Consider the following 114933-nt stretch of genomic DNA (forward strand, 5'->3'; position numbering starts at 1 on the left):
GTAATGCGTTAAGCTAACTGATACTAATTGCTCGTGCGGCTTGACCCTATAACTTTGATCTACATGATCAAGGTGTTATGCCAAGTTGACGCATTCAAGATTCCGATGCCAAAAGCATCAAAGCTGATTCCAGACTCTATGAATTCGTTGTGCTGACCCCGTCAGCGCGACAACCCTTTATGCCTGATGACCATAGCGAGGTGGTCCCACTCCTTCCCATCCCGAACAGGACAGTGAAACGCCTCAGCGCCGATGATAGTGCGGGTTCCCGTGTGAAAGTAGGTCATCGTCAGGCTCTTACAGCCCAAACCGCCCAGCCCCTCAAAAGGCTGGGCGTTTTGCTTTGCGCGCGCCGTCTTTGCGTTTCAAAGCCAGCCGATGCTGCCGCAGGAATTCGAGTAGACGCGCTTCTGCTGCATACAGATGGCGCCTGCCTTGCACGCGCGCCCCAATCCGGGTCCAGATCTCCCCGATCGCATCGCTCTTGGCCGCAAGCGCGCTGCCGAGCGCCAGGACGGCGGGATGCACATATGACTTCTTGCACACCGCCGGCGTGTTGCCCAGCTGCTTCGCCACCGCCGACAGAATCTCCTTCGCGCTGAAGCGCGCCGCATCCGGTTCTCCCGTGGTGCAGGCGATGCGCGTCAGTTCGAGCGCCTGGACTGTGCCGTGCCAGGTACGAAAGTCCTTGGCTGTGAAGTCACCATGAGCGATTTCGCGTAAGTAGTCGTTCACATCGGTCGATGAGATGCCGCGCGGCTGACCGTCGTCCGATTGATACTGGAACAACTCCTGGCCGGGCAATTGCTGGCATCGGCGCACGATCGCCGCGATGCGTGCATCGTCCACCCGAGCCTCGTGCATCACGCCGCTCTTGCCGCGGAAACGCAGTTTGAGCGCACCGCCCTGGATGTCGGCGTGCTTGTTGCGCAAGGTCGTGAGGCCGTAGGAACCATTGCTGCTGGCGTATTCCTCATTGCCGACGCGCAGGAAGGTGGTGTCGAGCAATCGCACCAAAGTGGCCAGGACCGGTTGCCGCTCCACCGGGGCCGACTTGGCGACTGTGGACAGGTCGCGCGCCACGCGGCGGCGAATCGCGGGCAGCGCCCGGCCGAAGGCTTCCAGCCTCTCGAATTTGCTTTCGTCCTTCAACGCGCGCCATTCGACGTGATAACGGTACTGTTTGCGGCCACGGGCGTCGATCCCGGTCGCCTGCAGGTGTCCGTTCGCGACTGGGCAGATCCATACTTTGTCGTAGGCGGGCGGAATCGCGAGGCGGCGAATGCGCGATAGGTCGTCGTTGTCGCGCAGCCAGTTGCCGCGGGTGTCCCGATAGCGAAAATCGGCGCCGCGGCGGACCCGGCTCCAGCCCGGCATCTCGGGGTTCACGTAGACCAGTCCATTGGCAAGGGGAACGGGGCGTTGATTCGCGGTGGGCATGGTGTTTGCGACAATCTCTACCCGAACAAACGTACAGGCCCCAAAGCCTGCCGATGTGATCGCGCACCGCTGTAGGACGCCTCAAGCGTTGCCGGTGCGATGAGCACTCGCGGCGACGTCCTTTTTTCTTGTCCCTTCCCCTTCTCCCGGAGATTTCCATGTCGTCAGTCTGGTCTCGTCGCGCCCGCTGGGGTGCGCTTCCTGCCGTGGTCGTGCTTGCGGCTGCCTGCACCTCGGTGGCGCCGTCGCGCGTTGCCGAACCCGTGAAGGTCAAGGTCTTCGTTGCCGCCATGTTCGAGATCGGCCAGAACACCGGCGACCGTGCCGGCGAGTTCCAGCATTGGTATGAGCGTTACTGGAAGAATGCCGTGCCGGTCACGGTGCCTGGCGCGCTGCAGCCCGTGTATTGCAATCCGGACGGTGTCTGCGGGGCTGTGCTCGGCATGGGCAAGGTGAACTCGTCGTCCTCGATGCAGGCCATCCTGACGAGTCCGAAGTTCGATTTCTCGAAGACCTACTACGTGATCTCGGGCGTGGCGGGAACGCCGCCTTCGCGCGGCACCATCGGGGAGGTCAACTGGGCGACCTGGCTGGTCGACTACGACCTCGGGCATCGCTGGGCGCCGGAGGAGAACAAGGCCGGCGAGCCTACTTTCATGCCGCGCAAGGGCTACGAGGAGTACCGGCGCTTCAAGCTCAACCCCGAACTGGTGGGCTGGGCGATGAAGCTCTCGGCCGACACGCCGCTGAAGGACTCCGACTCCGCCAGGGCCTACCGGCTGCGCTACCCGCAGGCGGCGGCGCGCCGCGCGCCTTTCGTCGGCACCGGCACCCACATGACTGGCGACACCTTCTTCCATGGGCCGGGGATGTCGAACCAGGCGCAGTACATCGCCAAGCTGTATGGCGCCGACGACTATGTGATCACCGAGATGGAGGCGGCCGCGATCACGCTGGTGATCAAGCGCCAGTACGGGACCGACCGGGTGATGAGCCTGCGCGGGGCGGTCAATTTCGACCAGGGCAACCCGCGCGAGACCACCCTGCAGCACCTGGACCCGGCACCCGGCGAAACCGCCGGCGGCTTCGCCGAGACGGTCCAGAACATCGAGCTCGTCGGCAGCCGCGTGGTCGATCACATCGTCGCCGACTGGCCGCAGTGGCAGGCCGGCGTGCCGCCGCTTCCGGCCCGCTAGAACAAGGAGGCGGTCTGCGCGGCCGCCTCGTCGGCCGGTGACTTGCCGCGCCGTGCCGTGCCGCCTGACGCCACAAGCTCCGTGGCGGCTTCGCCGGCCCTGGCGAGCGTGCCCACGCGCACGCCGAGCAGGCGCAGCGGCCGCTCGAGCGGCACCCGCTTGAGGCATTGGCCGGCGATCCGGCGGATCGCCTTCGGGTCGGCCGTGAAGGATTCGATGGTCTGGTCGCGGGTCGCGATCTTGAAGTCGCCGTAGCGCAGCTTGATGCCGATGGTCTTGCCGACGTAGCCCTTGCGCTGCAGGTCCGCGGCCAGCTGCTCGCACAGGCGGGTGAAGATGGCGCCGAGCTCGGCGCGGTCGCGCACCGCATGCAGGTCGCGCTCGAAGGTGGTCTCGCGGCTCATCGACACCGGCTCGCTCTCGGTCACGACCGCCCGCTCGTCGCGGCCCCAGGCGACTTCGTGCATCCAGGCGCCGGTGGCCTTGCCGAAGTGGGCGATGAGCCAGTCGCGCTCTTTCGCGGCGAGCTCGCCGATGGTGCGGATGCCGTGGCCCTGCAGCTTCTCGTCGGCCTTGGGCCCGATGCCGTTGACCTTGCGGCAGGGCAACGGCCAGATGCGGGCCTGCAGGTCGCGCTCGAAGACGATCGAGATTCCGTTCGGCTTGTCGAACTCGCTGGCCATCTTGGCCAGCAGCTTGTTGGGCGCGACGCCGATCGAGCAGGTCAGGCCGGTGGCTTGGAGAATCGACTTCTGGATCAGCCGGGCCAGCACCCGCCCGCCTTCACGCTGGCCGCCCGGCACATCGGTGAAATCGATGTAGACCTCGTCGACGCCGCGGTCCTCCATGAGCGGGGCGATCTCGGTGATGACCTGTTTGAAGCGGCGCGAGTATTTGCGGTATTCATCGAAGTCCACCGGCAGGATCAGGGCTTGCGGGCACAGCTTGGCGGCCTTCATGAGACCCATCGCCGAGCCGATCCCGAACTGGCGCGCCGCGTAGGTGGCGGTGGTGATGACGCCGCGGCCCGCGTAGTCCTTGAGCAGCGGGAAGGCGGCCACCGGGATGTCGGCCAGGGTGCCACCCTCGGGCACGTTGCGCAGGGCCTCGTCGACCTTGCGCCGGCCGCCGCCGATCACCATCGGCAGGCCCTTGAGCTGCGGGTAGCGCAGCAGTTCGACAGAGGCGTAGAAAGCGTCCATGTCGAGGTGGGCGATGCGGCGGATCGGTGCGGTCGTCACGCCTTCGATTGTCGCGCACGGTAGCTTGGCGAGGCTTGCGCTGGATGGCATGCCGGTGCCATGATCCAGCCCATGCAGACGCTCGCAACGATCCTCTGGCGCCGGCTCGGGCAGCCGGGCCACGACGTCTGCCGGCTCGAACGCGCGGGCGACAACTGGCAGATCGACGGCGGGGCCGCCTTCCGCCACGAGGACGGCCGGGTCGCCCAGCTGCACTACCGCGTGCGCTGCGACCGCGCCTGGCATACCCAGTGGTGCACGGTGCGCGGCTGGCTCGGCGGCGAGGCGATCGACCTGTCGATCGTCCACGGCGCCCATGGCGTCTGGAAGCTCAATGACGTGCCGGTGGCCGAGCTCGGCCACTGCGTCGATCTGGACCTCGGCTTCACACCGGCCACCAACCTGCTGCAGCTTCGCCGGCTGCACCTGGCAGCCGGCGAGTCCGCCGATGCGCCGGTGGCCTGGCTCGACCTCGACGGCGGCGGCCTGACCGAGCTGCAGCAGCGCTACGAGCGGCGCAGCGACAGCGACTACTGGTACGCGGCACCGCGCTTCGACTACGAAGGGATGCTCGAAGTCACGCCCGACGGCTTCATCCGCCGCTACCCCACGATGTGGGAAGCCGAAGCCTGACTCAGTGGTCGTGGTGCAGGTAGGAGGCCTGCTTCGGCAGCCGCCAGGCGACCGCGAAAGCCAGCACCATCATGCCGGTCACGTACCAGAAGAAGGCGCTCTCGTGGCCGATCGATTTCAGCCCCAGAGCGACGTACTCGGCCGATCCGCCGAAGATCGCATTGGCCACTGCATAGGCCAGCCCTACGCCCAGCGCGCGCACCTCCGGTGGAAACATCTCGGCCTTCACGATGCCGCTGATCGAGGTGTAGAAGCTCACGATGGCCAGGGCAAGGATGATCAGCAGGAAGGCCGCGACGGGGCTGGTCACGCCCTGCAGCGCGGTCAGGATCGGCACCGTCGCGACGGCACCCAGGCCGCCGAACAGCAACATGTTGGTGCGCCGGCCGATGCGGTCTGACAGCGCGCCGAACAGCGGCTGCATGCACATGTAGACGAACAGCGCGACCGTCATCACATAGCTGGTGGTCTTGATCGGCAGGCCGACCGTGTTGACCAGGTACTTCTGCATGTAGGTCGTGAAGGTGTAGAAGATCAGCGAGCCGCCGGCGGTGTAGCCGAGCACGGTGAAGAAGGCGGCCTTGTGATGCTTGAAGAGTCCCGCGAGGCTGCCGGCCTCCTTGTTGGCCCTCGACTCGGCGCTCTGCGTCTCGTGCAAGGTGCGGCGCAGGAACAGCGCCACCACCGCCGCTATGGCGCCGATCACGAAGGGGATGCGCCAGCCCCAGGCCTTGAGCTCGGCCTCGCTCAGCAGCTGTTCGAGAATCACGATGACGAGCACCGCGAGCAGCTGGCCGCCGATCAGGGTGACGTACTGGAAGGACGAGAAGAAGCCGCGCTGGCCGCGAAGCGCGACCTCGCTCATGTAGGTGGCGGTGGTGCCGTACTCGCCGCCCACCGACAGGCCCTGGAACAGGCGGCAGACCAGCAGCAGGAAGGGCGCCCAGGCGCCGATCGCCGCATAGGTGGGCAGGCAGGCGATGGCCAGCGAGCCGGCGCACATCATCGTGACCGAGATCAGCATCGAGGTGCGGCGTCCGTAGCGGTCGGCGACGCGGCCGAACAGCCAGCCGCCGATGGGTCGCATCAGGAAGCCGGCGGCGAACACGCCTGCGGTGTTGAGCAGCTGCGCGGTCGGGTCGGACTTGGGGAAGAAGGAGGGCGCGAAATAAAGCGCGCTGAAGGCGTAGACGTAGAAGTCGAACCACTCGACCAGGTTGCCGGAAGAGGCAGCCATGATCGCGAAGATGCGGTGGCGCTTTTCTTCGGAGGTGTAGGGGCGGTGGGAGATGGCGGGATCGACGGCCGCAGCCGTCCCCGCAGCGGACGCGGCGGAGCTCATGGAGAAGTGCTTCTATCGAGTTGTTATGGCGCTCTTGATGATGCCCCATGGCGCCCGCCGACGCTGTCAGCCGGGGCCGTGACCCGACTGGCAGCGCGCCTTCACCTTCAGAAAGTGCCGGGCAAAAGGATGCTGGAGTCGACCTGGTCGATCTGCGTGCGGCCGCAGAAGGCCATCGTGATGTCGAGTTCCTTCTGGATGATCTGCAGCGCGCGGGTCACGCCGGCCTCGCCGTAGGCGCCCAGGCCGTAGAGGAAGCTGCGGCCGATCAGCGTGCCGTGCGCGCCCAGCGCGCGCGCCTTGAGCACGTCCTGGCCGCTGCGGATGCCGCCGTCCATCCAGACCTCGATCTCGGTGCCCACCGCCTCGGCGATCGCCGGCAGCGCCGCGATCGAGGAGGGCGCGCCGTCGAGCTGGCGGCCGCCGTGGTTGGAGACGATCAGCGCATCGGCGCCGCTGGCCGCTGCCAGGCGTGCATCCTCGACATCCATGATGCCCTTGAGGATCAGCTTGCCGCCCCAGAGCTTCTTGATCCACTCGACGTCGGCCCAGGAAAGCGTCGGGTCGAACTGCTCGGCGGTCCAGGACGACAGCGAGGACAGGTCCTTGACGCCCTTGGCGTGGCCCGCGATGTTGCCGAAGGTGCGGCGCTTGGTGCCCAGCATGCCCATGCACCAGCGCGGCTTGGTCGCGAGGTTGATGAGGTTCTTGATCGTCGGCTTGGGTGGCGCCGTGAGGCCGTTCTTGATGTCCTTGTGGCGCTGGCCGAGGATCTGCAGGTCGAGCGTGAGCTGCAGCGCGCTCACGTTGGCGGCGCGGGCGCGCTCGATCAGGCGCTCGATGAAGTCGCGGTCGCGCATCACGTAGAGCTGGAACCAGAACGGGTGGCGGTCGGTCTTCTCGGCGATGTCCTCGAGCGAGCAGATGCTCATGGTCGAGAGCGTGAACGGGATGCCGAAGGCCTTGGCGGCACGCGCGCCGTGGATCTCTCCGTCGGCATGCTGCATGCCGGTGAGGCCGGTCGGGGCGATGGCCACCGGCATCGCGACCTCCTGGCCGATCATCGTGGTGCGGGTCGAGCGCCCTTCCATGTTGACCGCCACGCGCTGGCGCAGCTTGATCTTCTGGAAGTCGCTTTCGTTGGCGCGGTAGGTGCCTTCGGTCCAGGCGCCGGAATCGGCGTAGTCGTAGAACATGCGGGGCACGCGGCGCTTGGCGATGACTCGCAGGTCTTCGATGGTCGTGATCTTGGACAGGTCTGGCACGAGAAAGGGCTCCTGGATTCTGTGGCTGAGCAATGCGTATTATCTTCGCGCCCGCTCGGCGCCCTGTAACCGGTGCACCAGGGCGGCACGGCAGTTGCTTGCATCTGGTGCATGGAAACGCCCGTCCTGCCCGCCCCGGCCAGCCATCCCCTGTGGCAGCACCAGCTCGGCCTGCTGCTCGAATCGACGGGCGAGGGCATCTTCGGCATCGACCTCGACGGCCACTGCATGTTCATCAACCGGGCCGGCGCGCAGATGCTGGGACACGAGCGCACCGAGGTCCTGGGCCGCAACATGCATGAGCTCACGCACCATTCGCATCCCGACGGCTCGCACTATGCCGACACCGACTGCCCGATCTTCAACGCCTTCCGGCGGGGCCTCGCCTGCCGCATCGACACCGAGGTCTTCTGGCGCCGCGACGGCAGCGCCTTCGCGGTCGAGTATTCGAGCCATCCGATCCTGGACGGCGGCCAGGTGCGCGGCGCGGTCATCACCTTCGTCGACATCACCGAACGCCGGCGCTCGGCGCAGGCGCTGCAGCAGGCCAAGGACGAGCTCGGGCTGCGCGTGGAGGAGCGCACGCGCGCGTTGAGCGACGCGCTGGCGCAGCTGCGCGAACTCTCGGCCTGGCTCGACAAGGTGCGCGAGGACGAGCGCACCCGCATCGCGCGCGAGGTGCACGACGAACTCGGCAGCCTGCTGGTGGCGCTCAAGATGGACGTCGACTGGATCGGCAAGCGACTCGGCGAGCAGCAGGAGCGGGCGCCCGACGACGCGCAGCAGATGCGCACGCTGATGCGCAGCAAGTGCCGCAACATGAGCGGGCTGATCGAGCGCGCGGTCGACAACGTCGGCCGCATCATCACCGACCTGCGGCCCAGCATCCTCGACCACCAGGGGCTGTGGGCGGCGCTCGAATGGCAGGCTCACGAGTTCGTGCAGTCGGCCGAACTCGCGCTCGACTGGCAGATGGATGTCGCGCCCGGCGTCGAGCTGCCCGAGCCGGCCGCGATCGCGGTGTTCAGGATCTTCCAGGAGATGCTCAGCAACGTCGGGCGGCATGCGCGTGCGAGCCGGCTCGACATCCGCATCGAGGCCGTGGCCGGGCAGTTGCACATCCGCGTGCGCGACGACGGCATCGGCGGGCCGGCCCACGTCTTCGAGGCCCCGACCGCCTACGGCGTGCAGGGCATGCGCGAACGGGCGCTGCACTTCGGCGGTCGCGTCCAGATCCGGAGCGAGCCCGGCGCGGGCAGCGTCTTCAGCCTGGAGCTGCCCTTGCCATGAGAGAAGACAAGGACATCCGCGTGCTGATCGGCGACGACCACCGCATCGTGCGCGAAGGGCTCAAGCAGGTGCTGGGCGACCTCGCGAACGGGCCTCCGGAGATGGTGGTGGCGGGCGAGGCGCAGACCGGCGCGGAGGTGCTCGATCGCGTGGCGGCGCTCGGCGGTCCGGAAGGCCTGGACGTGGTGCTGCTCGACATCGCGCTGCCGGGCCGCGACGGGCTGGACGTGCTGCAGGCCTTGCGCAAGCAGTGGCCCGCGCTCCCGGTGCTGATGCTCAGCACCTACCCCGAGAAGCAGTATGCGGTGCGCTGCATCAAGCTCGGCGCCGCCGGCTACCTGCACAAGAGCGCCGACCCGGACGACATGGTCGGCGCGGTGCGCAAGGTGGCGGCCGGCGGCAGGTACGTGTCGCCGGCGACGGCGGAGGCGCTGGCCGCGGCGGTCGGCAGCGCCGCCGGGCAGGGCGCCGATGCGCTCTCGCACCGCGAGCACCAGGTCTTCAGGCTGCTCACGGCCGGGCAGACCGTGAGCGAAATCGGTGCGCGGCTCGGCCTGGCGCCCAACACGGTCAGCACCTACCGGGCCCGCATCCTCGAGAAGACCGGGACCAAGAACGACGTCGAACTCGCGCTGTGCGCAGAGCGCCACGCGAAGGGCGCGCCGGCGGCCTGAAGAAGAGCGGCGCAGGCCTGCCGTGTAGTGCTGCCCCTACAGGGCATCGACCGGGGCCCCGCGATCTGGCATGGCGACGCCTGCAGGCGGGCCAACCGGCCCGGCAATTGCATCGTGCCTCTCATCTTTTCAACGAGGTGCACCATGTCCAGACTGCCTGAAGCCCCGGCCAGCGACCCCTTCGACGCCGACCGCCCGCTCGCGATGCGCTGTGCCTGCGGCCGCGACCATGCGCCCGGTGCGCATGTCGGTGCGATCGAGGACGCGAACGCCAAGCTCGAGGCCAGCCTGGTGAAGGCGCTGTTTCCGGTCGACAGCGTGCGCCGCGGCTTCCTTCGCGCGGTCGGCGCCAATACCGCGCGCGCCGCGATCCTGTCCGTATTGCCGCTCGGCGCGCTGCAGGCGATGGCGCAGGACAAGGGGCCGCTCGAGAAGAAGGACCTGAAGATCGGCTTCATCCCGATCACCTGCGCGACGCCGCTGATCATGGCGCACCCGCTGGGCTTCTATCAGAAGCAGGGGCTCAACGTAGAGGTCGTTAAGACCGCAGGCTGGGCGCTGATCCGCGACAAGATGCTCAACAAGGAATACGACGCCACGCATTTCCTGTCGCCGATGCCGCTCGCGATCTCGATGGGCGCCGGCGCCAATGCGACGCCGATGAACGTGGCCGCGATCCAGAACACCAACGGCCAGGCGATCACGCTGGCCAACAAGCACAAGGACAAGCGCGATCCGAAGCTGTGGAAGGGCTTCAAGTTCGCGGTGCCCTTCGAGTACAGCATGCACAACTTCCTCTTGCGCTACTACGTGGCGGAAGCGGGCCTCAACCCCGACACCGACATCCAGATCCGCGTCGTGCCACCGGCCGAGATGGTGGCCAACCTGCGGGCCGGCAACATCGACGGCTACCTCGGGCCCGATCCGTTCAACCAGCGCGCGGTGTTCGAGGAAGTCGGCTTCATCCACATCCTGACCAAGGAGATCTGGAACGGCCATCCGTGCTGCGCCTTCGGCACCTCGAGCGCCTTCATCCAGCAGAATCCGAACACGTTCGCGGCGCTCACGCGCGCCGTGCTGACCGCCTCGGCGATGGCGCGCGAGGCCAAGAACCGCGAGCTGATCGCCAAGGTGATCGCGCCGGCGCAGTACCTGAACCAGCCCGAGACCGTGCTGACCCAGGTGCTGACCGGCCGCTTCGCCGACGGCCTGGGCAACATCCGAACGGTGCCCGACCGGATCGACTTCGACCCGATCCCCTGGCAGTCGATGGCGGTCTGGATGCTGACGCAGATGAAGCGCTGGGGCTACGTCAAGGGCGAGGTCGACTACAAGCAGCTGGCCGAAAAGGTGTTCCTGATCACCGATGCCAGGAAGCGCATGAGGGAGCTCGGCCAGACGCCGCCCGAGGGGGCGTACCCGAAGTTCACGATCATGGGGCGCGTGTTCGATCCGGCGAAGCCGGACGAGTACGCGCGCAGCTTCGCGATCAGCAAGCTGGCCGGCTGAACGGCATGAAGAAGTCGCTGCGGCTCAGGTCCGCGCTGCTGTCGCTGGCGCTGTTCCTGGCCTTCCTCGCGGTCTGGCAGGTGGCGACCCAGACGCCGGGCGCGGCGGCCTCGCAGGCCGGCATGACGGCCGAGCAGATCGAGTACCAGAAGATGCTCGGCAAGGACCCGGGCCAGGTGAAGGCGGCCGGCTTTCCGACGCCGGCCGAGATCGGCGCGACCGCATGGAAGCACCTGTCGAACCCGTTCTACGACAACGGCCCGAACGACAAGGGCATCGCGATCCAGCTCGCCTGGTCGCTGGGCCGCGTGGCGCTCGGCTTCCTGCTGGCCTGCCTGGTCGCGGTGCCGCTGGGTTTCGTGATCGGCATGTCGCCGCTGCTGCAGAAGGCCTTCGACCCCTTCATCCAGGTGCTGAAGCCGATCTCGCCGCTGGCCTGGATGCCGCTCGCGCTCTACACGATCAAGGATTCGTCCACCAGCGGCATCTTCGTGATCTTCATCTGCTCGGTGTGGCCGATGCTGCTCAACACCGCCTTCGGCGTCGCCTCGGTCAAGCGCGAATGGCTCGCCGTGGCCAGCACGCTCGAGGTGAAGCCGCTGCGGCGCGCCTTCCGCGTGATCCTGCCGGCGGCGGCGCCGACGATCCTGACCGGCATGCGGATCAGCATGGGCATCGCCTGGCTGGTGATCGTGGCCGCCGAGATGCTGGTCGGCGGCACCGGCATCGGCTACTTCGTCTGGAACGAATGGAACAACCTGTCGCTCACCAACGTGATCTTCGCGATCCTCGTGATCGGTGTCGTCGGCATGCTGCTCGACATGGCCTTCGCCGGTCTGCAGAGGAAGGTGACCTATGTGGAGTGACCAGGGGATCGCCATGAATCCAGCCATCGCCGTGCCTGCCGCCGGCAGCGCCTTCCTGCGCATCGAGGGGCTCTCGAAGTCCTTCGTGCCGGGCCAGCCGGTGTTCGCGGATGTCGGCTTCACGATCGAGCGCGGCGAGTTCGTCTGCATCATCGGCCACTCGGGCTGCGGCAAGACGACCATCCTCAACGTGCTGGCCGGGCTGGATGCGGCGACCGGCGGCCATGTGTTCATGGACGGCCGCGAGCTCGCGGGGCCCAGCCTGGAACGCGGCGTGGTGTTCCAGAGCCACGCGCTGATGCCCTGGCTCACGGTGCGGCGCAACATCGCGTTCGCGGTGCAGTCGCGCTGGCCGGAATGGACGGCCGCCAAGGTCGACGAGCAGGTGCGCAGGTTCGTCTCGCTGGTCGGCCTCGACGGCGCGATCGACAAGAAGCCCTCGCAGCTCTCGGGCGGCATGAAGCAGCGCGTGGGCATCGCGCGGGCCTTCTCGATCCAGCCCAAGATGCTGCTGCTCGACGAGCCCTTCGGCGCGCTGGATGCGCTCACGCGCGGCACCATCCAGGACGAGCTGATGGCGATCGTGCGCCAGACCCGGCAGACGGTCTTCATGATCACGCACGATGTCGACGAGGCGATCCTGCTGGCCGACCGCATCCTGCTGATGCGCAACGGCAGCGAGACCGCGGCGGGCTACCGGCCCGGCAACATCGCCGAGACCGTGGTCAACCCGCTGCCGCGCGAGCGCACGCGTGCCGGGCTCCACCACCTCGATGGCTACTACGCGCTGCGCAACCACATCGTCGACTTTCTTGTCACGCGCGCCAGGGCGGCCTGACTTTTCCCATTCATCACAACCAACAGGAGCATTCGAAATGAACCGCAACGACGTCACCGAGAAGATCATCACCGTGAAAGTGGCCAAGGGCATCCAGTGGGCCGACGTGGCGAAGAAGGTCGGCTTGTCGAAGGAGTGGACCACCGCCGCCTGCCTCGGCCAGATGACGCTCGACGCCGCCCAGGCCAAGGTGATCGGCAAGATCTTCGGGCTCACGGACGAGGAGCAGAAGTGGCTGCAGGTGGTGCCGTACAAGGGCTCGCTGCCGACCCCGGTGCCGACCGACCCGCTGATCTACCGCTGGTACGAGGTGGTGAGCGTCTACGGCACGACGATCAAGGAACTGATCCACGAGGAGTTCGGCGACGGCATCATGAGCGCGATCGACTTCAGCATGGACATCCAGCGCCAGGCCGACCCCAAGGGCGACCGCGTGAACGTGGTGCTGTCGGGCAAGTTCCTGCCGTACAAGACCTACTGATCGGGCAGCCGCCAGCAGACTTGCAGGCATCGGCGCAGAATCCCTCGTCCAACATCGACGAGGAAAGATTCATGCGGATCCTGGTAGTGGGCGCGGGTGCGCTCGGCGGGTATTTCGGCGGCCGGCTGCTCGAGGCAGGCAAGGATGTCACCTTCCTGCTGCGCCCGCGAAGGGCGGCGCAACTCGCGAAGACCGGCCTGGTGATCAAGAGCCCGAAGGGCGACCTGGCGCTGCCGGCGCCGCCTTCGGTGCAGGCCGATGGCATCGAAGGCCCCTTCGATGTCGTCGTGGTCGGCTGCAAGGCCTACGACCTGGCAGAGACGATGACATCGTTCGCGCCCGCGGTCGGACCCGAGACGGCCATTCTTCCCTTGCTGAACGGCATGCGCCATCTGGACGAACTCGGCAATCGCTTCGGCGCCGAGCGCGTGCTCGGCGGACTGTGCATGATCTCGGCGTCCCTGGACGACGAGGGCACGGTGCTGCATCACAACGACATGCACGGCCTGACCTACGGCGAATTGAACGGCGAACGCTCGGTCCGCGTGCAGGCCCTCGAGCGCGCCTTTGCCGGCGCGAACTTCGATGCCCGCGCCTCCGGCAACATCCTGCAGGACATGTGGGAGAAGTGGATGTTCATCGCCTCGGCCGCCAGCATGACCTGCCTGATGCGCGGCACCGTCGGCGACATCGTGCAAAGCGGCGGCACCGATGTCGCGGACGCCATGGTGGACGAGTGCGCCGCGATCCTGGCCCACAACGGCTTTGCGCCGCGACCGGATTCGCTGGCACGCGCGCATGCGATGCTGAAGGTCAAGGGTTCCTCGATGACGGCGTCGATGTTCAAGGACATCGAACGCGGTGCCGCGATCGAAGCCGATCACATCGTGGGCGACTTGTTGCGCCGCAGGGCCGACGGCGGCGAACGGGTCACGCCGCTGCGGATCGCCTGCGCTCACTTGCTGGCCTACGAGGCCCGGCGAGCGCGGGAAGCGAACCGCGGCTGATCGGCTACTTCAGCCTGCAGAAGGGCCAGCCCTCGATACCGGCCCAGATGCAGGCCCGAATCCATGCGACCACGATCTGCGGGTCCTGGGCTTGCGGCACGGTTGTCATCTTGATCAGCATCACGGCCTCCGTAGCGGTGTGGAGCGAACTCCCATGTGTAGAGGTATAGCGCCGGCGAGGCGACGGCGGCAGCAGTCGCCAGCCTGAGAGGGCGTGGGCCGCGGCGCGGGCCGGCTGTACGCCGTTTGTCGGTTGCGTGCAGTCGGTTGCGTCCGACAGGCGTCGGACGCCTTCGCCTGCCTCATCGCCCAGCGTTCGCCACCACGCCGGCGCCCCGTACCTCGAGCCTGATTTCGTCGGCCATCTGGCCGCGCGCGTCGATCAGCTGCACCCGGTGCCGGCCGGGCCAGGGCAGCCACTGTGCGGTGGCGCCGCGTGCCAGGGGCTTGCCGTCGATGCGCCACTGCACGCCGCGGCCCTCGGCCTCGAAGCGCACGCGCTGGCGATCCGGCGGGATGTCGGGGTCGAGCGCGAGGATCGTGCCGTCCGCCGGCGCCGTGATGCGCGGCGCCGCCTGCGCCGCCGACGCTTCGGGCGCGATCGCGAACAGCGGCTGCTCGGTGCCGGCGAGGAACCACTCGCTGCGTGCCGCCTCGAGCGCTTCGCCGAAGCGCACCTGCGCCTGCAGCACGCCGGCCGGCGGTGTCGGCGCCCGGCTCGGTTCGTTGCGATGCAGGAACGCCATCGTCTGCGCCCAGACCGGCGCGGCCCCGCTGGTGCCGCTCACGTCCCACATCGGTGCGCCACTGGCGTTGCCGACCCAGACGCCGACCGTGTAGCGCTCGGACCAGCCGATCGCCCAGTTGTCGCGCATGTCCTTGCTGGTGCCGGTCTTCACGGCACTCCAGAAGCGGGTGCCGAGCACGCTGTCGAGCCCGAAGGTGCGGGCGCGGGCGTTCGGGTCGGCCAGGATGTCGCCGACGATGAAGGCGGCGCGCGGATCGATGGCGACGGCCTGGCCCCTGGCGGTGGAAGCCGGCCCGGGCAGGTCGCGGGTGTCGCCGAAGCGCCCGCCGTTGGCGAGCGTCCGGTAGGCGTTGGTGAGCGTCAGCAGCGAGACCTCGGCGCTGCCGAGCGCCAGGCTGTAGCCGTAGTAGTCGCCGCTCTGCGCCAGCGGCAGGCCAGCCGCACGCAGCTGGCGCGCGAAGGCCTCGGGCGAGACCATCACCAGCGTGCGCACGGCCGGCACGTTGAGCGAGGCCGCGAGCGCGGTGCGCACCGAGACGTAGCCCTTGAACTGGCGGTCGTAGTTCTGCGGGATGTACAGGCCGCCGGCGGTGTTGATCTGGGCCGACGAGTCGTCCAGCAGCGACGCGGCCGTGAGCCTGCGCTCGGCCAGCGCCTGCGCGTAGAGGAAGGGCTTGAGGGTCGAGCCCGGCTGCCGTTGCGCGAGCACGCCGTCGACCTCGGCCGCGCGGCTCAGCGTGCCGGACGAACCGACCCACGCCAGCACCTCGCCGCTGGCGTTGTCGAGCACCACCAGCGCGCCATCTTCGACGCTGCGTCCGCGAAGTTCGCGCAGCTGGCGCTGCAGCGCATCGAGCGCGAAACGCTGCAGTGGCGCCCGCAGGGTGGTTCGCAGCGGCCCGGCCGGATAACCGGCTTCCTTGAGCGCCCGGCGTGCCAGGTGCGGCGCGACGCCTTCGCTCGGATCGAAAGCGCGCCGTTGCAGCGCGGCGCTGGCGAACATGTCGAGCGCCGCGCAGTCGGGCTTGTCCGTGGGCTCCATCGCCCGCATCAGCTCGCAGGCCCGCTGCGCCACCAGCGCGGGCTTGGCGTTGGGCGCACGCACCAGCGCGGCCGCCACCGCCGCCTCGCGGGCGTCGAGTCCGTGCGGCGCCTTGCCGAACAGCGTGCGCGACAGGGCGTCGATGCCGACGATCTCGCCGCGGAAGGGCACGGTGTTGAGGTAGGCCTCGAGGATCTGGTCCTTGCGCCACTGGCGCTCCAGCTGCTGGGCGGCGACCGTCTGGCCCAGCTTCTGCGCCAGGCTGCGTCCGCCCCCGGCGCGGTGCAGGTCGTCGTCGAGCAAGCCGGCGAGCTGCATCGTGATCGTCGATGCGCCGCGGGTGCGGGTGTTCCAGAGGTTGCCCCAGGCGGCCGCCGACACCGCGCGCCAGTCGACGCCGCTGTGCGCGTAGAAGCGCTTGTCCTCGCTCAGCAGCATCGCGCTGCGCAGGGCCGGCGAGATGTCGGCCAGCGCGATCCAGTCGCCGCGCCGCACGCTGGTGTCGGTGCGCACGCGCTGCAGCAGCAGGCCGTCGCGGTCCAGCACCGCGCTGTCGGACGGGCGGAAATCGCGCCGGACCTCGTCGAAGGTGGCAAGACCGGCCCAGGCCGGTGCCGCCAGCAGCACGGCCAGCGCGAGGACGAGTGGTGCGGCCTTCAAGTCGGTTCCAGTTGCTCCATGTGCCGGCAGATATCGCCTGGCGTGGTGAACCATATCTCGCCGCGGTCGCGCAGGCCCGCCAGATGCGCGAGCGCGCGGCGCAGGTGGCGCAGCCGGTAGGGCTGGCCGACGATGTAGGGGTGCAGCGCGAGGCCCATCACCAGGGGCTGGCGGCGCGACTGCTCGAGCATCTCGTCGGCATTGTCGATGACCATGGCGGCGAAATCCTTGGCGTCCATCTGGCGCGCGATGATCATCGGGATGTCGTTGAGTTCCTGCGGATAGGGCACCGACCACAGCGTGCGGCCGCTGCGCGTGCGCATGCGGATCGGCTGGTCGTCATGGCACCAGTTGAGGGTGTAGCCGTAGCCGGCCTCGGCCAGCAGGTCGGGCGTCAGACGGCTTTCTGAAATCCAGGGCGACAGCCAGCCGGCCGGTGCCTGGCCGCTTTCGGCCTGCATCCGTTCGCGGCAGTCGGCGAGCAGCGCCGCTTCTTCGGCTTCGGCCATGTCGGCCTGGCGCTCGGAGTTGCTGTGGCCATGGCCGATGAGTTCGTCGCCCCGCGCGACCGAGGCCGCGACCAGTTCCGGGCAGTGGTCGTAGAGCGCGGTGTTGAGCAAGGTGCTCGAGGGCAGGCCGAGGCTGTCGAACAGTTCGAGACAGCGCCAGGCGCCGACCCGGTTGCCGTATTCGCGCCATGAGAAGTTCAGCACGTCCGGATGCGGATGCGCCGGACCGATGCATGCGCCCATGCCCTCGCCGAAGGCGAAATGCTCCAGGTTGAAGCCCAGGTAGACCGCCAGCCGGGCGCCGTTGGGCCAAGCATGGTCGGCCCGACGAGTGATCGGCAGGTAGTCGAAGCGGCCGTGCGCGGGCAGCGGGCCGAGGTAGCGGGCAGTCATGGGGAATTCCAGATAGTGGCGCCTCACACCGGGCGCCGGGCCAGCAGGGCCCAGACGCCGGCGGCCGACAGCAGCGAGCCGCCGGCGAGGTTGAAGCGCCGCTGCGCCCGCGGCGAGGCCAGCAGGCGCCGCGCCGAGCCCGCGAACACCGCATACAGCGTGGCGTTGAGCGCCGCCATGAAGACGAAGGTCAGGGCCAGCACCCACAGCTGGTGCGTCACGCTGGCGCGCGGATCGATGAACTGCGGCAGGAAGGCGACGAAGAAGACGATGCCCTTGGGATTGAGCGCGGTCACGAGGTAGGTGTTGACGAACAGCTTCCAGCGCGAGCCTGGCGCGGCGGGCGCCGCCAGCACGGCCGGCGAGATGCCGGCGCGCAGCAGCTTGATGCCGAGGTAGAGCAGGTACAGGCCGCCGACCCACTTGATCGCGGTGAACCAGAAGGCCGAGGTCGCGAGCAGGGCGCCGAGGCCCAGCAGCGAGACGACCAGCGCGGTCGAATCGCCGAGCGCGACGGCCGCCACCAGCGGCACGTTGGCGCGCTTGCCGTGGGCCACCGAATAGCTGATGACCGTGAGGATGGTGGGCCCGGGAATGATCAGCAGCACCGCCGATGCGGCGACGAAGGCGAGCCAGAGCTGGAGGGACATGACGAGGTTTTCCTTTGTGTCAGCGGTCGAATGGTGCCTTCAACCCGGAGGCGGCGCGAGTACGCCTATGGTTCTTGGCGTTCGAGAATGACTTCCCACAGGGCCTTCGGCTGCTGATAGCGCTCGACGACCTGCTCGTCGACGCTCAGCACGCGCCAGCTCGAGGCGAACAGCCGGTCGATCGCGGCGCGGTCGAAGAAGCGCTTGGGGAAGCCGTCCACCAGGTAGAAGTCGTCGGCGCCCGCCTCGAGGTCGCGGCGGGCGCCATGATGGAAGTCGCGGGTCGAGTTGAGCCGGCACAGCAACAGGCCGCCGGGCCGCAGCTGCCGACGGATGCGCTCGACCAGCGCCATCGTCTCGGGCCAGTCGAAGTAGTGCAGCGAGAGGCTGGCGACGACCACGCCGACCGTGCCGGCGGTCAATGGAAAGGGTTCGCGGATATCCCGGCAATGGAACTCCGCCGCGGGCACGCGGGCGCGAGCCTCTTCGATGGCTTCGGCGCTGAGGTCGATGCCCACCACGTGCAGGCCCGCGGCGGCCAGCGTCAGGGTGTCGCGGCCGCTGCCGCAGCCGAGTTCGAGAATCGCCGTGCCGTCGGCGTGCGCGACCACCATCGGCAGCCAGCGTTCGAGCCAGGGGTCGGTCGGGGAGGGCGCAGTCATCGGCGCCTTCGGGCTATGCATCCAGGACCAGCTGCGTCTGCGTGACCACCGCGCACAGCTTGCCTTCGGCCGAGCGGATCGTGGTCTGCCACACCATCGTGGTCCGTCCCCGGTGCAGCGCCACCGATTCGCCGACCACGGTGGTGTCGACGCGCGCCCCGCCGATGAACTTGGTGCTGGAGTCGGTGGTCGTGGTGCGCTTGCCCAGCGGCAGGTTGATGATCGTGCCGACGGCGCCCAGGGTGTCGGCGAACGCCATGTAGGCGCCGCCGTGCAGGATGCCGCCGGCGGTGCAGAGGTCGGCCCGCACGGTCAGCTCCGCAACGACGCGTTCGGGTTCGAGCGTGACGAGGCGAACCCCCATCAGCCCGGGGAACAGCGGTTCGAGGATCTGCTGTATTTGTTCGACGGTGGGCATCGGTGCGTCCGGTTCTCAGTCTTGGGCACCGAAGCGAACGGCGGTCCGTGCGCGGGCGCGCGCGGCCTCGATCTCGCGGTCGCGCGGATCGGCGGTGGTCACCAGCGATTCGATCAGCGCCCGGGCCGCGGCCGTGACGTCTTCGACCGCGCGATCGAAGGCCGCCTCGTTGGCCTTGGAAGGGCGGGCGAAGCCGCTGAGCTTGCGCACGAACTGCAGCGATGCCGCGCGCATTTCTTCTTCGGTGGCGGGCGGCTCGAAGTTGAACAAGGTCTTGATACTTCTACACATCGTGTCTCCATGCGAGAGGGTTCGATCGCGCAGTGTGCGCAAGTTCGAGCGCGAGCTCAACCCCGCGCGACCCTGCTACTTCGCCGCCTCCACATTGACCCGCGCATTCGGCATCTCGCCGAACATCTCGGGCGCATACAACGCCTCGACCCGGCTCGGCGGCAGCGCGAAGTCGCCGACGTTGTTGAGGCGCAGCGTGTATTCCATCTTCACGACGCCCTTGGGCAGGTATTCGTAGTAGTTGCGGAAGGCCTCGAAGCTGCGTTCCTCGAAGGCCGGCCAGCCGCCGCCCGAACGCTTCTCGCCCTGGGTGGCGATCTGCGAGTCGCGGCCCAGGCCGCCGCCGAGGATGGTGGCGCCGCCGGGGATCGGGTCAGTGATCGCGACCCAGGTCATGTCGGCGCTGGCGTTGACCTCGAGGCTCACGCGCAGCACGTCGCCCCGCGTGAAGACGCCCGCCACGGCCTGCTCGACCGGCGTCACGGTCTTCTTGATCGCGTAGCCGGCCGCGAAGGCTTCCTTCAGCGGCACCGCGGCCAGCGATTGCAGCGTGAGCCAGGGCTTGCCGCTGCCGCTCTGCGTGACCAGCAGCGTGTCGCGCGCGGCGGCGGCCGGCCATGGAACGAACATGGTGTTGTTGCGCAGCATGCCGGGCGCCGCCGGTGCGCCGAAGGCGCTCGCCTGGTTCGGCGCGCCGCCGGGGTCGCCGGCCTTGACCGGCTCGACCTTGCGCCAGTCGACCTGGGCCTTGGCCGTGCCCAGGGTGGCCGCGGTGATGCCGGTGACCGGCGCGCTCTCGAAACGCCTCGAGAACTTCTCCAGCGCCAGGCCGCCCCACAGGTTGGCGGTGGTGGTGCGCCAGGCGCCGTTCTGCTGGCGGCCGATGAAGCCGTTCGCCAGCTTGCCGATGTCGTCCTTCCACGCCGGATCGTCCTGCACCGCCAGCAGCAGCCGCGCGCTGTTGACGTCGCCGTTGGCCATCAGCCACCACCAGTTGTCGTCCTGCTCGGTGCTGAACAGGAGGCGCGTGCCCTGGAAGCTCAGGCGCGCCTTGAGCACGTTGTTCGCTTCGTCCAGGCGCTGCTGGCGCTGCGGCACGTCCGGCACCCGCCGCAGGATCTGCAGCCAGTCGATCAGCGCGCTGGTCGGCCACTGGTTGGGGGCGATGGTGATGCTGCCGGTCATGCGGCCCTGGGCCTTGCCGTAGCGCGACAAGGCCTCGAGGGCGGCCAGCTTGCGCACGTCGAGGTCCTTGCGCGGGCTCCAGAACTCGCGCTGGATGCGGCCTTCGACGAAGGCGATCAGGCCCTGGACCATCGGTGCACTCGCCGATTCGGGCAGGGCGAAGGCCGGGTCGAGCGCCGCTGCCTCGTGGGTCGATGCCAGCAGGTAGGCGGTCAGGATGTCGCTGCCGCGGTTCGCCTCGCCATCGCGCGGCGGGAAGTAGTTGGCCAGGCCGTCGCCGTCGAGGTAGGTCGGCAGCTGCGCCACCACCGCCTGCCAGGCCTTGCCGTCGCGCAGGCCGATCGACTTGCTGGCCTTCTGCTCCAGGCAGGCATAGGGGTAGGCCGCGAACCAGTCGCGCACGCCGGTCAGGCCTTCGGCCAGGCGCGGCTGCAGCGACATGCGCAGGCCGCCGCGACCGGGCAGGGCGTCGGCTGGCGGGCCGACGTCGAGCGTGAACGGACCGTCGAGCTGCACCAGGGTCGCCTGCTGCACCGTCAGCGGCACCGCCGGCAGGATGCGCTGGCGGACCTTGAGCGCATCGCGCGCCCCGCCGAGCGTGTCGCGGGCTTCGATTTCCCACAGGATCGATTCGGCCCGCGTCTGTGCCAGCTGGGCTGGCGCTGTCACGGTCCAGGCCAGCTCGCGCGCTTCGCCGGCCGGGATCTCGACCGTCTGCGGCGCCAGCGTGAGCAGGGTGGCCCGCGGCGTGGCCTCGACCTTCATCGCGTTGGCCGTGGTGTTGCGCAAGGTGACCTGGGCCCGGAACTGGTCGTCCTCGCGCACCAGCGGCGGCAGGCCGCTGATGATCTGCAGGTCCTGGGCGGCGCGGATCGAGGCCTGGCCGGTGCCGAAGAGACCGGTACCGGCGTCGGCCACCGCGACGATCCGGAAGGTCGTCAGCGCATCGTTGAGCGGCACCGTCAAGGTCGCCTGGCCGTTGGCATCGAGCACCACGGCCGGCTTCCACAGCAGCAGGGTGTCGAGCAGCTCGCGCGTCGGGCTCTTGCCGCCGCCGCCGCCCGCGGGCACGGCCTTGCGGCCGTAGTGCCGGCGGCCGACGATCTCCATCTGCGCGGTCGAGGTGCCGACGCCCCAGCTGCGCCGCTGCAGCATGGCCTCGAGCAGGTTCCAGCTTTCGTTGGGCAGCAGTTCGAGCAGCGCCTCGTCGACCGCCGCCACCGCCACCTCGGCGCCGGCCGCGGGCTTGCCGTCGGGCAGCCGGCCGCTGATCGTGACCTGCGCCTGGCCGCGCACCGGGTAGGCCGGCTTGTCGCTCGCGACCTTGACGTCGATGCGATGCGCCTGCGTGCCGACCCGGATCTCGCCCAGCCCGAGCCGGTAGGCCGGCTTGCTGAGATCGACCAGGGCGGTCGGCGCCACGTACTCCTTGCCCTCGTACCAGAAGGCGGTCCACCACTCGCGCGGTGCGCGGAAGCCCCAGGTGAAGAAGCTGTACCAAGGCACTTCGCGCAGCCGTCCGCGCAGCGCCAGCACGCTGACGTAGACGTTGGGCCCCCACTCGGGCTTGACCTGCAGGGTCACGGTCGGGTCCTGGCCATTGAGCTGCACCACGTGGGTCTCGATCACGCCTTCGCGCTCGACCGAGACCAGCGCGGTGGCGAAGCGGAACGGGCTGCGGACCTGGAACCTGGCGACCTCGCCGGGCTGGTAGCTCTTCTTCTCGGGCAGCACGTCGATGCGGTCGTGGTCTTCGCCGCCGAACCAGAGCTCGCCCTGCCGCGTGACGTAGACCGAGCTCGCGGCGCGGCTGTCGCGGCCGTCCTTGTCGGTGGCGCTCGCGATCAGTTCGACCTGTCCCGGCTCCTTGAGCTCGACCTCGCACAGCAGCAGGCCGCGGGCATCGCTCTTGCCGCTGCAGATGGTGCCGATCTCCTTGACCTCGGTCTTGTTGTCGTAGGTGTAGAAGCCGCCCACCATGCGCTTGCGGCTGGTGGTCGTGATGCGGGCGATGGCGCGCACGTTGAGCGTCACGCCTTCCTGCGGCTTGCCCGCCAGGTCGAGCGCCAGGGCCTGGAACCTGAGCTTCTGGCTGGCCGACACCCAGCCTTCGGTCTTGATGCCGGCGACGACCGCGGCCGGCCACAGCGTGTGGGTGCTGCGCAAGGTCTGAACCTCGCCGTTGGGGTCGGCGTAGCTGGCTTCGAGCAGAAGTTCGCGCGGGCTGGCCCTGGCGACCGGGATCTTGTCGATCGTGAGCTTGCCGGCGCCTTCGCGGTTCAGCGTCAGGGGGAGCTTGTCGGCGATCACGCGCGGATCGTCCCCAGGCGCGGTGGCTTCGTCGCCGTCCTTGCTGGGAGGGGCGAAGCTGAAGGCGTCGAAGTCGGGGAAGGAGGGCTGCTTGCCGCGCACCAGCGCCGACACGCGCACCGGCAGCGCCGCCGCGCCGCCGCCGGCCACGTAGTTGATCTGCAGGTCGACCGGCAGCGCGCCGATGGCCACCAGCGGCTTGCTGTCGCTCGGCCCGATCCGGCCCTCGAGCACCGGCAGGCGGAACTCCTCGACCCGGAACTGCCCGCTGGCGTAGCTGCCCGGACCGCCTTCCTCGGCGCTGGCGCTGCCTTCCTTGCCGCTTCGGAGCTCGACCTGGTAGATCCCGAGCTTGGCCGCCGGCGGGACCGCGAAGCTGCTTTCGCTGCTGAGCCCGCCGGTGGCGGTCTTGCGCCACTTGAGCGGCTGCGTGAACTGCTGTCCGCTGCCGGCATGCGTGACGACCAGCGTGTCGGGCAGCGTCTCGGGCAGGCCGAAGCCCTTCTGGGTCTGCGTGCGGATCAGGTGCTTCATCGAGACCGTCTCGCCGGCGCGCAGCAGCGTGCGGTCGAACACGGTGTGGGCGATCCGGTCGGGCTGCGCCTGGAGGCTGGTCGGCACGTTGAAGCGCCAGGGCTCGATGCCGCGCTGCCAGTCGCTCCAGGTGAAGGCCAGGTCCTCGACGCCTTGCGCATCCTTGGCGCGGGCGCTGACGAAGTAGGCGCCGGCCTCGTAGTCGTCGTCGCTGGCGCAGGAGGGCGCGTCGGGCGAAATGCCGGTCAGGGTCACCAGTCCCCGGGCGTCGGTGCTGCCCCGGGCCACTTCGCGGCCGTCGCAGGTCGACACCCGCACCGCGGCGTTGGTGACCACGCTGCCCTTGTCCAGGGTCGTGACCCAGGCCACCGCGTTCTCGCGGCCGAGCTTGAAATGCACCGCCAGGTTGGTGGCGAGCGCGGAGGTGCGCACGAACATCGTGCGGCCGCTGCCGTAGCGCTCGTCAAGCAGCGCGTCGCCGAGCTTCTGCGAGGCGATCTCGAGCACATGGAAGCCGGGCGTCAACGGGATGCCGACCACTTCGAAAGGCCGCGGGTCGCCGCTGTCGGCCTTCGGCATGTCCAAGGTGCGCACGCCGGCCTGGCCGCCGAGCAGCGACACCATGCGGGTCTGGATGCTGTCGCGCTCGTCCTTGTCGATCACCTTCGGCAACGCGCCCTTGACGTCGCGCGCGGCCAGCTTGCGCGACACGTTGTAGTTGTCGTAGCGGCGCACCTTGCGGAACCAGGCAATGATGTCGGCGTCGCTCTTCGGATTCAGGTCGCTGACCTGGCCCGGCGCTGCGCCCAGGGTCAGGGCCTGCACCTGCAGCGCCGGCTCGACCCGGCGCACCGTGACTGGCATCAGCGCCACGCCGCCGGGCTCGGCCAGCCGCTCGACCACGCCGAAGGGCGAGGCCGCGAACTTGGCCAGCGGCGGCATCAGCCCGGTCGCGACCTTGAGCGGGAAGCTGTCGGGCGAGGCCAGCGGACGGCCCGACGCATCCTCGAACTTCGGCGGCAGGGTGATCGTGAACGGCGTCTGCTCGGCGAAGGGGCCGGCGAAGCTCAGCGACTCGACCACGCCATCGTCGTCCCGGGCAGCGTTGTCGTCGAACTGCGGCTTGAAGGTCTTGCCGGCGCCGTCGAGCGTGATGGCCGCGGCCAGCTTGCGCGCCACGGGGGCATTGAAGCGCAGCACCATCGGCTTGAGCGGCAGGCAGGCCGACTGCGCGTTCTCGCGCTCGCAGCTGAACGAGACCGCGAAGGGTTCGCGCACATCGAAGCTGAGGCGGCGCTCGACGTTGTTGACCACGCCCGAGGGCGTGGCGACGCCCTTGCCGTAGAACAGCTGCACCCGGCTGGCCGGCGGCAGCGTGCGGTTGCACTGCAAGGTCAGGAAGCGCTGCGGCGCCTTGTCGGCGTCCTGGTCGCGCCCGAGCGCCTTGAGCAGGGCGGCGCGCTGCCCGCCATCGATCTGCCGGACCGGGATGCGCTCGCCGATGCCGCTGGCGGTGCACCAGACGTTCTCCTGCACGCTCTCGGGGGTGGCGGGGCCGTTGAGCTCGAGCATGAAGATCTGCTGCTCGTCGATCTTGCCGTAGCTGGGCTGCCAGTTGCGGATGAAGGGGCCGCCGCTGTTGAAGCGCCAGCTCTCGGGGCCGGTCAGCGCGGCACCGGTGGCCGACTGGAAACCGGCGACCCGCGTGACCGTGCAGCGCACGCCCGGCGGCAGGTCGTTCTCGAAGTCGAAGACCCACTGCCGGTCGCCGGTCCAGCGGCCGCTGCCCTTGCCGGCCTCGGCGTCGGCGCAGGCGACGACCAGCGGGGCCGGCGCCTTGGGGTCGCCGAAACGCACCGCGGGCTGGTCGAATTTGGCGACCACCTGGCGCACCCTGGAGACTTCCCCCTGCGGCGTCAGGCTGGTGATCTGCAGCGCGTGGGCCGCACCCGCGGCCACGAAGGCGCTGGCAGCCAGCAGGAAGGCGGGTGTCGTTCGGCTCAAGTTTTCTTTCTCCATCCGGTCCGTAGCGCGTCGAGCGTAGCCCATTTGCCTCGGGGCGGCGCCCGGCCAGGGGCCCGTTCCTTACAATTCGGGGCTCGTCGTGCGGGTCTCGCGCGTACCGCTCACAGATCACGCCGACCGATGAAACGCTACTGGGAAATCGATGCATTGCGCGGGCTCATGCTCGTGCTGATGACCGTCACCCACCTGCCGACCCGGCTGACCGACCCGCTCGGACAGCCCTTCGGCTTCGTGTCGGCGGCCGAGGGCTTCGTGCTGCTGTCGGCGTTCGTCTCCGGACTGGTCTACAGCCGCATCGCGCGGACTCAGGGCGTCGACTCGATGCGCCGGGCCTTCTGGCGGCGCGCGCTCAAGGTCTACCTGAGCCAGGCCGCGACGCTCCTGTTCCTGTTCACGGTCATTTCCGCCGTGGGGCTGCGCATCGATCAGCCGGCGGTCAAGAATCTCTTGTCGTTCTATCTGGCCAATCCGCGCGAGGGTTTCCTGTATTCGCTGCTGCTGATCTACGAGCCGGCGCTGCTCGACATTCTTCCGATGTACATCTTCTTCATGCTGCTGAGCCCCTGGGTGCTGGCCTTCGCGCTGCGCCATGGCTGGACCGGCGTGATGGTGGCCAGCGCCAGCCTGTGGGCGCTGGCGCAGTTCGGGCTCAGCGAATGGCTCTACGGCCTGACCGTGCGCCACACCGGCCTCGCCGTGCCTTTTCACGAGATGGGCGCCTTCAACGCCTTCGCCTGGCAGTTCCTCTGGTTCGCCGGCCTCTGGATCGGGGCCGGCCGCAATGCGCCCGGCGCGCAGCCGCTGCGCTTTCCGCACTGGCTGGTGTCGCTCGCCGGCGCGGCTGCGCTCTACGGATTCTGGTGGCGGCACCACGGCATCAACGGCCAGGCGCCCTTCGGCGGCGATGTCGAGCTGAACCTGCTGTTCGACAAGTGGCAGCTCGGTCCGCTGCGGCTGGTCAACCTGGCGGTGCTGGGCATCGTGGCGGTCCGCTTCGGGCCCGCCTTCATGCGGCGCATTCCCCGCCTGCAGTGGCTCGAAGACCTGGGCAGCGCGTCGCTGCCGGTCTTTTGCGCCCACCTGGTTGCTGTGCTGCTGGTGCTGGCGGTCTATGGCGACAGCCAGACGGCGCGGCCCTGGTGGGGCGACGTGCTCCTGCTGGCGGCGGTGTTCGGCTGGCTCTATGGCGTCGCCCGCGCCACGCTCTGGTGGGACGGGCGGCAGAAGCCGCCGGCCCTGCCGCTATCGCGCGCCCTGGGCGACTGAGGTCCCGGTCGGCGTCGTTTCCTGCAGGTGCGAGGCGATCACCGACTGCCAGAGCCGGTAGCCCTCGTCGTTGAGGTGCAGCCGGTCGCCGCGGAACAGTTCCGCCCGGGGCCGGCCGTCGGCGGCCAGCATCGGCGTGAAGACGTCGATGTAGTCGCTGTTGGGGAGCCGCTTCAGGTAGGCGCCGATCACGTTGTTGGTTTCGCGGATGCCGGGCAGCAGCTTTTCGCGCGAGGGGCTGGGCTTGACCGAGATGTAGGCGATGCGGGTGTCGGGCAGGGCGGCGCGCACGGTGCTCGCGAACTGGGCAAAGCTTTCGAGCACCTGCAGCGGCGTGCGGCCCTCGGCCAGGTCGTTGTCGCCGGCATAGACCAGGACCAGCCGCGGCCTGTAGCGCACCACGAGCTCGGATGCGAACAGGCTGCAGTCGGCCATGGTCGAGCCGCCGAAGCCCCGGTTGACGACCACCGGCTGCTGGTTGAAGTCCTGCGCCAGCCGCGACCACATGCGGATCGTGGAACTGCCGACGAAGACCACGCCGCCCGGCTCGGGCAGCTGTTCGCGGTCGGCCGCGGCAAAGGCGGCGAGGTCGCCCTGCCAGCGGGCGCGCGCGGCGCTGTAGGCGGGCGAGGGGGTGGCTGCAGGCCCCGGCGCCGCGCTGCCGGGCAGCGGCTCGGCCTGTGCCGCCACCATGCCCGCGAACGCGAGGGAGACAAGGGCAAGGCGGGCAGCAGCTTTCATCGACACCATCAGGGAGCAACGTTCTTCGACCGGAAACCGTTGGCAGCTTCCTGCCGACGCGGGCGCAAATGGTAACGACTCGTCAGGGCGTCCCGCTCACTGGCTGTTGCGGCCGATGCCCTGGTACACGATGCCGGCCTCTTTCATGGTGCCCGGCTCGTAGAGGTTGCGGCCGTCGAACACGACCGGCGTCTTCATGAGCGCCTTGAGCCGTTCGAGGTTGGGGCTGCGGTAGGCTTTCCATTCGGTGACGATGATCAGCGCATCGGCGCCGGCCAGGGCCTCCATCGGGTCCTTGGCGGAAACGAAGCGGACGTTGTCGAGCAGCGCCGGCGCATCGGCGAAGTCCAGCTTCAGCACGCGCCGGGTCTCCTCGATCGCGATCGGATCGTGCGCCACCACCCGGGCCCCGGCGCGCAGCAGCACGTCGAGCACGACCCGGCTCGGCGCCTCGCGCATGTCGTCGGTGTTCGGCTTGAAGGCCAGTCCCCAAAGTGCGAAGGTGCGCCCGGCGAGGTCGGTGCCGAAGCGCGCCAGCACCTTGTTGGTCAGCACGCTCTTCTGGTCGTCGTTGACCGCCTCGACCGCTTCGAGCACCCGCAGCGCCTTTCCGTTGTCGCGGGCGGTCCGGGTCAGCGCCTGGATGTCCTTCGGAAAGCAGCTGCCGCCGTAGCCGGTGCCGGCGTACAGGAAGCTGTAGCCGATGCGCGGGTCGGAGCCGATGCCCTGGCGCACCGCCTCGATGTCGGCGCCGACCTGGTCGGCCAGGTTCGCCAGCTCGTTCATGAAGCTGATGCGGGTGGCCAGCATCGCGTTGGCCGCGTACTTGGTGAACTCGGCCGAGCGCACGTCCATCACGCGGGTGCGCTCGTGGTTGCGGTTGAAGGGCGCATAGAGCCGGCGCATCCAGGCCAGCGCCTCGCGGCCGTTGTCGTCGTCGCTGTAGCCGATCACGATCCGGTCGGGCCGCATGAAGTCCTCGACCGCCGCGCCTTCCTTGAGGAACTCGGGATTGCTGACGACCGAGAACCGGAGGTCGGAACGGCCGCGCCGGTCGAGTTCCTCCTGGATCACGGCCGTGACCTTGTCGGCCGTGCCCACCGGCACCGTCGACTTGTCGACCACGACCTTGAAGCCGTTCATGTAGCGGCCGATGTTGCGCGCCGCGGCCAGCACGTACTGGAGGTCGGCGCTGCCGTCCTCGTCGGGCGGCGTGCCGACCCCGATGAACTGGATGTCGCCGAAGGCCACCGAGGCCTCGATGTCGGTCGAGAAGGACAGCCGTCTGGCCGCGACGTTCGATTCCACGACGGCCTCGAGGCCGGGTTCGTAGATCGGGATGCCGCCGGCGTTGAGGGTGGCGATTTTGCCGGCGTCGACGTCGAGGCAGAAGACGTTGTTGCCGATGTCCGCCAGGCAGGCGCCGGTGACCAGGCCGACATAGCCCGTGCCGATGATCGTGATGTTCATGCGTTCAAGCCGACTTGGGCTCCGAGAGAATCTGGTCGAAGTAGGCGATTGTCTTTTTCAGGCCTTCTTCGAGCTGCGTGCGCGGTTCCCAGCCGCCCAACGCCTGCTGCGCCAGCGAGATGTCGGGCCGGCGCTGCTTGGGATCGTCGGCGGGCAGGGGCTGCCTGATCAGCTTGCTCTTGGAGCCGGTGAGCTCGATCACCTTGTTTGCCAGCTCGAGCATCGAGAACTCGCCCGGGTTGCCGATGTTGACCGGGCCCGGCATCTCGTCGCCGGTGGCCATCATGCGCAGCATCGCTTCGAGCAGGTCGTCGACATAGCAGAAACTGCGCGTCTGCTGGCCGTCGCCGTAGATCGTGATGTCCTCGCCCTTCAGCGCCTGGACGATGAAGTTCGACACCACGCGGCCGTCGTTCAGGTGCATCCGCGGCCCGTAGGTGTTGAAGATGCGCACCACCTTGACGCGCAGCTGATGCTGGCGGTGGTAGTCGAAGAACAGCGTCTCGGCGCAGCGCTTGCCTTCGTCGTAGCAGCTGCGCAGGCCGATCGGATTCACGCGACCCCAGTAGGACTCGACCTGCGGATGGATTTCCGGGTCGCCATAGACCTCGCTGGTCGAGGCCTGCAGGATCTTGGCCCGCACGCGCTTCGCCAGACCCAGCATGTTGATGGCGCCGTGCACGCTGGTCTTGGTGGTCTGCACCGGATCGTGCTGGTAGTGGATCGGCGAGGCCGGGCAGGCGAGATTGAAGATCTCGTCGACTTCCACATACAGCGGAAAGGTGACGTCGTGCCGCATCAGCTCGAAGCGCGGATGGTCGAGCAGGTGCTCGACGTTGCGCTTGGTGCCGGTGAAGAAGTTGTCGACGCACAGCACGTCGTGGCCCTGCTCGATGAGGCGGTCGCACAGGTGGCTGCCGAGAAAGCCGGCGCCGCCGGTGACCAGCATTCGTTTGGAGGCGTTGTATTTGCGCATGCGAGAGTCACTCCCTGGGAGGTCAGTTCGTTGGGTGCTGATGGCGTTGCTCGTACATCTTCGCGTCGACCAGCATGCGAAACCACAACGCCTGGAAAAAGGCGAAGTAGAAGCCTGTGGTGCCGTCCAGGAAGCCGAGCCGGAAAACGTAGCGGTAGACGAAATAGCCGAGCGAGCGGATGCCGGTCGGCAGCTTGTAATACAGCTCCTTGATGAAGCGGGTGCGTTCGCGGGCGTCGCCCATCAGGCGCGGCTGGAGCACATTGTCGCCGGCGACGCGGGGGCCGAGCTTTTCCCTGGCCTCGGCATCGCTCCAGCGGTTGTGGCTGGCGATCCAGTCGGCCAGGCGGGCCGAGTTCTTGTCGTGCATGAAGCCGTCGAGGCGGCCCGGCTTCGCGCTGCTGATGAAGTGCTGGTCGTAGAGCCGCGATTCGCAGCGGCCCAGGCCCGAACGGAAGAGCCGAAGGTGCCACGGATTGACGCCGCTGAAGCGCAGCATCCTGCCCATGAAATAGTCGCGGCGACGCAGCATGTAGGCATCGAAGGCGGGCTGGCCCGCCAGCACGGCACTGATTTCAGCCACCGCGCGGTCGTCCAGCACCTCGTCGGCGTCGAGGTGAAGCTGCCAATCGCAGCTGCCCTCGACCTGGGCGATGGCCCAGTTGCGCTGGTCGCTGTAGTTGGAGAACGGGCGCTGCATGACCGTGCAGCCCAGCGCCTCGAGGATCGCGGGGGTTCCGTCCGACGAATGCGAGTCGACCACGACGATGTGCGGGCTGGCTTTCTGGGCCTGCGCCACGGTCTCGCGAATGATCGACGCGGAATTGAAGGTCAGGATGACGATGATGCAGCGGTGTTTTTCCATGGGGTTCGGCGCTTGGAAGCAGCTTCGAAGGCAGGGTTCACCCGAATTCGTAAGCGCGAAGCATGCCAAACTTTAGCACTACATTCTTACATTTAGGAACATAACTGACGGTCGACCCCCTCCGTCCATCGGTCTATTGCCGCAGGACTTCACGGTTTGCGCCCACGGTGCGTGTCAGGCCAGCCGGGCCTGGTGCCGGGCGATCTGCTGGCGCACCTGCGCCGGCGCCGTGCCGCCGAGGATGTTGCGGGCGTTCAGCGAGCCGCGCAGGCTCAGTACGTCGTAGACATCTTTCTCGATCGTCGGGTTGAAGCTCTGCAGCACGGCCAACGGCAGCTCCGACAGATCGACTTGGTGCGAGATCGCCGCCTTGACCGCGTGCGCCACGGTTTCGTGGGCGTCGCGGAAGGGCAGGCCCTTCTTGACCAGGTAGTCGGCCAGGTCGGTCGCGGTGGCGTAGCCGCGCAGCGCGGCCTTCTCCATCGCCTCGGGCTTGACCGTGATGCCGCCGACCATCTCGGCGAAGATCCGCAGCGTGTCCTTGAGCGTGTCGACGGTGTCGAACAGCGGCTCCTTGTCTTCCTGGTTGTCCTTGTTGTAGGCCAGCGGCTGGCCCTTCATGAGCGTGATCAGCGCCATCAGGTGGCCGACCACGCGGCCGGTCTTGCCGCGCGCCAGCTCGGGCACGTCCGGGTTTTTCTTCTGCGGCATGATCGAACTGCCGGTGCAGAAGCGGTCGGCGATGTCGATGAAGCCGAAAGACTGGCTCATCCACAGCACCAGTTCCTCGCTCAGCCGGCTGATGTGGACCATGGCGAGCGAAGCGGCGGCCGTGAATTCGATCGCGAAGTCGCGGTCGCTCACCGCGTCCAGGCTGTTCTGGCAGACCCCGTCCATGCCCAGCGCCCGGGCCACCGCCTCGCGGTCCAGCGGGTAGCTGGTGCCGGCCAGCGCGGCGGCGCCCAGCGGCAGCCGGTTCACGCGGCGACGCACGTCGACCATGCGCTCGGCGTCGCGCGCGAACATCTCGACATAGGCCAGCATGTGGTGGCCGAAGCTCACCGGCTGGGCTACCTGCAGATGGGTGAAGCCAGGCAGGATGACCTCGACGTTCTTCGCGGCCAGTGCCAGCAGCGATTTCTGCAGGTCGACCAGCAGGCCGCCGATCAGGTCGATCTCGCCGCGCAGCCAGAGCCGCACGTCGGTGGCGACCTGGTCGTTGCGGCTGCGGCCGGTGTGCAGCCGCTTGCCGGCATCGCCGACCAGCTGGGTCAGGCGGGCCTCGATGTTGAGGTGCACGTCTTCCAGGTCGAGCTTCCAGTCGAAGGCGCCGGATTCGATTTCGTCGCGAATCTGCTTCATCCCGCCTTGAATAGCGGCGAGGTCCTGCACGCCGATGATTCCCTGGGCTGCCAGCATGCCGGCATGCGCCAGAGAACCCTCGATGTCCGCCTGCCACAGCCGCTTGTCGAAGAACACGCTGGCGGTGTAGCGTTTGACCAGGTCGCTCATGGGTTCGGAGAACAGGGCGGACCAGGCTTCGGATTTCTTGTCGAGTTGGTTTTGAGTCATGGGAACCGTTCGGGAGGCAATAATGGGTTTGTCACCCATTGTTTCTGCGATGCGCAACCCGTCGATTTTATCGGCCACCCCTTCGGCGTCGTCGGCGACGCCCCCCGCCACGCCTTCGACCGCCAGGGCGAAGGGGCCCGTGCGTCCCGCGAGGGCCCTGTTCGACGCCTGCCAGACCGGGGTTGTACTGCGCATGGTGCTGTTCGTCGAGGTGGTGGTGGCGGTCACCACGCTGTTCGCGGTCTCGACCTTGTCCGAATGGCTGCTGCTGGCCGCGACGGTCACCGGCGGCGCCTTGCCGGCCACGCTGACCTGGCTGCTCGCCACCTGCGCCTTGAAGCGCCTGCTGGCCCGGCTGCCGGTTCCGGGGCAGTATGCGACCGGTGCCTTGCTCGGCGCGCTGGCCGCCCTGTATGGCTGCGGCCTGCTGCGGCTGACGGGCGTGGTCGGCAGCGCGCCATGGCTGGCCAGCGCGCTGGCCGGCGCCTTGCTGGCCGGGCTGATGATGGCGGCGCTGGCGCTTCGCGCCCGCGGCCAGACGCCGGCGGCCACCACGGCGCGGCTGGCGGAACTGCAGTCGCGGATCCGCCCGCACTTTCTTTTCAACACCTTGAACAGCGCGATCGCCCTGGTCCGGCAGGAACCGGCCAAGGCCGAGGCCATGCTCGAAGACCTGAGCGAGTTGTTCCGCCAGGCCTTGGCCGACCCGGGCGAGTCGGTCACCCTGGCCGACGAGATCGCGCTGGCCGAACGCTACCTGGCGATCGAGCAGGTGCGCTTCGGCGACCGCCTGCGCGTGCGCTGGGACATCGATCCGGACGCCCATGGGGCCCGCCTGCCGCCCCTGCTGCTGCAGCCCCTGGTCGAAAACGCGGTCAAGCACGGCGTCGAGCCGAGCCCCGAAGGCGCCCGGCTGCGCATCCGCACCCAGCGCCGCGGTGCGATGGTGCTGATCGAGGTCATCAACAGCCTGCCGCCGCTGCGCTGGGCCGATGCGCCGCTGCCCCGCGGCCACGGCATCGCGCTGGACAACGTGCGCGATCGGCTGCGCCTGCTGCACGACATGCAGGCGCAGTTCAGCGCCGGCATGGACGACAAGAGCTATCGCGTCCGCATCGCCATTCCTGCTGAACCATGAGCATGTCGCCCCCACTTCGCACCCTCATCGTCGACGACGAATCGCTGGCGCGCTCGCGCCTGCGCAACCTTCTGGCCGACTGCCAGTCGCCGCCGGCCGAAGTCGTGGCCGAGGCGGCGCATGGCGAAGGCGCCCTCGACCAGTTGGCCCGCGCCCGCTTCGACCTGGTGCTGCTGGACATCCACATGCCGGGCCTCGACGGGCTCGAGCTGGCGCGCCGGATCCGGGCCCGGCCGGCAGCGCCGGCAGTGGTGTTCGTGACCGCCTATGCGGCCCACGCGGTCACCGCCTTCGAGCTCGAGGCCGTCGACTACCTGACCAAGCCGGTGCGCGCCGAACGCCTGCAGCAGGCGCTGCAGAAGGCCGAGCGCTACCTGAAGGAGCGGCGGTCGCCGGTCGCCGAGCCGCAGGACGTGCTGCTGATCCAGGACCGCGGGCGCACCGAGCGGGTGCCGCTGTCGGAAATCCTCTATCTCAAGTCGGAGCTCAAGTACCTGACGGTGCGGACCGCCTCGCGCAGCCACATCTTCGACGGTTCGCTGGCCGAGCTCGAGGAGCGCTACCCGGCCCGCTTCGTCCGGGTCCATCGCAACGCGCTGGTGGCCCGCGCGGCCATCCGCACCCTCGAGAAATACGACGACGGGGAGGACGCCGAAGGGTGGGCGCTGCGGCTCGACGGCATTCCCGAGCCTGTGATGGTGTCGCGGCGCCAGTTGTCGAGCGTGCGCGAAGCACTGAGGGACGCCCGGTGACCGAGCCCGTTACCCCCGAACCCGTTACCCCCGAACCCGTTACCCCCGAACCCGTCGTGGCGGCCGAAGCCCAGGAGCCTGACCGCCTGATGCTGCACATGCCGGTCGACGTCCGAAGCGCCTCGCTGGTGGTGCTGGCGGTGCTGGCCAGCGTCTTCGCGCTGCGCTGGGCGGCGGCGGTCTTCATCCCGCTGCTGGTGAGCCTCATGCTGACCTACGCACTGGCACCGCTGGTCGACCGGCTCGAACGCTGGAAGGTCTCGCGCTGGATCGGCGCCGCCGTGATCCTGCTCGGCCTCGGCGGTGCCTTCGGCTGGACCGGCTACACGCTGGCCGGCAATGCCGGCGCGCTGGTCGATTCGCTGCCCCTCGCGGCGCAGAAGCTGCGCCTCGCGATGCGCACCGACGCCCGCGGCGCCGATCCCAGCACGCTCGACACCGTCCAGAAGGCCGCGGCGCAGCTCGAGCAGGCGGCCGAGGAGAACTCGGCCAAGGTGGCTTCGCGCAAGGGCGTGGCGCGGGTGATGATCGAGCGGCCGTCCTTCAACGTGCGCGACTACCTGTGGAGCGGCACAGTCGGGCTGATCGGCGCCGCCGGCCAGCTCACGCTGGTGGCCTTCCTGACTTTCTTCGCGCTCGGCAGCGGCGACACCTTCCGCCGCAAGCTGGTCAAGATCACGGGGCCCAGCCTGCAGAAGAAGAAGATCACGGTCCATGTGCTCGACGACATCACGGGCCATATCGAGCGCTACCTGCTGGTGCAGATCCTCACCAGCGCCATGGTGGGCGTCGCCACCGGCCTCGCGTTCTGGGCGATCGGCCTCGAGAACGCGGCGGTCTGGGGCATCGTGGCCGCGGTCACCAACCTGATTCCCTACATCGGCTCGGTGATCGTGATGGCCACCGCCGGACTGGTCGCCTTCCTGCAGTTCAACGGCATCGAGATGGCACTGCTGGTCGGCGGCACCTCGCTGGTCATTCACACGCTGATCGGCAACCTGCTGGTGCCTTTCCTCACCAGCAAGACCAGCCGGATGAACCCGGTGGCGGTGTTCGTCGGCGTGATCTTCTGGGGCTGGCTGTGGGGCATCTGGGGCCTGCTGCTGGGCATCCCGATCATGATGGTCGTCAAGGCGGTCTGCGACCACGTCGAAGACCTGGAGCCGATCGGGGAACTGCTGGGGGATTGAGCCGGGTGCGGCCTCAGCCGATCAGCCGATCTGCACGATCGCGTCCTGCGGCCACATCCGCCAGATCACCCATTCGCCGATCGCCGCCCGGTGCGTCGCCGGTGTGCTTCCCGCGTCTCCGAACCGCAGCGTGAATCGCTTGCCGGCCAACTGCAGCGCGATCTCGAAACCCGGCCAGTGGGCCGGCACGCGCGGCGTCAGTGCGAGCTGGTCGCCGCGCACCGAGAGGCCCAGCAGCGTCTCGACCGCCGCCCGGTGCAGCCATGCGGCCGAGCCCGTGTACCAGCTCCAGCCGCCCCGTCCTGCGTAAGGTGCGGCGCTGTAGATGTCGCCCGCCATCACGTAGGGCTCGATCTCGTAGAGCGGGCCGCGCTCCGGATGGCGCGCGCGGTGCGCGGGGCTCAGTCCCTCGAAGGTCTTCCATGCGCCTTCGGTGTCGCCGTCCAGGGCCTGCGCCATGAGCGCCCACACGGCGGCGTGCGCGTACTGGCCGCCGTTCTCGCGCACGCCGGGCGGGTAGGCCTGGATGTACCCCGGGTTGTTCGGCGAATGCGCGAGCGGCGGGTCCAGCAGCCGCATCAGGCCGAGGCGTTCGTCGTGCAGATGCGACTTCATCGACGCCAGGGCCGCCCCCGTGTGCGTCGGGTCCGAGGCGTTGGAGAGCACCGACCAGGCCTGCGCGATCAGGTCGATCGCGCATTCGTCGTTGATCGACGAGCCGAGCGGCGCGCCGTTGTCGAAGAAGGCGCGCCGGAACCAGGCGCCATCCCAGCCGGCGTCGTGCAGCGCGGCGATCCACCCCTGCCGGGCGGCCAGCCAGCGCTTCGCGCGCTCGCCCTCGCCGCGTGCCAGCGCGAAGGGGGCGAAGCGCTCGACCACGCTGCACAGGAACCAGGCCAGCCAGACCGACTCGCCGCGGCCTTCGTGGCCGACCCGGTTCATGCCGTCGTTCCAGTCGCCGGTGCCCATCAGCGGCAGCCCGTGCAGGCCGGTCGCGAGGCTCTTGTCGATCGCGCGGGCGCCGTGCTCGTATACGCTCGCGTTCTGCTCGCTGGTGCGCGGCGGGTAGTAGGCGTCCTCGGCACCCTCGGGGATCGCCGGGCCGTCGAGAAATGACACGCGCTCGTCGAGCAGGGATCGGTCCGCACTGACTTCCACGTAGTGGGCGGCGGCGAAGGGCAGCCACAGCAGGTCGTCCGAGAAATGCGTGCGCACGCCGGCGCCGCCGGGCATGTGCCACCAGTGCTGGACGTCGCCCTCGGGGAATTGCCGCGCCGCGTTGACGAGGATCTGCTCGCGCAGGCGCAGCGGGTCGGTCAGCGCGAAGGCCATCGCGTCCTGCAACTGGTCGCGGAAGCCGAAGGCGCCGCCGGCCTGGTAGAAGCCCGCCTTGGCCCAGAGGCGGCAGGACAGCGTCTGGTAGACCAGCCAGCGGTTGACCATGGCGTCGAACAACGGGTCGGGGGTGCTCACCTGCAGCCGGCCCAGCAGTTCGTCCCAGAAGCCGCGCGCCTGCGCCAGCGCTTCGCCGATGTCGCGCTGCTGCCAGCGCCGCGCCATGTCGACGGCCGCTTCGGCGCTGTCGGCATGTCCCAGCATGAAGCAGAAGCTGGCGCTGGCGCCGGCCGCCAGGCTGAACTCGCCGGCCACCGCCGCGCAGGCATCGAGGCCGCTGCCGGCTCGCCCGGCCAGGCTGTCGGGCAGCTCGATGCTGCCGCGCCCGGCGAAGAACTCGCTGCGGTCGCTGGTCCATTGGGTGGCCCCGCCGAGGCCGGCGATGGCGACAAAGCCGCTGCTGCCGCCGAAGCCGGCACTCGATTCGCGCTGCTGACCGAACACAGCGGGCAGGTCTTCGGGCTTCCAGGTGTGGACCGTGCGCCGTTCGCCGCGGGCCGCGCCGAGCTGCCACTCGACCATCGCGACGGCGCGCAGCCGGCGCGCGCCGACGCCTTCGTTGCGCACCTTCACGTGGACCCCCTTGATGCGCTCCTCGCGATCGGCGAAGAAGGTGGTCTCGAGCACCACGTTGCGGTGCAGGCATTCGAACACCGTGTAGCCCTGGCCGTGCCGCACGCGATGCCTGGCCGCGGCGCCGCCCCGGCCGGCCGGCGTCAGCGGCAGCAGTTCGCGGCTGTCGAGGTCCTGCAGCAGGTAGTGCTCGAAGGCCGGGTCCTGGACCGGATCGTTGGACCAGGGCGTGACCTGGTGCAGGCGGCTGTTGCCGGCCCAGGTGTAGCCGGTGCCTGCTTCGGAGACCTGGAAGCCGAAGTTCGGGTTGGCAATGACATTGACCCAGGGCCGCGCGGTGCGGCGATTGACGTCGACCTCGAAGCGGAATTCCCCGCTCTGCGCATCGAAGGCGCCCTGCGGCGCTGTCGCCGCGTCGGCCACGTGGGCCATCGCGGGAAGCCGGGCGATCGCCAGCGGCGGGCTCGCCACCGCGCCTTCGGAGGGCGGGCCCGCCGACTCGCGCAGCGCCGCCACCTGGGACTCCAGGGTGCGTCCGTCGGCCGTGAAGACGGCCCGCGCCAGGCTCGATAGCGCGGCCTTCTCGGCCGGCGTCAGTTCGGCGTCGCGCAGCAGGTAGAAGCCGGCCGCATCGTTGCGCGGGAAGCTGTTCTGAGTCTGCTGCGCGACCCGGCTGCGCAGTGCCTCGATGTCGCGCTGCAGCGGCATCAGGTAGGAATGGGGCTCGCCGTTGATCACCACCAGGTCGCAGGCGACGCCGCCGAAGCCCCACCAGGGCTGGGCCCGCAGCAGCGTGTCGACCAGGCCCTTGCCGGCCATCGAATGGATCGTCACGAGAACGATCGGCTTGTCGCCCGAGATGCCGAAGCGCCAGATCTGGCGCAGGTCGATCAGGCCGCGGTCGCGCATGGTGCGCGGCGTGGTGTAGGTCAGGATGGTCGTGAGGTCCTGCAGCGCGAGGTTCTTCGCCGGGTCGATGCTGAGGTCGCGCAGCCGCACCTGCGCCAGGGTGGCCGCCATCCGGGTCGCGCGCTCCACGTGCATCGGCTGCAGGTAGCGGTCGATGCAGGGCATCAGCGCCTCGATGCTGTCGCCGGCCGCGGTCGCGAAGGTCAGGCGCGCGCTGGCGCCCGGCGCGATCGACAGCGTGACCCGCAAGCAGGCGATCGGGTCGAGCCCGTTGACCGGCGTGCCGTCGGCGGCCAGTGGCTGGGCGTCGAGCGCGGGCTCGGCCAACGTGCGGTTGCGCCCGATGAAGGCGCGGCGGTCGGTCATGCAGTCCACCGCCAGCACCTGAGCATCGACCGCGGCGACGAAGTGCGCGGCGGCCACCACCGGGTCGCCGTGCAGGCGCGGCTTGCGTGCCATCAGCAGTGCGCGCCAGCCCGGCTCCCAGCGGCTCTCGATGAACAGGTTGGCGAAGGCCGGATGGGCCTCGTCCGCCTTCGGGTTCGACAGCACCGGCTCGAAGTACGAGATCAGTTCGAGGATGCGGGCCTCGCTGCCCGTGTTGTGCAGTTCGACAGTGCGCAGCTCGGTGTCGTCCTCGGGGCTGATCAGCACGGTGGTTCGCGCCTGCAGGCCCGGGCCGCTGGCTTCGAACTGCACCTGGTCGGCCAGGAAGCGCGCGCCGTAGCGCCAGCCGGGGCCAGGCGCCGGGAGCGCGGTCAGCGAGGCCAGCGCGTGGGTCTGCGTGTCACGCACATAGAAGAAGCTGCCGTAGCCGTCGCGCAGCGGATCGTCGCGCCAGCGGCTGACGTTGAACGAACGCCAGCGGCTGACGCCGGCGCCGTTGGCGCGCAGCGCCACCGTGTAGCGGCCGTTCGACAGCAGGTGGGTCGGCTGGAAGCCGGCACCCATGGGATCGACCGTGCGCGGCTGGAACACCGGCGCCGCCTCGCCGGTGGCCGGCTCGGGCGGCGTGCGCGGATCGGCGCTGCCGATGATCTGGCGCGGCGTGCGCTCGTGCAGCAGGGAGGCGTGCGCCTGCACCAGCGGCGCGCTCCCGAACCAGCGCCGCGCGGCGCCGCCGCGCACCGCGTTGCACAAGGCCACCAGCGACATGCCCTGGTGATGCGCCATCACGTTGCGCACCACGGTGAAGGCCTGGCCTTCGGTCTGGCGCGAGACCGTGAAGTCGACCGCGTCGTAGAAGCCGAACTCCCCGCGCGCCCCGAGCGATTCGAGCCGGCGCAGGTTGGCGACCGCGTCGACCGGCGCGATCGCCGCCGCCATCGCGCTGGCATAGGGCGCCACCACGCGGTCGGCCGGCGGCGTGCGGCGCAGCGCGAGCCGCGGCACGCCGAAGGGCGAGTACTGGTAGGCGAGCGAATGGTCCTGCGCGAAGTAGGCGGATTCGGAGACGCCCCAGGGCAGGCCCTGGGCGTTGCCGAAGACCTGCTGCTCGCCGATGGCGGCGCGCATCGCGACCTCGAGCAGCCCGCCCTCGGGCTCGGCCATCACCAGCGTGGGCATCAGGTACTCGAACATCGAACCCGACCAGGACTTGAGCCCCGGCAGCACGCCGACCGACAGGAACGGCCGCCCGAGCGCCATCCAGTGGCGCCGCGGCACGTCGCCCTTGGCGATCGCGAGGAAGCTCAGCAGGCGCGCCTCGGAGGCCAGCAGGTCGTAGTAGCTGGCATCGAGCAGGTTGTCGTCGACCCGCAGCCCGATGTGGAACAGGTGGCGCTTGGTGTCGTAGAGGCCGCTGAAGTCCATCCCGGCGCAGAGGGTCTCGCAGCGCCCGGCGAGCGCCTCGAGCGCCGCGGCTGCCGATGCGTCGCTGCTTTCGGCGGAAAAGCCGCGGCAGGCCTGTGCCACGGCGATCAGGTGGCCGGCGAGGTTGCCGCTGTCGACACTGGACACATAGGCCGGCGGCAGCTTCTGCAGGTTCCGGGTGTCATACCAGTTGTAGAGATGGCCCTGGTGCTTGTCGAGCCGGTCGATGGCGTCGAGCGTGGCGGCCAGCCGCCCGGCCAGCGCCGGGGTGCCGATCCAGCCGAACTCCCGGGCGCAGCAGCAGGCCAGCAGGTACATGCCGATGTTGGTCGGCGAGGTGCGGTGCGCGAGGGTCGGCTCGGGCTCGAGCTGCAGGTTGTCGGGCGGCAGGTGATTGTCGTCGGGGCCGACGACATGCTCGAAGAAACGCCAGCAGTCGCGCGCCAATGTCTCGAGATAGCGCTGGTGCTCGGGTTCGAGGTCGCTGGCGGAACCGGTCGGTGTGCGGCTGCTCCACCAGGCCGCCAGCGGGGCCAGCGCCCACAGCGAGAAGAGCGAGGCTCCGAGCCAGGGGTGCGGGCTCCGGAGCGATGCCAGTGCGAGCGCGATGCAGGCTGCGCTGGTGAGCGCCGAGCCGCGCACGAAATCGCTCAACGCGTAGCGTGCCTGCGCCTGGGCCTGGGCGGCAGTGGTCCATTCGAGCAGATGCCGCCGGCTGGCCAGCAGCCTCCATGCGGCCCGCGCGCTGGCGTCCAGAAGCAGGCGTGCCTGCGCCGCCAGCTGCACGAACTGCCAACACGCGCCGGCCATCGCGCGCAGCAGTTCGGTGCCGCCGATATCGAAGAAATGCGGCAGCTCGATCGAGCGCCGAGTCGGCACCAGTCCCGCCAGCGCCCCGAGCAGGGGGCCGAGGACCAGGGCCGATGCCACGGCGGCGAACGCCCACGACAGCGGCAGGGCGTCCGTGAAGAGGACCCAGGCGAGCAGCGCCGCCGAGGCAGGCACCACCAGGGCGCGTCGCAGGTTGTCGCTCATCTTCCAGAGCCCGAGTGCGTCGATGCCGAAGCGCCACGGGCGCAGCATCAGCGGCAGCAGCTGCCAGTCGCCGCGGGTCCAGCGATGCACGCGCGAGGCGGCCACGCCGGCGTGATGCGGATGGTCCTCGACCAGCACCAGGTCGCTCACCACGGCGCAGCGCGCCACCGTGCCTTCGAGCAGGTCGTGGCTCAGCACCGCGCCGTCGGGCAGCCGGCGGTCGAGCGTGGCGTGCACCGCCTGGACGTCGAGCAGCCCCTTGCCGGTGAAGGAACCGGTGCCGAAGACGTCCTGGTAGATGTCGGAGGCGCTGTTGCTGTAGGGGTCGAGGCCGCACTGGCCGGCGAACATCCAGTGAAACGGGGAGCGCTCTTCGCGCTCCGGGAACGGTGTGACGATGCGCGGCTGAAAGATGCCGAAGCCGGCCGTGACGCGCCGGCCGGCGGGGTCGGTCTGCGGCGCGTTCAGCGGGTGCGCCGCCACCGCCACCAACTCGCGCAGCGTACCGGGGGGCAGGCCGGTGTCGCTGTCGAGCGTCATCACGTAAGGAATGCGGTCGGCGAGCCCGGCGCCGCCGGCTTCCGCCACGAAGCCGCTGGCGTCGCCTGTGGCCAGCAGGCGCAGCAGCATCTCGAGCTTGCCGCGCTTGCGCTCCCAGCCCATCCACCGCTGCTCGGTCTCGGACCAGGTGCGCGGCCGGTGCAGCAGCAGGAAGCGCGCGCCGGCGCCGGGATAGGTGTCGTTGAGCGCGCCGATCCGGCGCAGGGCGTCGTCCAGCAGCAGCGAATCGCCGGGCATCGACGCTTGGTCGGCATCGGCCCAGTCGGTGAGCAGCGCGAACTGGGCCTGGTCTTCGCGGTTGGCGAGCCAGTGCAGCTCGAGCCGCCGGGCCAGTTGCGCGTTCGCCTCGATCGAGCTCAGCATCGAAGGCACCACGACCAGCACGCGGTGCGCCGGCGGAATGCCGTCGGCGAATTCGAGCCTTGGGAGGGCCCGGACCCGGGTCGATTCCGCGACGATGCGGTGCACCAGCGCGATCACCGCTTCGGACAGCGGCCAGGCGAGCAGCACCAGCGCCACCACCGAGGTCCAGCCGGCGTCGGGCCAGCCGTTGCGGTTCAGGCCGTGGACCGCGGCGGCCAGCAGCAGCGAGGTGCCGGTGGCGATGGCCGCCAGGTAGAGCGCCAGGCGCCAGTTGCTGCCGGGCTGGCGGCGGTGCCGCACCGCCGCGGCCTTGTCATCGCTGCGTGCCGGTGCGAGCGCGGCGACCAGTTCCGGGCGGCCTTGGCCGAACAGGTAGTAGCCGGCCGTCCGTTCGGCGCTCGACCCGCGGGCCGGCTGCGCGAGGTCTGCGACGTCGGCATCGGCGGCGGCCTGCAGCGCCAGTCCGACCACGGCCTGCGCCACCTCGCGCTCCGTTTGTCTGGTGCTGCGCGCCACCTGTTCCATCGCCTGCGTGATCTGCTGGCGCGTGAGTTCGCTCTCGCGGCCGAAGCTCGGCAGCTCGCGCAGCACCCGCAGCGAGCGGCTCACGGGCTCGATCAGATCGGCCCAGTCGACCTGGCCGATCATGCGCAGCGTCGTGATGATGTTGCCGACCGTGAGGTTGGCCGCCGCCTGCGCGGATTGGGCGTCGGCGATCAGCGCCGGCCCGTTCGGGCAGTGCTGCTCGCACCACTTGACGAGCGCGGGCGGATGCTCGCCCTGCTCGACCGGCAGCCGTTGCCAGAGCTGGGTCAGGTAGCTGTCCTGCATGCCGCGGCTCTGCAGTGCGCGATACAGCACGTCGAGTTCGTGCGACGACAGCGAATCGGCCGCGTCCCAGGCCGCGTGCGCCACTTCGCGCGCGACCTTGTTCTCGGCGATGCTTTCGGCGACCCGGCGCAGGTTCTCGAGCAGCACCACGCGCAGCGTGGTCGGCAGCGCCCAGAGTTCGCCGAGCGTGAGCTCGTCGATGTCCTGGTAGGCATCCAGGAAAGCCGTGAACAGCGTCTTGTTGAGGACGCTATCGGTGTGCGCCACGTAGGCCCAGGCGATCCCGTAGACACGCGGCAGCCCGGCCAGCGGCGGCGCCGCGAGCTTCGGCAAGCGCGCGTAGTAGCGCCGCGGCACGCCTTCGCGGATCTGCTGCAGCTGCGCCTCGACCAGGTGGAAGTTGTCGAGCAGCCATTCGGCCGCCGGCGACACATAGCGCCCGCTCTGCGAGATCAGCGCGATGTAGTCGTAGGCGCTGCGCAGCGACTCGAGGTTCTTGTCGACCCGCGGAAAGAAAGGATTGCCGTCGCCGCGCGCGTCCGCGGACTGCACCACCTGCGCCCGCGCCAGGCTGTGGCCGTGCTGCGCGAAGCGCTGGGCGCCGAACAGCTCGGCGCGGATCGGCGCTTCGACCGGCTCGTGCGGCCCGAGGAGGAGCGCGCGTGCGTACTGGCTGAGGGTGTCGAGCCGGTCGACGACCGCCGCGGCGCTCAAGCGAAGGCGAACAGTCCGATGGCGAGCACGCCGGCCACACAGGCCATCGTCACGATGCGGCCAGCGGCGACGGATCGCACCTGCTGCAGATGGCTGCGGACCGCGAACCATCGTCCCTGGGCCCGTGCGCAATGCCGCATGTGCGAAGCCAGCGCGTCGAAGTCGCCGCTGACGAAGTCGATCGGGGAACGGACAAGCGATTGCGGGGATGACATGGCGGAGTTTTCCTGTGAACGACCCTGAAGCCGCCGCGCGATTGCGAGAGCTGTGAACGTGGGGGTCAGGGTACTCCCTATGCCATGGCCTTTCTTTTCCGCTTGGCCGGGAACGGGTGTAGGAGATCGCGGACAGTGCCCGCTCGCGCCGGTTCAGCCGGTGTTGCGCAGGCCCGCCGCTACCCCGTTGATCGACATGTGGATGCCCTTCTGCAGCCGCTCGTCGACCTGGCCCGCGCGGTAGCGGCGCATCAGCTCGACCTGCAGGTGGTGCAGCGGATCGATGTAGGGGAAGCGGTGCCGGATCGAACGCTGCATGTCGGCGTTGCCTTCCAGGCGCTGCTTGGCGCCGGTGATCAGCGTCAGCGCGTCGGAGGTGCGGTGCCATTCGGCCTCGATCATCGAGAACACCTTCTGCCGCAGCTTCTTCTCGGCCACCAGCTCCGAGTAGCGCGAGGCCAGGGCCAGGTCGCTCTTGGCCAGCACCATGTCCATGTTCGACAGCAAGGTGCGAAAGAAGGGCCATTGGGCGTACATGCGCTGCAGCAGCGCCTGGCGTTCCTTGCGCGCGGCCGGGTTGGCCGCCTGCGCGAGGAAGCGCTCGATCGCCGAGCCGAAGCCATACCAGCCGGGCAGCGTCAGGCGGCACTGGCCCCAGCTGAAGCTCCAGGGTACGGCGCGCAGGTCCTCGATGCTGCGGCTCGGATTGCGCGAGGCCGGGCGTGAGCCGATGTTGAGTTCGGCGATCTCGCGGATCGGCGTGGCGCTGAAGAAGTAGTCGCCGAAGCCGGGTGTGTCGTAGACCAGTGCGCGGTAGGCGGCCATGCTGGCCGCCGACAGTTCGGCCGCTGCGGCGACGAAGGTGGCGGGCGCGGCCTTGGCGGTTGGCAGCAGCGTGGCCTCGAGCGTCGCGGCCACCAGCGTCTCGAGGTTGCGGCGGCCGATCTCGCTGTTCGCGTACTTCGAGCCGATCACCTCGCCCTGTTCGGTCAGCCGGATCTGGCCGCGCACCGTGCCCGGCGGCTGCGCGAGGATCGCCTGGTAGCTCGGACCGCCGCCGCGCCCCACGGTGCCGCCGCGGCCGTGGAACATGCGCAGGCGGATCGCCACGCCACTGTGCGCATTGAGGTCGTCGAACAGCGCCACCAGCGCCAGCCCCGCGCGGTACAGCTCCCAGTTGCTGGTGAAGATGCCGCCGTCCTTGTTGCTGTCGCTGTAGCCCAGCATCACGTCCTGCTCGGCGCCCGAGCGCTGGATCAGCGCGTGGATGCCCGGCAATGCGTAGAAGGCGCGCACGATCGGCGCCGCGTTGCGCAAGTCCTCGATGGTCTCGAACAGCGGCACCACGATCAGGTCGCTGGTGGCGTTGCCGGCGAGCGTGCCGCGCAGCAGGCCCACTTCCTTCTGGAGCAGCAGCGCCTCGAGCAGGTCGCTCACCGTCTCGGTGTGGCTGATGATGTAGTGGCGGATCGCCGCGGCACCGAAGCGCGCCCGCGCGGTGCGGGCGGCGGCGAAGATCGCGAGCTCGCTCCTGGCGAGCGCGGAGTAGTCGGCGTCGGGCACGCGCAGCGGCCGGGCGTCGTCGAGCAGGCGCAGCAGCAGCGCCTGCTTGTCCTCTTCGGACAGCGCGGCGTAGGCGGGCTCGATGCGTGCGGTGGCCAGCAGCTCGGCCACCACCGCCTCGTGCTTGTCGGAGCTCTGGCGCAGGTCGACGGTCGCCAGGTGGAAGCCGAACACCTCGACCGCCCGGATCAGCGGATGCAGGCGCGGCGCGGCGAGCACGCTGCCGTGCTTGTCGGCCAGCGACTCCTCGATGGTGTGCAGGTCGGCCAGCAGTTCCTCGGCCGTGGCGTAGGGGTTCTGCGGCCGCACCGCGTGGCGCGCGGCCTCGCCGCCCGTGAGCTCGCGCAAGGTGGCGGCGAGTCGCGCGTACATGCCGGTCAGCGCCCGGCGGTAGGGCTCGTCGACCCGGTGTTCGTTCTTGTCGGGCGAGCGCTCGGCCAGCGCCTGCATCTCGATCGAGACGTCGACCAGTCCGGCCGACAGCGACAGTTCGCCGCCGAGGTAGTGCAGTTCGGTCAGGTAGTGGCGCAGCGCCAGTTCGCTCTGGCGCTTGAGGGCGTATTCGAGGGTCTCGGCGGTCACGTTGGGATTGCCGTCGCGATCGCCGCCGATCCACTGGCCCATGCGCAGGAACGGCGCCACCGCAGGCACGCTGCTGCCATGGGCCAGGGCCTTCTCGAGCTCGGCATAGACGCGCGGAATCTCGCGCAGGAAGGTGGCCTCGTAGTAGCTCAGCGCGTTCTCGATCTCGTCGGCCACGGTGAGCTTCGAAAAGCGCAGCAGGCGCGTCTGCCACAGCTGGGTCACGCGGGTGCGCATCTGGCGTTCGTTGTCGGCGTACTCGATGGGCGTCAACGCGTCCTTGCTTCCGGCGAAGGCGCGCTGACGCAGCGCGATCTCGTCGCGCGCCGTGAGCAGCTGCGCGATGGCGCGCTCGGCGTCCAGGATGCTCTTGCGCTGCACTTCGGTCGGGTGCGCCGTGAGCACCGGCGAGACATAGCTGTGGGCCAGCGACTCGACCACCGCCTCGGGCTTGATGCCGGCCTTGCGGATGCGCGCCAGCGCCGTCTCCAGGCTGCCCTCGGCGCTCTCGCCCGCACGCTCGGCCTCGGTGCGGCGGCGGATCTGGTGCCGGTCCTCGGCCAGGTTGGCCAGGTGGCTGAAGTAGGTGAAGGCGCGGATCACGCTCACGGTCTCCGCCGCGCTGAGCCCTTTCAGCAGGTTCTTCAGGGCCCGGTCCGCGGCATGGTCGGCATCGCGCCGGAAGGCCACCGACAGGGTGCGGATCTTCTCGACCAGCGCGTAGCTCTCGTCGCCTTCCTGTTCGCGGATCACATCGCCCAGGATGCGCCCGAGGAGCCGGATGTCGGCAATCAGCGGCAGGTCTTCGTCTCGGGTCCGGCGCTTCGCGGCAACCGGTGCGGGGCTCGTCTTCATTCGAAACTTCTCCTCGGGGACTGGGGATGCGCCGACGTTGCTGCGGCGCAACATGCTAGCATCCTCCGGTCTCTTTCTCATTTGGAAAACGGTCTTGAGCAACATCGTGATCGCCACGCGCGAAAGCCGCCTGGCCATGTGGCAGGCCGAACACGTCAAGGCGCTCCTGCAAGAACAGGGCCACACGGTCGAACTGCTGGGCATGACCACCCGCGGCGACCAGATCCTCGACCGCTCGCTCAGCAAGGTCGGCGGCAAGGGCCTGTTCGTCAAGGAACTCGAAACCGCGCTCGAAGACGGGCGCGCCGACATCGCGGTGCATTCGCTCAAGGACGTGCCGATGGACCTGCCCGAGGGCTTTGCGCTGGCCTGCGTGCTCGAGCGCGAAGACCCGCGCGATGCACTGGTGTCGCCGCGCTACGCCTCGCTCGCCGAGTTGCCGCAGGGTGCGGTGGTCGGCACCTCCAGCCTGCGCCGCGTGGTGCTGCTGCGCGCGCTCAGGCCCGACCTGCGCATCGAGTCCCTGCGCGGCAATCTCGACACCCGGCTGCGCAAGCTCGACGAGGGCCAGTACGACGCCATCGTGCTGGCCGCCGCCGGGCTCAAGCGGTTGGCGCTGGAGAGCCGCATCCGCGAATGCTTCGAACCCGACACGATGCTGCCGGCGGCGGGGCAGGGTGCGCTCGGCATCGAGGTCCGGACCGAGCGGGCCGATCTGCTGGCGCTGCTGGCGCCCCTCGACAGCCGCCGCGACGGCCTCGCGACCGCCGCCGAGCGCGCCGTCAGCCGCACGATGGGCGGCAGCTGCTCGATGCCGCTGGCGGCCCACGCGCGCTGGCAGCCCGACGGCCGCCTGCGCATCGACGCCGCGCTGGGCGACCCCGAAGGCCTGACGCCGCTGGTGCGGGCCCAACTGGTGGCCGAGGCCGCCGATGCGGCCCAGGCCACGGCGCTGGGCGAGGCCGCGGCACGTCTGCTGCAGGGATGAGGCCTCTTTCGGTTTGTCCATGCTGCTGATCACACGACCGGCCTCGGAAGCCGCGCGCTGGGTGGACGACCTGCGCGCCGCCGGCGTGGACGCCGTGGCGCTGCCCCTGATCGCGATCGCGCCGCTCGAAGACCCCGCGCCGCTGCAGGCCGCCTGGCGGCGGCTGTCGGGCTACGACGCGCTGATGTTCGTCAGCGCCGCGGCGGCCGAGCACTTCTTTCGCGGCATCGACCTGCCGCTGCCTGCGCGCCTGCGCTTCTGGGCCACCGGTCCCGGCACCGTGCGCGGGCTGCATGCGGCCGGTGTGCCGCCGGCGGCGATCGACGCGCCGCCCGCCGATGCGGCGCAGTTCGATTCCGAGCAGCTCTGGGCCCGCGTGGCGGACCAGGTTCGTCCGGGCATCCGGATCCTGATCGTCCGCGGCGGCGATGCCACAGGGCAGGCCACGGGACGTGACTGGCTGGCCCGCGAGATCCTGGCCCAGGGCGGCGCCTGCGATGCGGTGGCCGCCTACCGGCGCTTGCCGCCGCCCTTCGGCGAGGCCGAGCGCCGGTTGGCGGCCGAGGGCGTCAGCGGGGCCGCCGCCTGGCTCTTCAGCAGCTCGGAGGCGATCGCCAATCTGTGCCGCCTGATGCCGGCCGCCGACTGGCAGCAGGCCCGTGCGCTGGTCACCCACGAGCGCATCGCCGAAGCCGCGCGCGCCGCCGGTTTCGGCCGCGTGGAGGTCTCGCGTCCATCGCTGTCGGCCTTGGTCGCGTCGATAGAATCCCTGGCATGAGCGACGCGCCTGTCTTCAACGAGCCCTTGCCGGAACCCGCATCGCGCGCGCCGGTGCCGGCTGCGTTGCCGCTCGGCCATTCGGCCGCGGCGGCGCTGCTGTCGCGGCTCGCGTTCGGCCTGCTGGCACTGGTGGCCGTGGTGGCCCTGCTGATGGCGCTCGCGCTGTGGCAGAAGGTCAGCGGCATGCAGGAGCAACTGGCCCGCCAGAGCGCGGATGCGCTGGCGCAATCGCTGGAGGCCCGCACCCTGGCGCGCCAGGCGCAGGAGGTCGTGCGCGACACGGCCGCCCGGCTGGCGCTGGCCGAGACCCGGGTCGGCGAGGTGGCGCTGCAGCGCTCCCAGCTCGAGGAGCTGATGCAGAGCCTGTCGCGCTCGCGCGACGAGAACCTCGTGGTCGACATCGAGGCGGCCGTGCGGCTGGCCCTGCAGCAGGCCCAGGTCACCGGCAACGTGCAGCCGCTGCTGGCCGCGCTCAAGGCCGGCGACACGCGCATCGCCCGGGCCGGGCAACCGCGCCTGGCGCCGCTGCAGCGCGCCATGCAGCATGACGCCGACCGGCTGCGCAGCAGCGCCAGCGCCGACAACGGCGAAGCGCTCCAGAAGCTCGACGAACTGATGCGCATGGTCGACGACCTGCCGGCGCTCAACGCCGTGGCGGCGCGCGGCGGCGGGCTCGACACCTTGCAGGTCGAGCCGCTGCCGGCCAATGCACCCTGGTGGCAGCGCTTCCTGATGATGGTGCGCACCGAGGCCCGCTCGCTGCTGCGGGTGGGGCGCATCGAGCGGCCCGAGGCGGTGCTGCTGACGCCCGAACAGACTTTCTTCCTGCGCGAGAACCTCAAGCTCAAGCTGCTCAACGCCCGGCTGGCGCTGCTGTCGCGGCAGGTCGACACGGCGCGCGGCGAGATGGCGACCGTCTCGGCGGCGATCAACCGCTACTTCGATCCGGCCTCGCGCCGGGTCCAGGCCGCGGCCACGCTGGTGCAGCAGGTGCAGGCGCAGATCCGCACCAGCGAGCCGCCACGGGTCGACGAGACCCTGGCCGCGCTCGCCACGGCGGCCGCAGGGCGCTAGGGCGGGCCCGAAGCCATGCGCGCCGCCCTCTGGTTCCTGGCCCTGTTCGGCATCGCCGCCGCGGTGGCGCTGTTCGCCGGCAACAACCAGGGCACGATCACGGTCTTCTGGCCGCCCTGGCGGGTCGACCTGTCGCTGAACCTGGTGCTGCTGCTGTTGTTCGCCGCCTTCGTGCTGCTGCACCTGGCGCTGCGCGGATTGGCCGCCCTGTTCTCGCTGCCCAAGCAGGCGCGCCAGTGGCGGCTGCAGCAAAAGGAGCGTGCGCTGCATGCGGCGCTGCTCGATGCCGCGGCGCAGTTGCTTGCCGGGCGCTTCTCCAGGGCCCGCAAGGCGGCCCAGGCGGCGCTTTCGCAGGAGCGTCGGCTGGCCGCGCTCGACGCCCGCCTGCCGCAGGCGCTGCAGGTCCGCGTGATCGCGCACCTGCTGGCGGCCGAGAGCGCGCAATCGCTGCAGGACCGTCCGGCACGCGATGCGCATCTGCAGCAGGCGCTCAACGAGAGCGCCGAGCGCGGCCCGCAGCTCTCGCCCGAAACGCGGGAAGGCGTGCAGCTGCGCGCGGCCCGCTGGGCGCTCGACGATCGCGATGCCCCGGCCGCCCTTGCGCGGCTCGGCGAGCTGCCGCAGGGCGCCCAGAGGCGTACGCTGGCACTGCGGCTGCGCCTGAAGGCGGCGCGCCAGGACCGGCGCACGCTGGAAGCACTCGAGACCGCCCGCCTGCTGGCCAAGCACCGGGCCTTCTCGGAGGCGGCGGCGCAGAGCATCGTGCGCGGCCTCGCCACCGAACTGCTGTCGGGTGCCCACGATCCGGCCCAGTTGCTGCGCGCCTGGAGCGAGTTCGAACCCTCGGAGCGAGAGATGCCCGAGATCGCCATCCATGCGGCCCAGCGCATGGTGGCGCTGCGCGGCGACCTGACCTTGGCGCGGGCCTGGCTGCTGCCGGTCTGGGAGCGCATGGTCCAGCATCCGCAGGGCCTGGGCGAATCCTTGCGCGTGAAACTGGTCCGTGCGCTCGAAGCCGGCCTCGACTCGGTCGATGCCGACTGGCTGGCCCGCATCGAAGCCGCGCAGCGGAACAACCCGCGCGATGCCAACCTGCAGTACCTGGCCGGCATGGCCTGCATGAAGCGCCAGCTGTGGGGCAAGGCGCAACAGCTGCTCACGCAGGCCGGATTGGCCCTGCAGGACACCAGCCTACATCGCAGGGCATGGCAGGCGCTGGCGCAGCTGGCCGAAGCGCGCGACGACGCTGACCAGGCATCGGCCGCCTGGAAACGTGCGGCCCAAACAGAGAGTCCCTGAGCGGGCGTGCTGCTGTTGGTTCTGCTGCTATTGAATCAATAGCACGCAAAACCGGGTCTTGCTGCGTTGCAAGATCGTACCGGCTTGGAAAACGCCCGCAATCGTGCTATTTGGGCATCGTGTAGGACAATTTCTCTGACTTAAGCTCTAAGCCGACGAAGGGTTTGAAACCAGCGCCCATACTGATGTACAGTCGTAACTGTTTGCAAAAGTATTCATTCCAGGGTCACGATGCGGAGCTGCACTTGAAGCATTTTTTACTACATGTCGCGCTGCTGGCTTCGGTGGGCTTGCTGGTTCAAGGCTGCGCGCCGCTGGCGCCGGGCTTCAGTTCAGCGAGCAACGATGCTGCGGCAGCTGTGTCGCCTTCGGGCTTCTCCACTGCCGATATCGACCCGCCGCCAGCGGGTGCCTTGACCGAAATCACGCCCGAACTGATCCGGGCTCAACGCGCGGCCACTCAAGCAACGACGCTCGGCCCCGAAGTGATGAAGCTGGTCGGCGAAACCGGCCCGTACCGGATCGGGCCCGGCGACGTGCTGGGCATCGCGGTCCTGGACCATCCGGAGATTTCCTACAGTTCGGGCGCCGCCCCTGCCCCTGCAAATGCCGGGGGTGATGGCGCCAGCGTCGCTGCTGCGCCCGGCTACATCGTGTCGACGACGGGCCAGTTGAGCTTTCCATATGCCGGCTCGTTAGTCGTTACGGGCATGACCATCGAGGAGGTGGAAGCAGCCCTCGTCAAGCGCCTGTCGCGCGTCTTCCGGGACCCGCAGCTGAGCGTTCGCGTCAACGCCTTCCGTAGCAAGCGAGCCTACATGGACGGTGAAATCCGGACACCGGGCCTGATGCTGTTCAGCGACATCCCGATGACGCTCGCGGAGGCGCTCAACCGCGCCGGCGGCGTGTCTCCCAACGGCGACCGCTCCGCCGTCATGCTCACGCGCGACGGCAAGATGACGCAGCTCAATCTGCTGGCGATGGCGGATGCCGGCATCGACCCCAGCCGCATTCCCCTGAAGCCGGGCGACATGCTGTACGTGCGCAGCCGCGAAGAAAGCAAGGTCGTGGTGATGGGTGAGGTGACGAATCAAATGGGCGTCCTGATGCGCAATGGCCGGCTCAGCCTGAGCGATGCCTTGATCGAGGTGGGCGGCGTCAATCTGACCACGGCCAATCCGCTGCAGATCTATGTGATTCGCAACGAAGCGAAGGGCGGCCAGTCGATCTTCCATCTCAACGCACGCACGCCGACGGCCATCGCCATGGCCGATGGCTTCGCCCTCCGGCCGAAGGACGTGGTCTATGTCGATCCGGTGCCGCTGGTGCAGTGGAACCGGGTGCTGAACCTGATCCTGCCGACGACCGCGTACGGGTATTCGTATCTCTATCGCGGCGGCACCACCTCCGGGACTCGATAGCGGACCGATCGTGACCATCAGGAACATCCTTGTCGTGTGTATCGGGAACATCTGCCGCAGTCCGATGGCCGAAGGCCTGCTCACCGCCGCGCTGCCCGACGCGCAGGTCGCGTCCGCGGGGCTGGCCGCCATGGTGGGGGAGCCGGCGGACGAAATCGCCCGCGACCTGATGAGCCAGCGCGGCATTTCCATCGAATCGCATCGCGCGAAACAGATCGGCCTCGATGCCTGCCAGCGCGCCGACCTGATCCTTGTCATGGACGGCATGCAGCGCCGGTCGGTCGAGGAGCGCTACCTGTTTGCCGCCGGCAAGGTATTTCGCCTGTGTGAGTTCAGCGATCAGGACGTGCCGGACCCGTATGGTGCCGGTCGCGCCTCTTTCGAGCGTGCGCTGACGCTCATCGAAGACGGCACCCAGCAATGGGTCCAACGCATTTCAAGAGTATCCAGTCGATGAATTCCACACTCACCCCCAAATCCAATCCCAGTTCGTTCGATACGGCGGAGGAGCAGGATTTCAATATCGGGCACTACCTCGAAGTGCTGGTGGCGAACAAGTGGCTCATCGCCTTCATCACGCTGATCGTCTTCCTGGGCGGCGTGGCGTATGCACTGCTCGAACGGCCGGTCTATGAGTCCAACCTGGTGATCCAGGTGGAAGATCCCGAAGGCAACAAGGGGATCTTGAGCGAAGCCGGCGGCGCCCTGTTCGACGTGAAGACGCCGGGCACCGCAGAAATGGAAATCATCCGGTCGCGCATGATCGCCGGCAAGGCGGTCGAGGCGATCAAGCTCTACATCGATGCCAGCCCGCGCTATGTCCCCTATGTCGGTGGCTGGCTGGCGCGGCGATCGACGGGGCTCTCCGACCCCGGATTCCTCGGCTTCGGCGGCTATGTGTCGGGGCGTGAACTGATCGAGGTGTCGCAGTTCGATGTTCCGAAAGCGCTGGAGGGCTCGCTCTTCACGGTGACCGCCCAGGAAGGCGGCCAGTTCACGCTGGCCTCGCCGATGCTGTCGAAGCCGTTGAGCGGCACGGTCGGCACGCCGCTGAAGGCGCAGACAGCGGCCGGGCCGATCGATCTCACGATCAGCCGGCTGGCCGGCAAGCCGGGCGCCGAGTTCAACCTGCAGCGTCTTGGCACGCTGCCGACCACGCTCGGTTTGCAGGCCGGGCTCGGATTGAGCGAACGCGGCAAGTCCTCGGGCATCATCAACGTGACGCTGCAGGACAACAATCCCGACCGGGCGGCGCAGATCCTGAATGCCGTCGGTGAGCAGTACGTGCTGCAGAACGTCGAGCGCAAGGCGGCCGAAGCGCGCAAGACGCTGGCCTTCCTGGACGTCCAGCTGCCCCAGTACAAGCGCCAGATGGAAGCGGCCGAAGAAACCTACAACCGCTTCCGGAACCAGAAGGGGGTGGTCTCCTTCACCGAGGAGGCGTCGTCGGTCCTGACCCAGGCGGTCGACCGCCAGAGCAAATTGCTGGACGCCGAGCAGCGTCGACGGGAACTCGAAGCGCGCTTCACCTCCAATCATCCGTTGGTGCAGACGCTGGATGGCCAGATCGCGGCGCTGCGCTCGGACATCGCCAACATCCAGACCCGAATCAAGGGGCTGCCTGCCCTCCAACAGGAAGCGGTGCGCATGGAGCGCGACGTCAGGGTGAACACCGAGCTCTATCAGTCCCTGCTCAACAACGCCATGCAGCTGCGGCTGGTCAAGGAGGGCAAGGTGGGCAATGTACGGGTGCTCGACGAGGCGATTCCGCCGGCATTGCCGATCAAGCCGAACCGCCAGGTCATCATCGCCTCGGCCTTGGCACTGGGCCTGTTCCTCGGCGTCTGCGCCGCCTTCCTGCGAAACGCCTTCGTCGAGCAGCGCCTGCGGGATCCGCACGAGGTCGAGGCCGACATCGGCCTGCCCGTGTTCTCGACCATTCCCTTGAGCCCGGCGCAGGAGGCGATCGCGGCGCGGCGCCTGAGCGGCGCGACCGGGGTGCGCCTGCTGACGATCGAGAAGGCCGACGATCCGGCCGTCGAAAGCCTGCGCAGCCTGCGAACCGCCATGCAGTTCGCGATGCTCGAATCCCCCAACAACCGGGTGCTCATCACCGGACCGACGCCGGGCGTGGGCAAGAGCTTCGTCGCCGCCAATTTCGCTGCACTGATGGCCGCGGCCGGTCGCCGCACGCTGTTGATCGACGCTGACCTGCGGCGCGGCCACACGCATCAGTACTTCGGCCTGCAGCGCCATGGAGGCCTTTCCGAGTTGATCGCCGGCAGCTTGACGATCCAGCAGACCGTGCACCGCCAGGTGGTGCCCAGCCTGGACTTCCTGGCGACCGGCCAGTTGCCGCCGAACCCCGCCGAACTGCTGGTGTCGGACTCGTTCAAGTCGACCCTCGAACGCCTCTCCGAGCAGTACGACCTGGTGGTCATCGACGCGCCGCCGGTGCTGGTCGCCGCCGACACCAGCACGGTGGCGACGCATGTGGGCACCGTGCTGCTGGTGGCGCGCGCCAACCTGTCGACGATGGGCGAGCTGAAGGAGAGCACCCGACGCCTCGCCATGGGCGGCAAGGCGGCGACCGGCGTGCTGCTCAACGGCATGAACGTCAATCGCAGGACCTACGCCGCCTACAAGTACGGCCGCTACCGCTACACCAGCTACAACTACGAGAGCATCCTGCCCGAAGAGCAGTAGCTCGCGCCCCCCAGGTTGCCCGGTACTTCGTGTCCGGGCGCCTCGAGTCGCTGCCAGAGGCAGCGGCCCTTCGGAGCCGTCCAAGCCTGCGCAGGCAGGCTTGCAGCCGCGGCTCCTCAGCCCCCTACCGGGGGCAGCACCAGCGGCCCGGCAGAGCCGGTTCCGCGGTGTTTCTGCAGCTAGAGCCGGACTTCGCCGGCTCTTCTTGTTGCGGGGATGCCGATGCAGGCTTCGAGGTCCTTCTCGAAGCGGGCGAGCACGGCGTCGCGGTCGAAGTTGGCTTCGGCGAAGGCGCGGGCGCGCAGGCTCAGTTCGCGGCGCAGATCGGGCTGGGAGGCCAGCGTCAGCACCGCATCCGCGAAAGCGCGGACGTCGTCCGGGGCCACGGCGATGCCGCATTGCGAAGCGACCTTGCCGAGTTCGGTTTCGGGCCTCGCGCCGGCGACCACCGGGCGGCCGCTGCTGAGCATGCCGGTGAGCTTGGACGGCATCACGAGGTCGGCGGCGTCCGCGCGCTGCGGCAGCAGATGGATGTCGGCAAGGCCCAGCAGGTCGCCCAGGCGCTCGACCGGCTGCAAGTCGAGGAAGCGCACGTTCGCGAGCTTCTCGCAGCGCTGCATCAGGTCGGCGCGGCCGGCGCCGTTGCCGCAAAACACGAACTCCAGACCAGGCCGCCCCTGCAGCAGCTGCGCCATCTCGGCCAGCAGCTCGAGGCCCTGCTTGGCGCCCATGTTGCCCGAATAGAGCGCCACCACGGCATCGTGCGCGATGCCCAGTTCGGCGCGATAGGGGCTGGCCACCCGCAGCGGCTGCACCGCCGACACGTCGGCCCAGTTCGGCAGCGAGACCAGCCGCGCGGCTTCGGTGCCCTTGCTGCTGGCGCGCTCCATCATGCGCGAGGAGATGGTCGAGATGCGATCGAAGCGCCGCATCAGGCCGCGCTCCGTCGCGGCCACGATCGAGCGCACGCGGTCGCCCTTGAGCAGGCCGAGCTCGAAGGCCGCGTCGACCTCGTAGTCCTGAATGTGCAGCCACGCCTTCGCCGAGCGCAGCCGGGCGAAGGCCAGCGCCGCCGGCGAGCAGAACAGCGGCGGCTCGGTCACCCACACGACGTCGGGTTTCCAGCGCCATTGGGCAAGCAGCGTGGGCAGGCTCGACAGCGCGAAGCTCGCCAGGTGGACCAGTCGCTTCAACCCGGTCACCTTGCGCGGCACCCACAGCGGCGTGCGAAAGACGGTGGCGCCGTGCCAGTCCTCGCGGGCGTAACGCGATCCGCTGTAGCCCGGCCGGACCGACCAATCCGGGTAGTAGGGCGGGGCCGTCACGACGCGGACCTCGTGCCCCCTGGCTGCGAGCCAGGCCACCATCTCGCCTGTGTACTTGCCGATCCCGGTCAGTTCCGGTGCGAAGTTGATTCCGTAGACGAGTAGTTTCATTGACTCTCGGGCAGCATGGCGGCCTTGGCTGGGCGAGCATCCGCCGGTGCAGCGCTGCCCGGCCCCGGCGCTCGTTCGCTGACGATCCGGACCAGGGTCTGCGCGACCTGCTCGACCTGGAAGCGATCGCGGAACGACCGCCGCGCCGCGAGCCGCATGGCGGCGACCTCGGTCGGCGACAGCGCCAGCCAGCGCTGCAGCGTGTCGACGGTGCCGGCCAATGTGTCCGGGGCCACCAGGCCGGCGCCGTCCTGCACGATCTCGCGCCAGATGTTGACCTTGTCGCTGATCAAGACGGGCTTTCCGCAGGCCAGCGCCTCGACCACGGCGATGCCGAAGTTTTCCTGGTGCGAGGGCAGGCAGAACGCGTCCGCCGAATGGAAAGCGCCCCATTTGAGGTCGCCCTGCAGCATGCCGGTCCAGGTGATCCGCCCTGCCACGCCGAGCTCGGTGGCGCGATTCTGCAGTTGCGCGACCAGGCGCTTGTCGCCTGGCCCGGCCATCACGAGTTGGAGTTCCGGCGATTCGGTGGCGACACGGGCGAATGCGTCGACCAGCAGGTCGCCGCCCTTTTTTTCGTGGATGCGGCCGAGATACAGCAGCGAGCGCTTGCCGCGAAGCTCGGGAAAGCGGGCCAGGAAGGCTTCGCTCAGCGCGGCGGCATCCGAAGGCGGCTCGGAGGTGCCGTACGAGCCGACCACTTCCCGGGCGCGGTAGAGCCAGAAGGACTGGCGAGCGAGCAGGCGTTCTTCCTCGCAGGTGAAGATCACTGCCGCGGCATCGCGCAGCACGCGGTACTCCGCCCAGGGCCAGTAGAGCCACTTCTTCAGGTGCTTGAGCGGATATCGCCGCTTGAACCACGGATCGAGCATGCCGTGGGTGTAGACGAAATAGGGGGTGGGCGCCGAACGCAGGGCCCGCCAGGCCGCGAAGCCGGCGTACTGCCAAAGGCCGTTGACGATCACCGCGTCGTAGCGGCCCGCGTGCGCGCGCAGCCACGCGACCGCGTCGGGGTTGTACTGGTAGGCGCCGCGCGAAGGGCCCAGCGCATGGAGCGGTGCCGGGCAATCGCGAACCCAGGGTGCAGCCGGATCGTCGAGCGAAACCAGCTCGCTCTCGTGGCCGAGCGCCACCAGTGCCTCATGGATGCGAAGCACGCCTTCGATCGGTCCGCCGGCGCGAGGATCGACCTTGGTGATCAGGTGCAGCAATCTCACGTGGATGAATGGCGAGGAGGAAAGAACTCGACCGTCGGATGCCGGAACACGAGCAGACCGAACGCCAGCATGAGTCCGAACAGGGCGTGGGCCGTCAGCTGCCCGATGGCCGACCAGGTCAGCAGCGCGAGAGAGACCAGCGCCCACAGCAGGATCGGGTAGGCCGAGTGCAGGCGCTTGGACAGTCGCCAGGCCTTGCGGACACCGACGACGATGACGCCCACCTTGATGGCGGTGAACACATAGCCGATCAGGCCGCCCTCGAGCAGGATCCGGCTGGACTCGACTTCGGCCAGCGCGAAGACGCCGGTGCTGCCGGTGCGTACATAGCTGGCCAGGTTGGAGCCCAGGCCGATGCCGTAGCCGATCCAGGTGAAGTCGTCGAATGCCGCGGATTGGCCGATGAAGATGGTGAAAATGCGGCCCCAGAACGTCTCGACCTCGGAAGCCTCCTGGAATCGTTGCTCGGTGATCGCGATGGCACCGCGGAAGACATAGAGCAGAACGGCGAGCAGCAGCATCCCGGCGATCACGCCTACGATCGCCCCGGCCCTGCCCTTGCCCGGTGCCAGCCAGAGCCGGGCGAGGAAGTAGCCGACGACCATCAGGCCTGACAGGATGACGGTGGCGCGCGAGCCGCTCACCATGCTCGAGACAACAAAGGCAGCGAACAGCGCCGCCGCGAACAGCGTCTGGCGGCCGGGCCGCTTGCGCGCTCCGGCGGCCGCGAGCACCAGGGGCGCCATCAGGGCCAGGTAGGTTGCGTAGCCGGCCGTGAAACTGAAGGTGCCGGTGGTGCGCACGACGTCGGCGATCACCAGGAAGACGTCGGACTCGTCGCCGTCGATCTGGCTGTTGATGCGTGCACCCGGAGGGGAGAAGTGCTGCAGCACGACCAGCGGGGTCATGAGAAGCAGGCTCCAGGCGGCCACCCGCATGGCGGCGCGGTAGTCGGCTTCGTTCATCGTGGCGGCGGCGGCCACCCCGAACCAGATGTACAGCAGCCAGAAGCGCAGCCCGATCAGCAGCACCGGGGGCGAACTCTCGCCGACGACGAGCTGCAGCAAGCCCCAGGCGATGACCAGGCAGGACCATGCGAGCAGTACCTGGGTGATGGCCTTTTGCCGGCGCAGGGCGCCGTTGCGCAGGGCATAGGCGATCACGTAGATTGCCAGCAGGTCGCGCGCCAGCAGCAGCGGCAAGGTGGCCGACGAGGCCACCCATTTGCGCACCGCGCCCTCCAGCACGACGATCAGGAACACCGCGATGAAGGCCTTGCCCGCACGGGTCATCGACGCCGGCCGCGCCGCTGCGTACGAGATGGAGGCGGTCGTACTCATTGAACAAATTCCTCGAACAACTCTCCGGCCCGCTGTCGATAGCTGGCCCACGAAAAGGCATCGCCGGACTGGCGCGCCATGGACCGGGCCGCATGCAACTGCTCGGGCCTTTGCGCCAGTTGCCGCAACTGTGCGTGCAACGACTCCACCCCCGGCTCGACGATCCAGCCACTGCCCGGAAAGGCCTCGATCATCGCCTTGGCGCCGGTGTTCGTCGAGACCACGGCGGGTGTGCCGCATGCCATGGCCTCGGCGACCACCATGCCGAACGAATCGAAGCGCGAGGGCAGCAGCAGGCAGTCGGCGCGCGCGAGGATCGAGAACAGCTCGCTCTGCGGCACGTTCGGCGTATGGCGGGCATGAGGCGTGGCCAGCACCGAGCGCAGCAATTCGGCGTCGGCGACGCCGCCGACGAACTCCAGGTCATAGGCGATGCCTTCGGCATGCAGCCGCCGGAAGGCGGCGACGATGCTGTCGATCGACTTGAGCCGGCTCAACGCGCCGGCAAAGACGAAGCGCGGCGGGCCGTCATGGGCCTGCCAGCCGGGCAGGCCGGGCGGCCGCTCGGCGCCGAGCATCATGGGTCGGAGCCTGTCGCCCGGCACGCCATTCGCGATGTAGCTCTCCGCGGCCAGTGGCGAGCAAGTCAGGATCAGGTCGGCCAACCGGATCTCCTCGTCCTTGCGGCGATTGATCTCGGGCGTGTAGGGGGTCGCCGGCGTGCCCAGCAGTCGGGCCGCGGTCTGGTGGTGGAAGGCGGCCGCATCCAGCACGCAGCGCGCGCCGATCGCCTTGGCCGCCTGGAAGGTGTGGAAGGCCGCGTTTTCGTAGGCGACGACGACCTTGGGTTTGAACTGCCGGATTTGCCGCGCGGCCCAGTGGTCGAACCAGTGGAACACGCGATGGACCATGTCGGAAGCCGGGATGCCGAGGTTCACCCGGTTCGACATCCGCAGGGCCAGCTGGAAACGCGCCGGATGGCGCCGCAGCGCGCGCGGGATGTCGACGGTGCGGACCTTGGAGCGGTAGCCGGCGGGCAGCCACCATGGCAGCGTTTCGCCTTCGGCCACCACCGGCACGCCGGACCAGAACGACTGCAGCAGCGAACGCTCGTACAGCGCCAGGGCGAGCTGGTGCGAATGCTGCAACCCGGGGTGCGTGACCAGGACCGGGGTCATGGCCGCGGCTCGACGCCGTGCACGGGCGAATTCGCTGGACCGGCCGGATCGGCACGGCGTCCGATCCAGGCCTCGAAAGCAGGGAGCAGGGCGACCGGGTCGTAGCAGAGGTCAGCCGGGCGTGCGTTCAGGCGGATGACGGCCGGATTGCCGGTCGCGACCGCCAGCGGCGGCACGTCCTTGGCGACCACCGCGCCCGCGCCCACCACCGCGCCGTAGCCGATCGTGACGCCCGGGAGGATGGTTGCGCCGACGGCGATCCAGGCGTAGTCGTCGATGCGCACCGGTTTCTTGAAAGATCGCCAGCCCGGATCCCCGACATGATGGCTGGCCGTGAGGATCGTGACCCGGTCGTTGATGACGACCCGCGATCCGATGCGGACCTGGTCGAGGGCGACGATCTCCGTCGAGCCCGAGATGAAGCAGTGCTCGCCGACGCTCAGGTGGGAGGCCGGGCCCTCGAGCGTGAAGCGGTCGAGGATCGACAGCGCGCCCACCTGGACCCCACGGGCGCGGAAGCTGCGCCGCGCCATGACGATCTTGAGCAGCGCGACGAAATGCAGGGCCCGCTTGGCCCAGACGATGCACCAGCGTCGCGATCCGAGCGCCGGGCGTTCGCGCAAGCTCCACAAGTAGCTGATATCGCTCATCGCCTGGCCTCGCTGCGCATCGCCCTGAGCGCGGCGACATGGGCGTCGACGCGATGCGGCTCGTACCATTGGCGCGCCTGGCGGCCGACGGTGCGTGCGTCGACGTTCTCGAGTGCGGCGAAGCCGGGCAGGTAGTTGAGGTTGGCGACCAGCCCGTCATGCGGCCGGTAGTCGTCCCAGAGCAGGATCGGGCACAGGCCGTGTGCGCTGTAGGCGGCCAGCACGCCGCTCTTCGAGGCGTAGTCCAGGGGATACGAAAGGGCGCCATAGCTGGCGCCGGAAAGGGCCTGGCTCACCGCCTGCGCCGACAGCTTGCCGTGCACGACGGCCTTCTCCTGGACCAGGCGCTGCGCCAGCTGGGCATCCTGCAGCGGCGGACCGATGTCGTGAATCACCAGCCCTTTTCGGCGGGCGCAGTCGAACACTTCGCCACCAGCCCATTGATAGACGTTGGCGCGCACGCCGGGACCGCCGAAGACGACCAGGTGCGGCGCCCTGTCGGCGTCGATCGATGCCGGCTCGCCCACGTTCGAAAACACGGGCAGCACCCGATGCGGTGCGGCTTCGCGCCGCGCCAGCAGCCAGCGGCCGGACTCCTCCCGGTTGGTCAGCCAGAAATCCGAGAGATCGAGCAGGTCCCGGGCAATCCGCTTCTGCCAGGCGCCGAGCCAGAAGGCGGAACCCCATGGCGGACTGGAGGCGTACAGTTCGTGGAACACCACGCCGAAGGCCTGGAAGCGGCTGCGCAGGCGGCGCACCTGCTCGACCAGCCAGACCGGCACGCCGCGCTTGTGGTAGCCGTAGCCGCTGAAATGCAGCAGCAGGCAGTCGCCCGAAAGCGACGAAATATCGGTCGTGCGGGTTATCTCGAACGGCGGGGCCTGCAGCGACTGGCCGATCACGCTCGCATAGTCCCGCACGCCGCCGGAGCCCGGCGGAATGAGGGACAGAAAGGAGGCGCCCATGGTGGAAATGCAGCGGCTACGGGCCGCCTCAGGCGACCAGGGCTTCGCTGCAGAAATCTTCGTAGGCGTGCTCGATGCCCGCGCGCAATGCCACCTCGGGCGTCCAGCCGAGCCCGCGAATGCGGGAGACGTCCAGCAGCTTGCGCGGCGCGCCGTCGGGCTTGCTGGTGTCGTAGTGGATGCTGCCCTGATAGCCCACCACCTCGCTCACCAGCTGCGCGAGCGCGGCGATCGACAGGTCTTCGCCGCTGCCGATGTTGAGGTGGCTGGCCATCACTTCAGTGTGGGCGGCATAGGTTTCGCGCGGCAGGTCCATCACATGCACGCAGGCGCGCGCCATGTCGTCGACGTGGAGGAACTCCCGCTTCGGCGAGCCGGTGCCCCAGATCACGACGCTCGGCGCGCCGTGGGTCTTCGCTTCGTGGAAGCGCCGGATCATCGCCGGCAGCACATGGCTGTTCTCCGGGTGGTAGTTGTCGCCCGGCCCGTAAAGATTGGTCGGCATCACGCTGCGGAAGTCGCAACCGTACTGGCGGTTGTAGCTCTCGCAGAGCTTGATGCCGGCGATCTTGGCGACCGCATAGGGCTCATTGGTCGGCTCCAGCTTGCCGGTCAGCAGCGCGTCTTCCGACATCGGCTGCTGCGCGAGCCGCGGGTAAATGCAGCTGGAGCCGAGGAACAGCAGCCTCGCGACGCCGCTGCGCCACGATTCGTGGACCAGGTTGGCTTCGACCATCAGATTCGAATAGATGAACTCGGCCGGATAGCTGTTGTTGGCGTGGATGCCGCCGACCTTCGCGGCCGCGACATAGACCTCCTCGGGGCGCTCTTCGGCGAAGAAGGCGCGCACCTGCGCCTGTTCGGTGAGGTCGAGCTCTTCGCGGCTGCGGGTGATGATCCGGGTGTAGCCCCGCGCCTCGAGGCAGCGCACGATGGCGCTGCCGACCATGCCGCGATGGCCCGCCACGAAAATCCGCTTGTGCAACTCGTTCATTGGAAAAATCTCGCCAGGGCGCTGTTGGAAAATTCAGGCGAGCTTCTTCGCGTCGCCAATGTCGAGCGACTCTACATCGGCGAACCGCACGATGTCGTCCTCGCCCAGGTAGCCGCCGGTCTGGACCTCGACCACTTCGAGGGCCATCTTGCCGGCGTTCTCCAGCCGATAGACCGCACCGACGGGGATGTAGATCGACTCGTTCTCCTTGACCAGCACCGTCTTGTCGTCGCACACCACGCGCGCCGTCCCCTTGACCACCACCCAGTGCTCGGCGCGATGGTGGTGCATCCGCAGCGCCAGCCGCGCACCCGGCTTGACCGTCAGCCGCTTGACCGCGAAGCGCTCGCCGTCGTCGATGCTGTCGTAGGCGCCCCAGGGCCTTGGAATGCGGCGGTGCCGGGTGGCCTGGCTGTGGCCGTGGGTCGTCAAGAGCGCGACCACGTCCTTGACCTGCTCGGCGCAATCGCGGTGCACGACCAGCAGCGCGTCCGGCGTGTCGACCACCAGCAGGTCCTTGGTGCCGAGCGCCACCACCGGGCGGCTCGGCGCGTGAATGAAGGTGTTGGTCGCGCCCATGGCGAAGCCCTGGCCGCTGATCCGGTTGCCGTTGGCATCGGTGTCGTGGAGGTCGGCCACTGCGTTCCAGCTGCCCACATCGCTCCACCGTCCCTGGAAAGGGATGACCGCGACCCGATCGCATTTCTCGAGCACGGCGTAGTCGATGCTCTGGCTGCGGCAGCGCCCGAAGGCCGGGCCGTCCATGCGCAAGAAGTCGCCGTCGGTTTCGATCGCGACGGTGGCCAGCCTGCAGCTTTCCAGGATGTCCGGGGCATGCGCCTGCAGCGCCGCGATCAGGACCTTGGCCTGGACCAGCAGGATGCCCGCATTCCACAGGTGGCCGCCTTCGAGCAGCAATTGCTCGGCGCGCTCCGCCCCCGGCTTCTCGATGAAGGCGGCGACCGCATGGCCGGCCTCGTCGCCCAGTGCGGCCTCGAGCGGCTGGCCCTGGCGGATGTAGCCGTAGGCCGTGCTGGGGAACGACGGATCGACGCCGAAGGTCACGAGGTAGCCGGCCTGCGCCGCCGGGATGCCCTTCTGGATCGTGGCGACGAAGCGATCGGCCTCCGGGATGTGGTGATCGGCCGGCGCGAACAGCAGCAGTTCCTCCGGGTCGGCCAGCAGCGCAACGGCTGCCATCGCCGCGGCGGTGTTGCGGGCCACCGGCTCGAGCAGCTGCTTGCCGCTCACCAGTGCGGCGTCGATCGCCTCCTGCACCAGGAATCGGTGCTCCTCCGCGGCCACGCAGGTCACTTCGGGATTGAGCCGGCGCAGACGCTCGAGCGTCAGCAGCAACAGGCTCTTGTTGCCGATCAGCGGCGCGAACTGCTTGGGCAGCGTCTTGCGCGACAGCGGCCAGAGCCGGGTGCCGCTGCCGCCGCACAGGATGACCGGCTGGATGCGGGTCACCGTGAACCCTCCCCGCTGACGACGGCGCGCACGGTCCTGAACAGGATCTTGATGTCGAGCCACAGCGACCAGTTGGTGACGTATTCCACGTCGAGTTCGACCCGGCGCGCATAGGAGAGCCGGTTGCGGCCGCTGACCTGCCAGAGGCCGGTGATCCCGGGGCGCATCGCGCAGTAGTGCGTCCAGCCGCGGCCATAGAGGCTGCGCTGGCGCTCCATGCAGGGCCGCGGGCCGACCAGACTCATGTCACCCTTGAGGACGTTCCAGAACTGTGGCAGTTCGTCCAGGCTCAGCTTGCGGATGACCGCGCCGATCGGCGTGATGCGGGGGTCCTTTTCCAGCTTCTGGAACGTGTCCCACTCGGTACGCGCCATGTCGCTGCGGCTCAGGAACTCGTCAAGGACATGGTCCGAATTGCGCACCATCGAGCGGAACTTGTAGAAGCGGAAGCGCTGGCCGCGTTCGCCGAGTCGTGTTTGCCAGAAGTGCACCGGCCGGCCCATGCTGATCAGCACGCCCAGGGCCACCATGAGGTAGAGCGGGCCGAAGAGGGTGAAGAAGACCAGCGCCCCGACAATGTCGATGGCGCGCTTGATGATGCGCTGACCGAGCGAAAGCCGGGGCAGGGTGGCCTCCAGCGGCGGCGCGGACGGGCCCCCGCCGTCTGGGGGAAAGCGTCGGACCACGTTGCCGGTGGTTGTCGAATCGGAACGAAACATCTGAAATTCCCCCGTAACGGGTACTGCCTCAACCTAGAGCGGGGCAGTGTAACGCTTTACTACTATCGGCAAGAATTTGAACATATGTTGTGGCCTTCGTGGTGTCATCAAAAGCCTTACATAGTCCTCCAAAAGGCGTAGGCTGGTCCCTCTTCTCCGGGTCTCAACAAAGGGCGGGGGCCGGCTCAGCGATTTCAAGTGTAGTCCTTTTGTATAACAAATTGTTAACGCGGACGAACATCCTGGTGTTGTTTCTGCACGCCATTCGCGCTTTCGCGGATTAATACCGATGGTTTCGTTTGTGAAACGCCCCCCGGCGCCCCGGATTGCCGACCCAACCAGCCGATGAACGGTCGAAAATCGGCGACGGGCGTACATCAGAAACGAAAAAGGGAGGCCGAAAGGCCTCCCTTGAATGGAATGCGTCGGAGAGGAGACCGGCTCTCGCCCGATCTCCGCCGCCGCCTCAGTGCGTCGCGCCGACGCCGCGGGCTGCGTCCTCGAAGGGCAGCGTCATCGATGCCAGGTCGCGGCGGGTCTCCACCAGCACCAGCGGACCCTCGTCGATCACGATCGCCGGCGGGCGCTCGCGAGGCACATGCTGGGGCTTGGGCTCGGCGGCAATCGCAGCCCGCACCTCGGCCACGCGTTCGGCGTCCGAGTTGACCCAGTGCAGACCCGAGCCTTCCGCCACCTGGGCCAGCTCGTCGAGCGGCAGCTCGAAGGGCTGGACCTTCGGCAGGGCCCGCGAGGAGGGCGCCTTGGCCTCGACCACGATCGGTGCCGCGGGCGGCGCGACCGGGCGCTCCGTGCGCACCGGCGCCGGCGGCAGGCTCGACCTGGCGACGACTTCTTCCGCTTCGACAGGGGCAGTGGCCGTGGGCGCGGTCTCTGCCTCGCCGGCTTCCTCGCGCGGGCCGCGCTCGCGCCGGTCACGACCGTAGCGGTCGCGCGAACGGCCGCGGCGTTCTTCGCCGTCACGGCGCGGTGGCGCGTCGCCCTGGTCTTCGCTGCCCGGGGCGTCGGAGGCGCCGACCGCGCCCGCTTCGGGCATCGCCGAACCGGCTGTGCCCGCTGCTTCCGGCAGGCGTGCCGGCGCGTCGCTGCGCCGCTCGCGTCGGCCGTCGCCTCGCTCGCCGCGCGGCGGGCGGTCTTCGCCACGCCCGCTGCGTGCGCCGCGCTCGTTCGGAGCGCCGTCCGGGCTGGCTTCGCCCTGGGCGTCGCGGGCCATGTCGCCATTGCGTTCGCGGCCGCCGTCGCCGTTGCGCTCGCTGCGTTCACGGCGCTCGCCGCGTCCGCTGCGCGGTGCGCGCTCGGCCGGGACGGCTGCTTCGCTGCCCTCGCCGGCATTCGGCGCGAGCGCCTGGACGTCGAATTGCACGTCGGCGGCTTCGGCCGGCAACGGGCGGGCTTCGCCGTCGCGGCGTTCGCCGCGGCCGCGGCGCTCGCCTTCGCGCGGGGCGCGGGCTTCGCGCGGTTCACGCGCCTCGCGGGGCTCCCTCGGTTCACGGACCTGGCTGTCGGTGCGCGCCTCGCCGCGGGTTTCGCGGCCTTCGCGGCGCTCGCCATCACGGCGCTCGCCGCCGCGGCCGCCGCGGCGTTCGCCGCCACGGCCTTCGCCACCGCGGGCCTCGCCATCCCGGCCGCCGCGGCCTTCACCACGGCCGCCACGGCGTTGCTCGCCGTCGCGCGCGGTGCGCGCGCCTTCGCCATCGCGTCCGCCGCGTCCATCGCGGCCTTCGCGGCGCGGCTTCGGCGCCTCGACCGGAATCACGGCCGGTGCCGGCGCCGGCGCGGCGGCCGGGGTGCCGCCGAACAGGCTCTTGATCCAGCCGAACAGGCCGGATTCGGCCGATTTCGCAGGCACCGCCACCGGTGCGGGGGCTGCGACGGGCGCCGGTGCCGCCACCGGCGGACGCACCGCTTCGGGCTTCGGCACCGCGACCGGCGCCGGCGCGTCGGGCAGCACGCCCTTGATCACCGGCGTCTGCTTGTTGGTCGGCTCTTGCGATCGGCGCGTGACCGAGGTCGGGTCCTCGATCTCGTCGGCCATCTTGTAGCTGGCCTCGATGTGGTCGAGGCGCGGATCGTCGTGCTTCAGGCGCTCGAGCTTGTAGTTGGGCGTCTCGAGCGTCTTGTTGGGCACCATCAGCACGGTCACGCGCTGCTTGAGTTCGATCTTGGCGATCTCGGGACGCTTCTCGTTCAGCAGGAACGACGCCACCTCGACCGGCACCTGGACATGCACGGCGGCCGTGTTGTCCTTCATCGACTCTTCCTGAATGATGCGCAGGATCTGCAGCGCGCTCGATTCGGTGTCGCGGATGTGGCCCGAGCCGCCGCAGCGCGGGCAGGGGATCGACGAGCCTTCGCTGAGCGCCGGCTTCAGGCGCTGGCGGCTCATTTCCATCAGGCCGAACTTGCTGATCGAGCCGAACTGGACGCGGGCGCGGTCTTGCCGCAGCGCGTCGCGCAGGCGGCTTTCGACCTCGCGACGGTTCTTCGACTCGTCCATGTCGATGAAGTCGATCACGATCAGGCCGCCGAGGTCGCGCAGGCGCATCTGGCGCGCCACTTCGTCGGCCGCTTCGAGGTTGGTGCGGGTCGCGGTCTCCTCGATGTCGCCGCCCTTGATGGCGCGGGCCGAGTTGACGTCGACCGAGACCAGCGCCTCGGTGTGGTCGATCACGATCGCGCCGCCGCTCGGCAGCTGCACCGTGCGGGCATAGGCCGATTCGATCTGGTGCTCGATCTGGAAGCGGCTGAACAGGGCGGCGTCGTCGCGGTAGCGCTTCACCCGGGCGGCATGCTCGGGCATCACGTGCGCCATGAACTGCTGCGCCTGGTCGTAGATGTCGTCGGTGTCGATGAGGATGTCGCCGATGTCGTGATTGAAATAGTCACGGATCGCGCGGATCACCAGCGAGGATTCCTGGTAGATCAGGAAGGCGCCCTTGGCGCCCTTGGCGGCGCCGTCGATGGCGCTCCAGAGCTTGAGCAGGTAGTTCAGGTCCCATTGCAGCTCGGGCGCCGAGCGGCCGATGCCGGCGGTGCGGGCGATGATGCTGGCGCCCTTCGGGTACTCCAGCTGGTCCATCGCCTCCTTGAGCTCGGCCCGGTCGTCGCCCTCGATGCGCCGGCTGACGCCGCCGCCGCGCGGGTTGTTCGGCATCAGCACGACATAGCGGCCGGCCAGCGAGATGAAGGTCGTCAGGGCCGCGCCCTTGTTGCCGCGCTCTTCCTTCTCGACCTGCACCACCAGTTCCTGGCCTTCGCGGATCGCGTCCTGGATCCGGGCCTGGCTGGCCGAGACGCCCTCGGCGAAGTACTGCTTGGAGATTTCCTTGAACGGCAGGAAGCCGTGGCGGTCTTCGCCGTAGTCGACGAAGCAGGCTTCCAGCGAAGGCTCGACGCGCGTGACGACGGCCTTGTAGATGTTGCCCTTGCGCTGTTCGCGCCCTTCGATCTCGATTTCGTAGTCGAGGAGCTTTTGCCCGTCGACGATGGCCAGGCGGCGCTCTTCAGGCTGCGTGGCGTTGATCAGCATCCGTTTCATGATGCGTTGTCCTTATGTCTGTTCGTATCGCTCTTACCGGTCCATGACGGACCTAACGATGCACGGACGACGCTCACGAAACGAAGGAATTGCCGCTAAACCCAGGCTGCTGGGGCCGACCGCGCGAACGCGGCCAACCACACCGAGAGTCAACTCGATGTCAGACGGGGTGGGGGCGCGTGGATGAGCGCAAGCCGCATGAGGTGTCGATCTGCTATTGGTTTAATAGCAGCTGGCGCAGGGGTGGCGCGCGCTGGCGGAGATTCAATGGCTGACGCTGCCGGCTTTTGCCAGCGCAGGATCAGTTGAATCAGCAGCATCAACACAAGGGACTCGCTTCGATCCGCCGGCAGATTGGGGCCTGCCGGCTGGGTATTCCGTATCGGTGTTTCGTGGGCGTCGGCTTGACTCGGGGACAGGGCCCGCCGCCTTGCGCTCTTGCGCGTGGCCTGCGGACGCTGCCCCAAAGCGGCATCGACCTCACAGCGCTCCCTGCAGTGCTCTAAACTTCTGATTAATCAAGCACTTACAAGACCGCGCTGGTGAAAAACATTATAGGTGCGAAGCCGGCCCCCGCGGCGGCAGAAGTTCGCTTTCTGACGGTCGACGAGGATTCCGCCGGCCAAAGGCTGGACAACTACCTGTTCCGCCATCTCAAGGGCGTGCCCAAGACCCACGTCTACCGGATCATCCGATCCGGCGAGGTGCGCATCAACAAGGGACGTGCCCAGGCCGAGTCGCGGCTGGCCGCGGGCGACGTACTGCGGCTGCCGCCGGTGCGGGTGTCGGCGCGCGCGGAGGAGGGCGCCACGCCGGCGGCGCCGGCGCGCGAATTCCCGCTGCTGCTCGAGGACGAATCGCTGCTGGCGATCGACAAGCCGGCCGGGGTCGCGGTGCACGGCGGCAGCGGCGTCAGTTTCGGTGTGATCGAGCAGCTGCGGCGGGCCCGGCCGGCGGCGCGCTTCCTCGAACTGGTGCACCGGCTGGACCGCGAGACTTCCGGCATCCTGCTGGTGGCCAAGAAGCGCAGTGCCCTGACCGCGCTGCAGGACCAGTTCCGCGAGCGCGAGACCGGCAAGACCTACCTGGCGCTGGTCGAAGGTGCCTGGCCGGCCAACAAGAAAGTGCTCGACGCGCCGCTGGCCAAGTACCTGCTGCCGACGGCCGCGGGCGCCGCCGAGGGGGAACGGCGGGTCCGGGTGGTCGCCAAGGACCACCCGGACGCGATGCGCGCGGTCACGCTGGTCAGGGTGCTCGCCCGCTTCCCGCTCGCCGGCGATGCCGCCGGCTTCTCCCTGCTGGCCGTGACCATCAAGACCGGCCGCACCCACCAGATCCGCGTCCATCTCGCCTCGGCCGGGCATCCGATCGCCGGCGATGACAAATACGGCGTCTTCGAGCGCAACCGGGCCTTGCAGAAGCTGGGCCTCAAGCGCATGTTCCTTCATGCGTGGCGGCTCCAGTTCACCCATCCCGCGAGCGCCGAGCGGGTCGCGCTGCAAGCCGACCTGCCGCCCGAACTGCATGCACTGATGCCGCCCGCCGCGCTCGATGCACTCGCCACCCATCCTTTCGTCCAAGCCCATGACTGACACCCGACCCCGCCGCTTCGACCTGATCGCCTTCGACTGGGACGGCACCCTGTACGACTCCACGCGGCTGATCGCCCGCTGCATCCAGGCCGCCGTGGTCGACGTCGGCGGCGCCAGGCCGAGCGAGAGCGACGCCGCCTGGGTGATCGGCCTCGGCCTGGCCGAGGCGCTGGCCCGCGCCGCGCCGGACGTGCCGAAGGAGAAATACGCCGAACTGGGCCACCGCTACCGCTTCCACTTCCTGCAGCACCAGGACGACCTGGTGCTGTTCGACGGCGTGCTGGAGATGCTCGATGCCCTTCGTGCGCGCGGCCACAAGCTGGCGGTGGCCACCGGCAAGTCGCGCCGCGGGCTGGACGAAGCCCTGTCCACCGTTGCGCTGCGCGATCGCTTCGACGCCTCCCGCACCGCCGACGAGACCTACGGCAAGCCGCACCCGCGCATGCTGCTCGAACTGATGGAAGAGCTGGAAACCCCGGCCGACCGCACGCTCATGATCGGCGACACCACGCACGATCTGCAACTGGCGATCAATGCCGGCTGCGCCGGTGTCGGCGTCAGCTACGGCGCCCATGCGCCGGACAGCTTCGACGCCCTGGCGCCGCTGCACGTGGCGCACTCGGTCGCCGGGCTCTCGCAGTGGCTGGCCGCGAACGCCTGAGGCTGCCATGATCGAGCCGATTCCCCTGTGCAACTCGGCCGACTTGGTCGAGGGCGGCCGGGCGGTGCCGTTCGACGTCGTCCATGGTGGCGAGACCTGCCGCGCCTTCGCGGTGCGCTTCGAAGGCGCGCCCCATGCCTACCTGAACCGCTGCAGCCACGTGGCGATGGAAATGGACTTCCAGCCCGACCGCTTCTTCGACGACTCGGGCCAGTGGCTGCTGTGCGCGACCCATGGCGCGGTGTACAAGCCGGACACCGGTGAATGCGCCGGCGGGCCCTGCCGCGGCGGCCTCGTGAAGATCGCACTGAGCGAGCGGGACGGCGTGGTGCACTGGCATACTGCCTGGAACCTTCAAGCAGCCTTCTGACATGACCGATTCCAACCGCACGGAGCCCGAGGGTTTCGAGCCCTTCGAGCGCACGGCGCCCCCACTTTCCGCAGACGGCACGAGAACCATGGCAAAGAACGATCCGACCTCATCGCCGGGCTGGGAGCGCGCGACGCTCGAGAAGCTGGCTTTTGCCGCGGTGCGCGAGCAGCGCGCCACCCGCCGCTGGAAGACCTTCGTCCGGCTGAGCTGGCTCGCGTTCTTCGTCTTCCTGCTCTGGTTCGCGATGTCGCGCGGCACGCCCGCATCCGCCAAGGCAACGCCGCACACCGCGGTGATCGAGATCAAGGGCGAGATCGCCGCCGGTGCCGATGCCAGCGCCGAATTCGTGGTCGCCGCGATGAAGACGGCCTTCGAGGACGACGGCGCCAAGGGCGTCGTGCTGCTGATCAATTCGCCAGGCGGCAGCCCGGTGCAGGCCGGCATCATCAACGACGAGATCAAGCGGATGCGCGCCAAGTACAACAAGCCGGTCTATGCGGTGGTCGAGGAAACCTGCGCCTCGGCGGCCTACTACATCGCCGCCGCGACCGACAAGATCTTCGTCGACAAGGCCAGCATCGTGGGCAGCATCGGCGTGCTGATGGACGGCTTCGGCTTCACCGGCCTGATGGACAAGGTGGGCGTCGAGCGCCGGCTGCTCACGGCGGGCGACAACAAAGGCTTCATGGACCCGTTCAGCCCCTTGAACGACGCCCAGAAGGCGCACGCGCAGCAGATGCTCGACCAGATCCACAACCAGTTCATCGAGGTGGTCAAGAGCGGTCGCGGCGATCGGCTCAAGACCGACACGCCGGGGCTCTTCAGCGGCCTGTTCTGGAGCGGCCAGCAGTCGATCGAACTGGGCCTCGCCGACCAGCTCGGCAATGTCGACTTCGTCGCCCGCGACGTCATCAAGGCCGAGGAAGTGATCGACTACACGCGCCGCGACAACGTCGCCGAAAAATTGGCCAAGAAGTTCGGCGCGGCGCTGGCGGATGCATCGGTCCGGGCCCTGCACGCAGCGCCGGCCCTGCGCTGAGCCGGCCGCCGGGCCGCTGCTGTCACGCCGGATCGACGTGACGCGCCGAGAGCGCCAGTGCCGCGGCGAAGGCCACCACCAGATAGAGCGCATGGGTCAGTGAACTGACCTGGGCCAGGAAGCCGATCACCGGCGGGCCCGCCATGAAGCCGAGATAGGCCAACGCCGACACGCCCGCGATGCCGCGGGTGGGCTCCACGCCCGGCACCCTCGCCGAAGCCGCGAACAGGATCGGCACCACATTGGCGAAGCCGACGCCGACCCCGGCGAAGCCGACCAGTGCGAGCCAGGGCCGGTCGGTCAGCAGCACCAGGGCCATCGACCCCGCGGCCAGCAATGCGCTGGCGCGCAGCAGCACGGGCGGCGCGAAGCGGGCGCGAAGCGCATCGCCGCCGAATCGGGCCAGCGCCATCGCCGCCGAGAAGCTGGCGTAGGCCAGCGCCGCCTGCTGCTGCGGGCTGCCGAGTTCCTGCTGCAGGTAGAGCACGCTCCAGTCGTAGATCGCACCCTCGGCGATCAGTCCCAGCGCCGCCAGCAGGCCCAGCAGCGCCAGCGCGCCGCGCGGCAGCCGGAAACCGTGATCGGCGCTGGCAGAGGCCGTGGCCTCGCGCGGGAGCATCGAGCGGGCCGCCACGACGACGGTCAAGGCCATTGCGCCGGACACGAGCAGCAGGTGGAACTGGGGGCGCAGCCCGGCCGCGAGCGCGGCGCCGCCGGTCACGGCACCGACCATGCCGCCCAGGCTGAACATGCCGTGCATCCCGCTCATCAGCGGCTGCCCGCAGCGAAGCTCCAGCTGTGCGGCTTCGGCGTTGATCGCGACGTCGAACACGCTGGTGACGATGCCGAACACCGCCAGCAGCCCGAGCAGGGCGGTGAAGGTCGGCATCGCCAGCAGGCCGGCGAGCAGCAGGGCGTAGGTCGCGCCGCAGACGGCGGCGGTTCGGCGGGCGCCCGCGCGGCCGATCCAGCGGCTGGCCTGGGTCAGGCCGACCAGGGCGCCGACGCCGGCGGCCAGCATCGCGAGGCCGAGTTCCGCCTCGTCGACGCCGTAGTGGGCCTTCACGGTCGGGATGTGCACGCCCCAGGTCGCGAAGACGAAGCCCGAACAGAAGAATTGCGCCCGCGCAGCCCAGCGCATGCGGTTGGAAATTTCCATCTGCGAGCGGGCCTCAGCGGCCGATCGCGAACACCGCCGGCGCGCGGGCGTCGGCCGCCATCGGCTTGGCGCGCCATCCCTTCACCGTGTCGCTGCGCACGCTGCTGGAGGCGAGCGTCAGTCCACGCGCCACGGCCAGCCGGGTGTTGTGCTGCAGCGTCTGGGTCAGCGCCTGCAGCAGGGCGGCGTTGCGGTAGGGTGTCTCGATGAAGAGCTGGGTCTGGCCGGTTCGCAGCGCGAGCGATTCGAGTTCGCGGATCCGCTGGGTGCGCGCGTCGGCTTCCTGCGGCAGGTAGCCGACAAAGGCGAAGTTCTGGCCGTTGAGGCCGCTGGCCGCCAGGGCGAGCAGCAGGGAGACCGGTCCTGTGAGCGGAATCACGACGATGCCGAGCTCGTGCGCAGCCCGGGCCACCGACGAGCCGGGATCGGCCACCGCCGGCATGCCGGCCTCGCTGAGCAGTCCGACATCGTGGCCGGCGAGGGCGGGCGCGAGCAGGGGCCGGGCATCGAACTGCCCCGCATGATCGCCCTTCTTGTGGACTTCGCGCGGCAACTCCTGGATCTGCTGCGACTGCAAGGACACCGCAAGCGGGCAGACGGCATCGATGCGCTTGAGGTAGGCGCGCGCCGACTTGGCGTTCTCGCAGATCCAGTGGGTGATGCCGGCGGCCGTCGCCAGCGTGCCGCGCGGCAGCGCGTCTTCGAGCGGTGCCTGTTCGTCGCAGCCGAAATCGAGCGGCGCCGGCACCAGGTAAAGCTTTCCCAGGGCCGGGGTGCTCACAGCAGGTCGACTCCGGCGGCGCGCAGCATGCGCGCGGTGCGGATGAGCGGCAGGCCGACCAGCGCGGTGGGGTCGTCGCTGTCGATCGCCTCCAGCAGCGCGATGCCAAGGCCCTCGCTCTTGGCGCTGCCGGCACAGTCGTAGGGCTCCTCGGCGCGCAGGTAGCGCTCGATCGCGGCGTCTTCCAGATCGCGAAAGACCACCCGGACCGGCGCCAGGTCGCGCTCGGCGAAGCCGCTGGCGTGACAGACCACTGCGACCGCGGTCTGGAAGACCAGGGTCTGGCCGCGCATGCGCCGCAGTTGTTCGGTGGCGCGCGCGTGGTCGCCGGGCTTGCCCAGGGGCTCGCCCGCGAGGTCGGCGACCTGGTCGGAGCCGATCACGACGGCCTGCGGAAAGTGGCGGGCGACCGCGTTCGCCTTCTCGAGCGCCAGCCGCTCGGCCAGCGCGCGCGGCGCTTCGCCCGGCAGCGGGGTTTCGTCCACCTCCGGCGCCTGGACGTCGAAGGGCAGCCGCAGGCGCGTCAGCAGTTCGCGCCGGTAGCGGGAGGTCGAGGCAAGGATCACTTGGCGTTGCATGGTCCCGATTGTGCGTGAGCGGTTTAGACTGGCGTCGATGAGCAAAGAATTTGTCCCCGGCCGGCTCGACGTCAACGGTTTTGCCGACGCAGCCGCGACCCTGTCCGGCAACGACCCCGTGTCGGGCTTCGAGCGCCTGAGCGCCGAACTCGCCGACCCTTCAGCCGACGCCACGGTCCGCTGGGTCGCGACCGGGCAGTCGCGCAGCGGCGCCGACGGCGCCCCGGTGCCGTGGCTGCACCTCGACGCCCAGGCGAGCGCGCCCCTGATCTGCCAGCGCTGCCTGGCGCCGGTCGAACTCGCGCTGAAGGTCGATCGCTGGTTCCGGTTCGCGCCCGACGAGGCCACCGCGGCGGCCGAGGACGAGGTGGCCGACGAGGATGTGCTGGCCGCCAGCCGCGATTTCGACCTCCATGCGCTGATCGAGGACGAACTGCTGATGGAAATTCCCGTCACGCCGCGGCACGAGGTGTGTCCGCAGCCGACCCGGCTGTCGGCCGCCGACCCGGACTTCGACGGCGCCGAAGCGGCCCGGCCCAACCCGTTCGCCGTGCTCGGCGCCCTGCGTTCGGACAAGTCCGACAAGGGCTGAGCACACGCCGGTGGCCCGGGTGCTGGCCTTGACGCTATCGATGGGCTATAATCATGGGCTTCGCGCGCGCCGAATGAGCTTGCGTGCACACCGCCAACCCACCCAACATTTCCAGGAGCCATCATGGCCGTCCAGCAAAACAAGAAGTCGCCGTCGAAGCGCGGCATGCACCGCTCGCACAACGCGCTGGGCGTGCCCGGCATCGCCGTCGAGCCGACCACTGGCGAGACGCATCTGCGCCACCACATCAGCCCGAACGGTTTCTACCGTGGCCGCAAGGTCCTCAAGACCAAGTCCGAAGCCTGATTCTTGCTCCCAGGCCATGGCCCGAGGCTACTTTTCCTGTAGCGTCGGGCCTTTGTTTTGATGGCTACGTCCTTAGCATCCGCTCCAGTGCCGCCCGTAATCACGATCGCCGTTGATTGCATGGGCGGAGACCATGGGCCGCGCGTTACGCTTGCGGCCTGCCGGGCGTTTCTCGAGCGCCACGCCGAGTCGTCGCTGCTGCTGGTCGGCGCGCCGGCTGCCCTGGCGGGCTTCTCGCATCCTCGTGCCACGGTCATCGGGGCCAGCGAAGTGGTCGGCATGGACGACCCGATCGAGGTCGCGCTGCGCAAGAAAAAAGACTCCTCGATGCGGGTCGCGATCCAGCAAGTCAAGGACGGCGCGGCGCAAGCTGCGGTTTCTGCCGGCAACACGGGCGCATTGATGGCGATCGCACGCTATCTGCTCAAGACGCTCGACGGCATCGACCGGCCGGCCATCGCCCCGCAGCTGCCCAACAGCAAGGGTGGCGCGACCACGGTGCTCGACCTCGGTGCCAATGTCGATTGCGACGCCGAGGATCTCCTGCAGTTCGCGGTGCTGGGCTCGGCGCTGGTGTCGGCGCTGACGGGCAACGAATCGCCCAGCGTCGGCCTGCTCAATGTCGGTGAAGAAGCCATCAAAGGCAGCGAAACCATCAAAAAAGCGAGTCAACTGCTTCGAAAAGCGGCCAATTCGCAAGATTTGAACTTCTACGGCAACGTCGAGGGCAACGACATCTTCAAGGGCACGACCGACATCGTGGTGTGCGACGGTTTCGTTGGCAATGTGACCTTGAAGGCCACCGAGGGCGTGGCTTCGATGATCGTGGACTTCCTGCGAATCGAATACTCCAGCGGCATCTTCAGCAAATTTGCTGCGATCGTTTCTTATCCGGTATTAAAAGCGCTCAAAAAGCGGCTTGACCATCGGCGTTACAACGGCGCCGCGTTGCTGGGCCTGCGCGGCCTCGTCTTCAAGAGCCATGGCTCCGCGGACGAAGTGGCCTTCGGCCACGCCCTCGATCGCGCTTATGATGCCGCTCGCAACAACCTGCTCGACCGTGTGCGGGCCCGCATCGCCCACGCCGCGCCACTGCTCGCACGGCAAGACTCGGCGGCGCCGGCCGACACGCCGGCGCTTCACGTCTGATGACCCCTTTTTCCCGCATCACTGGCACCGGCAGCTTCCTGCCGCCCCGCCGCGTGACCAATGACGACCTGGCCCAGGAACTCGCCGCCCGCGGCATCGAGACCTCCGACCAGTGGATCATCGAGCGCACCGGCATTCGCGCTCGCCATTTCGCAGCCCCCGACGTGTCCAGCAGCGACCTCGGTCTGGAAGCTGCGAAGCACGCGCTCGAAGCTGCCGGCCGCAGCGCCGCCGACATCGACCTGATCATCGTCGCCACCTCCACTCCCGACATGGTGTTTCCGTCGTCGGCGGCGATCCTCCAGCACAAGCTCGGCATCGCGGGCTGCGCCGCCTTCGACGTCCAGGCGGTGTGCAGCGGCTTCGTCTACGCGCTGACGGTGGCCGACGCGATGATCCGCACCGGCAGCGCCAAGTGCGCGCTGGTGGTCGGTGCCGAAGTGTTCTCGCGCATCCTCGATTTCAACGATCGCACGACCTGCGTGCTGTTCGGCGATGGCGCTGGTGCCGTGATTCTCGAAGCCAGCAACGAGCCGGGCATCCTGGCGAGCGACCTGCATGCCGATGGCAAGCACGTCGGCATCCTCTGCGTGCCCGGCCATGTGGCGGGCGGCGAGGTGCTGGGCAAGCCGCTGCTGCACATGGATGGGCAGGCCGTCTTCAAGCTGGCGGTGCGCGTGCTCGAGGAAGCGGCCCGCGCCACGCTGGCCAAGGCCGGCAAGACCGAGGCCGACATCGACTGGCTGATTCCGCACCAGGCGAACATCCGCATCATGGAAGGCACGGCCAAGAAGCTGAAGCTCGCGCGCGACAAGCTCATCGTGACGGTCGACGAGCACGGCAACACCTCGGCCGCCTCGATACCGCTCGCGCTCGACGCCGCGGTGCGCTCGGGCAAGGTCAAGAAGGGCGACACGCTGATGCTCGAAGGCGTCGGCGGCGGCTTCACCTGGGGCGCGGTGCTGCTGACCTATTAAGCAATGGAGCGCGCGGCCCCAGGCGGGCCGCGGCGTCCAGGAGACACAACATCATGAAGTCCTTTGCATTCGTCTTTCCGGGTCAGGGTTCGCAGGCGGTCGGCATGCTCGACGCCTGGGGCGACCACCCGGCCGTCGCTGAAACGCTGCGCGAAGCCTCCGATGCGCTCGATGAAGACATCGCTCGCCTGATCCACGAAGGCCCCAAGGAAGCCCTGGCCCTGACCACCAACACCCAGCCCGTGATGCTGGTCGCCGCGATCGCCGCCTGGCGCGCCTGGCGCGCCGAAGGCGGCGCCGAGCCGTCGGTGGTCGCCGGCCATTCGCTGGGCGAATATTCGGCCCTGGTGGCCTCGGGTGCCCTGACGCTGGCGCAGGCGGCGCCGCTGGTGCGCTTCCGGGCCCAGGCGATGCAGCAGGCGGTGCCGGTCGGCGTCGGCGCGATGGCCGCCGTGCTGGGCATGGACGCCGCCAAGGTGCTGGCCGGTTGCGCCGAGGTCACGGCCTCGTTCGGGCCCGGCAGCGCCGAGGTGGTCGAAGCGGTGAACTTCAACGACCCGATGCAGACCGTGATCGCGGGCAGCAAGGCGGCGGTCGACAAGGCCTGCGAAGTGCTGAAGGCCAACGGGGCCAAGCGGGCGCTGCCGCTGCCGGTCTCCGCGCCTTTCCATTCGAGCCTGATGAAGCCGGCCGCCGAGGCGCTGCGCGAGCGGCTGACCTCGGTCCAGCTGGCGGCACCCCGGATTCCGGTCGTCAACAACATCGATGTCGCGGTCGAGACCGATCCCGAGCGCATCCGCGCCGCCCTGGTGCGCCAGGCGGCGGGTCCGGTGCGCTGGGTCGAGACCGTGCAGGCCCTGGAGGCGCGCGGGGTCGAGGCCATCGTCGAATGCGGCCCGGGCAAGGTGCTGACCGGCATGGTTAAGCGGATCGCGCCGGCCGTGGCCGCGGCCTCGCTCTACGATCCGGCGACACTCGCCGAAACCAGGCAACTGCTCGGCGCCTGAGCGCCAACCCACAGGTTCAGTCATGAGTATTCCCAAATTCGAAGGCCAGGTCGCCCTGGTCACGGGTGCCACCCGCGGCATCGGCGCCGCCATCGCGCTCGAACTGGCCCAGCGCGGCCTCAAGGTCATCGGCACCGGCACCTCCGCAGAGGGCGCCGCCAAGATCACGGCCGCGCTCGCGGCCCATGACGGCCGGGGCTGCGTGCTGGATGTCAACGACGGCGCCGCGGTCGATGCCCTGGTCGACGAGATCGTCAAGGTGTACGGCGCAGTCCACGTGCTGGTCAACAACGCCGGCATCACGCGCGACACGCTCGCCATGCGCCTCAAGGACGCCGACTGGGACGCGGTGCTCGACACCAACCTGAAGGCCGTCTTCCGGCTGTCGCGCGCCGTCATCCGTCCGATGATGAAGCAGCGCTACGGCCGCATCATCAGCATCACCAGCGTGGTGGGTGCCTCCGGCAATGCGGGCCAGGCGAACTACGCGGCGGCCAAGGCCGGCGTGGCGGGCATGACGCGGGCGCTGGCGCGCGAGCTCGGCAGCCGCAGCATCACCGTCAACTGCGTGGCGCCGGGCTTCATCGAGACCGACATGACGGCCAGCCTGCCCGAGGCGCAGCAGCAGGCGCTGCTGGCCCAGATCCCCCTCGGGCATCTCGGCAAACCCGCCGATATCGCCCACGCGGTCGCCTACCTGGCGTCGCCGCAGGCTTCCTATATCACGGGGCAGGAACTGCACGTGAACGGCGGCATGCACATGTAGCCCTGCGAACGCAAGCGCTTTCACCCACGGCCGTGCGGCAAATGCCACAATGCGGCCGGCTAAAATCAACCGATTACCTACAACCCTCAGAGGGAACCAAATGAGCGATATCGAAGCACGTGTCAAGAAAATCATTGCCGAACAACTCGGCGTTGAAGAGTCCCAGGTCACCAACGAGAAGGCCTTCGTGGCCGACCTCGGCGCGGACTCGCTCGACACGGTCGAACTCGTGATGGCGCTCGAAGACGAATTCGGCATCGAGATCCCCGACGAAGACGCCGAAAAGATCACGACGGTCCAGAATGCCGTCGACTACGCCACCAAGAATCAAAAGGCCTGACACGGCCGCGCTGAGTCGCCGTCGCCCCGGTCCGCGGTTTCAACGCCTGCGTGCACCGGCCAGCGGCCTCAGCTTCCAGAAAGGTATGCCGGCATGACCAAACGCCGCGTCGTCGTGACCGGACTCGGTTGCCTCGCTCCTGTCGGAAATTCCGTCGCCGAGTCCTGGGCCAACCTGTTGGCCGGGAATTCGGGCATCGACACCATCACCAAGTTCGATGTGAGCGCCTTCTCCTGCAGGTTCGCAGGGGAGGTCAAGGGTTTTGACATCAAGGACTACATCCCCGAGAAAGAAGCGCGCCACATGGACCGCTTCATCCATCTCGGGCTCGCGGCCGCCATCCAGGCGGTGCAGGACAGCGGTTTGCCCACCGGCGACGCGCTGACCGAAGAAGATGCGGTGCGCATCGGCTGCAACATCGGCTCCGGGATCGGCGGCCTGCCGCTGATCGAGGACACGCACGCCGAACTGGTCAACCGCGGCCCGCGCCGCGTGTCGCCGTTCTTCGTGCCGGCGTCGATCATCAACATGATCTCGGGCCATGTTTCCATCAAGTATGGATTCAAGGGTCCGAACATCGCGGTGGTGACGGCCTGTACCACCGGCCTGCATGCGATCGGCACTTCGGCCCGCATGATCGAATACGGCGACGCCGACGTGATGATCGCCGGCGGCGCCGAATCGACCGTCTCGCCGCTGGGCCTTGGCGGCTTTTGCGCCGCGCGCGCCGTGTCGACGCGCAACGACGACCCCAAGACCGCCTCGCGGCCCTGGGACAAGGACCGCGACGGCTTCGTGCTCGGCGAGGGTGCCGGCGTGGTCGTGCTCGAGGAGTACGAACGGGCCAAGGCGCGCGGCGCCAAGATCTACGCCGAGGTCTCCGGCTTCGGCATGAGCGGCGATGCCTTCCACATGACGGCGCCCAACGTCGACGGCCCGCGCCGCTCGATGCAGATGGCGCTGGCCAATGCGGGCGTCAATGCCGACGAGGTGCAGTACGTGAATGCGCACGGCACGTCGACGCCGCTGGGCGACCTGAACGAGACCAACGCGATCAAGAACGCCTTCGGCGATCACGCCCGCAAGCTGGTCGTGAACTCGACCAAGTCGATGACCGGCCACCTGCTGGGCGGTGCCGGCGGCATCGAGTCGGTGTTCACGATCCTCGCGCTGCATCACCAGAAGAGCCCGCCGACGATCAACATCTTCCATCAGGATCCGGAGTGCGATCTCGACTACTGCGCCAACGAGGCGCGCGACATGAAGATCGACGTCGCGGTCAAGAACAACTTCGGTTTCGGCGGCACCAACGGCACGCTGGTGTTCAAGCGCGTTTGATACTTTTCAACCCATGCACAGCGCCCCGTCGGTGAACTATCCGGTGGGGCGTTCGCGCTATGCGCGACGCCTTCTGGTCTCGCTCTGGGCGCTCGGTGTCGCCAGCGCCACGCTCGCGTCCCTGCAGGCCGACGGCTTCGACTGGCGCCAGGCGATGCTGGCGCTGAGCGCCGTCGTGGCCGGCGCGGCCGCCTGGACCGGCCTGCTGCAGAGCTCGGCGCCTGGCGAACTGGCTTTCGATGGCCGGCACTGGTCGATGTCGGGCGGCGTCCCGCTGCGCTCGGCCCGCGCCAGCGTGACCCTCGACCTGCAATCCTTGCTGCTGGTGCGCCTGGAAGCGCCTGCCCGGTCGCGGCGCTGGGTCTGGGTCGACCGCCAGGCCTTGCCCGAGCGCTGGCTGGATCTGCGGCGCGCCCTCCATGCACGCGTGGCACCGGCCGATGCGAGCCCGGCGCCGGCGCCGGTGCATCATCCCCGCGTATGACGGTGTCCCCGCCTCCCGTGCCGCCCGGCACCGGTCCGACCGATGCGCCCGCCGGGGCGCAAAGCCCGGGCGAGGTCGATTTCCAGCTGGTTCAGCGCACCGTCGCGGGCGACCAGAAGGCCTTCGAGCTGCTGGTCATCAAGTACCAGCGGCGGATCGAGCGGCTGATCGGCCGCATGGTGCGCGACGTCAACCTGGTCGAGGACATCGCCCAGGAGACCTTCATCCGTGCCTACCGCGCGCTGCACCAGTTTCGCGGCGACGCCCAGTTCTATACCTGGCTCTACCGGATCGCGGTCAACACGGCGAAGAAGGCGCTGGTCGACATGAAGCGCGATCCGACCATCTCCGAAAGCGCCCTGCGATCGTCTTCTGACGACGACGATGAAACTTACCGGCCCGGAAACGAACCAATCAGCGACGAGACCCCCGAAACCGTGCTGGCGGCCAATGAAATCGCGGCAGCCGTCGAGGCGGCGATGGAAGCGCTGCCGGCCGAACTGCGGCAGGCGGTGACGCTGCGCGAGATCGAGGGCATGAGTTACGAAGAGATCGCCGAGGTCATGAATTGTCCGATCGGCACGGTGCGGTCGCGGATTTTCCGCGCCCGCGAGGCTATTTCGACCCGGGTCAAGCCCTTGCTGGACAACCAGTCGGGCAAGCGCTGGTAAGCAGGTGAACAAGATGAACCAAACAAAGACAGTCCAAGAGCAGGTTTCCGCGCTCGTCGACGGCCATTTGCGCGACGGCGAATTTGCCGACGTGGTCGGCAGGCTGGGTGTCGACCCCGAACTGCGGGCGACCTGGCAAACCTATCACCTGGTGGGCGACGTCCTGCGCTCGGGTGGGCATGCCGCCTGCAGCGACACCTCGGCCTTCCTGTCCCGATTCCAGAGCCGCCTGGCGACCGAGCCCCCGGTGCCGTTGGGGGTGTCTGTGGCGGCCGAGCCCCCGCCGGCGCGTCTCAGGGTCGAAGCGGCCAACGAACCGGTGTTCCGCTGGAAGCTGGTGGCCGGCGCCGCCTCGCTGGCCGCGGCGGCAGCGATCGGCTGGAACTGGGTCGGCGTTGCGGATTCCCGTGCGGCCGGCGCCCAATTGGCGCTGCAGCAGGCCGCACCGGCCGTGGTCGCCACGGCCGAGGCGCCGAAGGCGGCTGCGCCGAGCCTCGCGGCGAGTCGGGTCATGATCGGCAACGGCAATCCGCAGGTCATGCTGCGCGATCCGCGTCTCGATCAACTGCTCGAAGCCCACCAGCAAGCCGGAGGCGCCTCGCAAATGCCTTCGGGCTTCCTGCGCAACGCCACCTTCGACCGGCCGTCGCGCTGACGTCAGTGCCGGCAGCTTCAGCAATGACTCATTCGATGCCGATCTCCGCACGCGGATTCCTGGTTCTGGTGGCGGCGTTGTGCATGGCGCAGGTGTCGCTCGCCCAGAGCCGTCCTGCCCCGGCCGCCGCGAAAAGCTCGCCCGCCGCCGGCGGCGACCTGCCTGCCATGGGCGTTGTCGAGTGGCTCGAGCGCATGCATGCGGCTGCCCGGCAGCGCAGCTACGTCGGCACCTTCGTGGTGTCGGCGCCGGCCGGCAACCTGTCGAGCGCGCGCATCTGGCATGTCTGCGAGGGCGACCTCCAGATGGAGCGCATCGAGGCCCTGTCGGGGCCGCCGCGCTCGACCTTCCGGCGCAACGACCAGGTCGTCACCTTCCTGCCCGACTCGAAGGTCGTCAAGCGCGAGAAGCGCGAGAACCTGGAGATCTTCCCGAACCTGTCGGGCGCGCCCGACTCGTCGATCGCCGACTCGTACGGCGTGCGCGCGATCGGCAAGGACCGGGTCGCCGGATTCGACACCGACGTGGTCCAGATCGAGCCGCGCGACGGCTTGCGCTTCGGCTACCGGGTCTGGAGCGAGCGGCGCTCGGGCCTGGTGGTCAAGCTGCAGACCCTCGATCGCGACAATAAGGTGATCGAGCAGTCGGCCTTCTCCGAACTCCAGCTCGATGCGCCGGTCAAGGTCCACGCGCTGGCGCAGATGATGGGCAGCACTGCCGGCTACCGGGTCGAGAAGTCGGAACTCGAGCGCACTACGGCCGAGCGCGAGGGCTGGGCGCTCGGCAAACCGGTCTCGGGCTTCCGGCCGGTCAGCTCGTTCCGGCGTCCGATGGGCGGCGACGGACTGGGCCATACGATGCAGTGGACCTTCACGGATGGCCTGGCCACCGTGTCGCTGTTCATCGAGCCCTACGATGCGCAGCGCAAGCCCGAGGAAGTGCTGCTCGCGCTCGGCGCCACCTACACGCTCACGCGCCGGCTGACCGGCAAGGACGGCGACTGGTGGCTGACCGCGGTCGGCGAAGTGCCCCCGCAGACGCTGGATGCATTCGCTCAAAACCTGGTCCGCGCCCGCTAAGCGCGTCCCTCGCAGTTTTCGACTCTCTTCAACGAAAGAAACCGATGATGCTCAAGATCAAGGGGAACACCTTCCGTTCGTCCCTGATGGCCTGCGCGCTCGCGCTCGCTTCGACCACCGCGCTGCTGCCAGCGACCCCTGTCCATGCGCAGGCGCGCGCGCTGCCTGATTTCACCGACCTGGTGGACCAGGTGGGCCCGTCCGTGGTCAACATCCGCACCATCGAGAAAATCGCACAGGGCGGCGCCAGCGGGGAGCCCGACGAGGAAATGCAGGAGTTCTTCCGCCGTTTCTTCGGCCAGCCGATGCCCGGCGTCCCGCGCCAGGGTCCGCGCCCGAACCGGCCGCAGGCGCCCGACGAGGAGCGCCCGCGCGGCGTCGGCTCGGGCTTCATCCTGTCGTCCGACGGCTTTGTGATGACCAACGCCCACGTGGTCGACGGCGCCTCCGAGGTGCTGGTCACGTTGCCGGACAAGCGCGAGTTCAAGGCCCGGCTCGTCGGGGCCGACAAGCGCACCGACGTCGCGGTTGTCAAGATCGACGCCACCGGGTTGCCGGCGGTCAAGGTCGGCGACGTGTCGAAGCTGCGGGTGGGCGAGTGGGTCATGGCGATCGGCTCGCCCTTCGGCCTCGAGAACACAGTCACCGCCGGCATCGTGAGCGCCAAGCAGCGCGACACCGGCGACTACCTGCCGTTCATCCAGACCGACGTGGCCATCAACCCCGGCAACTCGGGCGGTCCGCTGATCAACATGCGCGGCGAAGTGGTGGGCATCAACAGCCAGATCTATTCGCGTTCGGGCGGCTTCATGGGCATCTCGTTCTCGATCCCGATCGACGAGGCGAGCCGGGTCGCTGACCAGCTCCGTGCCTCGGGCCGCGTGTCGCGCGGGCGCATCGGCGTGCAGATCGACCAGGTCACCAAGGACGTGGCCGAATCGATCGGCCTGGGCAAGGCGCAGGGCGCGCTGGTGCGCGGCGTCGAGGCCGGTTCGCCGGGCGAGAAGGCCGGCATCGAGCCGGGCGACATCATCACCAAGTTCGACGGCAAGTCGATCGAGAAGCCGAGCGACCTGCCGCGCCTGGTGGGCAACACCAAGCCCGGCACCAAGAGCTCGATCACAGTGTTCCGCCGCGGCAGCTCGCGCGACATCAACGTGACCATCGCCGAGATCGAGCCCGACAAGCCGACCAAGGTGGCGGCCGATCGCGACGAGCCTGCGGCCAAGCCCTCGGCCTCCGCGGCCGCCAAGTCGATGGGGCTGGCGCTGAGCGACCTCACCGATGCGCAGAAGAAGGAGCTCAAGCTCAAGGGTGGCGTGCGGATCGATTCCGCCACCGATGCGGCCGCGCGCGCCGGCCTGCGCGAAGGCGACGTGGTACTGGCGGTGAGCAACACCGAGGTGGCGAACCTGAAGGAATTCGACGCCGCCCTGGCCAGGGCGGACAAGAGCAAGCCGGTCAGCCTGCTGTTCCGCCGGGGCGACTGGGCTCAGTACGCGCTGCTCCGGCCAGCCCGCTGATCGCACGATGGACGTCAAGTGGCCCCACCCGGCAGTCGGGTTTGGGGTCATTTTTCGGCCAGTGTCGCGCGCCCACCGCAGCCTCCAAGAAATTTTTTTGACAGGTCGAACGACGTATTTTGGTTGGTGATTACTAACTTAAAAGGTCTCTAACGATGAATTTCGGTAGAATAGGGCCTCTCTGATCGCCGCTCGTCGCATAAGCAGTCCGAGGTGCTTCACGATGCGAGATTCCCGCAGCCCGTCCACCGGCGCTCCACAGTTCGCCCACAAGTTGTTAAGCGATTGCTCCACCGACCCTGTTGATAAGTTGTTAATAAGTGGCATGTTGCTGACCTGCAACGACCCCTCCCGGGCTTCGGCCCGGCTGTACGCGCCCCCCTTTTTGCCTACAATGAAGTTCCAACTACTGCAGTTGCCATTGCTTGTTGGTTCAGGGCGCGTCTCTAGGGGACGCGCCCTTTTTTCTTGCCTGACGCCTTCTGCGCCCGAGCCAATTCAAGTACTTAAGCGTTCCCGTTGATGAATCACATCAGAAATTTTTCGATCATTGCGCACATCGATCACGGCAAGTCGACGCTTGCCGATCGCTTGATCCAACGTTGTGGTGGTCTCGCCGAACGCGAGATGGAAGCGCAGGTTCTCGACTCGATGGACATCGAGAAAGAGCGTGGGATAACCATCAAGGCTCAGACCGCCGCACTGCACTACAAGGCCAAGGACGGACAGGTCTACAACCTCAATCTGATCGACACGCCGGGCCATGTCGACTTCTCGTATGAAGTGAGTCGCTCGCTGTCGGCATGCGAAGGCGCGTTGCTCGTCGTCGATGCGAGCCAGGGTGTCGAAGCGCAGACGGTCGCCAACTGCTACACCGCGCTCGACCTCGGCGTCGAAGTGGTGCCGGTGCTCAACAAGATGGATCTGCCCAACGCGGACCCCGACAACGCGCGCACCGAAATCGAGGACGTGATCGGCATCGATGCGACCGATGCAATCCCGTGTTCCGCGAAGACCGGCATGGGCATCGAGGAAATCCTCGAGGCCGTGGTTGCGCGGATGCCGGCGCCGCGCGGCAATCCCGACGGTCCGCTGCGCGCGATGATCATCGACAGCTGGTTCGATCCCTATGTCGGCGTGGTGATGCTGGTGCGCGTGGTCGACGGCCGGCTGGTCAAGGGAGAGCGCATCAAGATGATGGCCTCGGGCGCGATGTACAACGCCGACAACATCGGCGTCTTCACGCCCGCCAACGAGCCGCGCGCCACGCTCGAGGCCGGCGAGGTCGGCTACATCATCGCCGGCATCAAGGAACTGCAGGCGGCCAAGGTCGGCGACACCGTGACCTTGATCAAGCCCGGCACCGGCGGCGCGGCGGCCACCGCGACCGAGGCGCTGCCCGGCTTCAAGGAGATCCAGCCGCAGGTGTTCGCCGGCCTCTATCCGACCGAGGCCAGCGAGTACGACTCGCTGCGCGACGCGCTCGAGAAGCTCAAGCTCAACGATTCGTCGCTGCGCTACGAGCCCGAGGTGAGCCAGGCGCTGGGCTTCGGCTTCCGCTGCGGCTTCCTGGGTCTGCTGCACATGGAGATCGTGCAGGAGCGGCTGGAGCGCGAGTTCGACCAAGACCTCATCACGACCGCGCCGAGCGTGGTCTACCAGGTCATGAAGAACGACGGCGAGGTGATCCTGGTCGAGAACCCGTCGAAGATGCCCGATGTCGGCAAGATGGCCGAGATCCGCGAACCGATCGTCACGGTTCACCTCTACATGCCGCAGGAGTACGTCGGCGCCGTGATGACGCTGGCCAACCAGAAGCGCGGCGTGCAAATGAACATGGCCTACCACGGCCGCCAGGTCATGCTGACCTACGAGATGCCGCTCGGCGAGATCGTGCTCGACTTCTTCGACAAGCTGAAGTCGGTCAGCCGCGGCTACGCCTCGATGGACTACGAGTTCAAGGAGTACCGGGCCTCGGACGTGGTCAAGGTCGACATCCTGCTGAACGGCGAGAAGGTCGATGCGCTGTCGATCATCGTCCACCGCAGCCAGAGCCAGTACCGTGGCCGGGCGGTGGTCTCGAAGATGCGCGAGATTATCTCGCGCCAGATGTTCGACGTCGCGATCCAGGCCGCCATCGGGGTCAACATCATCGCCCGTGAGACAATCAAGGCCCTGCGCAAGAACGTGCTCGCCAAGTGCTACGGCGGCGACATCACCCGCAAGAAGAAGCTGCTCGAGAAGCAGAAGGCGGGCAAAAAAAGAATGAAGCAGATCGGCTCGGTCGAGGTCCCGCAAGAGGCCTTCCTCGCCATCCTGCAAGTCGAAGACTGATGAATCCCCCCCGATGCAACGCCGGTTCTGCGGCATCTCCGGCATGGGGCTGCACACAAGAAAACTAAGATGGCATTTCTTACATCCCTGATCCTTGCGGCCTTCGCGGGCTACATCGGCGCCTGGTATTTCGGCGTGGTCGAAGGCAACTTCGCGCTGCTGCTGTTCCTGGCGACCGTGGTCACCGGCCTCTACTGGCTGGCCGAACGCTTCTATTTCCTGCCCAAGCGCCGGCGCGCAGCCGATGCGCTCGACGCCTCGCTGGCCCAGCGGCGCGAGGAGCTTGCGCGCCAGGGCATCACGCAGGTCGACACGGTCGACACCAAGGCGCGCGAACGCCTGGTCATGCAGCCTTGGTGGCTGGACTGGACCGCCGGCCTGTTCCCGGTGATCCTGGCCGTGTTCCTGCTGCGCTCCTTCCTGTTCGAGCCCTTCAAGATTCCGTCGGGCTCGATGATGCCGACGCTGCTCACGGGCGACCTGATCCTGGTGAACAAGTTCGTCTACGGCCTGCGGCTGCCGGTCATCAACACCAAGATCACCGAAGGCCGGGCGCCGGAGCGTGGCGAGGTCATGGTGTTCCGCTACCCGCCCAAGCCGAGCATGGACTACATCAAGCGCGTGATCGGCGTGCCGGGCGACGAGGTGTCCTACCTCAACAAGAAGCTCACGATCAACGGCCAGCCGGTGCCCAAGGTGGCGATCCCCGAGTACTTCGACGAGGAGACGATGCGCTACCTCAAGCAGTACAACGAGGATCTGGGCGGGAAGGAGCACCGCCTGCTCAACGACGACAGCCGCCGCGCCGGGCTCTCCGAGGCCGAGATCATGCCGTTCCCGAACCAGGAAAATTGTCGTTACAGTGTCGAGGGCGTGGTGTGCAAGGTGCCGCCCGGACACTATTTCATGATGGGTGACAACCGCGACAACTCGCTCGATTCGCGTTACTGGGGTTTCGTTCCGGACCAGAACATCGTAGGCAAGGCCTTCCTGGTGTGGATGAACTTCGGCAACCTCAAGCGCATCGGCACATTCCAATAAGCATCCGGTTCAGATCGAGGGGAAGAGGGCATGAGAGCTAGGAAGACAGGACACAAACAGCGCGGCATCTCGTTCATCGGGTTGCTTTTCGTCGCGATCGTGCTGGCGTGCGTCGGCGTGGTGGTGGCGCAGGTGATTCCGACGCTGATCGAATACCAGGCGATCACCAAGGCCGCCGGCAAGGCCACGGCGGGCTCGACCGTGCCCGAAGTGCGGGCCATCTTCGATCGGGCCCAGGCCATCGACGACTTCCAGTCGGTCAGCGGCAAGGACCTCGACATCAAGAAGGACGGCGACAAGGTGGTGGTGTCGTTCGCCTACGACCGCGAGATCCATCTGTTCGGCCCGGCCTACCTGCTCCTGAAGTACCGGGGCCAATCGCGTTGACGTCTTTTTCCCCGTGACCGACGGCGGCCTCGTCGCGCTGCAGGCGCGCCTCCAGCATTCCTTCGCCGATGCACGGCTGCTGCAGCAGGCGCTGACGCACCGCAGTTTTTCGGCCGACCACAACGAGCGGCTGGAGTTTCTCGGCGACTCGGTGCTGAACCTGGCGGTGTCGCACCTGCTCTACGCGCGGCTGGCGACCCTGCCGGAGGGCGACCTGTCGCGGGTCCGCGCCAACCTGGTCAAGCAGGACACGCTGCACCAGCTGGCGCTCAAGCTGGCGCTGTCGCCCTTGCTGCGGCTGGGCGAGGGCGAATCGCGCTCGGGCGGCCAGAACCGGCCGTCGATCCTGGCCGATGCGCTGGAGGCGGTGATCGGTGCCGTCTACCTCGATGCCGGCTACGCGGCGGCGCAGGCGCTGGTGCACCGGCTCTACGAGTCGGTGGCGATCAGCCCGCGCATGGAGGCGGCCTCCAAGGACCCCAAGACCGAATTGCAGGAATGGCTGCAGGGTCACAAAATGAAGCTGCCCGCCTACCGCGTCGTCGGAACGCTGGGGGCGGCACACAAGCAGACTTTCGATGTCGAATGCGAGGTGCCCGACCTGGGCCTGCGCGAACGCGGCATCGGCGGCTCGCGCCGCGCCGGCGAGCAGGCCGCCGCGGCGGCCATGTTGATCCGGCTCAAGGCGCGAGGCGCGAAGGCAACCCCATGAACGAAGTGAACGAATCCATCCTCCCCCCGGCCGGCGACGGCGCGGAAGGCGCCCGCCGCTGTGGCCTGGTGGCGATCGTCGGCAAGCCCAACGTCGGCAAGTCGACCTTGCTCAACGCCCTGGTCGGGCAGAAGATCAGCATCACCTCGCGCAAGGCCCAGACCACCCGGCACCGCATCACCGGCATGCGCACGCTGGGCGCGACCCAGTTCGTCTTCGTCGACACGCCGGGCTTCCAGACCCTGCACGCCAATGCGCTCAACAAGTCGCTCAACAAGACCGTGCAGGGCGCGGTGGGCGATGTCGACCTGATCCTGTTCGTGGTCGAGGCCGGCAGTTTCACGCCGGCCGACGAGCGCGTGCTCAAGCTGCTCGGCAAGGGCATCCCGACCGTGCTGCTGGCCAACAAGCTCGACAACGTGCACCGCCGCGGCGACATCGCCCCCTGGCTGCAGACCATGCAGCAGAAGCACGAGTTCGCCGAATTCGTGCCGATGTCGGCCAAGAACGCGAAGGATGTCGAGCGCCTGTTCGGCATCTGCGAAAAGTACTTGCCCGAGCAGGACTGGTTCTATGCCGAGGACGAACTCACCGACCGGAGCGAGAAATTCCTGGCCGGGGAACTGGTGCGCGAGAAGCTGTTCCGCCTGACCGGCGACGAACTGCCCTACACCTCGACCGTCGTGATCGACAAGTTCGAGGAAGAACCGCCCCAGAAGAAGGGCCAGAAGCGGCTGCTGCGCATCGCCGCCACGATCGTGGTCGAGCGCGACGGCCACAAGGCGATGGTCATCGGCGACAAGGGCGAGCGCATCAAGCGCATCGGCATGGAAACGCGCGTCGAGCTCGAGAAGCTGGCCGACGCCAAGGTGTTCCTCGAGCTCTGGGTCAAGGTGCGCTCGGGCTGGGCCGACGACGAAGCACGGGTCCGCTCCTTCGGATACGAGTGAGTGGCCGTCAAGCGCGTTTCGCATGAACCGGCCTATGTGCTCCACCGCTACGACTGGAGCGAGACCAGCCTGATCCTCGAGGTTTTCACGCGTCACCTGGGGCGGATCGCGCTGGTGGCCAAGGGGGCCAAGCGGCCGAGCTCCAACTTCCGGCCGGTGCTGCTGCCGCTGCAGCCGCTGCAGCTCAATTTCACCGGCGAAGCCGAGATCCGGACGCTCAAGGCGGCCGAATGGATGGGCGGCCACGTGATGCCGACCGGCGAGTCGCTGCTGTCGGGCTACTACGTCAACGAACTGCTGATGCGGCTGCTGGCCCGCGACGATCCGCACGAGCTGCTGTTCGACGCCTACGCGGCGGTGGTCCAGGTGCTGGCGAGCGACCATGGGTCGGCGCAGGCGGCGACCCAGGCGGCCGGGCTGCGGGCCTTCGAGCTGCTGCTGCTGCGCGCGGTCGGGCTGCTGCCGTCGCTGGACGCCCAGACCGCCACCCTGACGCCGCTGGCGCCGTCGGCGCGCTATGCGCTGGTGCCCGAGGCCGGGCTGCGCCAGGCAGACGATGCCGAGCCGGCGCTGCGGGCCGCCGAATGGGAGGCCCTGCAGGCGGCGCTGGACGATCGGGCGCCTTTCGCCTCGACCTTGCGCGTCTGCGCCGGCATCAACGGTGCGCTGCGTACCCAATTGCGGGTGCTGCTCAACTACCATTGCGGCGTCGCAACGCTGCACACGCGGCAGATGATGCGGGATCTGCAAGCCCTATGAGCACTCCTATGTCCACAGCCCTGTCCGTCAACCTCAACAAGGTCGCGCTGGTGCGCAACACGCGCCCGCTCGGCATCCCCAGCGTGCTGTTCGCGGCCGCACTGTGCCTGGACGCTGGCGCGCACGGGATCACCGTCCACCCGCGCCCCGACGAGCGCCACATCCGGCCACAGGACGTGCGCGACCTGGCGGGGCTGCTCAAGAAGGACTGGCCGGCGGCGGAGTTCAACATCGAGGGCAATCCGTTCCACAACCTGATGGAGTTCGTGCGCGAGCTGCGTCCGCACCAGGCGACCTTCGTCCCGGACAGCCAGACCCAGGCCACCAGCGACCATGGCTGGAGCTTCCCCGAGGACGCCGAGCGGCTGCGCCCGCTGATCGCCGAGACCCGGGCGCTGGGCGTGCGCGTGAGCCTGTTCATGGACCCGGCGCCCGAGATGATGGCGGCCGCCAAGGCGGTCGGCGCCGATCGCGTCGAGCTCTACACCGAGGGCTACGCCGCCTCGCGCGACACCTCCAAGGCGAGCCAGGTGCTGCAGCTCTACGTGGAGGCGGCGCGCGCCGCGCAGGCGGCCGGGCTCGAAGTCAATGCCGGCCACGACCTGAGCCGCGACAACCTGAGCGAATTCCTGCGCGCGGTGCCGGGCGTGCGCGAAGTCTCGATCGGCCATGCCTTCGTTTCCGATGCGCTCGAACTGGGCTACGCCGCGGCGACCCGCGAGTACCTGCGCCGGATCGAAGAAGCGCGATAGACAGAAAGACGACGCTGGCGTGATCTACGGCATCGGCACCGACATCTGCGACATCCGGCGCATTGCCGCCACCTTCGAGCGCCAGGGCGAGCGCTTCGCCCACAAGGTGCTCGGCGAGGCCGAGTTCGCGATCTGGCAGGCCCGCAGCGCGCGCTGGCCGAAGCGCGGTCTGCGCTACCTGGCGACCCGCTTTTCGGCCAAGGAGGCCTTCAGCAAGGCGGTCGGCATGGGCATGCGGATGCCGATGAGCTGGCGGCTGTGCGAAATCCTCAACGAGAAGAGCGGCAAGCCCGTGATCGTGCTGCACGGGGGCCTCAAGGACTGGTTCGAGGCCCAGGGCCTGACCGCCCATGTGACCGTGACCGACGAAACCGACTATGCGGCGAGCTTCGTCGTGGTCGAACGCAAAGAATGACCGACAAGACCTTGCATGCGCCCCTGATCATCGATGTGGCGGGGACCGAACTGAACGCGGCCGACCGCCGCCGGCTGGCCGATCCCCTGGTGGGGGGCGTGATCCATTTCGCCCGCAATTGGAACGACCGGGCACAGATGACGGCGCTCAATGCCGAGATCAAGGCGATCCGACCCGACATGCTGGTCTGTGTCGACCATGAAGGCGGGCGGGTCCAACGCTTCCGAACCGACGGCTTCACGCGCCTGCCGCCGATGCGCACGCTGGGCGAGCTCTGGATGCGCGACCCGCTGCGCGCGACGCAGGCGGCCGTCGCCTGCGGCCGGGTGCTGGGGGGCGAGCTGCGGGCCTGCGGGGTCGATTTCAGTTTTGCGCCGGTGCTCGACCTGGACTACGGCGAGAGCAGCGTGATCGGCGACCGCAGCTTCCATCGCGATCCGCGCGTGGTGGCGCTGCTGGCGCGCAGCCTGATGCACGGGCTGCTGCAGGCCGGCATGGCGAATTGCGGCAAGCACTTTCCGGGACACGGCTTCGTCAAGGCCGATTCGCATGTCGCGATTCCGGTCGACCGGCGCAGCCTCAAGGCGATCCTCGCGGACGACGCGCGGCCCTACGAATGGCTCCAGGGCACGCTCGCGGCCGTGATGCCGGCGCATGTGATCTATCCGAAGGTCGATGCCCGTCCGGCTGGTTTCTCGGCGAAATGGCTGCAGCAGGTGCTGCGCGGCAAGCTCGGCTTCGACGGCGCCGTGTTCAGCGACGACCTCAGCATGGAGGCGGCGCGTCGGATCGACGGCCAGGTCTTGAGCTACACCGACGCGGCGCTGGCCGCGCTCGACGCCGGCTGCGACCTGGCGCTGCTGTGCAACCAGAGCGTGGGGGAGGGGGCGGCGCTCGACGCGCTGCTCGACGGCATGGCCGCGGCCCGGCACGGCGGGCGCTGGCGGCCGGACCCGGCCAGCGAGCGGCGTCGCCGCGGCCTGCTGCCGCGCGGCCCGGCGTTCGACTGGGCAGGGCTCCAGGCCTCTTCCGACTACCTCCAGGCCGTGGGCTTGCTGCCCTGAGCCTTCAGACGGACGGCGTCCACAGCCGCTCGCCGCCGCCGTCGAGGTGCGTCAGGTACAGCCGGAGATCGAACTCGTGCTGGTGGTAGTCGGGCTCCATGTGCATGCAGAGCTTGTAGAAGGCCTTGTCATGCTCGCGCTCCTTCATGTGCGCCAGCTCGTGCACGACGATCATCCGCAGCCACTCGATCGGCACCTCCTTGAACAGGCTGGCCACCCGGATCTCGCGCTTGGCCTTGAGCTTGCCGCCCTGCACGCGCGAGACCGTGGTGTGGGTGCCCAGGGCGTTGCGGATCACGTGCAGCTTGTTGTCGAACACCACTTTCGAGAGCGGCTCGGCGTTGCGCAGGAATTCGCTTTTCAGGTCGCTCACGTAGTCGTAGAGCGCGCGGTCGGTGCGGATATCGTGCGGGGCGCCGTAGCGCTTCTGCAGCCAGTCGCCGAGCCTGCCTTCGGCGACGAGTTTCTCGACCTGGGCGCGCAGCGCCGCGGGGTACGCGGCGAGGTACTTCATGCGGGTTGCGGCGTCCGCTTGCCGGGGGTGGCCGAAGGGGCCGCGGCCGCATAGGCCAGGCCGGCCGCCACGCCGCCGAACAGGTCGCCTTCGACCAGGTCGACGCCGGGGAAGGCGGCGCGCAGCGCGCTCTGGAAAGGGCGCAGCGCCGAGGAGCCCCCGGTCAGGTAGATGGCGTCGAGGTCGCTGGCCTGGAGGCCGGCGCGCTGCACGCAGTCGCGGGCGCAGGCGACCACGCTGTCGAGCAAGGCCGACAGGTGTTGCGCCATGTCGGCCGCGCTCAAGGCGGCCTGCAGGCCGCGCTCCGCGCACGACAGGTCGATCGATACCTCGCCGTTGGTCATCGAGCTGCGGATCTTGGCCTCCTCGACCTCGCTGGCGACGCGGTGGCCCTCGCGGTTGACGAGCACATTCATGAGGCGGTCGTGCAGCCGGGTGTCGAGGTAGCTGCTGCGCAGTTCCTGCACCTGGCGAACCGACTTCGGCGCTTGCAGCCAGTTGATCAGGTGCCAGGTCGAGAGGTCGAAGAAGGTGCGGCTCGGCACTTCGCGGCCCTGTGGCCCGTGGTGGCGGAAGCCCAGCAGCGGCATGGCGCAGGCGAGGCTGAGCCGCTGGTCGTAGTCGGTGCCGCCGATATGCACGCCGGTGGTGGCCAGGATGTCGCTGGCGCGATCGGGGTGGCCCATGCGCTCGGGGCCGAGCCGAACCACCGTGAAGTCGGAGGTGCCGCCGCCGATGTCGACGATCAGCACCAGCGATTCGCGCGTCACGCGGCGCTCGAAGTCGAAGGCGGCCGCGATCGGTTCGTACTGGAACGACACCTCGCCGAGTCCGGCGTTTTCGGCCGCCTGGCGCAGCGAGGCCTCGGCCTGCGCGTCGCGCTTGTCGTCGTCGTCGACGAAGCGGATCGGGCGGCCGATGACGACCCGGCCCGGATGCGCGCCGAGCTGCTCGCGCGCCCGGCTGCCCAGCTCGGACAGGAACAGCGTGATGATGTCCTCGAAGCTGACCAGCTGGTTGTCGATCTCGGTCGGTTCCTGCATCAGCGCGCTGCCCAGGATGCTCTTGAGCGAACGCATCAGCCGGCCTTCGGTGCCGGCCAGGTAGAGCGCCATCGCCTCGCGGCCGAAATGCGTGCTCCGGTCTTCGGAATTGAAGAAGATCGCGGTCGGGATCGCGATGGCCGAGCCTTCGAGCAGCAGCGGACGGGCGCGGCCGTCCTCGCCGACGAAGGCAGCGGCGGAATTCGACGTCCCGAAGTCGATCCCGATCGCGGGGGCGGGCCGGCTCAAGACTCGCGGCGCAGGGCCGGGAACAGGATCACGTCGCGGATGCTCGGCGAGTCGGTCAGGAGCATCATCAGGCGGTCGATGCCGATGCCGCAGCCGCCGGTGGGCGGCATGCCGTATTCGAGCGCGCGCACGAAATCGTGGTCGAAGAACATGGCCTCGTCGTCGCCGCTGTCCTTGGCCGCCACCTGGGCATTGAAGCGCGCGGCCTGGTCCTCGGCGTCGTTGAGCTCGCTGAAGCCGTTGCCGAACTCGCGGCCCGTGATGTAGAGCTCGAAGCGCTCGGTGACCTCGGGGCGCTCGTCGTTGGCGCGCGCCAGCGGCGAGATCTCGGTCGGGTGCTCCATGATGAAGGTCGGCTGCCAGAGCTTTTCTTCGACGGTTTCCTCGAAGTACATGACCTGCAGGCTCGCCAGGCTGCGCTGCGAGAGCTTGTCCTTTTCTTCGCTGAGGCCGATCTTGCGCAGGGCATTGACCAGCCAGGCGGCGTCGTCGACGTTGGTGCCGGCGTCGGTGTGCTTCAGGATCGCCTCGCGGATCGTCAGCCGCTCGAAGGGCTGGGCGAGGTCGACCGGCTTGCCCTGGTACTCGAGCTGCTGGCTGCCCACCGCCTTGTCGGCGATGGTCCGGATGAGCGTCTCGGTGAAGTCCATCAGGTCGCGGTAGTTCCAGTAGGCCGCATAGAACTCCATCATCGTGAATTCCGGGTTGTGCCGGACCGAGATGCCTTCGTTGCGGTAGCTGCGGTTGATCTCGAACACGCGCTCGAAGCCGCCGACGATCAGCCGCTTGAGGTACAGCTCGGGCGCGATGCGCAGGAACATCTCCTGGTCGAGCGCGTTGTGGTGCGTCTTGAAGGGCTTGGCGTTGGCGCCGCCCGGGATCGGATGCAGCATCGGCGTCTCGACCTCGAGGAAGTCGTTGGCCACCATGAACTCGCGCAGCGCGCTGACGGCCTTGCTGCGAGCCGCGAAGCGCTCGCGCGCGGCGCCGTCGGTGATCAGGTCGACATAGCGCTGGCGGTACTTCTGCTCCTGGTCGGCCATGCCGTGGAACTTGTCGGGCAGCGGCCGCAGGCTCTTGGTCAGCAGGCGCAGCTGCGTGACCTTGACCGACAGCTCGCCGGTCTTGGTCTTCATGAGCGTGCCGACGGCGCCGATGATGTCGCCGAGGTCCCAGCGCTTGAAATCGGCGTAGGCCTCTTCGCCGATCGCGTCGCGCTGGACATAGAGCTGGATGCGGCCGGTGGCGTCCTGCAGGGTGGCGAAGCTGGCCTTGCCCATCACCCGCTTGAGCATCATGCGGCCGGCCACGCTGACCTCGATCGGCGTGGCTTCCAGCACCTCGGCCTCGGTCTCGCCGTGGACGGCGACGAGTGCCGCCGCGCGGTGGCCGGGCTTGAAGTCGTTCGGGAACGCGACGCCCTTGCCTTCCGCCTGCGCGCCGCGCAGCGCCTTGAGCTTCTCGCGCCGTTCGGCGATGAGCTGGTTGTCGTCGACGGCGGGCGCCGATGCGGGGGCCGCGGCGGGCGCGGGAACGGAGGGGGTCAGGTGGTCGGACATGGGCGCTGGAGTGGGGGCGCGGCAAAAAGCGCGCAACCCGCCATTTTAACGGGCGCCGGGCGGTGCGCCCCTGGAGCCAGCTACTTTGAGATGCCGGCCCGGGCCAGCAGGTCGCTGACGAGTTCGAGGCGCATCAGCGGGCTGTCGAGCGCCATCAGCCTCTGCTTGAGCTCGGTCTTCATCGGCAGCAATTCGCACCAGCGGTTCGCGACCCAGCCGCAATCCTCGAAACGGTAGGGCTCGCCGATCGGCAGCCGCACGCCATCGCCGCCTTCCATGCGGCGCCGCTCGTCGAGGGTGTCGACCAGGCGCCGGAGGGCGTCGGCCGTGTGCTGGAGGTCGTCGGGCAGGGCCAGTGGAACGTCGTCGGGGACGGCGTCGACCTCGGCGGTCCAGAGGCCGTGCTTCTGCAGTTCGCTCGAGCGCAGCCGGAAGCGTTGCGTGCCGACGCATTCGATCTGCATCAGGCCGGCCTGCGGGGCGTCGAATTCGCGGATCACGGCCAGCGTGCCGACCTCGGCGAAGGACTCGGCTTCGGCGCCGGGCCGTCGAACTTCCTGACCCTGCGTCAGCGAGACGACGCCGAAAGGGGCGCCATTGCGGTGGCAGCGGCCGATCATGTCGAGGTAGCGGACCTCGAAGATGCGCAGCGGCAGCAGCCCGTCGGGAAACAGCACCGTGCCGAGCGGGAACAAAGGAAGGGCGCGCAGAAGGGGTTGTGTCGTCATCGATGAACCTTGGCGTGGCTATCATCGCATTCCTTCACGACCAAGCGCCATGTTCTATCAGATCCCCTCGTTCCTGCTCGACGTGATAGTCGGCCTCCTGGGCGGCGCCTGCCTGCTGCGTCTCTACATGCAATACCACCGGGTGCCCTTCGGCAATCCGCTCGGGCGCTTCGTGTTCGCGGTCAGCGACTGGATCGTGCTGCCGCTGCGCCGCGTGATTCCGTCGGTGAAGCGCTGGGACCTTGCCAGCGGGGTGGCCGCCTGGCTCCTGGTGCTGGCCAAGTTCCTGCTGCTGTGGCTGCTGCTGGGCGGCATCGGACGCTGGGCCGTGCTGCCGCTGGTGTCGCTGATCGGGCTGCTTCAGCTCGCAGTGTCCGGACTGACCGCGCTGCTGATTGTCCACGCGGTGCTGTCCTGGGTGCCCAACGCATCGTCGATGCTGCACGACCTGATCGCGCGCCTGGCTGAACCGCTGGTGCGGCCACTGCGCCGCTTCATTCCGCTGGTCGGCGGCGTCGACCTGTCGGTGCTGGCCGCGATCGTGCTGCTGCAGGTGGTCGCGATCGTTCTGGGCAACCTGATGCAGGGCGCCTTCACCCTGGGCTGATCGGCCGGCGCAGCTAGGCCCGTTCGTGAAACACCGCGGAACTGGCTCTGCCAGGCCGCTGGTGTTGCCCCCGGTAGGGGGGTGGGCGCCCGGACACGAAGTGCCGGGCAACCTGGGGGGCGAGCCTAGTCCACTGCGTCGGCGGGCTGGCGCAGCAGCATGGCCAGGGTGCTGGCGATGGTCTTGCGCAGTTCGCGGCGGTCGCAGATGAAGTCGACCGCGCCCTTGGTCTGCAGGAACTCGGCGCGCTGGAAGCCCTCGGGCAGGGTCACGCGCACGGTAGATTCGATCACGCGCGGGCCGGCGAAGCCGATCAGCGCCTTGGGCTCGGCGATGACGACGTCGCCGACGAAGGCGAAGCCGGCGCTCACGCCCCCCATCGTCGGGTCGGTCAGCACGCTGATGTAGGGCAGGCCCTTCTTGGCCAGGCGGGTGAGCGCCGCATTGGTCTTGGCCATCTGCATCAGCGACAGCAGCCCTTCCTGCATGCGCGCGCCGCCGGTGGCGGTGAAGCACACGAAAGGCACCTTCTGCTCGATGGCTGTCTCGACGCCGCGCACGAAGCGCTCGCCGACCACGCTGCCCATGCTGCCGCCCATGAAGTCGAACTCGAAGCAGGCAACCACCAGGTTGATGCTGTGCACCGAGCCGCCGATCACGACCAGGGCATCGGTCTCGCCGGTGTTTTCGAGCGCTTCCTTGAGCCGCTCGGGGTACTTGCGGCTGTCCTTGAACTTCAGGGCGTCGACCGGCAGCACTTCCTGGCCGATCTCGTAGCGGCCCTCGGGGTCGAGGAAGGCGTCGAGACGCGCCCGCGCACCGATGCGGTGGTGGTGGCCGCAGCTTGGGCAGACGTTCTGGTTGTGCTCCAGGTCGGTCTTGTAGAGCACGGTTTCGCAGCTCGGGCACTTGATCCAGAGGCCCTCGGGCATCTGGCGCCGCTCGCTCGGGTCGGTCGGCGTGATCTTGGGGGGAAGCAGTTTTTCAAGCCAGCTCATGGTGCTCCTTCGTTGGCATGGATTATCCGCCAGTCGCGGACCGGGGCAGGGCGTCGAGCGCCTGGCGGATCCCGGCCAGGAAGTCGCGCACCGCCGGCACCACCGCGTCGCGCGGCTGGCCGTCGATCAGCTGGATGATGCGGGTGCCGATCACGACCGCGTCGGCGGCCGCGCCGACCGCCTGGGCGGTGCCGGCGTCGCGGATGCCGAAGCCCACGCCGACCGGCACGCCCACGTGCCGGCGGATGCGCGGCAGCATGCGGCCCACGGCGTCAGTGTCGAGGTGGCCGGCGCCGGTCACGCCCTTCAGCGAGACGTAGTAGACGTAGCCGGTGGCGATGCGTCCGACCTGGGCCATGCGCTCGTCGGTGCTGGTCGGCGCCAGCAGGAAGATCAGGTCGATGCCATGGGCCTTCAGGGCGGCGGCGAAGTCCTCGCATTCCTCGGGCGGATAGTCGACCACCAGCAGGCCGTCGACGCCCGCGGCCGCGGCGTCGCGGATGAAGGCGCCCTTGCCGTGCACGCCGTCGTAGCGCTCGACCGGGTTGGCGTAGCCCATCAGCACCACGGGCGTGGCTTGGTCCTGCTCGCGGAAGGCGGTGACCATGGCCAGCACCTGCTTCATGCCGACGCCGAGCGCCAGCGCGGCCTCGCCGGCCTGCTGGATCACCGGGCCGTCGGCCATCGGGTCGGAAAACGGCACGCCGAGCTCGATCACGTCGGCACCGGCGGCGACCATGCCGTGCATCAGGGCGGGCGTGATGTCGGCATAGGGGAACCCGGCCGTCACGTAGGGAATCAATGCCTTGCGGCCCTGTTTCTGCAGGGCGTCGAAGGTGGCGGCGATCCGGCTCATCACTTGCCTCCCTTCACTTGCAGGCCGCGCATCGACGGCCGGTCGTAGAAGTCGACCCCCGACAGGTCGGCCACGGTGCCGATGTCCTTGTCGCCGCGGCCCGAAAGGTTGACCAGGATCGACTGGTCCGGCCGCATGGTCTTCGCCAGCTTCATGGCGTAGGCGAAGGCGTGGCTCGATTCGAGCGCCGGGATGATGCCCTCGGTGCGGCACAGGTAGTGGAAGGCCTCCAGCGCCTCTGTGTCGGTGATGCCGACGTACTCGGCGCGGCCGATGTCGGCCAGGTAGGCATGCTCGGGGCCGACGCCGGGATAGTCGAGGCCGGCGCTGATGCTGTGGGTCTCGGTGACCTGGCCGTCGTCGTTCTGCAGCAGGTAGGTGCGGTTGCCGTGCAGCACGCCCGGGCTGCCGCGCAGGATCGAGGCCGAATGCTTGCCGCTGTCCAGGCCTTCGCCGGCGGCCTCGACCCCGATCAGCCGTGTGCGCTCGAACGGGATGTACGGGTGGAAGATGCCCATCGCATTGCTGCCGCCGCCGACGCAGGCCACGACCACGTCGGGCTGGCGGCCTTCGGCCTCGCCCGTGATGCCCTGCGCCGCCAGCATGGCCGGCATCTGCGCGATGCACTCGGTGCCGATCACGCTCTGGAAGTCGCGCACCATCATCGGGTAGGGGTGCGGGCCGGCCACCGTGCCGATGATGTAGAAGGTGTTCTCGACATTGGTGACCCAGTCGCGCATGGCTTCGTTGAGCGCGTCCTTCAGGGTCTTGCTGCCCGACTCGACCGGCACCACGGTGGCGCCGAGCAGGTTCATGCGGTAGACGTTCGGGCTCTGGCGCCTGACGTCCTGGCTGCCCATGTAGACCACGCATTCGAGGCCGTAGCGGGCGCAGATGGTGGCCGTGGCCACGCCATGCTGGCCGGCGCCGGTCTCGGCGATCACGCGCGGCTTGCCCATGCGCTTGGCGAGCATGGCCTGGCCGATCGTGTTGTTGACCTTGTGGGCGCCGGTGTGGTTCAGGTCTTCGCGCTTCAGGTAGATCTGGGCGCCGCCGATCTCGCGGCTGGTGCGCGCCGCATGGTAGATCGGCGAGGGGCGGCCGACGAAATGCGCCAGCTCGTAGTGGAATTCGGCGAGGAATTCGGGGTCGTCCTTGTAGCGGGCGTAGGCGTCGCGCAGCTCGCTGATCGCGTGGGTCAGCGTCTCGCTGGCGAAAGTGCCGCCGTAGATGCCGAAATGGCCGCTGGCGTCGGGTTGCTGGTAGGTGTCCATGGTCTCGATTCGTTGGGCCGGCGCCCGCGGATCGAGGCGGGGCAGCCAGCTAGGGAAGGGCATCGGCCGCACGCACGGCGGCCACGAATGCGTGAATCTTCTCGGCGTCCTTCAGGCCCTTGGCGGCCTCGACGCCCGAACTCACGTCAACGGACAGCGACTTGCAGCGCGTCCGCAGCTGACGAATGCCATCGCCCACGTTTGCAGGTGCGAGCCCACCACTCAAGACGAGGTGAGCGTCGACGGCGGGTGGAAGAAGTGACCAATCGAATGCCTTGCCGCCACCGCCATAGGCTTCGACATGGGCGTCGAGCAGGATGGCGTGGGCGCGGGAGTAATCGGACGCGTATTTTACGAGGTCGAAGGAAGCCCCGGCGGCGCCCAGCGGAATCCGGGCCGCGCGCATGAAACGGTGGCGGCCGCGGCCGCTGGCTTCCCAGCAAAGTTCGGGCGATTCGTCACCGTGGAACTGGGCCATGGCACCGGCCACGCGCGCCAGTGCATCGAGGGTCGCCGGCACTGATTCGTTGACGAACAGCAGCACCGGCGTCACGAAGGGCGGCAGCCGCGCGGCCAGCTCGGCGGCGCGCTCGACGCTCACCGCGCGCGGGCTGGCGGGATAGAGCACGAAGCCGATCGCATCGGCGCCGGCCCCGATGGCGGCGTCGACGTCGGCCTCACGCGTCAGGCCGCAGATCTTGATCCGGGTGCGGGCGAGCGGGGCGTTCATGGCGGACCATCATACGCAGCACCTCCGGCCTGCAGCGTCGCCTCCGGCGGCAGGCCCCAGCCGGCGGCGTACAACGGGCCGAGGAAATACAGGCCGGCCGGCGAAAAGGTCGGCGCCGCCACCACCCGGCTGCGCGCTGCCAGCACGTCGGCCATCCAGTCGGGCGGCGCGTCGCCGCGGCCGATGCGCACCAGGCAGCCCATGATGTTGCGGATCATGTGGTGCAGGAACGCGTCGGCCTCGAATTCGAAATGCCAGCGGCAGCGTTCGCCCTCGCCATGGCGCGTGATCGCGATGCGGCGCAGGTCCTTGACCGGCGACCGAGCCTGGCAGGCCGAGGCGCGGAAGGAGCTGAAATCGTGCTGTCCCACCAGCAGGGCGGCGGCCCTGCGCATCGCATCGCCGTCGAGCGCATGCATCGACCAGCCGACCCGCCCCGCATCGAGGCTGGGGCGCACCGGCGACTGCGACAGCACGTAGAGGTAGCGGCGGGTGAGGGCGCTGGCGCGGCAATGGAACTGGTCGGGCACGGGCTGCGCCCACTGCACCGCGATGTCGGGGGGCAGGAAGCGATTGGTGCCGCGGACCCAGGAGATCGGCAGGCGCTCGACCGAGGTATCGAAGTGCACCACCTGCATCAGGCCGTGGACGCCGGTGTCGGTGCGGCCGGCGCACAGCGTCGAGATCGGCTGGGCGGCAAACTGGGCCAGCGCCGCCTCGAGCTTGTCCTGCACCGTGAGGCCCGAGAGCTGGCTTTGCCAGCCCTGATAGGCCTGTCCGTTGTAGCGGATACCGAGGGCCAGCCTCACAGCGGAATCGGCGGCCGCATGGCCGCTCAGCGCAATTGGCCGAGCAGTTGCTTGGCTTCGGCCTTGATGTCGCCGGCGCTCTCGGCGGCGACTTCCTCGACCAGCGAGCGGGCGCCTTCGACGTCGCCCAGCGCCTTCAGTTCGCGGGCCAGCGACAGCTTGATCGCGTGCGGGTTCTCGCCGCTGTCGTCGATCGTCTCGAGGCGGCCGCGCTCGGTGTCGGGCGGGTTGCGGTTCGACAGGCCGGCCAGCGAACTCATGTCGAATTCGATGAAGCCGGAGTCGGCAGGCAGGCCGGAACGCAGCGGTGCGGGCTGGGTGCGTTCCTCGTCGGCGTGCGCCGAGGAACGCGCCATCGGCTCGAGCGCGCCCGGGGCGGTATCGAAGTCGTTCTCGAGGTCGAGGCGGCTGATGGCCGGGGCGGCCGGCTGGTGGCCGTTGAGCGGCGCCGTGACGGTGCTCGGCAGCTCGGCGGCGGTCGGGACCGGCTTGTGCACCGGGGCCGGCGTGATCGGCAGGCTGGCCGTGATGGGTGCCGGGGCGGTCGCGGCCGGTGGCGTGCTCAGTTCGAGATCGAAGTCCAGCGGTGCCACCGAGGGCACGAAGGCCGGCGGCGGCGCTTCGACTTCCGCCGCGGGCGCGAGCGGGGCGGGGGCGCTGGCAGCGGCCAGCGTGCCGGCGAAGGCGGCGGCCTCGGCGGCGGACACGCCACCGCGGCTGCCGGTTTCGTAGAGCGGATTGCCCGGATCGAGTTCCTTGCCGAGCTCGACCACGCGATTCCAGTCGCTGCCGGTGCCGCCGGTGAGCTTGTGGACGTCGGCGGCGAGCGCTTCGTAGGCACGCAGGTCGCGGCGCTTGGCGTGGATCTCGAGCAGCTTGAGGTGGATGGCGGTGCGTTCCGGATTGATCCGCAGGGCCTCACGCAGGATTTCCTCGGCCTGCAGGTCGCGGCCATAGGCGAGGTAGACGTCGGCTTCGGCCACCGGATCGACGTCGCCGGCGTCCAGTTGGCTCGGCGAGTACGACAGCGACGACACCACCGAGTTCCCGCGGTTCTTGGTGTCGACCGACTCGCCGCCGCTGGCGCCGAAGAAGGAGTCTTTGGGGATGCGGCTTTCGATGAAGACGCTGTCGCCGGCATCGCGGCGCTTGCGGCCGAGCACGCGGTAGAGCAGGAAGCCGATCAGCAGGGCGATCAGGGCTGCCGCTCCGGCCATCAGCGGGTTGTCGAGGAGTTCGGAGAAGAAGCTCTGCTGCGCGGGCGGCGGCGGAGGCGGCGCCTTGACGACCGGCTTGGCGGCAGCGGCGGGCGGCGCTGCCGCGGGTGCGACGGCGGCCGGCGCGGCGGCCGCCGCCACCGTCGGCGCGACCACGGCCGGCGTTGTCGCCGCGGCCGGGGTTGCGGGCGCAGCGGCGCTGGGCGCAGGGCTGGCGGCCGGCGCAGGTGCGGCAGCGGCCGGCACAGGCACGGCAGCGGCCGGCGCCGTCGAGGCCGTGGGCGCCACCGGCGCGGGAGCCGCCGCTGGGGCTGGAGCCGCTGCCGCGGGCGCGGCACCGGTGGCGGCCTGGATCTTGTTCAGCTCGGAGATGTTCTTGGACAGTTCGGCCACGCGCGCATTGCTGGCCTGTGCCTGCTTCGCCTGGGCGATCTGCTCTTCGGTCGGGCGGCCCGGGGCGAGGCCCTGGGAGATTTTGAGCTTGTCACTCGATGCGTTGGCCGCATTGCGGTCCTCGACGTTGGCTTGCAGCTTGCCGGAGGTCTGGCGATCGGCGTCGGCGACCTTCGAGGTCGGCGCATTGTCGGCCAGGCGGCGGCGATATTCGCCGAAGTCCTGGCTCTGGGCTGTCACCGTGCGGCGAGCCTCGGCCGCCGGGACGGCCTCCGCCTGCGGTGCACCGGGCAGTTCGAGCACCGCACCGGCCTTGATCCGGTTGACGTTGCCGCCGATGAAGGCGTTCGGATTGGCGCGCAGCAGTGCCACCAGCATCTGGTCGAGCGAGACCTCGGCCGGCTTGTGGGCGGCCGCGATCTTGCTGGCGGTGTCGCCCGGCTGGACCTTGACCTGTTCGCCGTTCGAAGTGCGGACGGTGCCGCTGTCCGCAGCGGCGGGCGCGGGTGCGGCCGCAGCGACCGGGCGCTCGCGCCGCACGGGAGGTGCCTGCACTTCGGCCGGCTGGATGCGCTGCGGGGGGGCGGCGGAGATCTGCGGTGCCACCGGGGCCACCGGCGCGGCTGCCTGGCGGCTGGTCGGCGGGTCGAGCAGCACCGTGTAGTCGCGCACGATGCGCCCCGAGCCCCAGTTGGCTTCGAGCAGCAGGTCGACGAAGGGCTCGCTGAGCAGGCGGTTGCTGGTGAGGCGGACCACGTAGCGGCCGTCGGCGCGCTTCTGGACGCCGACGCGGACATCCGATAGCGCTGCGTTGTACGGAACGCCGGCCGCCCGGAAGGCCTCCGCCGAGGCGATGTTCACCTTCAGGCTGTCGGCTTCGGCGGCCGTGATCTCGGTGACCTCGATTTCGGCCCGCAGCGGTTCGCCCAGCGCCGACTGCACGTTGAGACGTCCGAGCGCGAGCGCGTTGGCGTCGGCGGCGAATCCGCCCAGAGCCAGGACCACCGCCGCACTGACCAGCGTTAGCTGACTGCGGCCAGGGATCGTCGAACTCGAGGGGGTGGCCGAAAGGCGGGCCGCAGGCAACGGTTGTCGTGTCATGCTGGTAGGGGCAGCTCGGCCCAAAAGTGTAAGGGGACGTTAACATCAACACCCTGCACTGACAAGGCGACAGGGCTTATCTACCCAGTGCGTGCAAACTTCGTCATGCATTTGCCGTTGCGATGCCGCAACGGCGGGGGCCGGACGGGCCCCCAAGCCTGCCCTCAAGCTTCCAAGAGGATGCGCAGCATGCGGCGCAGCGGCTCGGCCGCGCCCCACAGCAGCTGGTCGCCGATCGTGAAGGCGCCGACGTATTCGGGGCCCATGGCGAGCTTGCGCACGCGGCCGACCGGGATCGCCATGGTGCCGGTGACGGCCACCGGCGTCAGGTCCTTGACGGTCGCCTCGCGGGTGTTCGGCACGACCTTGACCCATTCGTTGTCGGCGGCGATCAGGGCCTCGATGTCGGCCACGGGCACGTTCTTCTTGAGCTTGAAGGTCAGCGCCTGGCTGTGGCAGCGCATCGCGCCGATGCGCACGCAGAAGCCGTCGACCGGCGTCGCCGCGGTGCCGAACTGCGCGCCCTGGCCGAGGATCTTGTTGGTCTCGGCGCCGCCCTTCCATTCTTCCTTGCTCATGCCGTCGCCCAGGTCCTTGTCGATCCAGGGGATCAGGCTGCCGCCCAGCGGGGCGCCGAAATTGGCCGTTTCGGCGGCGCTCAGCGACTGCTGCTTGGCCAGCACCTTGCGGTCGATCTCGAGGATGGCCGACTTCGGGTCGTCGAGCAGCGAGCGCACCTCGGCGTTGATCGTGCCGAACTGCGTCAGCAGTTCGCGCATGTGCTGGGCGCCGCCGCCCGAGGCCGCCTGGTAGGTCATGCTGGTCATCCATTCGACCAGGCCGGCCTTGTAGAGCGCGCCGACGCCCATCAGCATGCAGCTGACGGTGCAGTTGCCGCCGATCCAGTTCTTGCCGCCCTTGGAGAGCGCGTTCTGGATCACGGGCAGGTTGACCGGATCGAGCACGATGATCGCGTCGTCGTTCATGCGCAGCGTCGAGGCGGCGTCGATCCAGTGGCCCTTCCAGCCGGCGGCGCGCAGCTTGGGGAACACCTCGGTCGTGTAGTCGCCGCCCTGGGCGGTGATGACGATGTCGCACTTCTGGAGCGCGGCGATGTCGTGGGCGTCCTTGAGCGTGGTCTCGTTCTTGGCCATCGCCGGGGCCTTGCCGCCGGCGTTGGAAGTCGAGAAGAAGACCGGCTCGATGAGCCCGAAGTCGCCTTCGGCCTGCATCCGGTCCATCAGGACCGAGCCGACCATGCCGCGCCAGCCCACCAGGCCGACCAGAGGTTGATTTGCGTTCGCCATTTCAATTTGCCCTTGTGAAAAAAGAAAAAACTTCTCTTTGCGCCCGGCTCGTCAGAGCCGGGGAGGGCGTGACGAAGCGGGCTGGTTTAGCCGGTAATCGTCTTTTTGGTGATGGCAGCCACCACGGCATCGCCCATCTCGCGGGTGCCGACCTTGGTCGTGCCCGCGGACCAGATGTCTGCCGTGCGCAGCCCCTGGGCCAGCACGGACTGGACCGCCGACTCGATCCGGTCGGCAGCCTCGGGCTGGTTGAGGGAGAAGCGAAGCATCATGGCAGCAGACAGGATTGTAGCCAAAGGATTGGCAACCCCTTTGCCCGCAATGTCGGGCGCGCTGCCGTGGCTGGGCTCGTAGAGGCCCTGGTTGCTGGCGTTCAGCGAGGCCGAGGGCAGCATGCCGATCGAGCCGGTGAGCATCGCGGCCTCGTCCGAGAGGATGTCGCCGAACATGTTGCCGGTGACCACGACGTCGAATTTCTTCGGCGCCTTGACCAGCTGCATGGCGGCGTTGTCGACGTACATGTGGTCGAGCTCGACGTCCGGGTACTCCTTGCCGACCTCGGTCACGATGTCCTTCCAGAACTGGAAGGTCTCCAGCACGTTGGCCTTGTCGACGCTGGTCACGCGCTTGCTGCGCTTGCGCGCCGCCTGGAAGGCGACGTGGGCGATGCGCTCGACCTCGGGGCGCGAGTAGCGCATGGTGTCGAAGGCTTCCTCGGCGCCCGGGAAGTGGCCGTCGACCGCGGTGCGGCGGCCGCGCGGCTGGCCGAAGTAGATGTCGCCGGTCAGCTCGCGGATGATGAGGATGTCCAGGCCCGAGATCAGCTCGGGCTTGAGGCTGGAGGCGCCGACCAGCTGCTCGTAGCAGATCGCCGGGCGGAAATTGGCGAACAGGCCGAGGTTCTTGCGCAGGCCCAGGATGGCCTGCTCGGGACGCAGCGAGCGCTCGAGCTTGTCGTACTTCCAGTCGCCGACGGCGCCGAACAGCACGGCGTCGGCTTCCTTCGCCAGCTTGAGGGTGGCCTCGGGCAGCGGATGGCCGTGGGCCTCGTAGGCGGCGCCGCCGACCAGGGCCGACTCCATCTCGAACTTCAGGTCGAGCGTTTCGAGCACGCGGATGGCTTCGGCGACGATTTCGGTGCCGATGCCGTCACCGGGGAGGACTGCGATTTTCATGGTGAACGGAGAGTTGAGGTTGATGAGTGGTGGCTCAGGCCGGCGCCGGGCCGCCCCAAGGCGGCCTGCGGCCCCCTCGGGGGGCAGCGACCCACACGAAGTGGGGGAACGTGGGGGCCATATCCTTAGGCGTCGAGCATGGTGTGCGCCAGCCAGGGCTTCTGGGCCAGGCGGGCGGCCTCGAAAGCCTTGATCTTGTCCTTGTGGCGCAGCGTGAGGCCGATGTCGTCGAGTCCGTTGACCAGGCAGTACTTGCGGAAGGCCTGGACGTCAAAGGCGAATTCGCCGCCGTCCGGCTTGATGACCACCTGGCGCTCGAGGTCGATCGTCAGGCTGTAGCCCGGGAAGGCGAAGGTCTGGTCGAACAGCTGGGCGACCTGCGCTTCGGGCAGCACGATCGGCAGCAGGCCGTTCTTGAAGCTGTTGTTGAAGAAGATGTCGGCATAGCTCGGCGCGATGATCGCGCGGAAGCCGTACTGGTCGAGCGCCCAGGGCGCATGTTCGCGCGACGAGCCGCAGCCGAAGTTCTGGCGCGCCAGCAAGATCGACGCGCCGGCGTAGCGCGGCTGGTTCAGCACGAAGTCGGGGTTCGGCTTGCGCGATGCCGGATCCTGGCCCGGCTCGCCCGGATCGAGGTAGCGCCAGGCGTCGAACAGGTTCTGGCCGAATCCGGTCTTGCGGATCGACTTCAGGAACTGCTTGGGGATGATCGCGTCGGTGTCGACGTTCTCGCGGTCCATCGGTGCCACGAGGCCCTTGTGTACGGTGAATTTTTGCATGCTGGTCTCACGAGAATTGGCGGACGTCGACGAAATGGCCGTGCACTGCGGCAGCGGCAGCCATGGCCGGGCTCACGAGGTGGGTACGCCCGCCCGCGCCCTGGCGGCCTTCGAAGTTGCGGTTGCTGGTCGAGGCGCAGCGCTCGCCCGGCTCGAGGCGGTCGGCGTTCATCGCCAGGCACATCGAGCAGCCGGGCTCGCGCCACTCGAAGCCCGCGGCCTTGAAGATCTGGTCGAGCCCTTCGCGCTCGGCCTGCGCCTTCACCACACCGGAGCCCGGCACGACCATCGCGAGCTTGACGTTCTTGGCGACCTTCTGGCCGAGCTTCTTGACCACGGCCGCGGCCTCGCGCATGTCCTCGATGCGGCTGTTGGTGCAGGAGCCGATGAACACCTTGTCGATGAAGATGTCGTTCATGGGCTTGTTGGGCTCCAGTCCCATGTAGACCAGGGCGCGTTCGATCGCGCCGCGCTTGTTGGGATCCTTCTCCTTGTCGGGATCGGGCACGCGGCCATCGACCGGCACCACCATCTCGGGCGAGGTGCCCCAGGTGACCTGCGGCTTGATCTGCGCGGCGTCGAGCTCGACCACGAGGTCGAAGTGCGCGCCGGGGTCGGAATGCAGGGTCTTCCAGTAGGCGACCGCCTGCTCCCATTCGACGCCGGTCGGCGCCAGCGGACGGCCCTTGACGTAGGCGATGGTCTTTTCGTCGACCGCCACCAGGCCGGCGCGCGCACCGGCCTCGATCGCCATGTTGCAGACCGTCATGCGGCCTTCCATGCTGAGGTCGCGGATCGCCGAGCCGGCGAACTCGATCGTGTAGCCGGTGCCGCCGGCGGTGCCGATCCGGCCGATGATCGCGAGCACGATGTCCTTGGCGGTGCAGCCGAGCGGCAGCTTGCCCTCGACCTTCACGAGCAGGTTCTTCGCCTTCTTGCCGAGCAGCGTCTGGGTCGCCATGACGTGCTCGACCTCGCTGGTGCCGATGCCGTGCGCCAGCGCGCCGAAGGCGCCATGCGTGGAGGTGTGCGAGTCGCCGCAGACCACGGTCATGCCGGGCAGGGTGGCGCCCGACTCGGGGCCGATCACGTGCACGATGCCCTGGCGCTTGCTCAGGAACGGAAAGAAAGCGGCCGCGCCGAATTCCTTGATGTTGCTGTCCAGGGTCGTGACCTGTTCCTTGCTGGTCGGGTCGGCGATGCCGTCGTAGCCGCGCTCCCAGCCGGTGGTCGGCGTGTTGTGGTCGGCCGTGGCCACCACCGAGCTGATGCGCCACAGCTTGCGGCCGGCCTCGCGCAGCCCTTCGAAGGCTTGCGGGCTGGTCACTTCGTGCACCAGGTGGCGATCGATGTAGAGGATCGCGGTGCCGTCTTCCTCGGTGTGGACGACGTGTTCGTCCCAGAGTTTGTCGTAGAGCGTGCGTGCCATGGGTCTCTTTCGTGGGGAGGTGATTGTCTTATGCGGCCAGCTGCGCGGGCGTCGCGGCAGCAGGCGTGTGCAGGTGCTTGACCAGCATGCGGGCGGCGACCGGCAAGGTCGAGAAGTCGCGGGCGATGAGCCGGATCTGGCGCGCCGCCCAGGCGTCCTGCAGCGCCACGCTGGTCAGGCCGCGGCCGATGCCGCCCTGCATCAATTCGAAGGCGCGTCGCGGCATGACGCCGACGCCGAGCCCGTTCTCGATCATGCGGCACATCGCGTCGAGGCCGGTCACGTGGATGCGCAGCCGGATGCTGCGGTTGGCGGCCAGCGCGGCCTGGTGCATCGCGACGTAGATCGAGCTGTTGGTGTGCAGGCCGACGTGGTCGAAGGCTAGCGTGTCGACGAAGTCGATGGCGCGCACGCCGGCCAGGGCATGGCCTGCCGGGACGATCAGCGCCAGCGTGTCGTCGCGGTAGGGAAGGCTCTGCAGCTCGGTGCTGCCTTCGGCCAGATGACAGACGCCGAGGTCGGCCGCCCCTTCATGGACCGCCCGCACCACCTCGCTGCTCAGGTGTTCCTCGAGGTCGATCTTGATCGCGTCGTGCTCGCGCGTGAAGGCACCGAGATCCTCGGGCAGGAACTGGACGATGGCGGAAATGTTGGCGTGCACCCGCACATGGCCGCGCACGCCATCGGCGTATTCGCTGAGTTCGCCCTGCATCTTCTCGAGGCTGTAGAGCACGGAGCGGGCGTGGTGCAACAGGCTCTCGCCGGCCGGCGTCAGGTCGACGCCGCGCGCATGGCGGTAGAGCAGGGGCGTTCCGAGCGTGCCTTCGAGGTCGGACAGGCGCTTGCTGATGGCCGACGCCGCGATGAACTCGCGCTCCGCCGCGCGGCCGATGCTGCCGAGTTCGCAGACAGCCACGAACAACTGCAGCGACGTCAGGTCGATGCGGCGGGCGAAACTGCGTTCAGAGGAGGTCATCGGGGCTTGGCATCTCGTTCAGAGATGGAAGCCCGCATTTTCCCTCAGTTTTGGCCCGGAAGCCATCGCGATAGGAGATGGCTTAGGTGCCGCGGCGCGATGAGCGCCGCGACCCTCGATCACTGCTTCTTCTGCGCGGCGTCTTCCATCTTCTGGCCGCCCTTCTGGATGTCCTGACCGGCGCCCTTCATGGTGTTGCAGCCGGCCAGCGGCACGGACACGGCGAAGATCACGGTGAGCAATGCGGCAAGCTTCTTCATGGTGGAACTCCTTCGTTTGGATGAGGACTCCAAGCTATTCGGTCCACCGGCGTGTCCGTGTCAGCCAAGACGCAAAAAAGCTGCCCGTGGGCAGCTTTCCTGGTTGAGGGCCTGACGGCTGTCAGCGTTGGGCGATCGGCTTGACGTCGCGCTTGGCCGAGCCTTCGAAGAGTTGGCGCGGGCGGCCGATCTTGTAGTCGGGGTCGCCGATCATCTCGTTCAGCTGGGCGATCCAGCCGACCGTGCGCGCCAGCGCGAAGATGGCGGTGAACAGCGGCACCGGGATGCCGATCGCGCGCTGCACGATGCCCGAGTAGAAGTCGACGTTCGGGTAGAGCTTGCGGGAGACGAAGTATTCGTCTTCCAGGGCGATCTTCTCGAGCGCCATCGCGAGCTTGAACAGCGGATCGTTCTCGAGGCCGAGCTCGCCCAGCACTTCCTTGCAGGTCTCCTGCATCAGCTTGGCGCGCGGGTCGTAGTTCTTGTAGACGCGGTGCCCGAAGCCCATCAGCTTGACGTTGGAGTTCTTGTCCTTGACCTGCTTGATGAACTCGCCGATCTTCTCGACGCCGCCAGCCTTCTGGATGTCGTAGAGCATGTTGAGCGCCGCCTCGTTGGCGCCGCCGTGGGCCGGGCCCCAGAGGCAGGCCACGCCGGCCGCGATCGCCGCGAAGGGGTTGGTGCCCGACGAGCCGCACAGGCGCACGGTCGAGGTCGATGCGTTCTGCTCGTGGTCGGCGTGCAGGATGAAGATGCGGTCGAGCGCGCGCTCGAGCACCGGGCTCACCTTGTACTCCTCGCATGGCGTCGCGAACATCATGTGCAGGAAGTTGCCCGCGTAGCTGAGTTCGTTCTTCGGGTACATGTAGGGCTGGCCCACCGTGTACTTGTAGGCCATGGCGACCAGCGTCGGCATCTTGGCGATCAGGCGGATTGCGGCGATCTCGCGGTGCTTCGGATTGTTGATGTCCGTGCTGTCGTGATAGAAGGCCGACAGCGCGCCGACCAGACCGGTCATGATGGCCATCGGGTGCGCGTCGCGGCGGAAGCCGCGCAGGAAGAACTGCATCTGCTCGTTGACCATCGTGTGGTTGGTCACGAGCTTGGTGAAGTTGGTCTTCTTGGCTTCGTCGGGCAGTTCACCGTACAGCAGCAGGTGGCAGGTCTCGAGGAAGTCGCAGTTGGTCGCGAGCTGCTCGATCGGGTAGCCGCGGTACAGCAGCTCGCCCTTGTCGCCATCGATGTAGGTGATGGCCGATTCGCACGAGGCCGTCGACATGAAGCCCGGGTCGTAGGTGAACATGCCCGTCTGGGCGTAGAGCTTGCGGATGTCGATCACGTCAGGGCCCAGGGTGCCCTTGTAGATCGGCAGCTCGACGTTCTGTCCGCCGTTGCTGAACGACAGAGTGGCCTTGTTCTCGGATGCTTTCATTTCGAGTGTCTTTCAAAGAATGGATCAGGAAGATAGGGATTTCGCACCGTCGCTGCGCATCAGCCGCAGCAGTTCGACCACCTCGGCCCCGGCCCATCCGGGCTCGGGCTCCTTTCGCGCAAGCAGGAGGTCGAGCAGGTCGTTGTCCGACAGGTCCATCAATGTCTCCAGTGCCTGTGCCTGCCCGCAGGTCAGGCTTGCCTCGTGCCGTTCGAAAAAGCGGGCAATGAACAGGTCGTTTTCAAGCAAGCCGCGCCGGCAGCGCCACTTGAGCTTGCTCAGCGCGCGCTCGCTGATCGGCTCGGAAGGGTTGTCGGTGGCTGGCATCGGGGCTCTCTTCAGGGCTAGATGGCGCGGCGCACCATCAGTTCCTTGATCTTGCCGATCGCCCGGGTCGGATTCAGGTTCTTCGGGCAGACGTCGACGCAATTCATGATCGAGTGGCAGCGGAACAGGCGGTACGGGTCCTCGAGGTTGTCCAGGCGCTCGGCGGTCGCTTCGTCGCGGCTGTCGGCGATGAAGCGGTAGGCCTGCAGCAGGCCGGCCGGACCGACGAACTTGTCGGGGTTCCACCAGAAGCTGGGGCAGCTGGTCGAGCAGCTCGCGCACAGGATGCACTCGTACAGGCCGTTCAGCTCGTCGCGTTCCTCGGGCGACTGCAGGCGCTCCTTCTCGGGCGGCACGGTGTCGTTCTGCAGGTACGGCTTGATCGAGTTGTACTGCTTGAAGAACTGCGTCATGTCGACGATCAGGTCGCGGATCACCGGCAGGCCGGGCAGCGGCTTGAGCACGATCGTGCCCTTGAGCGTCAGCATGTTGGTCAGGCAGGCCAGGCCGTTCTTGCCGTTGATGTTCATCGCGTCGGAGCCGCAGACGCCTTCGCGGCAGGAGCGGCGAAACGACAGCGTCGGGTCTTGCGCCTTGAGCTTCATCAGGGCGTCGAGCAGCATGCGCTCGTGGCCGTCGAGTTCGATCTCGACGGTCTGCATGTAGGGCTTGGCGTCCTTGTCCGGGTCGTAGCGGTAGATTTGAAAAGTGCGCTTCATCGTGGGATACCTTTAGTCGGTTGGAGACAGAGCTTGCGGCGCTTCGCGCCACTGCGGTCTGTCCCGCAAAGTTTTCAGAATGTGCGCACCTTCGGCGGCACCGACGCGACAGTCAGCGGCTGCAGCTTGACCGGCTTGTACGAGAGGCGGTTGTCCTGGCTGTACCAGAGCGTGTGCTTCATCCAGTTGGCGTCGTCGCGACCCAGCGGCGCGACCGGGTCGTCGGCCGGACGCTCGTAGTCTTCCACCGTGTGGGCGCCGCGGCATTCCTTGCGGGCGGCGGCAGACACCATCGTGGCCTGTGCGACTTCGATCAGGTTGTCGACTTCGAGGGCTTCGATGCGGGCCGTGTTGAAGACGCGCGACTTGTCCTTGAGCGTGACGGCGGCGACGCGCTTGCGCACCTCGGCGATCTTCTTGACGCCTTCGTCCATCGACGCCTGCTTGCGGAACACGGCGGCGTGCTGCTGCATCACCGAGCGGATCTCGTTGGCCACGTCCTGCGCGTATTCGCCCGAGGTCGAGGCCTCGAGCTGGTTCAGGCGCTCCAGCGTGCGGTCGGCGGCATCGGCCGGAAGGTCCTTGTG

General features: G+C 68.5%; 99 protein-coding genes and 1 rRNA gene (1 of these 100 only partly in view). 48 read left to right on the top strand and 52 right to left on the bottom strand.

Going from position 1 to position 114933, the window contains the following annotated elements; translation table 11 throughout:
- Positions 1-182: 182 nt before the first annotated feature.
- Positions 183-295: ribosomal RNA gene (gene rrf, locus QZH52_RS04695) — 5S ribosomal RNA — on the top strand.
- A 26-nt stretch (positions 296-321) separates the two neighbouring features.
- Here the strand turns inward: rrf and QZH52_RS04700 are convergent.
- On the bottom strand, positions 322-1440 hold the full coding sequence (locus QZH52_RS04700) for a DNA topoisomerase IB (protein ID WP_301804656.1): 1119 nt from the start codon (positions 1438-1440) through the stop codon (positions 322-324).
- 158 nt (positions 1441-1598) lie between these two features.
- Here QZH52_RS04700 and QZH52_RS04705 point away from each other — a divergent pair, with 158 nt between their 5' ends.
- Complete coding sequence (locus QZH52_RS04705) at positions 1599-2636, top strand: purine-nucleoside phosphorylase (protein ID WP_301804659.1); 1038 nt, start codon at positions 1599-1601, stop codon at positions 2634-2636.
- Here QZH52_RS04705 and QZH52_RS04710 read toward each other — a convergent pair.
- Positions 2633-3838 (bottom strand): Y-family DNA polymerase, encoded by a 1206-nt coding sequence (locus QZH52_RS04710; protein ID WP_301805743.1) that lies wholly within the window; start codon positions 3836-3838, stop codon positions 2633-2635. The genes QZH52_RS04705 and QZH52_RS04710 overlap by 4 nt on opposite strands.
- Before the next feature lie 111 nt (positions 3839-3949).
- Between QZH52_RS04710 and QZH52_RS04715 the strand changes: the two genes are divergently transcribed.
- Positions 3950-4510: a putative glycolipid-binding domain-containing protein gene (locus QZH52_RS04715; protein ID WP_301804660.1), complete on the top strand. Its 561-nt coding sequence runs from the start codon at positions 3950-3952 to the stop codon at positions 4508-4510.
- Between the two features lies 1 nt (position 4511).
- Here QZH52_RS04715 and QZH52_RS04720 read toward each other — a convergent pair whose 3' ends face one another.
- Together QZH52_RS04720 and QZH52_RS04725 are read right to left on the bottom strand one after the other, a co-directional pair.
- Positions 4512-5852, bottom strand: a complete 1341-nt coding sequence (locus QZH52_RS04720; RefSeq protein WP_301804661.1) for an MFS family transporter — start codon at positions 5850-5852, stop codon at positions 4512-4514.
- Between the two features lie 107 nt (positions 5853-5959).
- Positions 5960-7117, bottom strand: coding sequence for an alpha-hydroxy acid oxidase (locus QZH52_RS04725; RefSeq protein WP_301804662.1), 1158 nt, complete (start codon positions 7115-7117; stop codon positions 5960-5962).
- A 111-nt stretch (positions 7118-7228) separates the two neighbouring features.
- Between QZH52_RS04725 and QZH52_RS04730 the strand changes: the two genes are divergently transcribed.
- The 7 genes from QZH52_RS04730 to panE all read left to right on the top strand — a co-directional run bounded on the left by QZH52_RS04730 (position 7229) and on the right by panE (position 13782).
- Entirely contained in the window at positions 7229-8407 is a 1179-nt protein-coding gene (locus QZH52_RS04730; protein ID WP_301804664.1) for a sensor histidine kinase, read from the top strand.
- Positions 8404-9081, top strand: coding sequence for a response regulator (locus QZH52_RS04735; RefSeq protein ID WP_301804666.1), 678 nt, complete (start codon positions 8404-8406; stop codon positions 9079-9081). Before QZH52_RS04730 ends, QZH52_RS04735 begins: the two co-directional genes overlap by 4 nt.
- Positions 9082-9225: 144 nt before the next feature.
- Complete coding sequence (locus QZH52_RS04740; protein WP_286536911.1) at positions 9226-10590, top strand: CmpA/NrtA family ABC transporter substrate-binding protein; 1365 nt, start codon at positions 9226-9228, stop codon at positions 10588-10590.
- Between the two features lie 5 nt (positions 10591-10595).
- Positions 10596-11456 carry a nitrate ABC transporter permease gene (ntrB, locus tag QZH52_RS04745; protein ID WP_301804673.1) on the top strand — a complete coding sequence of 287 codons (861 nt, stop codon included), beginning with the start codon at positions 10596-10598 and terminating at the stop codon, positions 11454-11456.
- Between the two features lie 13 nt (positions 11457-11469).
- Positions 11470-12294 (top strand): ABC transporter ATP-binding protein, encoded by an 825-nt coding sequence (locus tag QZH52_RS04750; RefSeq protein WP_301804676.1) that lies wholly within the window; start codon positions 11470-11472, stop codon positions 12292-12294.
- A gap of 37 nt (positions 12295-12331) precedes the next feature.
- The gene (gene cynS, locus QZH52_RS04755) at positions 12332-12775 is read left to right on the top strand and encodes a cyanase (RefSeq protein ID WP_301804678.1); all 444 of its coding nucleotides are present in this window, start codon (positions 12332-12334) and stop codon (positions 12773-12775) included.
- A 71-nt stretch (positions 12776-12846) separates the two neighbouring features.
- Positions 12847-13782, top strand: a complete 936-nt coding sequence (panE, locus tag QZH52_RS04760) for a 2-dehydropantoate 2-reductase (RefSeq protein ID WP_301804679.1) — start codon at positions 12847-12849, stop codon at positions 13780-13782.
- 302 nt (positions 13783-14084) lie between these two features.
- Here the strand turns inward: panE and pbpC are convergent, their stop codons facing one another.
- The 7 genes from pbpC to QZH52_RS04795 all read right to left on the bottom strand — a co-directional run bounded on the left by pbpC (position 14085) and on the right by QZH52_RS04795 (position 25203).
- Positions 14085-16286, bottom strand: a complete 2202-nt coding sequence (gene pbpC, locus QZH52_RS04765) for a penicillin-binding protein 1C (RefSeq protein WP_301804681.1) — start codon at positions 16284-16286, stop codon at positions 14085-14087.
- Positions 16229-17134, bottom strand: a complete 906-nt coding sequence (locus QZH52_RS04770) for a polysaccharide deacetylase family protein (protein ID WP_301804682.1) — start codon at positions 17132-17134, stop codon at positions 16229-16231. The genes pbpC and QZH52_RS04770 overlap by 58 nt, the downstream gene beginning before the upstream one ends.
- Positions 17135-17157: 23 nt before the next feature.
- Positions 17158-17784 (bottom strand): LysE family translocator, encoded by a 627-nt coding sequence (locus QZH52_RS04775; RefSeq protein WP_301804684.1) that lies wholly within the window; start codon positions 17782-17784, stop codon positions 17158-17160.
- A 65-nt stretch (positions 17785-17849) separates the two neighbouring features.
- Positions 17850-18446, bottom strand: a complete 597-nt coding sequence (locus QZH52_RS04780; protein ID WP_301804686.1) for a class I SAM-dependent methyltransferase — start codon at positions 18444-18446, stop codon at positions 17850-17852.
- A 13-nt stretch (positions 18447-18459) separates the two neighbouring features.
- Positions 18460-18864 (bottom strand): PaaI family thioesterase, encoded by a 405-nt coding sequence (locus tag QZH52_RS04785; protein WP_301804689.1) that lies wholly within the window; start codon positions 18862-18864, stop codon positions 18460-18462.
- A gap of 15 nt (positions 18865-18879) precedes the next feature.
- On the bottom strand, positions 18880-19155 hold the full coding sequence (locus QZH52_RS04790; protein ID WP_286536921.1) for a DUF2277 domain-containing protein: 276 nt from the start codon (positions 19153-19155) through the stop codon (positions 18880-18882).
- Positions 19156-19230: 75 nt separating this feature from the next.
- Complete coding sequence (locus QZH52_RS04795) at positions 19231-25203, bottom strand: alpha-2-macroglobulin family protein (RefSeq protein ID WP_436411536.1); 5973 nt, start codon at positions 25201-25203, stop codon at positions 19231-19233.
- Between the two features lie 126 nt (positions 25204-25329).
- On the opposite strand from QZH52_RS04795, the gene opgC reads away from it, so the two are divergent.
- Positions 25330-26475 (top strand): OpgC domain-containing protein, encoded by a 1146-nt coding sequence (gene opgC / locus QZH52_RS04800; RefSeq protein ID WP_301804697.1) that lies wholly within the window; start codon positions 25330-25332, stop codon positions 26473-26475.
- Here the strand turns inward: opgC and QZH52_RS04805 are convergent.
- From QZH52_RS04805 to argH, 5 genes are all read right to left on the bottom strand, one after another.
- Positions 26452-27225 carry an SGNH/GDSL hydrolase family protein gene (locus QZH52_RS04805; RefSeq protein WP_436411537.1) on the bottom strand — a complete coding sequence of 258 codons (774 nt, stop codon included), beginning with the start codon at positions 27223-27225 and terminating at the stop codon, positions 26452-26454. The two genes, opgC and QZH52_RS04805, sit on opposite strands and share 24 nt — an antisense overlap.
- An 87-nt stretch (positions 27226-27312) precedes the next feature.
- Positions 27313-28686 (bottom strand): UDP-glucose dehydrogenase family protein, encoded by a 1374-nt coding sequence (locus tag QZH52_RS04810; protein ID WP_301804703.1) that lies wholly within the window; start codon positions 28684-28686, stop codon positions 27313-27315.
- A gap of 4 nt (positions 28687-28690) precedes the next feature.
- A complete protein-coding gene (locus QZH52_RS04815) occupies positions 28691-29662 on the bottom strand; it encodes a UDP-glucuronic acid decarboxylase family protein (RefSeq protein ID WP_301804706.1) in 972 nt (323 codons plus the stop codon).
- Between the two features lie 22 nt (positions 29663-29684).
- Positions 29685-30527 (bottom strand): glycosyltransferase family 2 protein, encoded by an 843-nt coding sequence (locus QZH52_RS04820; RefSeq protein WP_301804709.1) that lies wholly within the window; start codon positions 30525-30527, stop codon positions 29685-29687.
- Between the two features lie 174 nt (positions 30528-30701).
- A complete protein-coding gene (gene argH / locus QZH52_RS04825; RefSeq protein ID WP_301804711.1) occupies positions 30702-32099 on the bottom strand; it encodes an argininosuccinate lyase in 1398 nt (465 codons plus the stop codon).
- Between the two features lie 49 nt (positions 32100-32148).
- On the opposite strand from argH, the gene QZH52_RS04830 reads away from it, so the two are divergent.
- Genes QZH52_RS04830 through QZH52_RS04840 form a run of 3 tightly spaced genes read left to right on the top strand, consistent with a single transcriptional unit; the run spans position 32149 to position 35179 of the window.
- Entirely contained in the window at positions 32149-33237 is a 1089-nt protein-coding gene (locus QZH52_RS04830) for a sensor histidine kinase (RefSeq protein ID WP_436411538.1), read from the top strand.
- A 2-nt stretch (positions 33238-33239) separates the two neighbouring features.
- Entirely contained in the window at positions 33240-33989 is a 750-nt protein-coding gene (locus QZH52_RS04835; protein WP_301804718.1) for a LytR/AlgR family response regulator transcription factor, read from the top strand.
- On the top strand, positions 33986-35179 hold the full coding sequence (locus QZH52_RS04840) for an AI-2E family transporter (protein ID WP_436411539.1): 1194 nt from the start codon (positions 33986-33988) through the stop codon (positions 35177-35179). Before QZH52_RS04835 ends, QZH52_RS04840 begins: the two co-directional genes overlap by 4 nt.
- 21 nt (positions 35180-35200) lie before the next feature.
- Here QZH52_RS04840 and QZH52_RS04845 read toward each other — a convergent pair whose 3' ends face one another.
- The 3 genes from QZH52_RS04845 to ppc all read right to left on the bottom strand — a co-directional run bounded on the left by QZH52_RS04845 (position 35201) and on the right by ppc (position 46587).
- On the bottom strand, positions 35201-43372 hold the full coding sequence (locus QZH52_RS04845) for a glycoside hydrolase family 94 protein (protein ID WP_301804720.1): 8172 nt from the start codon (positions 43370-43372) through the stop codon (positions 35201-35203).
- Positions 43369-43587 carry a hypothetical protein gene (locus QZH52_RS04850; RefSeq protein WP_301804725.1) on the bottom strand — a complete coding sequence of 73 codons (219 nt, stop codon included), beginning with the start codon at positions 43585-43587 and terminating at the stop codon, positions 43369-43371. The genes QZH52_RS04845 and QZH52_RS04850 overlap by 4 nt, the downstream gene beginning before the upstream one ends.
- Before the next feature lie 153 nt (positions 43588-43740).
- Complete coding sequence (ppc, locus tag QZH52_RS04855; RefSeq protein WP_301804727.1) at positions 43741-46587, bottom strand: phosphoenolpyruvate carboxylase; 2847 nt, start codon at positions 46585-46587, stop codon at positions 43741-43743.
- 52 nt (positions 46588-46639) lie between these two features.
- On the opposite strand from ppc, the gene hemC reads away from it, so the two are divergent.
- The 7 genes from hemC (at position 46640) to QZH52_RS04890 (ending at position 54855) form a co-directional block, all read left to right on the top strand.
- Positions 46640-47575 carry a hydroxymethylbilane synthase gene (gene hemC / locus QZH52_RS04860; RefSeq protein WP_301804729.1) on the top strand — a complete coding sequence of 312 codons (936 nt, stop codon included), beginning with the start codon at positions 46640-46642 and terminating at the stop codon, positions 47573-47575.
- 19 nt (positions 47576-47594) lie between these two features.
- The gene (locus tag QZH52_RS04865) at positions 47595-48353 is read left to right on the top strand and encodes a uroporphyrinogen-III synthase (RefSeq protein ID WP_301804732.1); all 759 of its coding nucleotides are present in this window, start codon (positions 47595-47597) and stop codon (positions 48351-48353) included.
- Positions 48350-49429: a uroporphyrinogen-III C-methyltransferase gene (locus QZH52_RS04870; RefSeq protein ID WP_286536936.1), complete on the top strand. Its 1080-nt coding sequence runs from the start codon at positions 48350-48352 to the stop codon at positions 49427-49429. The genes QZH52_RS04865 and QZH52_RS04870 overlap by 4 nt, the downstream gene beginning before the upstream one ends.
- A 15-nt stretch (positions 49430-49444) precedes the next feature.
- A complete protein-coding gene (locus tag QZH52_RS04875) occupies positions 49445-50728 on the top strand; it encodes a heme biosynthesis protein HemY (protein ID WP_301804739.1) in 1284 nt (427 codons plus the stop codon).
- 164 nt (positions 50729-50892) lie between these two features.
- The gene (locus tag QZH52_RS04880; protein WP_301804742.1) at positions 50893-52149 is read left to right on the top strand and encodes a polysaccharide biosynthesis/export family protein; all 1257 of its coding nucleotides are present in this window, start codon (positions 50893-50895) and stop codon (positions 52147-52149) included.
- A gap of 16 nt (positions 52150-52165) precedes the next feature.
- On the top strand, positions 52166-52606 hold the full coding sequence (locus QZH52_RS04885) for a low molecular weight protein-tyrosine-phosphatase (protein ID WP_301805747.1): 441 nt from the start codon (positions 52166-52168) through the stop codon (positions 52604-52606).
- Entirely contained in the window at positions 52603-54855 is a 2253-nt protein-coding gene (locus QZH52_RS04890; RefSeq protein WP_301804745.1) for a polysaccharide biosynthesis tyrosine autokinase, read from the top strand. The genes QZH52_RS04885 and QZH52_RS04890 overlap by 4 nt, the downstream gene beginning before the upstream one ends.
- A gap of 179 nt (positions 54856-55034) precedes the next feature.
- Here QZH52_RS04890 and QZH52_RS04895 read toward each other — a convergent pair whose 3' ends face one another.
- The 10 genes from QZH52_RS04895 to QZH52_RS04940 form a co-directional block, all read right to left on the bottom strand.
- The gene (locus QZH52_RS04895) at positions 55035-56291 is read right to left on the bottom strand and encodes a glycosyltransferase WbuB (RefSeq protein WP_301804748.1); all 1257 of its coding nucleotides are present in this window, start codon (positions 56289-56291) and stop codon (positions 55035-55037) included.
- Positions 56288-57508 carry a glycosyltransferase gene (locus QZH52_RS04900; RefSeq protein WP_301804751.1) on the bottom strand — a complete coding sequence of 407 codons (1221 nt, stop codon included), beginning with the start codon at positions 57506-57508 and terminating at the stop codon, positions 56288-56290. The genes QZH52_RS04895 and QZH52_RS04900 overlap by 4 nt, the downstream gene beginning before the upstream one ends.
- Positions 57505-58848, bottom strand: coding sequence for a hypothetical protein (locus QZH52_RS04905; protein ID WP_301804754.1), 1344 nt, complete (start codon positions 58846-58848; stop codon positions 57505-57507). The genes QZH52_RS04900 and QZH52_RS04905 overlap by 4 nt, the downstream gene beginning before the upstream one ends.
- Positions 58845-60026: a glycosyltransferase family 4 protein gene (locus QZH52_RS04910; protein WP_301804758.1), complete on the bottom strand. Its 1182-nt coding sequence runs from the start codon at positions 60024-60026 to the stop codon at positions 58845-58847. Before QZH52_RS04910 ends, QZH52_RS04905 begins: the two co-directional genes overlap by 4 nt.
- On the bottom strand, positions 60023-60676 hold the full coding sequence (locus tag QZH52_RS04915; protein WP_301804761.1) for an acyltransferase: 654 nt from the start codon (positions 60674-60676) through the stop codon (positions 60023-60025). The genes QZH52_RS04910 and QZH52_RS04915 overlap by 4 nt, the downstream gene beginning before the upstream one ends.
- Complete coding sequence (locus tag QZH52_RS04920) at positions 60673-61641, bottom strand: hypothetical protein (RefSeq protein ID WP_301804764.1); 969 nt, start codon at positions 61639-61641, stop codon at positions 60673-60675. Before QZH52_RS04920 ends, QZH52_RS04915 begins: the two co-directional genes overlap by 4 nt.
- Positions 61642-61669: 28 nt before the next feature.
- Positions 61670-62635, bottom strand: a complete 966-nt coding sequence (gene fcl, locus QZH52_RS04925; RefSeq protein ID WP_301804767.1) for a GDP-L-fucose synthase — start codon at positions 62633-62635, stop codon at positions 61670-61672.
- A gap of 33 nt (positions 62636-62668) precedes the next feature.
- Positions 62669-64105 carry a mannose-1-phosphate guanylyltransferase/mannose-6-phosphate isomerase gene (locus tag QZH52_RS04930; protein WP_301804770.1) on the bottom strand — a complete coding sequence of 479 codons (1437 nt, stop codon included), beginning with the start codon at positions 64103-64105 and terminating at the stop codon, positions 62669-62671.
- Positions 64102-64824 carry a sugar transferase gene (locus QZH52_RS04935; protein ID WP_301804772.1) on the bottom strand — a complete coding sequence of 241 codons (723 nt, stop codon included), beginning with the start codon at positions 64822-64824 and terminating at the stop codon, positions 64102-64104. Before QZH52_RS04935 ends, QZH52_RS04930 begins: the two co-directional genes overlap by 4 nt.
- A gap of 466 nt (positions 64825-65290) precedes the next feature.
- Entirely contained in the window at positions 65291-68380 is a 3090-nt protein-coding gene (locus tag QZH52_RS04940; protein ID WP_301804775.1) for an Rne/Rng family ribonuclease, read from the bottom strand.
- Between the two features lie 542 nt (positions 68381-68922).
- On the opposite strand from QZH52_RS04940, the gene QZH52_RS04945 reads away from it, so the two are divergent.
- The 4 genes from QZH52_RS04945 to QZH52_RS04960 are packed head-to-tail and all read left to right on the top strand — an operon-like array spanning position 68923 to position 72045.
- On the top strand, positions 68923-69972 hold the full coding sequence (locus tag QZH52_RS04945; protein WP_286536950.1) for an RluA family pseudouridine synthase: 1050 nt from the start codon (positions 68923-68925) through the stop codon (positions 69970-69972).
- Positions 69965-70633 carry an HAD-IA family hydrolase gene (locus tag QZH52_RS04950; RefSeq protein WP_301804778.1) on the top strand — a complete coding sequence of 223 codons (669 nt, stop codon included), beginning with the start codon at positions 69965-69967 and terminating at the stop codon, positions 70631-70633. Before QZH52_RS04945 ends, QZH52_RS04950 begins: the two co-directional genes overlap by 8 nt.
- A 7-nt stretch (positions 70634-70640) precedes the next feature.
- The gene (locus QZH52_RS04955) at positions 70641-71003 is read left to right on the top strand and encodes a Rieske (2Fe-2S) protein (protein ID WP_301804782.1); all 363 of its coding nucleotides are present in this window, start codon (positions 70641-70643) and stop codon (positions 71001-71003) included.
- Position 71004: 1 nt separating this feature from the next.
- The gene (locus tag QZH52_RS04960; RefSeq protein WP_301804784.1) at positions 71005-72045 is read left to right on the top strand and encodes a S49 family peptidase; all 1041 of its coding nucleotides are present in this window, start codon (positions 71005-71007) and stop codon (positions 72043-72045) included.
- A gap of 22 nt (positions 72046-72067) precedes the next feature.
- Here QZH52_RS04960 and QZH52_RS04965 read toward each other — a convergent pair whose 3' ends face one another.
- Genes QZH52_RS04965 through QZH52_RS04975 form a run of 3 tightly spaced genes read right to left on the bottom strand, consistent with a single transcriptional unit; the run spans position 72068 to position 74563 of the window.
- Complete coding sequence (locus QZH52_RS04965) at positions 72068-73204, bottom strand: MFS transporter (protein WP_301804786.1); 1137 nt, start codon at positions 73202-73204, stop codon at positions 72068-72070.
- A 13-nt stretch (positions 73205-73217) separates the two neighbouring features.
- Positions 73218-73985 carry an SAM-dependent methyltransferase gene (locus QZH52_RS04970; RefSeq protein WP_301804788.1) on the bottom strand — a complete coding sequence of 256 codons (768 nt, stop codon included), beginning with the start codon at positions 73983-73985 and terminating at the stop codon, positions 73218-73220.
- A complete protein-coding gene (locus QZH52_RS04975) occupies positions 73982-74563 on the bottom strand; it encodes a Maf family protein (protein WP_301804790.1) in 582 nt (193 codons plus the stop codon). Before QZH52_RS04975 ends, QZH52_RS04970 begins: the two co-directional genes overlap by 4 nt.
- Before the next feature lie 37 nt (positions 74564-74600).
- Between QZH52_RS04975 and QZH52_RS04980 the strand changes: the two genes are divergently transcribed.
- From QZH52_RS04980 to nagZ, 22 genes are all read left to right on the top strand, one after another.
- Positions 74601-75155: a YceD family protein gene (locus QZH52_RS04980; RefSeq protein ID WP_301804794.1), complete on the top strand. Its 555-nt coding sequence runs from the start codon at positions 74601-74603 to the stop codon at positions 75153-75155.
- Between the two features lie 123 nt (positions 75156-75278).
- Positions 75279-75461 carry a 50S ribosomal protein L32 gene (rpmF, locus tag QZH52_RS04985; protein WP_028248601.1) on the top strand — a complete coding sequence of 61 codons (183 nt, stop codon included), beginning with the start codon at positions 75279-75281 and terminating at the stop codon, positions 75459-75461.
- An 87-nt stretch (positions 75462-75548) separates the two neighbouring features.
- Positions 75549-76610 carry a phosphate acyltransferase PlsX gene (plsX, locus tag QZH52_RS04990; protein WP_301804811.1) on the top strand — a complete coding sequence of 354 codons (1062 nt, stop codon included), beginning with the start codon at positions 75549-75551 and terminating at the stop codon, positions 76608-76610.
- Positions 76610-77587 carry a beta-ketoacyl-ACP synthase III gene (locus tag QZH52_RS04995; protein WP_286526865.1) on the top strand — a complete coding sequence of 326 codons (978 nt, stop codon included), beginning with the start codon at positions 76610-76612 and terminating at the stop codon, positions 77585-77587. The genes plsX and QZH52_RS04995 overlap by 1 nt, the downstream gene beginning before the upstream one ends.
- A 53-nt stretch (positions 77588-77640) precedes the next feature.
- Positions 77641-78594, top strand: a complete 954-nt coding sequence (gene fabD, locus QZH52_RS05000) for an ACP S-malonyltransferase (protein ID WP_301804817.1) — start codon at positions 77641-77643, stop codon at positions 78592-78594.
- Between the two features lie 22 nt (positions 78595-78616).
- Entirely contained in the window at positions 78617-79360 is a 744-nt protein-coding gene (fabG, locus tag QZH52_RS05005; RefSeq protein ID WP_301804821.1) for a 3-oxoacyl-ACP reductase FabG, read from the top strand.
- Between the two features lie 100 nt (positions 79361-79460).
- Entirely contained in the window at positions 79461-79700 is a 240-nt protein-coding gene (gene acpP, locus QZH52_RS05010) for an acyl carrier protein (RefSeq protein ID WP_007830471.1), read from the top strand.
- Between the two features lie 93 nt (positions 79701-79793).
- Positions 79794-81038: a beta-ketoacyl-ACP synthase II gene (fabF, locus tag QZH52_RS05015; RefSeq protein ID WP_286536961.1), complete on the top strand. Its 1245-nt coding sequence runs from the start codon at positions 79794-79796 to the stop codon at positions 81036-81038.
- A gap of 13 nt (positions 81039-81051) precedes the next feature.
- Positions 81052-81522, top strand: coding sequence for a hypothetical protein (locus QZH52_RS05020; protein WP_301804954.1), 471 nt, complete (start codon positions 81052-81054; stop codon positions 81520-81522).
- Complete coding sequence (gene rpoE, locus QZH52_RS05025) at positions 81519-82193, top strand: RNA polymerase sigma factor RpoE (RefSeq protein ID WP_286526860.1); 675 nt, start codon at positions 81519-81521, stop codon at positions 82191-82193. Before QZH52_RS05020 ends, rpoE begins: the two co-directional genes overlap by 4 nt.
- Before the next feature lie 13 nt (positions 82194-82206).
- Complete coding sequence (locus tag QZH52_RS05030; RefSeq protein WP_301804955.1) at positions 82207-82848, top strand: sigma-E factor negative regulatory protein; 642 nt, start codon at positions 82207-82209, stop codon at positions 82846-82848.
- Between the two features lie 23 nt (positions 82849-82871).
- Positions 82872-83927 carry a MucB/RseB C-terminal domain-containing protein gene (locus QZH52_RS05035; protein ID WP_301804958.1) on the top strand — a complete coding sequence of 352 codons (1056 nt, stop codon included), beginning with the start codon at positions 82872-82874 and terminating at the stop codon, positions 83925-83927.
- Between the two features lie 44 nt (positions 83928-83971).
- Positions 83972-85450 (top strand): DegQ family serine endoprotease, encoded by a 1479-nt coding sequence (locus QZH52_RS05040; RefSeq protein WP_301804961.1) that lies wholly within the window; start codon positions 83972-83974, stop codon positions 85448-85450.
- 522 nt (positions 85451-85972) lie between these two features.
- Positions 85973-87784: a translation elongation factor 4 gene (gene lepA / locus QZH52_RS05045; RefSeq protein ID WP_301804966.1), complete on the top strand. Its 1812-nt coding sequence runs from the start codon at positions 85973-85975 to the stop codon at positions 87782-87784.
- 69 nt (positions 87785-87853) lie between these two features.
- On the top strand, positions 87854-88825 hold the full coding sequence (lepB, locus tag QZH52_RS05050) for a signal peptidase I (protein WP_301804969.1): 972 nt from the start codon (positions 87854-87856) through the stop codon (positions 88823-88825).
- A 30-nt stretch (positions 88826-88855) separates the two neighbouring features.
- The gene (locus QZH52_RS05055) at positions 88856-89212 is read left to right on the top strand and encodes a DUF4845 domain-containing protein (RefSeq protein ID WP_301804972.1); all 357 of its coding nucleotides are present in this window, start codon (positions 88856-88858) and stop codon (positions 89210-89212) included.
- 13 nt (positions 89213-89225) lie between these two features.
- Positions 89226-89924, top strand: coding sequence for a ribonuclease III (gene rnc / locus QZH52_RS05060; RefSeq protein ID WP_286510148.1), 699 nt, complete (start codon positions 89226-89228; stop codon positions 89922-89924).
- On the top strand, positions 89921-90874 hold the full coding sequence (gene era, locus QZH52_RS05065) for a GTPase Era (RefSeq protein WP_286536967.1): 954 nt from the start codon (positions 89921-89923) through the stop codon (positions 90872-90874). Before rnc ends, era begins: the two co-directional genes overlap by 4 nt.
- Entirely contained in the window at positions 90875-91633 is a 759-nt protein-coding gene (gene recO / locus QZH52_RS05070) for a DNA repair protein RecO (RefSeq protein ID WP_301804981.1), read from the top strand.
- An 8-nt stretch (positions 91634-91641) separates the two neighbouring features.
- Entirely contained in the window at positions 91642-92385 is a 744-nt protein-coding gene (locus QZH52_RS05075; RefSeq protein WP_436411540.1) for a pyridoxine 5'-phosphate synthase, read from the top strand.
- Between the two features lie 19 nt (positions 92386-92404).
- Positions 92405-92800, top strand: a complete 396-nt coding sequence (gene acpS / locus QZH52_RS05080) for a holo-ACP synthase (protein ID WP_286536970.1) — start codon at positions 92405-92407, stop codon at positions 92798-92800.
- The gene (nagZ, locus tag QZH52_RS05085; protein WP_301804988.1) at positions 92797-93864 is read left to right on the top strand and encodes a beta-N-acetylhexosaminidase; all 1068 of its coding nucleotides are present in this window, start codon (positions 92797-92799) and stop codon (positions 93862-93864) included. Before acpS ends, nagZ begins: the two co-directional genes overlap by 4 nt.
- A 4-nt stretch (positions 93865-93868) precedes the next feature.
- Here the strand turns inward: nagZ and QZH52_RS05090 are convergent, their stop codons facing one another.
- The 4 genes from QZH52_RS05090 to QZH52_RS05105 all read right to left on the bottom strand — a co-directional run bounded on the left by QZH52_RS05090 (position 93869) and on the right by QZH52_RS05105 (position 97957).
- Complete coding sequence (locus QZH52_RS05090) at positions 93869-94378, bottom strand: YgjP-like metallopeptidase domain-containing protein (protein WP_301804990.1); 510 nt, start codon at positions 94376-94378, stop codon at positions 93869-93871.
- Positions 94375-95670, bottom strand: coding sequence for an Hsp70 family protein (locus tag QZH52_RS05095; RefSeq protein WP_301804993.1), 1296 nt, complete (start codon positions 95668-95670; stop codon positions 94375-94377). Before QZH52_RS05095 ends, QZH52_RS05090 begins: the two co-directional genes overlap by 4 nt.
- Positions 95667-97229 carry a lysine--tRNA ligase gene (lysS, locus tag QZH52_RS05100; protein WP_301804996.1) on the bottom strand — a complete coding sequence of 521 codons (1563 nt, stop codon included), beginning with the start codon at positions 97227-97229 and terminating at the stop codon, positions 95667-95669. Before lysS ends, QZH52_RS05095 begins: the two co-directional genes overlap by 4 nt.
- An 80-nt stretch (positions 97230-97309) precedes the next feature.
- Positions 97310-97957 (bottom strand): LON peptidase substrate-binding domain-containing protein, encoded by a 648-nt coding sequence (locus tag QZH52_RS05105; protein WP_301804999.1) that lies wholly within the window; start codon positions 97955-97957, stop codon positions 97310-97312.
- Positions 97958-98006: 49 nt separating this feature from the next.
- On the opposite strand from QZH52_RS05105, the gene QZH52_RS05110 reads away from it, so the two are divergent.
- The gene (locus tag QZH52_RS05110; RefSeq protein WP_286526842.1) at positions 98007-98564 is read left to right on the top strand and encodes a YggT family protein; all 558 of its coding nucleotides are present in this window, start codon (positions 98007-98009) and stop codon (positions 98562-98564) included.
- A 125-nt stretch (positions 98565-98689) separates the two neighbouring features.
- Here QZH52_RS05110 and accD read toward each other — a convergent pair whose 3' ends face one another.
- The 16 genes from accD to sdhA form a co-directional block, all read right to left on the bottom strand.
- Entirely contained in the window at positions 98690-99562 is an 873-nt protein-coding gene (gene accD, locus QZH52_RS05115) for an acetyl-CoA carboxylase, carboxyltransferase subunit beta (protein ID WP_286510133.1), read from the bottom strand.
- A gap of 22 nt (positions 99563-99584) precedes the next feature.
- A complete protein-coding gene (gene trpA, locus QZH52_RS05120) occupies positions 99585-100418 on the bottom strand; it encodes a tryptophan synthase subunit alpha (protein ID WP_301805005.1) in 834 nt (277 codons plus the stop codon).
- A complete protein-coding gene (gene trpB / locus QZH52_RS05125; protein ID WP_301805006.1) occupies positions 100418-101692 on the bottom strand; it encodes a tryptophan synthase subunit beta in 1275 nt (424 codons plus the stop codon). The genes trpA and trpB overlap by 1 nt, the downstream gene beginning before the upstream one ends.
- Before the next feature lie 49 nt (positions 101693-101741).
- The gene (locus tag QZH52_RS05130; protein ID WP_301805009.1) at positions 101742-102422 is read right to left on the bottom strand and encodes a phosphoribosylanthranilate isomerase; all 681 of its coding nucleotides are present in this window, start codon (positions 102420-102422) and stop codon (positions 101742-101744) included.
- On the bottom strand, positions 102419-103231 hold the full coding sequence (gene truA, locus QZH52_RS05135) for a tRNA pseudouridine(38-40) synthase TruA (RefSeq protein WP_301805012.1): 813 nt from the start codon (positions 103229-103231) through the stop codon (positions 102419-102421). The genes QZH52_RS05130 and truA overlap by 4 nt, the downstream gene beginning before the upstream one ends.
- A gap of 26 nt (positions 103232-103257) precedes the next feature.
- Complete coding sequence (locus QZH52_RS05140) at positions 103258-105846, bottom strand: FimV/HubP family polar landmark protein (RefSeq protein ID WP_366919267.1); 2589 nt, start codon at positions 105844-105846, stop codon at positions 103258-103260.
- A 260-nt stretch (positions 105847-106106) separates the two neighbouring features.
- On the bottom strand, positions 106107-107249 hold the full coding sequence (gene asd, locus QZH52_RS05145; protein ID WP_301805017.1) for an aspartate-semialdehyde dehydrogenase: 1143 nt from the start codon (positions 107247-107249) through the stop codon (positions 106107-106109).
- 86 nt (positions 107250-107335) lie between these two features.
- The gene (gene leuB / locus QZH52_RS05150) at positions 107336-108424 is read right to left on the bottom strand and encodes a 3-isopropylmalate dehydrogenase (RefSeq protein WP_286368401.1); all 1089 of its coding nucleotides are present in this window, start codon (positions 108422-108424) and stop codon (positions 107336-107338) included.
- Positions 108425-108549: 125 nt separating this feature from the next.
- Positions 108550-109203 (bottom strand): 3-isopropylmalate dehydratase small subunit, encoded by a 654-nt coding sequence (gene leuD, locus QZH52_RS05155; protein WP_286526835.1) that lies wholly within the window; start codon positions 109201-109203, stop codon positions 108550-108552.
- Positions 109204-109210: 7 nt separating this feature from the next.
- On the bottom strand, positions 109211-110632 hold the full coding sequence (leuC, locus tag QZH52_RS05160; protein WP_301805023.1) for a 3-isopropylmalate dehydratase large subunit: 1422 nt from the start codon (positions 110630-110632) through the stop codon (positions 109211-109213).
- 28 nt (positions 110633-110660) lie between these two features.
- The gene (locus QZH52_RS05165; RefSeq protein WP_301805025.1) at positions 110661-111608 is read right to left on the bottom strand and encodes a LysR family transcriptional regulator; all 948 of its coding nucleotides are present in this window, start codon (positions 111606-111608) and stop codon (positions 110661-110663) included.
- Between the two features lie 119 nt (positions 111609-111727).
- Positions 111728-111868 carry an entericidin A/B family lipoprotein gene (locus tag QZH52_RS05170; protein ID WP_286368405.1) on the bottom strand — a complete coding sequence of 47 codons (141 nt, stop codon included), beginning with the start codon at positions 111866-111868 and terminating at the stop codon, positions 111728-111730.
- A gap of 121 nt (positions 111869-111989) precedes the next feature.
- A complete protein-coding gene (gene gltA / locus QZH52_RS05175) occupies positions 111990-113300 on the bottom strand; it encodes a citrate synthase (RefSeq protein ID WP_286368406.1) in 1311 nt (436 codons plus the stop codon).
- A 24-nt stretch (positions 113301-113324) separates the two neighbouring features.
- Complete coding sequence (locus QZH52_RS05180) at positions 113325-113627, bottom strand: FAD assembly factor SdhE (protein WP_286536985.1); 303 nt, start codon at positions 113625-113627, stop codon at positions 113325-113327.
- 17 nt (positions 113628-113644) lie between these two features.
- The gene (locus QZH52_RS05185; RefSeq protein ID WP_286526827.1) at positions 113645-114346 is read right to left on the bottom strand and encodes a succinate dehydrogenase iron-sulfur subunit; all 702 of its coding nucleotides are present in this window, start codon (positions 114344-114346) and stop codon (positions 113645-113647) included.
- Between the two features lie 74 nt (positions 114347-114420).
- A protein-coding gene (gene sdhA / locus QZH52_RS05190) for a succinate dehydrogenase flavoprotein subunit (protein WP_301805032.1) crosses the window boundary here: on the bottom strand, positions 114421-114933 show its 3' end. It continues 1296 nt past the right edge of the window; the window shows 513 of its 1809 coding nt (coding positions 1297-1809); the start codon falls outside the window, past its right edge — the gene reads right to left on this strand; the stop codon is at positions 114421-114423.

Origin of the sequence: Variovorax ginsengisoli, from assembly GCF_030486595.1 — a bacterium.
Classification (GTDB): domain Bacteria; phylum Pseudomonadota; class Gammaproteobacteria; order Burkholderiales; family Burkholderiaceae_C; genus Variovorax; species Variovorax ginsengisoli_B.

Bases quoted from the DNA above. Each gene is read 5' to 3' on its own strand.
- QZH52_RS04700 (WP_301804656.1), bottom strand. From the start codon at position 1,440: ATGCCCACCGCGAATCAACGCCCCGTTCCCCTTGCCAATGGACTGGTC.
- QZH52_RS04705 (WP_301804659.1), top strand. From the start codon at position 1,599: ATGTCGTCAGTCTGGTCTCGTCGCGCCCGCTGGGGTGCGCTTCCTGCC.
- QZH52_RS04710 (WP_301805743.1), bottom strand. From the start codon at position 3,838: ATGGACGCTTTCTACGCCTCTGTCGAACTGCTGCGCTACCCGCAGCTC.
- QZH52_RS04715 (WP_301804660.1), top strand. From the start codon at position 3,950: ATGCAGACGCTCGCAACGATCCTCTGGCGCCGGCTCGGGCAGCCGGGC.
- QZH52_RS04720 (WP_301804661.1), bottom strand. From the start codon at position 5,852: ATGAGCTCCGCCGCGTCCGCTGCGGGGACGGCTGCGGCCGTCGATCCC.
- QZH52_RS04730 (WP_301804664.1), top strand. From the start codon at position 7,229: ATGGAAACGCCCGTCCTGCCCGCCCCGGCCAGCCATCCCCTGTGGCAG.
- QZH52_RS04735 (WP_301804666.1), top strand. From the start codon at position 8,404: ATGAGAGAAGACAAGGACATCCGCGTGCTGATCGGCGACGACCACCGC.
- QZH52_RS04740 (WP_286536911.1), top strand. From the start codon at position 9,226: ATGTCCAGACTGCCTGAAGCCCCGGCCAGCGACCCCTTCGACGCCGAC.
- ntrB (WP_301804673.1), top strand. From the start codon at position 10,596: ATGAAGAAGTCGCTGCGGCTCAGGTCCGCGCTGCTGTCGCTGGCGCTG.
- QZH52_RS04750 (WP_301804676.1), top strand. From the start codon at position 11,470: ATGAATCCAGCCATCGCCGTGCCTGCCGCCGGCAGCGCCTTCCTGCGC.
- cynS (WP_301804678.1), top strand. From the start codon at position 12,332: ATGAACCGCAACGACGTCACCGAGAAGATCATCACCGTGAAAGTGGCC.
- panE (WP_301804679.1), top strand. From the start codon at position 12,847: ATGCGGATCCTGGTAGTGGGCGCGGGTGCGCTCGGCGGGTATTTCGGC.
- pbpC (WP_301804681.1), bottom strand. From the start codon at position 16,286: ATGGTTCACCACGCCAGGCGATATCTGCCGGCACATGGAGCAACTGGA.
- QZH52_RS04770 (WP_301804682.1), bottom strand. From the start codon at position 17,134: ATGACTGCCCGCTACCTCGGCCCGCTGCCCGCGCACGGCCGCTTCGAC.
- QZH52_RS04775 (WP_301804684.1), bottom strand. From the start codon at position 17,784: ATGTCCCTCCAGCTCTGGCTCGCCTTCGTCGCCGCATCGGCGGTGCTG.
- QZH52_RS04780 (WP_301804686.1), bottom strand. From the start codon at position 18,446: ATGACTGCGCCCTCCCCGACCGACCCCTGGCTCGAACGCTGGCTGCCG.
- QZH52_RS04785 (WP_301804689.1), bottom strand. From the start codon at position 18,864: ATGCCCACCGTCGAACAAATACAGCAGATCCTCGAACCGCTGTTCCCC.
- QZH52_RS04790 (WP_286536921.1), bottom strand. From the start codon at position 19,155: ATGTGTAGAAGTATCAAGACCTTGTTCAACTTCGAGCCGCCCGCCACC.
- QZH52_RS04795 (WP_436411536.1), bottom strand. From the start codon at position 25,203: ATGGAGAAAGAAAACTTGAGCCGAACGACACCCGCCTTCCTGCTGGCT.
- opgC (WP_301804697.1), top strand. From the start codon at position 25,330: ATGAAACGCTACTGGGAAATCGATGCATTGCGCGGGCTCATGCTCGTG.
- QZH52_RS04805 (WP_436411537.1), bottom strand. From the start codon at position 27,225: ATGGTGTCGATGAAAGCTGCTGCCCGCCTTGCCCTTGTCTCCCTCGCG.
- QZH52_RS04810 (WP_301804703.1), bottom strand. From the start codon at position 28,686: ATGAACATCACGATCATCGGCACGGGCTATGTCGGCCTGGTCACCGGC.
- QZH52_RS04815 (WP_301804706.1), bottom strand. From the start codon at position 29,662: ATGCGCAAATACAACGCCTCCAAACGAATGCTGGTCACCGGCGGCGCC.
- QZH52_RS04820 (WP_301804709.1), bottom strand. From the start codon at position 30,527: ATGGAAAAACACCGCTGCATCATCGTCATCCTGACCTTCAATTCCGCG.
- argH (WP_301804711.1), bottom strand. From the start codon at position 32,099: ATGACTCAAAACCAACTCGACAAGAAATCCGAAGCCTGGTCCGCCCTG.
- QZH52_RS04830 (WP_436411538.1), top strand. From the start codon at position 32,149: ATGCGCAACCCGTCGATTTTATCGGCCACCCCTTCGGCGTCGTCGGCG.
- QZH52_RS04835 (WP_301804718.1), top strand. From the start codon at position 33,240: ATGTCGCCCCCACTTCGCACCCTCATCGTCGACGACGAATCGCTGGCG.
- QZH52_RS04850 (WP_301804725.1), bottom strand. From the start codon at position 43,587: ATGTCATCCCCGCAATCGCTTGTCCGTTCCCCGATCGACTTCGTCAGC.
- ppc (WP_301804727.1), bottom strand. From the start codon at position 46,587: ATGAAGACGAGCCCCGCACCGGTTGCCGCGAAGCGCCGGACCCGAGAC.
- hemC (WP_301804729.1), top strand. From the start codon at position 46,640: ATGCTAGCATCCTCCGGTCTCTTTCTCATTTGGAAAACGGTCTTGAGC.
- QZH52_RS04865 (WP_301804732.1), top strand. From the start codon at position 47,595: ATGCTGCTGATCACACGACCGGCCTCGGAAGCCGCGCGCTGGGTGGAC.
- QZH52_RS04870 (WP_286536936.1), top strand. From the start codon at position 48,350: ATGAGCGACGCGCCTGTCTTCAACGAGCCCTTGCCGGAACCCGCATCG.
- QZH52_RS04875 (WP_301804739.1), top strand. From the start codon at position 49,445: ATGCGCGCCGCCCTCTGGTTCCTGGCCCTGTTCGGCATCGCCGCCGCG.
- QZH52_RS04890 (WP_301804745.1), top strand. From the start codon at position 52,603: ATGAATTCCACACTCACCCCCAAATCCAATCCCAGTTCGTTCGATACG.
- QZH52_RS04895 (WP_301804748.1), bottom strand. From the start codon at position 56,291: ATGAAACTACTCGTCTACGGAATCAACTTCGCACCGGAACTGACCGGG.
- QZH52_RS04905 (WP_301804754.1), bottom strand. From the start codon at position 58,848: ATGAGTACGACCGCCTCCATCTCGTACGCAGCGGCGCGGCCGGCGTCG.
- QZH52_RS04910 (WP_301804758.1), bottom strand. From the start codon at position 60,026: ATGACCCCGGTCCTGGTCACGCACCCCGGGTTGCAGCATTCGCACCAG.
- QZH52_RS04915 (WP_301804761.1), bottom strand. From the start codon at position 60,676: ATGAGCGATATCAGCTACTTGTGGAGCTTGCGCGAACGCCCGGCGCTC.
- QZH52_RS04920 (WP_301804764.1), bottom strand. From the start codon at position 61,641: ATGGGCGCCTCCTTTCTGTCCCTCATTCCGCCGGGCTCCGGCGGCGTG.
- fcl (WP_301804767.1), bottom strand. From the start codon at position 62,635: ATGAACGAGTTGCACAAGCGGATTTTCGTGGCGGGCCATCGCGGCATG.
- QZH52_RS04935 (WP_301804772.1), bottom strand. From the start codon at position 64,824: ATGTTTCGTTCCGATTCGACAACCACCGGCAACGTGGTCCGACGCTTT.
- QZH52_RS04940 (WP_301804775.1), bottom strand. From the start codon at position 68,380: ATGAAACGGATGCTGATCAACGCCACGCAGCCTGAAGAGCGCCGCCTG.
- QZH52_RS04950 (WP_301804778.1), top strand. From the start codon at position 69,965: ATGACTGACACCCGACCCCGCCGCTTCGACCTGATCGCCTTCGACTGG.
- QZH52_RS04955 (WP_301804782.1), top strand. From the start codon at position 70,641: ATGATCGAGCCGATTCCCCTGTGCAACTCGGCCGACTTGGTCGAGGGC.
- QZH52_RS04960 (WP_301804784.1), top strand. From the start codon at position 71,005: ATGACCGATTCCAACCGCACGGAGCCCGAGGGTTTCGAGCCCTTCGAG.
- QZH52_RS04965 (WP_301804786.1), bottom strand. From the start codon at position 73,204: ATGGAAATTTCCAACCGCATGCGCTGGGCTGCGCGGGCGCAATTCTTC.
- QZH52_RS04975 (WP_301804790.1), bottom strand. From the start codon at position 74,563: ATGCAACGCCAAGTGATCCTTGCCTCGACCTCCCGCTACCGGCGCGAA.
- QZH52_RS04980 (WP_301804794.1), top strand. From the start codon at position 74,601: ATGAGCAAAGAATTTGTCCCCGGCCGGCTCGACGTCAACGGTTTTGCC.
- rpmF (WP_028248601.1), top strand. From the start codon at position 75,279: ATGGCCGTCCAGCAAAACAAGAAGTCGCCGTCGAAGCGCGGCATGCAC.
- QZH52_RS04995 (WP_286526865.1), top strand. From the start codon at position 76,610: ATGACCCCTTTTTCCCGCATCACTGGCACCGGCAGCTTCCTGCCGCCC.
- fabD (WP_301804817.1), top strand. From the start codon at position 77,641: ATGAAGTCCTTTGCATTCGTCTTTCCGGGTCAGGGTTCGCAGGCGGTC.
- fabG (WP_301804821.1), top strand. From the start codon at position 78,617: ATGAGTATTCCCAAATTCGAAGGCCAGGTCGCCCTGGTCACGGGTGCC.
- acpP (WP_007830471.1), top strand. From the start codon at position 79,461: ATGAGCGATATCGAAGCACGTGTCAAGAAAATCATTGCCGAACAACTC.
- fabF (WP_286536961.1), top strand. From the start codon at position 79,794: ATGACCAAACGCCGCGTCGTCGTGACCGGACTCGGTTGCCTCGCTCCT.
- QZH52_RS05020 (WP_301804954.1), top strand. From the start codon at position 81,052: ATGCACAGCGCCCCGTCGGTGAACTATCCGGTGGGGCGTTCGCGCTAT.
- rpoE (WP_286526860.1), top strand. From the start codon at position 81,519: ATGACGGTGTCCCCGCCTCCCGTGCCGCCCGGCACCGGTCCGACCGAT.
- QZH52_RS05030 (WP_301804955.1), top strand. From the start codon at position 82,207: ATGAACCAAACAAAGACAGTCCAAGAGCAGGTTTCCGCGCTCGTCGAC.
- QZH52_RS05035 (WP_301804958.1), top strand. From the start codon at position 82,872: ATGACTCATTCGATGCCGATCTCCGCACGCGGATTCCTGGTTCTGGTG.
- QZH52_RS05040 (WP_301804961.1), top strand. From the start codon at position 83,972: ATGATGCTCAAGATCAAGGGGAACACCTTCCGTTCGTCCCTGATGGCC.
- lepA (WP_301804966.1), top strand. From the start codon at position 85,973: ATGAATCACATCAGAAATTTTTCGATCATTGCGCACATCGATCACGGC.
- lepB (WP_301804969.1), top strand. From the start codon at position 87,854: ATGGCATTTCTTACATCCCTGATCCTTGCGGCCTTCGCGGGCTACATC.
- QZH52_RS05055 (WP_301804972.1), top strand. From the start codon at position 88,856: ATGAGAGCTAGGAAGACAGGACACAAACAGCGCGGCATCTCGTTCATC.
- era (WP_286536967.1), top strand. From the start codon at position 89,921: ATGAACGAAGTGAACGAATCCATCCTCCCCCCGGCCGGCGACGGCGCG.
- QZH52_RS05075 (WP_436411540.1), top strand. From the start codon at position 91,642: ATGTCCACAGCCCTGTCCGTCAACCTCAACAAGGTCGCGCTGGTGCGC.
- nagZ (WP_301804988.1), top strand. From the start codon at position 92,797: ATGACCGACAAGACCTTGCATGCGCCCCTGATCATCGATGTGGCGGGG.
- QZH52_RS05090 (WP_301804990.1), bottom strand. From the start codon at position 94,378: ATGAAGTACCTCGCCGCGTACCCCGCGGCGCTGCGCGCCCAGGTCGAG.
- lysS (WP_301804996.1), bottom strand. From the start codon at position 97,229: ATGTCCGACCACCTGACCCCCTCCGTTCCCGCGCCCGCCGCGGCCCCC.
- QZH52_RS05105 (WP_301804999.1), bottom strand. From the start codon at position 97,957: ATGACGACACAACCCCTTCTGCGCGCCCTTCCTTTGTTCCCGCTCGGC.
- QZH52_RS05110 (WP_286526842.1), top strand. From the start codon at position 98,007: ATGTTCTATCAGATCCCCTCGTTCCTGCTCGACGTGATAGTCGGCCTC.
- accD (WP_286510133.1), bottom strand. From the start codon at position 99,562: ATGAGCTGGCTTGAAAAACTGCTTCCCCCCAAGATCACGCCGACCGAC.
- trpA (WP_301805005.1), bottom strand. From the start codon at position 100,418: ATGAGCCGGATCGCCGCCACCTTCGACGCCCTGCAGAAACAGGGCCGC.
- trpB (WP_301805006.1), bottom strand. From the start codon at position 101,692: ATGGACACCTACCAGCAACCCGACGCCAGCGGCCATTTCGGCATCTAC.
- QZH52_RS05130 (WP_301805009.1), bottom strand. From the start codon at position 102,422: ATGAACGCCCCGCTCGCCCGCACCCGGATCAAGATCTGCGGCCTGACG.
- asd (WP_301805017.1), bottom strand. From the start codon at position 107,249: ATGGCGAACGCAAATCAACCTCTGGTCGGCCTGGTGGGCTGGCGCGGC.
- leuB (WP_286368401.1), bottom strand. From the start codon at position 108,424: ATGAAAATCGCAGTCCTCCCCGGTGACGGCATCGGCACCGAAATCGTC.
- leuD (WP_286526835.1), bottom strand. From the start codon at position 109,203: ATGCAAAAATTCACCGTACACAAGGGCCTCGTGGCACCGATGGACCGC.
- leuC (WP_301805023.1), bottom strand. From the start codon at position 110,632: ATGGCACGCACGCTCTACGACAAACTCTGGGACGAACACGTCGTCCAC.
- QZH52_RS05165 (WP_301805025.1), bottom strand. From the start codon at position 111,608: ATGACCTCCTCTGAACGCAGTTTCGCCCGCCGCATCGACCTGACGTCG.
- QZH52_RS05170 (WP_286368405.1), bottom strand. From the start codon at position 111,868: ATGAAGAAGCTTGCCGCATTGCTCACCGTGATCTTCGCCGTGTCCGTG.
- gltA (WP_286368406.1), bottom strand. From the start codon at position 113,300: ATGAAAGCATCCGAGAACAAGGCCACTCTGTCGTTCAGCAACGGCGGA.
- QZH52_RS05180 (WP_286536985.1), bottom strand. From the start codon at position 113,627: ATGCCAGCCACCGACAACCCTTCCGAGCCGATCAGCGAGCGCGCGCTG.
- QZH52_RS05185 (WP_286526827.1), bottom strand. From the start codon at position 114,346: ATGAAGCGCACTTTTCAAATCTACCGCTACGACCCGGACAAGGACGCC.